87 protein-coding genes and 2 pseudogenes (1 of these 89 running past the window's edge) are annotated in these 115,343 nt (G+C 37.2%); 25 read left to right on the forward strand and 64 right to left on the reverse strand.

The genetic code is table 11. The features are described 5' to 3' along the window. From MKY28_RS30040 to MKY28_RS30100, 13 genes and pseudogenes are all read right to left on the reverse strand, one after another. A partial coding sequence (locus MKY28_RS30040; RefSeq protein WP_340938112.1) for a hypothetical protein occupies positions 1–1,275 on the reverse strand: 1,275 nt, incomplete at its 3' end. 6 nt (positions 1,276–1,281) lie between these two features. Then, positions 1,282–1,836, reverse strand: coding sequence for a hypothetical protein (locus MKY28_RS30045; RefSeq protein ID WP_340938114.1), 555 nt, complete (start codon positions 1,834–1,836; stop codon positions 1,282–1,284). Next, complete coding sequence (locus tag MKY28_RS30050) at positions 1,833–2,429, reverse strand: hypothetical protein (protein WP_340938117.1); 597 nt, start codon at positions 2,427–2,429, stop codon at positions 1,833–1,835. Before MKY28_RS30050 ends, MKY28_RS30045 begins: the two co-directional genes overlap by 4 nt. 36 nt (positions 2,430–2,465) lie before the next feature. Continuing rightward, positions 2,466–3,788 (reverse strand): type IV secretory system conjugative DNA transfer family protein, encoded by a 1,323-nt coding sequence (locus MKY28_RS30055; RefSeq protein WP_340938119.1) that lies wholly within the window; start codon positions 3,786–3,788, stop codon positions 2,466–2,468. Between the two features lie 71 nt (positions 3,789–3,859). Further along, a complete protein-coding gene (locus tag MKY28_RS30060) occupies positions 3,860–4,696 on the reverse strand; it encodes a hypothetical protein (protein WP_340938121.1) in 837 nt (278 codons plus the stop codon). A gap of 226 nt (positions 4,697–4,922) precedes the next feature. Further along, complete coding sequence (locus tag MKY28_RS30065; RefSeq protein WP_340938122.1) at positions 4,923–5,573, reverse strand: hypothetical protein; 651 nt, start codon at positions 5,571–5,573, stop codon at positions 4,923–4,925. 272 nt (positions 5,574–5,845) lie between these two features. Next, a pseudogene (locus tag MKY28_RS31750) lies at positions 5,846–6,764 on the reverse strand (IS30 family transposase); the annotation flags it as partial. A gap of 174 nt (positions 6,765–6,938) precedes the next feature. Continuing rightward, the gene (locus tag MKY28_RS30075) at positions 6,939–8,192 is read right to left on the reverse strand and encodes a hypothetical protein (RefSeq protein WP_340938124.1); all 1,254 of its coding nucleotides are present in this window, start codon (positions 8,190–8,192) and stop codon (positions 6,939–6,941) included. Positions 8,193–8,545: 353 nt separating this feature from the next. After that, on the reverse strand, positions 8,546–8,704 hold the full coding sequence (locus MKY28_RS30080; protein WP_340938126.1) for a hypothetical protein: 159 nt from the start codon (positions 8,702–8,704) through the stop codon (positions 8,546–8,548). A gap of 252 nt (positions 8,705–8,956) precedes the next feature. Further along, a complete protein-coding gene (locus MKY28_RS30085; protein WP_340938127.1) occupies positions 8,957–9,244 on the reverse strand; it encodes a hypothetical protein in 288 nt (95 codons plus the stop codon). Between the two features lie 82 nt (positions 9,245–9,326). Next, positions 9,327–10,022, reverse strand: coding sequence for a metallophosphoesterase family protein (locus MKY28_RS30090; protein WP_340938129.1), 696 nt, complete (start codon positions 10,020–10,022; stop codon positions 9,327–9,329). A 382-nt stretch (positions 10,023–10,404) separates the two neighbouring features. Beyond that, positions 10,405–10,707: pseudogene (locus MKY28_RS30095) on the reverse strand (PD-(D/E)XK nuclease family transposase); the annotation flags it as partial. Positions 10,708–11,437: 730 nt separating this feature from the next. Then, the gene (locus MKY28_RS30100; protein ID WP_340938133.1) at positions 11,438–12,289 is read right to left on the reverse strand and encodes a chemotaxis protein; all 852 of its coding nucleotides are present in this window, start codon (positions 12,287–12,289) and stop codon (positions 11,438–11,440) included. A 431-nt stretch (positions 12,290–12,720) separates the two neighbouring features. On the opposite strand from MKY28_RS30100, the gene MKY28_RS30105 reads away from it, so the two are divergent. Next, entirely contained in the window at positions 12,721–12,999 is a 279-nt protein-coding gene (locus MKY28_RS30105; protein WP_340938134.1) for a hypothetical protein, read from the forward strand. 165 nt (positions 13,000–13,164) lie between these two features. Here MKY28_RS30105 and MKY28_RS30110 read toward each other — a convergent pair whose 3' ends face one another. The 3 genes from MKY28_RS30110 to MKY28_RS30120 form a co-directional block, all read right to left on the reverse strand. Beyond that, positions 13,165–13,899 carry a hypothetical protein gene (locus MKY28_RS30110; protein ID WP_340938135.1) on the reverse strand — a complete coding sequence of 245 codons (735 nt, stop codon included), beginning with the start codon at positions 13,897–13,899 and terminating at the stop codon, positions 13,165–13,167. A gap of 100 nt (positions 13,900–13,999) precedes the next feature. Further along, the gene (locus tag MKY28_RS30115) at positions 14,000–15,013 is read right to left on the reverse strand and encodes a thermonuclease family protein (protein WP_340938137.1); all 1,014 of its coding nucleotides are present in this window, start codon (positions 15,011–15,013) and stop codon (positions 14,000–14,002) included. A 284-nt stretch (positions 15,014–15,297) separates the two neighbouring features. Continuing rightward, positions 15,298–16,032: a Fic family protein gene (locus MKY28_RS30120; protein ID WP_340938139.1), complete on the reverse strand. Its 735-nt coding sequence runs from the start codon at positions 16,030–16,032 to the stop codon at positions 15,298–15,300. Positions 16,033–16,387: 355 nt separating this feature from the next. Between MKY28_RS30120 and MKY28_RS30125 the strand changes: the two genes are divergently transcribed. Then, positions 16,388–17,164 (forward strand): LytR/AlgR family response regulator transcription factor, encoded by a 777-nt coding sequence (locus MKY28_RS30125; RefSeq protein WP_340938141.1) that lies wholly within the window; start codon positions 16,388–16,390, stop codon positions 17,162–17,164. Here MKY28_RS30125 and MKY28_RS30130 read toward each other — a convergent pair. Continuing rightward, complete coding sequence (locus tag MKY28_RS30130) at positions 17,161–17,565, reverse strand: hypothetical protein (RefSeq protein WP_100526621.1); 405 nt, start codon at positions 17,563–17,565, stop codon at positions 17,161–17,163. The genes MKY28_RS30125 and MKY28_RS30130 overlap by 4 nt on opposite strands. A 643-nt stretch (positions 17,566–18,208) precedes the next feature. Between MKY28_RS30130 and MKY28_RS30135 the strand changes: the two genes are divergently transcribed. After that, complete coding sequence (locus MKY28_RS30135; protein WP_340938143.1) at positions 18,209–19,216, forward strand: HD-GYP domain-containing protein; 1,008 nt, start codon at positions 18,209–18,211, stop codon at positions 19,214–19,216. 588 nt (positions 19,217–19,804) lie between these two features. Here the strand turns inward: MKY28_RS30135 and MKY28_RS30140 are convergent. Together MKY28_RS30140 and MKY28_RS30145 are read right to left on the reverse strand one after the other, a co-directional pair. Beyond that, positions 19,805–20,164, reverse strand: coding sequence for a hypothetical protein (locus MKY28_RS30140; RefSeq protein WP_340938145.1), 360 nt, complete (start codon positions 20,162–20,164; stop codon positions 19,805–19,807). Continuing rightward, the gene (locus MKY28_RS30145) at positions 20,164–20,295 is read right to left on the reverse strand and encodes a hypothetical protein (protein ID WP_340938146.1); all 132 of its coding nucleotides are present in this window, start codon (positions 20,293–20,295) and stop codon (positions 20,164–20,166) included. The genes MKY28_RS30140 and MKY28_RS30145 overlap by 1 nt, the downstream gene beginning before the upstream one ends. Positions 20,296–20,631: 336 nt before the next feature. Between MKY28_RS30145 and MKY28_RS30150 the strand changes: the two genes are divergently transcribed. After that, positions 20,632–20,886: a helix-turn-helix domain-containing protein gene (locus MKY28_RS30150; RefSeq protein WP_340938147.1), complete on the forward strand. Its 255-nt coding sequence runs from the start codon at positions 20,632–20,634 to the stop codon at positions 20,884–20,886. A 579-nt stretch (positions 20,887–21,465) separates the two neighbouring features. Here MKY28_RS30150 and MKY28_RS30155 read toward each other — a convergent pair. The 11 genes from MKY28_RS30155 to MKY28_RS30200 all read right to left on the reverse strand — a co-directional run bounded on the left by MKY28_RS30155 (position 21,466) and on the right by MKY28_RS30200 (position 33,781). Next, a complete protein-coding gene (locus MKY28_RS30155) occupies positions 21,466–25,080 on the reverse strand; it encodes a DNA topoisomerase 3 (protein ID WP_340938149.1) in 3,615 nt (1,204 codons plus the stop codon). A 276-nt stretch (positions 25,081–25,356) separates the two neighbouring features. Continuing rightward, positions 25,357–25,704 carry a nucleotide pyrophosphohydrolase gene (locus tag MKY28_RS30160; RefSeq protein ID WP_340938151.1) on the reverse strand — a complete coding sequence of 116 codons (348 nt, stop codon included), beginning with the start codon at positions 25,702–25,704 and terminating at the stop codon, positions 25,357–25,359. 251 nt (positions 25,705–25,955) lie between these two features. Beyond that, positions 25,956–26,564, reverse strand: coding sequence for a hypothetical protein (locus MKY28_RS30165; RefSeq protein ID WP_340938153.1), 609 nt, complete (start codon positions 26,562–26,564; stop codon positions 25,956–25,958). Positions 26,565–26,654: 90 nt separating this feature from the next. After that, positions 26,655–27,428, reverse strand: a complete 774-nt coding sequence (locus MKY28_RS30170) for a helix-turn-helix transcriptional regulator (protein ID WP_100526628.1) — start codon at positions 27,426–27,428, stop codon at positions 26,655–26,657. A gap of 681 nt (positions 27,429–28,109) precedes the next feature. After that, entirely contained in the window at positions 28,110–29,183 is a 1,074-nt protein-coding gene (gene nusA, locus MKY28_RS30175; RefSeq protein ID WP_100526630.1) for a transcription termination factor NusA, read from the reverse strand. A 1,245-nt stretch (positions 29,184–30,428) separates the two neighbouring features. After that, complete coding sequence (locus MKY28_RS31755; RefSeq protein ID WP_445670942.1) at positions 30,429–30,602, reverse strand: SOS response-associated peptidase family protein; 174 nt, start codon at positions 30,600–30,602, stop codon at positions 30,429–30,431. Positions 30,603–31,040: 438 nt separating this feature from the next. Continuing rightward, complete coding sequence (locus MKY28_RS30180; protein WP_340938159.1) at positions 31,041–31,472, reverse strand: hypothetical protein; 432 nt, start codon at positions 31,470–31,472, stop codon at positions 31,041–31,043. Between the two features lie 175 nt (positions 31,473–31,647). Then, entirely contained in the window at positions 31,648–31,926 is a 279-nt protein-coding gene (locus tag MKY28_RS30185) for a hypothetical protein (protein WP_340938161.1), read from the reverse strand. Between the two features lie 71 nt (positions 31,927–31,997). Beyond that, complete coding sequence (locus MKY28_RS30190) at positions 31,998–32,645, reverse strand: zeta toxin family protein (protein ID WP_340938163.1); 648 nt, start codon at positions 32,643–32,645, stop codon at positions 31,998–32,000. Further along, entirely contained in the window at positions 32,608–32,805 is a 198-nt protein-coding gene (locus tag MKY28_RS30195; protein ID WP_340938165.1) for a hypothetical protein, read from the reverse strand. Before MKY28_RS30195 ends, MKY28_RS30190 begins: the two co-directional genes overlap by 38 nt. Before the next feature lie 364 nt (positions 32,806–33,169). Beyond that, entirely contained in the window at positions 33,170–33,781 is a 612-nt protein-coding gene (locus MKY28_RS30200) for a hypothetical protein (RefSeq protein WP_340938167.1), read from the reverse strand. 415 nt (positions 33,782–34,196) lie between these two features. Between MKY28_RS30200 and MKY28_RS30205 the strand changes: the two genes are divergently transcribed. Continuing rightward, positions 34,197–34,442, forward strand: a complete 246-nt coding sequence (locus tag MKY28_RS30205; protein WP_340938169.1) for a hypothetical protein — start codon at positions 34,197–34,199, stop codon at positions 34,440–34,442. 464 nt (positions 34,443–34,906) lie between these two features. Here MKY28_RS30205 and MKY28_RS30210 read toward each other — a convergent pair whose 3' ends face one another. The 29 genes from MKY28_RS30210 to MKY28_RS30350 all read right to left on the reverse strand — a co-directional run bounded on the left by MKY28_RS30210 (position 34,907) and on the right by MKY28_RS30350 (position 70,861). Next, positions 34,907–35,278: a hypothetical protein gene (locus MKY28_RS30210; RefSeq protein ID WP_340938171.1), complete on the reverse strand. Its 372-nt coding sequence runs from the start codon at positions 35,276–35,278 to the stop codon at positions 34,907–34,909. Positions 35,279–35,634: 356 nt separating this feature from the next. Next, positions 35,635–35,997 (reverse strand): hypothetical protein, encoded by a 363-nt coding sequence (locus MKY28_RS30215; RefSeq protein WP_340938173.1) that lies wholly within the window; start codon positions 35,995–35,997, stop codon positions 35,635–35,637. Positions 35,998–36,484: 487 nt separating this feature from the next. After that, positions 36,485–36,727: a hypothetical protein gene (locus tag MKY28_RS30220; protein ID WP_340938175.1), complete on the reverse strand. Its 243-nt coding sequence runs from the start codon at positions 36,725–36,727 to the stop codon at positions 36,485–36,487. 634 nt (positions 36,728–37,361) lie between these two features. Further along, positions 37,362–37,553, reverse strand: coding sequence for a hypothetical protein (locus tag MKY28_RS30225; protein ID WP_100526639.1), 192 nt, complete (start codon positions 37,551–37,553; stop codon positions 37,362–37,364). 407 nt (positions 37,554–37,960) lie between these two features. After that, entirely contained in the window at positions 37,961–39,640 is a 1,680-nt protein-coding gene (locus tag MKY28_RS30230; protein ID WP_340938512.1) for a DNA/RNA helicase domain-containing protein, read from the reverse strand. A 99-nt stretch (positions 39,641–39,739) separates the two neighbouring features. After that, the gene (locus MKY28_RS30235) at positions 39,740–41,020 is read right to left on the reverse strand and encodes an MrcB family domain-containing protein (RefSeq protein ID WP_340938177.1); all 1,281 of its coding nucleotides are present in this window, start codon (positions 41,018–41,020) and stop codon (positions 39,740–39,742) included. 209 nt (positions 41,021–41,229) lie between these two features. After that, positions 41,230–42,360 (reverse strand): GGDEF domain-containing protein, encoded by a 1,131-nt coding sequence (locus MKY28_RS30240; RefSeq protein ID WP_340938178.1) that lies wholly within the window; start codon positions 42,358–42,360, stop codon positions 41,230–41,232. An 18-nt stretch (positions 42,361–42,378) separates the two neighbouring features. Continuing rightward, entirely contained in the window at positions 42,379–42,762 is a 384-nt protein-coding gene (locus tag MKY28_RS30245) for a hypothetical protein (RefSeq protein WP_149847071.1), read from the reverse strand. Between the two features lie 291 nt (positions 42,763–43,053). Beyond that, positions 43,054–44,676, reverse strand: coding sequence for a stalk domain-containing protein (locus MKY28_RS30250; RefSeq protein WP_340938184.1), 1,623 nt, complete (start codon positions 44,674–44,676; stop codon positions 43,054–43,056). A 228-nt stretch (positions 44,677–44,904) separates the two neighbouring features. After that, positions 44,905–45,474, reverse strand: a complete 570-nt coding sequence (locus tag MKY28_RS30255) for an NYN domain-containing protein (protein ID WP_149847069.1) — start codon at positions 45,472–45,474, stop codon at positions 44,905–44,907. 5 nt (positions 45,475–45,479) lie between these two features. Next, positions 45,480–45,725: a helix-turn-helix domain-containing protein gene (locus MKY28_RS30260; protein ID WP_100526645.1), complete on the reverse strand. Its 246-nt coding sequence runs from the start codon at positions 45,723–45,725 to the stop codon at positions 45,480–45,482. A 1,019-nt stretch (positions 45,726–46,744) separates the two neighbouring features. Beyond that, positions 46,745–47,944, reverse strand: coding sequence for a hypothetical protein (locus MKY28_RS30265; RefSeq protein ID WP_340938187.1), 1,200 nt, complete (start codon positions 47,942–47,944; stop codon positions 46,745–46,747). 812 nt (positions 47,945–48,756) lie between these two features. Next, entirely contained in the window at positions 48,757–50,181 is a 1,425-nt protein-coding gene (locus tag MKY28_RS30270; protein ID WP_223200063.1) for a hypothetical protein, read from the reverse strand. Positions 50,182–51,003: 822 nt separating this feature from the next. After that, a complete protein-coding gene (locus MKY28_RS30275; protein ID WP_340938188.1) occupies positions 51,004–51,306 on the reverse strand; it encodes a hypothetical protein in 303 nt (100 codons plus the stop codon). A 434-nt stretch (positions 51,307–51,740) separates the two neighbouring features. Continuing rightward, positions 51,741–52,088: a DUF4257 domain-containing protein gene (locus tag MKY28_RS30280; protein ID WP_165789818.1), complete on the reverse strand. Its 348-nt coding sequence runs from the start codon at positions 52,086–52,088 to the stop codon at positions 51,741–51,743. Between the two features lie 975 nt (positions 52,089–53,063). Continuing rightward, positions 53,064–54,101, reverse strand: a complete 1,038-nt coding sequence (locus MKY28_RS30285) for a hypothetical protein (protein ID WP_149847067.1) — start codon at positions 54,099–54,101, stop codon at positions 53,064–53,066. Between the two features lie 135 nt (positions 54,102–54,236). Further along, positions 54,237–57,629, reverse strand: a complete 3,393-nt coding sequence (locus tag MKY28_RS30290) for a DUF5704 domain-containing protein (protein ID WP_340938192.1) — start codon at positions 57,627–57,629, stop codon at positions 54,237–54,239. Positions 57,630–57,646: 17 nt separating this feature from the next. Continuing rightward, a complete protein-coding gene (locus MKY28_RS30295) occupies positions 57,647–58,930 on the reverse strand; it encodes an S-layer homology domain-containing protein (protein WP_340938194.1) in 1,284 nt (427 codons plus the stop codon). 1,113 nt (positions 58,931–60,043) lie between these two features. Next, a complete protein-coding gene (locus MKY28_RS30300) occupies positions 60,044–61,036 on the reverse strand; it encodes a hypothetical protein (RefSeq protein WP_091036726.1) in 993 nt (330 codons plus the stop codon). Next, a complete protein-coding gene (locus tag MKY28_RS30305) occupies positions 61,020–61,571 on the reverse strand; it encodes a hypothetical protein (protein ID WP_091036728.1) in 552 nt (183 codons plus the stop codon). The genes MKY28_RS30300 and MKY28_RS30305 overlap by 17 nt, the downstream gene beginning before the upstream one ends. Before the next feature lie 16 nt (positions 61,572–61,587). Beyond that, complete coding sequence (locus tag MKY28_RS30310; RefSeq protein WP_091036730.1) at positions 61,588–61,974, reverse strand: hypothetical protein; 387 nt, start codon at positions 61,972–61,974, stop codon at positions 61,588–61,590. 66 nt (positions 61,975–62,040) lie between these two features. Continuing rightward, positions 62,041–62,523: an ABC transporter permease gene (locus tag MKY28_RS30315; RefSeq protein WP_091036734.1), complete on the reverse strand. Its 483-nt coding sequence runs from the start codon at positions 62,521–62,523 to the stop codon at positions 62,041–62,043. A 20-nt stretch (positions 62,524–62,543) separates the two neighbouring features. Continuing rightward, positions 62,544–64,634, reverse strand: a complete 2,091-nt coding sequence (locus MKY28_RS30320; RefSeq protein ID WP_100526652.1) for a hypothetical protein — start codon at positions 64,632–64,634, stop codon at positions 62,544–62,546. Positions 64,635–64,639: 5 nt separating this feature from the next. Continuing rightward, entirely contained in the window at positions 64,640–66,520 is a 1,881-nt protein-coding gene (locus MKY28_RS30325) for a Flp pilus assembly complex ATPase component TadA (protein ID WP_100526653.1), read from the reverse strand. Between the two features lie 3 nt (positions 66,521–66,523). Further along, positions 66,524–67,345 carry a chromosome partitioning protein ParA gene (locus MKY28_RS30330; RefSeq protein WP_100526654.1) on the reverse strand — a complete coding sequence of 274 codons (822 nt, stop codon included), beginning with the start codon at positions 67,343–67,345 and terminating at the stop codon, positions 66,524–66,526. Further along, complete coding sequence (locus MKY28_RS30335; protein ID WP_340938200.1) at positions 67,333–68,058, reverse strand: hypothetical protein; 726 nt, start codon at positions 68,056–68,058, stop codon at positions 67,333–67,335. Before MKY28_RS30335 ends, MKY28_RS30330 begins: the two co-directional genes overlap by 13 nt. A 14-nt stretch (positions 68,059–68,072) precedes the next feature. After that, positions 68,073–69,179, reverse strand: coding sequence for an SAF domain-containing protein (locus MKY28_RS30340; RefSeq protein WP_340938202.1), 1,107 nt, complete (start codon positions 69,177–69,179; stop codon positions 68,073–68,075). Between the two features lie 13 nt (positions 69,180–69,192). Then, entirely contained in the window at positions 69,193–70,653 is a 1,461-nt protein-coding gene (locus MKY28_RS30345) for a hypothetical protein (RefSeq protein ID WP_340938205.1), read from the reverse strand. Further along, on the reverse strand, positions 70,643–70,861 hold the full coding sequence (locus MKY28_RS30350; protein ID WP_091036752.1) for a helix-turn-helix domain-containing protein: 219 nt from the start codon (positions 70,859–70,861) through the stop codon (positions 70,643–70,645). The genes MKY28_RS30345 and MKY28_RS30350 overlap by 11 nt, the downstream gene beginning before the upstream one ends. A 399-nt stretch (positions 70,862–71,260) precedes the next feature. Here MKY28_RS30350 and MKY28_RS30355 point away from each other — a divergent pair, with 399 nt between their 5' ends. Continuing rightward, complete coding sequence (locus MKY28_RS30355) at positions 71,261–72,037, forward strand: ParA family protein (protein ID WP_091036754.1); 777 nt, start codon at positions 71,261–71,263, stop codon at positions 72,035–72,037. After that, positions 72,015–72,599 (forward strand): hypothetical protein, encoded by a 585-nt coding sequence (locus MKY28_RS30360; RefSeq protein ID WP_340938207.1) that lies wholly within the window; start codon positions 72,015–72,017, stop codon positions 72,597–72,599. The genes MKY28_RS30355 and MKY28_RS30360 overlap by 23 nt, the downstream gene beginning before the upstream one ends. 113 nt (positions 72,600–72,712) lie before the next feature. Here MKY28_RS30360 and MKY28_RS30365 read toward each other — a convergent pair whose 3' ends face one another. After that, positions 72,713–74,173, reverse strand: coding sequence for a cell division protein FtsZ (locus tag MKY28_RS30365; protein ID WP_340938209.1), 1,461 nt, complete (start codon positions 74,171–74,173; stop codon positions 72,713–72,715). Beyond that, positions 74,160–74,471, reverse strand: coding sequence for a hypothetical protein (locus MKY28_RS30370; protein ID WP_091036763.1), 312 nt, complete (start codon positions 74,469–74,471; stop codon positions 74,160–74,162). Before MKY28_RS30370 ends, MKY28_RS30365 begins: the two co-directional genes overlap by 14 nt. Before the next feature lie 659 nt (positions 74,472–75,130). On the opposite strand from MKY28_RS30370, the gene MKY28_RS30375 reads away from it, so the two are divergent. Both MKY28_RS30375 and MKY28_RS30380 read left to right on the forward strand, forming a co-directional pair. Next, entirely contained in the window at positions 75,131–76,537 is a 1,407-nt protein-coding gene (locus MKY28_RS30375) for a replication-relaxation family protein (RefSeq protein WP_340938213.1), read from the forward strand. 7,945 nt (positions 76,538–84,482) lie between these two features. After that, positions 84,483–85,022, forward strand: coding sequence for a hypothetical protein (locus MKY28_RS30380; protein WP_101314351.1), 540 nt, complete (start codon positions 84,483–84,485; stop codon positions 85,020–85,022). A 418-nt stretch (positions 85,023–85,440) separates the two neighbouring features. Here the strand turns inward: MKY28_RS30380 and MKY28_RS30385 are convergent, their stop codons facing one another. After that, on the reverse strand, positions 85,441–86,586 hold the full coding sequence (locus MKY28_RS30385; protein ID WP_340938216.1) for a PDZ domain-containing protein: 1,146 nt from the start codon (positions 86,584–86,586) through the stop codon (positions 85,441–85,443). A gap of 186 nt (positions 86,587–86,772) precedes the next feature. Here MKY28_RS30385 and MKY28_RS30390 point away from each other — a divergent pair, with 186 nt between their 5' ends. The 4 genes from MKY28_RS30390 (at position 86,773) to MKY28_RS30405 (ending at position 98,177) form a co-directional block, all read left to right on the forward strand. After that, positions 86,773–87,819, forward strand: a complete 1,047-nt coding sequence (locus MKY28_RS30390) for a hypothetical protein (protein WP_144029812.1) — start codon at positions 86,773–86,775, stop codon at positions 87,817–87,819. 835 nt (positions 87,820–88,654) lie between these two features. Continuing rightward, a complete protein-coding gene (locus MKY28_RS30395) occupies positions 88,655–96,097 on the forward strand; it encodes a fibronectin type III domain-containing protein (RefSeq protein WP_340938218.1) in 7,443 nt (2,480 codons plus the stop codon). A 135-nt stretch (positions 96,098–96,232) separates the two neighbouring features. Further along, on the forward strand, positions 96,233–96,478 hold the full coding sequence (locus MKY28_RS30400) for a hypothetical protein (protein ID WP_101314347.1): 246 nt from the start codon (positions 96,233–96,235) through the stop codon (positions 96,476–96,478). Positions 96,479–96,794: 316 nt separating this feature from the next. Further along, positions 96,795–98,177, forward strand: coding sequence for a helix-turn-helix domain-containing protein (locus MKY28_RS30405; protein ID WP_340938220.1), 1,383 nt, complete (start codon positions 96,795–96,797; stop codon positions 98,175–98,177). Between the two features lie 132 nt (positions 98,178–98,309). On the opposite strand, the gene MKY28_RS30410 is transcribed toward MKY28_RS30405, so the two are convergent. Beyond that, entirely contained in the window at positions 98,310–98,663 is a 354-nt protein-coding gene (locus MKY28_RS30410; RefSeq protein ID WP_100526668.1) for a hypothetical protein, read from the reverse strand. 255 nt (positions 98,664–98,918) lie between these two features. Between MKY28_RS30410 and MKY28_RS30415 the strand changes: the two genes are divergently transcribed. From MKY28_RS30415 to MKY28_RS30450, 8 genes are all read left to right on the forward strand, one after another. After that, entirely contained in the window at positions 98,919–102,047 is a 3,129-nt protein-coding gene (locus tag MKY28_RS30415) for a type IV secretory system conjugative DNA transfer family protein (protein ID WP_340938223.1), read from the forward strand. A 169-nt stretch (positions 102,048–102,216) separates the two neighbouring features. Beyond that, positions 102,217–103,095, forward strand: coding sequence for a S1 RNA-binding domain-containing protein (locus MKY28_RS30420; RefSeq protein WP_091036789.1), 879 nt, complete (start codon positions 102,217–102,219; stop codon positions 103,093–103,095). Further along, positions 103,095–104,240 (forward strand): hypothetical protein, encoded by a 1,146-nt coding sequence (locus MKY28_RS30425; protein ID WP_133120411.1) that lies wholly within the window; start codon positions 103,095–103,097, stop codon positions 104,238–104,240. Before MKY28_RS30420 ends, MKY28_RS30425 begins: the two co-directional genes overlap by 1 nt. A gap of 186 nt (positions 104,241–104,426) precedes the next feature. Then, positions 104,427–104,693, forward strand: coding sequence for a hypothetical protein (locus MKY28_RS30430; protein WP_091036794.1), 267 nt, complete (start codon positions 104,427–104,429; stop codon positions 104,691–104,693). 199 nt (positions 104,694–104,892) lie between these two features. Beyond that, positions 104,893–106,125: a hypothetical protein gene (locus tag MKY28_RS30435; protein WP_091036796.1), complete on the forward strand. Its 1,233-nt coding sequence runs from the start codon at positions 104,893–104,895 to the stop codon at positions 106,123–106,125. A gap of 677 nt (positions 106,126–106,802) precedes the next feature. Next, entirely contained in the window at positions 106,803–108,296 is a 1,494-nt protein-coding gene (locus MKY28_RS30440; protein ID WP_149847053.1) for a hypothetical protein, read from the forward strand. A gap of 788 nt (positions 108,297–109,084) precedes the next feature. After that, positions 109,085–110,410, forward strand: a complete 1,326-nt coding sequence (locus tag MKY28_RS30445; RefSeq protein WP_340938228.1) for a DNA primase — start codon at positions 109,085–109,087, stop codon at positions 110,408–110,410. A gap of 831 nt (positions 110,411–111,241) precedes the next feature. Next, positions 111,242–111,535, forward strand: coding sequence for a hypothetical protein (locus MKY28_RS30450; protein WP_091036803.1), 294 nt, complete (start codon positions 111,242–111,244; stop codon positions 111,533–111,535). Positions 111,536–111,833: 298 nt separating this feature from the next. On the opposite strand, the gene MKY28_RS30455 is transcribed toward MKY28_RS30450, so the two are convergent. Then, the gene (locus tag MKY28_RS30455; protein ID WP_091036805.1) at positions 111,834–112,334 is read right to left on the reverse strand and encodes a hypothetical protein; all 501 of its coding nucleotides are present in this window, start codon (positions 112,332–112,334) and stop codon (positions 111,834–111,836) included. Positions 112,335–112,531: 197 nt separating this feature from the next. On the opposite strand from MKY28_RS30455, the gene MKY28_RS30460 reads away from it, so the two are divergent. From MKY28_RS30460 to MKY28_RS30475, 4 genes are all read left to right on the forward strand, one after another. Further along, positions 112,532–112,900, forward strand: a complete 369-nt coding sequence (locus MKY28_RS30460) for a hypothetical protein (RefSeq protein ID WP_091036808.1) — start codon at positions 112,532–112,534, stop codon at positions 112,898–112,900. A gap of 946 nt (positions 112,901–113,846) precedes the next feature. After that, positions 113,847–114,077 carry a tyrosine-type recombinase/integrase gene (locus MKY28_RS30465; protein ID WP_256332416.1) on the forward strand — a complete coding sequence of 77 codons (231 nt, stop codon included), beginning with the start codon at positions 113,847–113,849 and terminating at the stop codon, positions 114,075–114,077. A 767-nt stretch (positions 114,078–114,844) separates the two neighbouring features. Then, on the forward strand, positions 114,845–115,021 hold the full coding sequence (locus tag MKY28_RS30470; RefSeq protein WP_165789821.1) for a hypothetical protein: 177 nt from the start codon (positions 114,845–114,847) through the stop codon (positions 115,019–115,021). Then, a protein-coding gene (locus MKY28_RS30475; RefSeq protein WP_340938232.1) for a GNAT family N-acetyltransferase crosses the window boundary here: on the forward strand, positions 114,969–115,343 show its 5' portion. It continues 189 nt past the right edge of the window; only the first 375 of its 564 coding nucleotides appear in the window; it begins with the start codon at positions 114,969–114,971; its stop codon lies off the right edge, out of view. Before MKY28_RS30470 ends, MKY28_RS30475 begins: the two co-directional genes overlap by 53 nt.

Below are 115,343 nucleotides of genomic sequence, written 5' to 3' on the forward strand. Positions count from 1 at the left end.
CTCGGATACCTGCTCTGGTTCTTGTTCGACCTCAAGTTCAGATAGCTGCTCTGCTTCTTGTTCCACCTCAGGTTCAGATAGCTGCTCTGCTTCTTGTTCCACCTCAGGTTCGGATACCTGCTCTGCTTCTTGTTCGACCTCAAGTTCAGATACCTGTTCTGCTTCTTGTTCGACCTCAAGTTCAGATACCTGTTCTGCTTCTTGTTCCACCTCAGGTTCAGATACCTGCTCTGCTTCTTGTTCCACCTCAGGTTCAGATACCTGTTCTGCTTCTTGTTCCACCTCAGGTTCAGATACCTGCTCTGCTTCTTGTTCGACCTCAAGTTCAGACAATTGTTCCTGCTGCTGAACATCTTCTTGCTCTGCTTCAGTTTTATGTTGTTGTTGAAATTCTTCTTGCTCAGCTTCTAGTTCCTGCAGTTGTAATTCTTCCTGCTGAACTTCAGGCCCCTGTTGTTCGGCCACATTAATCTCTTCTTGCTTTTGAAGTTCAGCTGCCATATTTTCTAAATCTTCAAATCCGCTACCAAATAGACTCTCTGAAACTAAAGATTCATCTAAAGAGTCTTCTTTCAATTCAGTCTCCGAGATAGAATTTTGTCCGACCTGGTCTGTTTCAATGTTCCTAGTGATTTCTATTTCCTGTTGTTGTGCTGCTAAATGTTCTAAATCCTTATTTTCATTCTCTTCATCTTTTGACGCATTTAAGGTTTCCTGATAATTTTCTAACCCTTGCTCCTTGTCAATTTGTTCAGAATGCAACTTATTATAAAGACTCTCAAGATTTTCTCTCTCTTGAATTTTATCTCGCAACTTATTTAATTCAACTTGCTTTTCTTCGGGAGTTTTATTATCCCAACTTTTCTGGTACTTCTCCAATTGGCTCTGTTTTAATTTTGTAGCGTGTGATGAGTATTCAATGCCAGATCTTATTTGACCTAATGTATCTTTAACACTTTGTTTCAAGGTTGTACCTGTTGAAGCATCGAAAACCTTTGTATAATGGTTTAATCCGGATAACCCTAATTCTGTTCCTACATCTAATCCTATATGGATTTTACTTATCAGGTCTTCTAAACTGTATCTCGGCATTTTACTTGGATCAGAAAGAGCTTCCTTCATTCTTTCTGTTGATTTTATATGTGCTTCAGGAGATTTGCCAACAAGTAAGTTCGCCTTTTGATTCCTATATAAGTTGACCGTGCTACTTCTTACTTTTTGTGTCGCTTCGCTTGTCTTTTTGGATGCACCTGCTATTATGTCCTTTATATTCATTGATTTTTACGCTTCGGGTAAACGGTCAATGGCCATAAATCCATTACTGACCAGAAATATAATAGCTTCGGATAACATGACTACAATATCAACTTTAGGCATATCCATGACTTGGACGAGATTTTCAACAAGCGATTCTAATGAGAAAAGAGGATTTGCCAAACGCCAAACAGTAGCTGTGATTAATGGTAGTGATACGGGAGGAGCGCCAAGGAACTCTGTCAATTCAAACTCTCCATCATTTTTTAATTCTATGTACCCTTTAGTAATAGCAATATGTTTTGTTCTAAACGAGGTTGAAAGTATGTCCCTCGATTCAAAGACAAGTCCTTGCTCCTTAAGAGCATCGATGTGACCTTGAATAACGTGTGATTCCAGGTCCAGTAATACTGTGAATTTTTCAACGCTGTAAGATGCCATTTGTGCAACTTGCCACACTTTATAACGATGCTCTTCGAGCAGCAATCGTTGTTTCTCAAATTGCACCCCATAATGAACAAGGCCATCTTTATGCTGAAACTTTCCTAGCTCTTGACCAGCACCAATCATAATTGAGCTCATGCTTGCACCTCCAGTTGGTCTGCATTAACATACTCTAGTCCCCATAGTGTGAGCTTGTATAATTTAAGACCATGTATATTAAACAGTGAGATCGCAGTTTCAAAATTAATTCCGCGTTGATCCATTAGGGTATCAATCACTTCCAGCAACATAACCTTCCCAGCAGCTGCATTCCACACATCGTATTGATCCTTGGTGAATACAAAGGTCTTATTTGCATTAGAATCCCCAATGAGATATTCCTCATTGATCAGACCATGTGCATATCCGTATCGTGTTACTTGTAGGTTTATCAAATTCTTATCTTGCATGTCGGAAAAAGACCATGGCATAATGAGTTTTCTCTCGATGAGTCTACGAACAATTTTTGAGAAATCAAAATTCGGAATGTTTTTAACCTTTTGTAGAATGGCATATTCCCAAGCTGCTAGTGTTTCAAAGCGATGGATTTGCTCCCAAACGGTGTATTCAAATTGACTTAGTTCAAACTCCTGAAAACCATTTGCTACCACAAACATTTTAGATTCATTGTCTGCCGGAAACTCTCCGAGACCTCTGCCTACACGCACATAACTCAGATCTTTATTAATCAAAATAAAATCACTCCTACTCTATTAACGTTAACATCCTTAAGATTTAGGTTTGGCTGGGTAGAAACGGAAAGGCTCTCCATTAAATGGTGATATAATACATTGTCCAATCTTTAAATCTGTAAGATCCCAGTCTTCTATAACATTTCCATCTACGAGATGTTCTTGTATACCTTTGTTTGCATTAGATGAGGAATAAGCAATCAGCCGTTGGTTTTTCCCGTGACGATTTGTGATATAGGAGCGGCTTGGTTCATCGAAGAGTCGGAATGCAAATACCGTACCAAATCCACTCAAAATACTATCCGCCAGTGACTCTGAATATACATGTTTCACTTGTCCGATGTTTTGAATACCTGCGATGATTCGAACACCCAGGGAACGTCCGAAATTTAGTGCGTTATCCATATAGTTTAGCTTTGGAATAAGTGGAAATTCATCAAGAATGAAATATACATTTCCACGACACTGTTCCTCTTTAGTACCGAGTATATTTTTCATAGCAATATCTAAGATCATCGTATAGATGGGTTTTAATACATTTGAACTTGCAATATCGTACTCAAGGAAGATGGCTCTACCATCACGTTCTTGTATGGATTTAGTGAGAGAAAAGTCTCCTGCTTCTCTAAAAGCACCATTAAACACACCAAAAAGGTTCTGATACAAATGCATCAAGAAAGATTGGTTGGTGTTTGGATTATTCTCTTTACTTATGTAACTACGAACCCATGATAAATCTTGATGATTTAACAGCAAATTTCGAATAGAAACATCGCTTGCCTTCTTTACCCATTGAATCAGGGTTTCATGATCCTCGGTTCCCCCTTCTTTTTCCATTCCCCTTACTTTTGCGCTTAAAATAGCAGCTAATAAATCTCGAGCTCCTGTCGCAAAGATGGGTGCTGACGATCGTTCAATATCGTCTTTAAATAAAGAAGAAGCGATCTCCCAGATGACTTCATCTCGTTTCTCTAATGGTGTCGCAATAATATCTTGGAAGATGTTCCATCGTACCCTACCTTCTACATTATCACTTTCGTTAGTGAGAACATAATCTCCTGTTCGATAGAACTTTTTCAAATAATCCCCTTTGGCATCAAAGAAGATAAACACATCGTCACTTGTTGCCCCGCTACGTAGTGCACGAACAACATGATCCATGGAAACTGTCTTTCCGCTTCCAATCGAACCTACAAAGAGAAGATGACGTTGAAGAAGTAAAGGATGAAGCATAACTCCTGTTCGGTCTACTCCTGGTATTCCATAATTGGCCTGAGGCTCATCTATCCATTTTACTTCATTAGGTGTTAGTGTATGAAGTTGCTGACCATTAACAATATTATTTTTCAGAAGACTCAAGGTTTTCCTCCTCAGAAAAAAAGAGTCCATTAAAAAAACATTGGCTCTTTTTTCCTCAATCTATGTATTTGTTAACTCGTTTTTGCACCACATTCTGGACAAAAAACAGCGTTTATTCCATAAGCATTGCCGCATTTGCACTGGTTTGTTAGTGAATCTGAAGGATTCTTATCGTCCGTTTTATTCATTTGTTGTTGTAGATTACGAGATGCTGTAACAGTCGTTTCTTTAACTTTGTTTGCAGTTTGTATCACTGTATTGAAAGAAGACGATAGTTGCTCACTTACTGGAATGTTCAGTATGGTTCCTTCTGTCATGGGTATATCTTTCCATTTTTCAATTGCCATATCGCCCATTACTTGTACATCCTGAATCAGAGCTCCTAATTCACGCAGCATTTGTTCAGTATGACGGCCCGGTGCAGCAGCGGTGATTGTCATGAGCGCCTGGTTATTTGTGACGCGCGAGAATAATGTGCTTGCTTCAACTGCAACACTTAGAGCAGAAGAAGATTGTGCTCCAAAAATGTTGATGTGCATCAACACGCCTTTAGATTTCAAGCCAAAGTACACCATTATGGAACCAATAATGAGTAAAATCCACGAGATTAATGTAGAATTATTCATTGTCATAATCAAGCCAAGAAGTCCAATAATAGCTCCAAAGATAAGCATTTTAAAACTACGATGACGAACTAGGCCTGCCATGACACCGGTAATTGTATCGATTTTAGCATCTCGGATAATGAGTCCAGTACCCGCAACAGATTCTGAGTTACCAGTAAAGATAACTCTCCGATTCGTTACAATTACATACCCTTCTCCTTTAGGAACATATAAAGCTGAGGCTTCATATTCCCGGATGACAATCTCGTTCTCAGCCAACGTAATACCGCGAACCATATTCATTTCTATTCCTCCATTATTAGGTCTACTAACTAGTATTCTTCTTTTTTGTTTTCACTCTAAAGTGGCTCTCGTAATATGCCGCACTCGTTACATGTGTAGATATATGTAATTGGTATTGAAGTGTGATGCTCCCATATAGCATATCGGACTTACTGTTATTAATAGTGTTATTTCAACCGTAAATGGTAACTTGATTCTATCTTTGGCCTATCGTTACATTATCAAATTAAAACAATCCTTCTGTATCAACATAAAACGAAAATGATGTTGGTATGCTATGTGATTCAAAGAAAAAATATATGTTTTTAGTTCCTTTTGAAACACTTGATATTTGCATATTGCCCGTCACTTCACTTTTACTATCTACTGGATCATCTAAGAATTTTTTAGAGGCTAGACTCCAGTTATCATTGATTGGTGTGAAAAAACTTGATGCACTAGTCGTGTACATCTTTCTACCTTTAACATTATCATCTGCTCTAACTTGCGAGAGATCAACATCAACTCTCTTATCGCTATTATTTTTCACTGTAATATTTAATTGTACTTTACCATCAATTTTACTCAGAGAATTTAAAGTGATAGTTACACCCTCACGTGTAACAGTAAGCGGCAGCTTTTCGAACTTATTGATTTGAATAATACTTCCAGATGAAACAGAAAACCCAACCTCTTGACCTAATTCCTTTAATGGCATGTATACGCGATTATTAATCGTAACTGCTTGACCTTCGAATACCGCTTCTGAACCATTAACTAGTATTTTGCTATTTTTCACAGGTACAGCTTTTAAATAATTTTCCGCTGCATAAGAAACTCCTGAGAAAAATATCGCACCACACAGGAACGCAGATATTATTTTTACTCTTTGTTTCATTATTCAATCCTCCAACCTAACATTTTCCATTATTATATCAGCACAATAAAAATAGGTCTATATATTTATAAAATAACAAATATAACTAGTCTCAAAGAACCATATAATTAATTGGTTTAATATAATATTTCTCTATTTTATGTGAAATTGTAACATTCATTTGCAAACCTGCATTAGGTTATGGTTATTAATTACTTTCATTTGATATACAACTGTACCAAACAAAGAAGACCGTAGGTATAAGCAAATTCACTTATGACGGATTGTAAAGCTAAGCGCGACAGCTCCTCTAAAAAGGATTCGTGAGCGGTTCTCCAACCCAAACATTTTCGTGGTCTGTGGTTGATTAAGCGCAATGTAGTTTCCAAGGCTTCATCCGCGCAATCTGTCCCCTTGTGGAAAACTCTCGCAAGAGGCCATTGGCATTCTCATTCGAGCCGCGTTGCCAGGGAAAATACGGATCTGCGAAATACACCTGTAGCCCATGAGCGGCTTCCGGGCTGGCGTAACAGGCGAACTCCTTGCCACGATCTGCAGGAGCGGTTTGAAATGCACCATCAGGGTACTGCGAAGCTGCTACCAAAAGCAATCTCTATGGACAAACCTATATGGTCAGGCCTGGGAATGGCGGCATATAGGCGGGTCCTACGTTCGATGAACGTAGCTAACTAAACTGCCCTTGCTTTTCCCACAGCACGAGACGATCGTATCGGGCTCCCAATGCCAAAGGTTTCGCGGGATCGAACTTCTTTCGGACGCTGAGAGATGGTCATATCCAAAGCGAACTTGACGCGTGTCTCGGCAGGCTTCTGCCGTTTACCACTATGACCTAGCACAGTAAGGTATGCCTTTCACCAATCGGGCCTGAATACTGCCGACGAATGATCGTTTTGAAGCAGACTACAGACCGTCCTTCTTGACGAAGACATTCTACAAGTTGCTCAGGAGGCCACGTAGCCCGGAGTTTTTCTTTGATGAGGGTAGACTGCTGTGGTGACCATTTTCTGGAGGGGATGGAGGTCATACGTCGCTGAACATAGCTCTCCTGAGATCGCTGCACACGATAGGAATTCTGCGTTTCGTTTCCGACGGAGTTCTCGACAAATGGTGGCACGATAATACCAGTAACATGGGCGATGGCCTGACACTTTTCTCCTGTTGGTGGAGGATTTTCAGCTTACTGCGTTTCATTATGCTAATATGTGCGTACTCATGGTGGTTTCACCTTGTGTGAATGTGGTGTATGAAGCATCATTCTACACATTATTTCATAAACTAAGTTCATTACTGAATTCCAAATAAAGTATTGAAACTTCATAGAATATAAAAAGCCGTTGATTGTTGTTATCAACGGCACTCCAACTACTATTTAGTTACCTTGTATTTGATCAGATTATATCGGTGGTCGCTAATCACGGTGCGATAGACCACATTTTCGGACGAGTCATATGCAAAGTTACTCTTATGCACATCATCTAAAATAAAATATTTACTAAGTATAATGTCTCCATTATCTTTCATTAAGGTATACCTCTCTCCCCATTTGTCATCAATGGTCCCAAAGCTAGTATACTCAATATAGCTATCGTTTCGATAGGAGCTCATTAAACCATTAAAATTAAGCTCTCCTTCATACGTACGAGAAAACAGCTTTTTGAAGTTATGATCATATAAAGTGATACTGTGTTCAGATTTGTTATCAATTAATAGTTTACTTCCGGTTGAATGCATAGAAATATTCATGTTTCTATCAAGCACGGTGTCCCATTTGAGTTTACCATTAACTCCATAAGCCATTAATTTCTGTCCACCATATGAATTGGATCTTGCATATTCTACAATTAGTGTACCGTCACTTAATTGATGATAACCCGCAACGTAAAAACCACCAAACTTTTTAGAGTTAATCGTAAATAACGGCTTTTTCAAAGAGGTTACATCTTTAAAAACCTCGATTTTATTCTCACCTACAAAATGGAGTACATAACCAGAAGTCAGTACTTCAGTTTTATAACCTAACACAGTCTCGCTTGTCGTTATTCCTTTGGAATTTAGTGTGATAAAACGGGATTGATTTTTAAGACTATCCGTTTGTTGTAGAACAATACCGTTTTTATACGGATAGATATTTGAGAAACTTAAATCCTTCTTCTCATATATACGTTTTCCTTTCGCATCCAAACTAAGAATATTAAACGTTTTCCCATGATTCGTAGAATATTGATAGAATATACTTCCGCTCTCGTTATAGAACCAAGCGTGATTCAAAGGGTAAAAATTCTTCACTTTATTTTTAATGTCGTACGCCCAGGCAATTTTCCCTGTCTTATTATTTATCGTGTATAGGCCAAAGTTATTACCAGACAAAGTGCCCGGGTTTAGCATGACAAGCTGAGCAGCACGGTTAATATTGTCTTGAGGATTGTAACCTAGATCAAAGCTCAGATAATTAAATTCTTTAGGAAGAGTATGTACCCATTCCTGCTGTAGCCCTCCGTGCTCCTCTAAGCTTAATTCGGTGAATTCTGCGTACATCTGATTTGTGCTGGCTAAATACAAAGCAAAAACCACGAAAATTGCTATTAACCTTTTAGATATCTTTCCTTTCAATACTGGCACAGCCCTTCTCTTATTTATGTTTGCTTCTATGTACACGACGAAATATTAATATGATTAACAGTAAAGTTCCTGAATCGATTTTGTTTAAAGTATCTATCTATTCAATTTAAATGGAAGCAAACGATCCCTCTATTATAGGTGTCTTTTGCTCTAGGTTTAGTTGGATTTTCTCCCATTTTGATTAATCTATACCGTAGACAAATCACTGTGACCAAGGATGTAAGTGCAACAAGCGTTAATTTGTGTTTTGCAAGCGAGCTAAAGTGAATTTTGCGCAAAGTAGTATGAAGACAAACAAGCAAATAACATCCGTACACTGTATCTAGTCAGACAGCTGGTGTTATACATCAACATCAAATGTCTTTTCCATCTTCATCAATCTGTTTGCTTCCTCCACCAAACCCCAATCCATTTGACTCAATAAATGCTATAAATTTATCAAGAAATTCATCATTATTAACATCGCACTGATTGGCAAAAACTGTACCGTTAACTTCTATTCCTTTTTTCATACTCTATCCTCCTTCCCAAAGGTTATATTGTCACAACTTTTAAAGTAATACCCACTCGTTCAAAGTTAAGAAATTTAAAGGTTCTATCAGTTTTACTCCCTAAAGATAATTCTCAGTAGGTCGTTTCGAATGATCCTGATATCGACAAGGTTGTAAGACTGTGAGCGCATCATAAGTTAAAGATGAGGTTACGGAAACCTCCTTTATATTTGACGTAAACGTATGTAAGGTGACCTGCGCTCAATAACTATGTTATTTTAAATGTCGATCATAGGCACCTGCAAAAGTAATTCCTACAATTTTAACTAAATCGTACTGCTTGAACTCCTCCTTTGAATCAATCAATCCATTAACCACATTTGTTGCTCTTTGTATGAGTTCTTCCTCACTGAGGTTCTCATTAGAACCAATACGAACATTTTTATTAATATAATCATCTTTCTCATCTTTACAAGTGTAGAGGTTCACCACGACATTATATGCAAATCTCTGATTATTACTAAACTTTTTCACGTCATCTGTCATTGGATAATACTTCATTTTTTCCTCCTTGGAATACATTGTAATGTAGACTTATTTTTTAATTTTTATAATATAGTTTTTCTAATTCAAGTCTTTTCTTCTAGTTAATCCGTATCATATCCGTATACAATAGCCTCAGATTATTGGGCAACTCAAAATCATGATGGAAATGACCAAAGTACCAATGCTTATAATTGGCTTTTTGCTCTATTCCCTGAAAGTATGGATGCATCTCGTCCAAATCCATGTGAAGGTCACAACAGTTTGCAATGTACTCTAAGGCAGTTGTTGAGCATGTGTGTGTTATAATGTAGTCTACTTTCCAGTCAACTTTATCTAAGTTTCTTAATCCTTCTTCGTATTCCGCTTGCGAAGGCATTTCACGGCTCCACCACGATTTACCCTCTTTTCGATACTCTTTATCATGAGAAGCGGCTCCCCCAAACGTAAAGAATGTTTGACCTTCAATATTAAAAACTTGTCCTCGCATCAAGTGGATCACGCTTTTGTTTATCCTATGTACTTCACCCCCATTCCAGCTTTCAACAGGGTACTGCTCTAGCAAATCAAAATTTTCATGATTTCCATCTACAAAAAGAGTGGTGAACGACTTGGTTTTGTCTAGCCACTTAAGCCAGTACCGATCCTCATTACTATCATCCCATAACAATCCAAAGTCTCCAGCAATGATGACATAGTCATCTTTTGTCATGTGTTTCTGTTGTGGGAAGTTTCGGCTATTTAGTCGCTTATTGATGCTAATGGTTCCATGGATGTCTCCCGTAATATAGATCATACACTCACTCCGATTAATTCAGGTTATTGAGTAGTTCCACCATCTCATTACATTATAAAGTTAAAATCCCAGAACGTCATTATTTTACAGATTAAAAGGAAATAATTTTGTATTTACTCCAAGCATCATAAATAATATACCAATGCCTATATCAATACACTGTTAGGTTGTGTACCCAGTATATTTCTTTTGAGACCAGGACTTGGCAGTAATCCGCCCCAATAAAATGATTAATTCCAACTTTCCAGAGGGTGAAGTTGAACTAGTAACTTTAATTCTTTAAATGCAAAAAAAGCCACTATACTAGCGACTTTATATGTTAATTATTTTTGTACTTCAGAACTCTTTCAGACAGCAGGACAAAAATTATAACTGATTATTATCATTTTTCAAGTTTTTTAATTTCTTGTTCTGTTAATCCCGTGGCTTTTGCAATGGTTGTGATATCCAAATCCATTTCAAGCATATTTTTGGCCACTTTCTTTACTCCAGCCATTTTTGCACTTTCCAGCATAGAAGCCTCATCATGCAGATATTTCTGTCTAGCCTCATACAATCGTCTAGCTTCCGAAGCCTGACTTAAATATTGCAAAGTGTCCCTCACCTTTCCTAAACCTGGTTCATTCATCTTCAGCACTTCCCAATAAGATGTATCAGCACCCTTCAGAAACAATATCCAATTAAGTCAGAACGCCTTCAGATCTGAGTACATTTGGCCTTCGATAAGTTAAATTTAAATCGCATATCATCTACCAATAAAACAAGATTCGTTGATATCAATTAGTTTAACCTTCAGAGGATTTTACGTAAACATTAAAGACATACTTTAATCAAATGGAACTTCTTTGTTTTAAAAGGAATTATCAGAGTGATCTCAGTCAGTGCTGGTTCGCCAGCTTCAGTAAAAATAAGATTTAGAACTACAAGAAAATTTCCTTATTACAAAATCTTAACACGGGTCAAGTAAATCCCTGGACATTAGCTCCGTACGTTACTTTCCAAGGGTTGGTCTTACTACTATCATGCTTTGAACAACGGCTCCTTAAATCCCTATCCTGCAATTCCCGTTTATCATTGGTCATGATCCAGTTTGTATGACACAACTTGAGATTGCAAACCACTGATCCAAATCCGATATTCTTTACTGTTGTTCTAACGTTTCTCAATGACATCAGTAGCAATACCAAACACTGAGTTAGGTATTTCACCCTGTGGTAATACGCTTTCTTTCCTGTTTACATACGATTAGTTGTTTTCCACCTACATACTATAATCAGATACCAATACTGTTTAGATTTAATTTTTTGCTCCATTTTTTGAATTCAACAATTCGTTGTAAGTAATAATTAATCTCCTTCGTCCGTGCATGAGTTAAGAACTTTTTTTGTAATACCCCTCATTTTGAATGATCATGCTTAACCATTCTTATTCACGGTTTCCCAAGTTTTTGTCAAACCTTGAACTATACGATCAATTACGTTTTGGCTGGAGAAATATCCATTGTGGCTAAGCGGATTCCAGTGACTTTTCCAACCGCCTACATTCATCTGTATGTCTTCACTAACTACTTTTTCATAGGCTTGATGGACAGGTCTGAGGGGGTAACCCAGGATGTCATCATTGTCAAAAAAATTCACCCATTCTCCCGCAAAATCAGGTTGAGAACTCGCAAATGTAGGACTAGGAACTTGAATAGGTTTATCAAAATCTTTATAACGTAAGCTCCATAAAGGCAGTGTTGTTCCACAGGAATAAAATAAGCTTAAGGTGTCTCCACGTTCAAGCGCTGAATCAGCATTGATTATTTTTGGCTTCCACTGTGCTGAATTCTGTCTGTCGTAGAAGTAATTACTTGCGATCACGGTACCTAGGCTGTGAGATATTACACAAAGAGGAGCATCATAACCTGCCTCCTCAGATAACTCATGAAGAGCCGTACTGATCGTGTCATGTACTGCCATGTAATTATGATCATTAACTTCCAGGGGTTGGTACGCTACGGCATCAGCCAGATAGTGAAACATAAAATGTCTTAGCTTTTCAAAATTTAAGTCGTGACCATGGAACAACTTTTGCTTTAATTCTTCTTCTCTCCCTTCAAATATTTGAGCCCAATAAACGGGTTTAATGACGAGTGGCTCTTGAGTGAACTCCAATGTATTATTTTGTTTAAACGAATCTTTTAAGGAATGTATAAAAGGCTCTGCAAAGTTTTCCTTTTGCATGCCCAGTCCATGAATAATTAATACAGCTAAAGGCTTTGTCATTTTACCCCTCCAAATCAGAATATTCTTCGATATTAATATCCAATTAATTTCCTGATTTTATACACTGCTTTGCATGCAATGGTTTTTAAGGAGAAGGTGCGGTGTTGGACCTCACCAAATGAATGAACATTAGACACTCTTCTTATTTGAAAAGCTGTAGCTATTAGAATATGGAAAAGCGAAGGATGTGTATAAGAGGTCTTGATCTAATTAACAAGTACTGAATTCGAAAGAATAAATGATTGTAAATCCATGCTTTTGGTTGAGTTTTTTTACTACATTTGATACGAAGAATAATGTTGAATAAAAATGTGATTAGGAATGAAACAATAATGTTGTAGAACTTGATTTGGGCAAAGCTTGTATGTGTAGTACTCAGCCTAGATAGAGCTGTATAAATGGTATTTTATCTTTTAAGAAGGAGGGTAAAGATGGAGAAAGTATTCGAGTGTGGCGTTATCATCAAAGGTGAATTCCATAGGATTTCAATCCTTCCCCTACCAACGGATATTATTGAGCAAGATTATCCATGGGTTGGGCATGAAAGAAGATCTACTAAAGTGTCTTTCAGTAATTATGAAGAGGGACAACTAATTTCCTTTACGAAAGAATGGAAAATTGGTGAAATCAATAAAATTGGAGTCTTGCCCAGTGAATGTATAGCCAGTTCTATAAAGGGTAATCATCAACTTACAATAGAACCATCTTAAAGTCTTCATAATGGTTTATAAAAAAAGTGACACGCCTTTTTATTAAAGGCGTGTCACTTTTTATTTTGAAGTACCCGTTATATTTTTAGCAAAGCAATCTTTATTCTTTTCTAAGTTTTTCTTCTTATAAATTTCTCACAAATATGATCGATGTAGTGTCATATTTCACTCAATATCGCTACGCTTTACAGTAACTCCATCATCAAAGATGATTTGGTCCATCTGAAAATCAACTGTGATCTTTTCGAGTGGTGTGTCCCGAAGCTCGCTATCTTCATCCATAAATTGATTCACTTCAAAGCTACCATCATAAGAAGCGGATGAACCAGCTTTGATTGCTTTATCGTATTTTACGTTAAGTGATTTGATCTCATTTCCAAACATGTCTTTGAAAGTGATGACGCCTTGAAATCCTTTGGCTGTTTTGTCAGAAATATTAATCAAATCAAGTGTCATGTTAATGATGTCTCTGAAAATCCATTTATCCGAGTCTGCGTAGGTCACACTTTTCTTAATTAAGCCAACTTTTATGGACTCATTCAAAAGTTTAAGCTGAACTTGTTTTTCCTTTTCCGCTTCTTCTTGTTTACGTTTAATCTCTTCTTGTCTCTTTTTTTCTTCTTCCGCTATTTTTAGCTGTCTCTCTTTTTCACCAGTTATGATTTGACTAACGGTTTTAGCAGAAAGATCTGCACTTTCACTATTTGCGTTCTCAATTGCTTTACTATAATAATCTTTTTCCTCTTGTGTAAGTTGGGTGCTATTCTTCACATCTTGTGAGACGGTCTCTGAATAAAGTTCTTCCGTTATTGGCTTACCACAGGCAGATAAAACAACGACTATCAAGCTAATTATAATAGGTAATACTATATTTTTTCTCTTTAATTCCTTCACTTCCACACAACCCTTCAAAAGTTTCAAAAACTGATAAAGATACTTTAGTACAGATAAAATCAACAACTTGAATGTATTTGATCCATTGTTGAGATAGTTGACTTACTTATCTTTCACAACCAATACCGTCTCCATCACGATCAAGTTTACGACTGTATCCAGGCTCCCCTTCATAGATCGGGTCAGCTCCTGCGGCTCTAACAGCATCACAGTTTTTATAATACACATTCGTTACAATTGGTTCGTTTTTAACTTCGTTGTTCTTTTCAACAGTTGGTGCTTGCGTGACAACAACCGGCTCTTCAATCGCAGGCTTAGGTTCAACAAAGCCGCTGTCTTGGACATAGTTTTCTATACTCCAGATCCCCTTCGCTTTTACACGTGCTTGTTTCTGGATTTCTTCAAATTGATCTACATATTTCGTATTCGGTGGATATATGTAAGCAACACGAGCTAACCCATATTCGAGTAGTTGCTCATTTAACATTTTATTGTCTATCCATACATATGCTAACAATCTCCCGTATTTATCGCGTTCCGAAACATCTAATTCAAGTTCCATATTCCCCTTGGCAACCTGCTTCTTTACAAAGTTGGATGCGTCTTTAGCAAAAGGCTGCTCTTCCTTCTCTGGATGAACGGATTCCGGTGTATCAATAAGTAGTAAACGAACTTTTTCTTCTTTGCCTTCTACCATAACTTTTAACGTGTCGCCGTCCGTTACTTCAACTAAAGTAGCAGGAAACCTATTATCATTATTTTGGGTTCCTTGAGTTTGTTTTCCTTTGGAATCTGAGCTCTGGGATGTCTCAATAACATCTGCTGTTTTGCTTTTTGTCTCAGCATTAGATGAGCTGTCCTCTTTAGTATCAACCACAGCGATCGGCTCTGTCTTGTTTGCTGTTTCGGAAGAAAGAGATCCTAAAAAGAGGATTAGAAACACTCCTGCAAACGCTCCTAAGACATAAGTCAGTGTTTGCTTACTTCCCTTGGCTTGATTCTTTTTAAATTGCTTATATGCCCAGTATCCTAGAGCACCAGCGACAAGAAGATAGAAAAACTTAGTGATTACAGCAATTATGACTGCTATAACAATGATGTATAAAATTATTCTTCCCATTTCATCCTCCTTAGTAAATTTGTACCGTAAAGGATTATAGCATAATTAGGTAATTCGGAATATATTTATCTAGGTCTGAAGGTACAAATACTCACAAAGAATAATGGCATATATGAAATACAATCTTTCTGAGATCAAGTAATATGCAATATCTCCACGAATGGAAATATTCTGAAAGAAAAATCAATCAAATTCGTTATAGTAAGTACCAAACAAATAAAAAATGCAGCACATAGAAAGAATGATGTGTTACCATCATTCTTTCTATGTGCTGCATTTATTGCTTATGCTGACAATATAAGCTCCAGATTATTTTTCACTTCAAATGCGACCAAATCGATAATAGGCTGAAAATCACCATGATCAGCTTGTTCCAAAGCTGTGTAATAATCCTCGCGATTTTCATTTCTGATGATTGCAGGAGGAAACCCATTTTTCATTAAAATCAGGTTCATTGCAAGCCTGCTTACTCTGCCATTACCGTCTGTAAAAGGATGGATTGCTACCAGTTTGTGATGCAAAATTGCAGCTAACTGAATAGGGTGGAGTATTTCTTTCTGAATATCATACCAGAGTATCAAGTTTTCCATTTCTGCAGAGACGTGAATAGCAGGAGTGAACTGATGGATCTTACCTGTAATGGTCAATAGATGATTATCTTCTTTTTTATAATCACCTGGAGAGAAGTTAATATCCCTTACCCCTTGAAACAGAATTGCATGCATGTCTTTTATAAAACGTTCTGTTAAATCCCTGACATTGATTATTTCTTGTAGATAATCAATGGCTTCAGCATGATTTACAATTTCGAGATGTTCCCTCAGCGATTTGCCTTTTACAGTTAAACCTTCCCTAAGAAAGAATGCTGTTTCTCTATAAGTAAACGTATTTCCTTCTATTGCGTTTGAATGATATGTCCACTCCTCACGAAACTTTTGAGAGATGATATTCATTAGTTCAGGCTTAAGAGGTCTTCTATTGTCTACCTCTTTACGTAATTCATCAATCTTTTCTAGCATGAATTCTCCCCTCCTTCGCTGTTACTATTTTTATTATATCAAAATAATTATTTACTAATACATGGCTAAAGCCAATAGTTGCAAAAAAGAGACAATGATTGATCACCTTCTGTATTCCGTTGTTTTACTTACGTTCTACAGATCATTGTTTATTTCACCAACACGTTGTTTAACGAATAAAACAATAAAAACACATCTTATAGTACAGTCTTCGACATATTACGACACACTTATATTTAACTTAAAGGTATTATTCTCTTGTAGTTAAAAGCAGCTTCGGCTTAATACTTTATCTGAGAATTGCATTTTACTACCTTAAAGCTAGTCAGGTCACGCTGTATAGGAGGGTTAGAAAGTGGAACAACAAAGATATAAGGTATTAATTGCAGAAGACGACATACATCAAGTGTCTTTGTTGAGAAAGTACTTAGAGGAAATGGATTTATTCGTCGTCTCCTGTGTATCATCCGGGATACGTTTAATAGAGGAAACCAAATTACATAAACCGGATATTATCTTGTTAGATATAGGACTAAAAAAAATGGACGGTATAACTGCCTTTAAAGAAGTACTGCAATCGGGTGTTCATCCGCAAATCATTTTCGTTACAGGCTCTATCAGTCCTAAACATCTATTAGCAGGATTTGAGTTTGAATCCGTTGATTATATAACAAAGCCCGTGAACGAAAATCGATTTAAGAGAGCGATTAACAAAGCTAAAGAACTGATATATGCAAAAAAGCTAATTGATGCTGAAGTAGCAGAAGCTATAAACTGGGTTGTATTAAAGCAGAATTACCGTGATGTAACTGTCGCAGAGAATCAGATCATCTTTGTTGAGAAGGATAAACAGTATCGTAATAGATACATTGTTCACCTCAAAGATGGAACAACTGTTGAGACGAGTACACACCTTAAAGAGATTAAGGAAATGTGTTCGCCAAACTTAGTATATTCGCACAGAAGCTATCTCATTAACATACTGTATATCACGGCTATACAACCTGATGGTATGTTTACAAAAAATTATAACGTTTCATTAGACTATACTTCTGAAAAAGTCCCTTTAACTAAAAAAAACTATATGGATGCTAGTGATCTATTCTTGAAATTTCGTACACAAAGTACTTAGCGTCGCCGGTGGTTTACTTGTGTTTTGAACTCGATTTCTCCATCTACTTCACCATTTTCAAGGAGCTCATATGTAATTGTGATGCTTCCATAATCAATTGCTGGATGTCCAGTGATCTGATCCTCTAAAAGTAATAACAGTGTTAGCAGTTTGCTACGGTTCATCCCCTCGCCTGCTAACCCCTGCTTGGGACCCCTGAGTCCAATTTTTGTAGTGTGATAGTTAATTGCGAGTTCTCCATCTCTCACAAAGAATTCCATCGTGCCACTAGGGAGCTTGGAAAGTGTTCTTGGGAAATAATCGGAAATAATGCAGAGCTTAATTTGATCATAGAGATTTTCGTTATTTTTTCGCACTAGTGGGTTTTCTCTTTCTAAATATGAATCGTTGGACATATACATCTTGCATGCACCTCTCATTGACGTAATCCTAAAGAACTATTAGGGACATGACTAATATACCAATCCATATAGGACTATTAAAGTATATTTGTTCGAAATGTTCAAAGTTATGTCTCAAATGTTCTCTTTAGGTTAATAAGGAATAAATTGAATGCCGTTCCTGTAGGTGGTTCTTATGGAGTACTCGTTGTACATTTTTCATCTACAATCAGACAAGTTTGGAATCGTCTTTATTGTTTGATTATTTGACTACCACAACAACAATTCCAATGTGCGAACGTATAGAGTACCTCATACAAACAACAAAAAAACACCAAAGGTACGTCAATCGACTATTCTCGATCGGCTAAACCTCTGGTGCTTCCAGAACCGTGTATTCAATTAACCATAGTATACTTGAATCGTACTAGAATGAATAGAGTTATTTTTTCAACGAATGGGTAGGTCCTTCTCCTCATACGAAAAAAGCCTCCACTATCTAGAGAGTTGTCAGCTTAATTCAGGGTGCTTTGGGGAATTTTTTTATTTTGATTACGTACTATATTCTGGTATAATATAGATAATAAAATAATCAAACGTGGAAGCACCACGGTAATCCAAGCGGATTGCTGTGGGCTTTTTTTGTTTTGGGAGGGAAATTCAGATGGCTGTGAGGATCAAAATGGCTACTCTTTTTAGCATTATGGCAACGACACTTCTAATATCAGTGAACCTTTTCAGCGGGTATATTGTAGGTAATGATCGGTTTACAGTTGAGATTTTAACTTATGAGATCCTAAAGTATACTGCATGCTTTATTTTAATCTCCAGCGTCAATTATATGGTTGCAGGGCCTATTATGAGGCCGCTATCGCAGGTTATTAAAAAAATTGAAACAGCCTCAGTCAGAAGTTCTGTAGATAGAGCTCATCCTAAAGGGGATGAATTTAGTATTTTGGAAAATGGATTTAACCAATTGACAGCAACATTAAAACTTCAAAATCATCAAATTAATGCGATGAATCATGAACTGATCCGAAAAAACGAGAATATGAGCACCCTCTTTAAAGATACAATTAGCGCTCTTTCTAAACTGGTTTATGCTCGAGATCCTTATACAGCTTCTCATTCAACAAATGTCAGCCGATACGCAAAGGCACTTTCTGAGAAATTGCGACTTAATGAAAGTGAAAGTTATTATTTAGAGATTGGTGCGCTTCTTCATGATATCGGAAAAGTAGGAGTGCCTGAGAACATCCTCTCTAAAACTGAAAAGCTTACGGAATCTGAATTTGCTGTTATTCGTAAGCATCCCGAATATGGATTTCATATTATTAATGAGATTGAAGAGCTCCGAACTATAGGTGTTAGTGAGATCGTTCTCTATCATCATGAACGAATGGACGGAAGGGGCTATCCGAGAGGATTATCCGGATATGAGATTCCTCTGCCGGCACGAATTGTTTCCATATGCGATGCTTTCGATGCAATGACAACCAGTCGGTCCTATAGGCCTGCATTAGATGTAAACTATGCTATAGAGCAACTTCGAAATAACGCTGGTCATCAATTTGATCCCTATATTGTTGAGATTTTCATTCAATGTCTTGAAGAAGATCCAAGCCTTTTCAGAGTTATGGAACAACACGAAAAAATGCTCGCAAGTGTATAACTTGTGAGCATTTTAATATAAAATTGTAAAACCTCAAACGGGATATGTATGTTTGAGAGGATACCACACCCTTTTGGTTATCATGAGGAAGAACGTAGGATTACAGAATGAAAATATACATATACGAGTTGAGACAGCATATTGAATTTACTTCATTCAATGACATTACCTCCGCTCACGTCAACCACGGATATACTCGTACTAAACGACTCCCAATCTCTTATAACACATTTTCCGAAAACTTTTCGTATCTTTGTAAATGCCGACCGATTAGAGTCTAGGATGTTTTTAAGAATCCCCCTATATATGGGTAGGACACTTTTTCTGAATTTGAGACATAAACATAAAATTTTCTACCAGATAACGTTATTATTTATAGGAATATTAAACGGATAATCGGTGCCTGTTCCGGTTTAACCGGCCACCTCTCAATCGCGTTATAAGCTCCGGACCAACCGTTGGCGCGTTAAAGTTCGGATAAACTAGAAACTGCATAGCGATCCATGTCGGCATTTTTCCCCCTAAATTAGTACATAACGTCGCAATGGCGTGCGTCTTGTCCCCAATAGGCGACTAGCGCTGTTAGGTTCATCGAAGGTGTTCGAGCTTGAGGTTCAGGTCGCTACGATCCTTCGTCCATAGCATGATATCGAGAAGGAACTGGAGACCGTTTATCTGCATCAATTCTGTGATAATCGTTTCTATGAGCATGCGGATGTCCATGCCTTCTACTTCATTGGCAATAATTAGCCCGCTGGAGTCTCCGTCGATATAAAGGTGATCCATGTTCGGAGCCTTGTGTACCTGACGCAACCAAAGGTAGCCAGAATCCATAATGAAAATGTGGCGGCCATTCAATACATAGCCCTCGTACAATACGTACTGGTGGTCCTCATCAAATGGACCAAGCACCATCGAAGCTAGTTCGAGTTCAACTTTCGCTGTCATTAGGCGATCAATTCCTTCACGTTAAGTACAAGACAGTAAACGAATTTGAGCATACGGTTAAAGCTACGTTTATATAAATTGTTATAATTCCAGTTGTTACGCGTAGTTGGCATATTAGTAGTTGCAATCATTTATACTTTCCTCCTCCGATAATAAATCTGACTCCATCGGTTGTACGTAACGTGATGCTCATCTATAAGTGTGATAGTGTACTCAATACAGAAGAATTCATCAAAGTCGTCTTCATTCTCAACTACAGTAATATTCGCGATAATTGCGTTCCTCCATGCGGATCAATCGTGACCAATAAGATCTTACTGTAAAGAGTTACGATATTATTACCAGGAGTTTAACACTGTTTGTTTAACTCCTAACGATAAACTTTGTTTTAGTATATATCGATAGTCGTTAAACGTCAAGTGATTATTTTAAATTGTTTATCGATAGGGTATGATGGGAGGTGAAAGGTGGAATTGGCAATGTCGATTCATATTAAATTAGGGGAAACAATAGACGCGGCAAATGTAAGCAGAAATGCCCTTGCGCGGGAGGCTAAAGTTAGACCTAACCTCATCTATGACTTGTGTGACGGCAAAACAAAAAGGGTTGACTTGAATACTCTCAGTATTATTATAGATACTCTACGTGCGATGACGGGGAAAGACTACAGGCTTATGGACGTAATGGAATACATACCGGAAGACAACAAAGAGAGCCGTTAAACATTACGGCTCTTTTTACGTAGTTTAAACTTTGGAATCAGTGCGTTAGAGATTCGGTAAGAAGAATGTACCCGAATCTTATGGTAAGCAGATGAACCGCAAACCTTAAAGGTCGTGATCCACAACCTTGGTATACCATTTCAAGGGTTGATAACGTTCATCGTTCGGTGGTATTAACCTACCAAATACTTACGCAATTAACAATCTGCTCCGTCAGGGCTAACGTTCCAGGCTTGCGTCCATCATCCGTTACCGAATGCGCTCCCCCTCACCAACTTATCAATCCTTATGAGGCACACCTTCCTCTTGAAGAGTGCTCATATATGTTTATCGAATACGTGTAATTTCTACTCTCTCATTCCGGGCTTTCTGCATACTGCATGGAAAGCTTGATTGTGCTTCGGTGCTGCGCTCTTCTTTCGCTTCATATGACAGTCATGAATTTGATAACTATCACAGTTAACTTCGATAAATCACTTGTAAAAACCACCTACCAATATGTAGCTACTCATAGTCGCCATATCCATTTTCGTGGTTCAAGTGCAAAAAATCATATAAAATGGAAATAGTGAAGATACATTAAATTCGTTTTGCAAAAGTTCTTGAAGGACCCTCTCCTCTTGAATTGAGATGAGATACTATATTCTCAATTTCAACATCGGATACATAAGCAGAAACCAATCTTCTTTTTGCCCCATCCTTAGGAAGATATAGCATGTCTCCTCTCCCAAGCAAATCTTCAGCTCCCGACTCATCCAGAATTACCTTAGAATCATAATGATTGGCAACAGCGAATGCAACTCTTACGGGTAAATTTGCTTTAATCACAGGCGATAACACTTGTTTGGAGGGGCGTTGTGTGGCTATGATCATATGAATACCAGCTGCACGTGCAAGTTGGGCAATTCGCTGAATACATTCCTCTACATCCGCTCCTGTTGTCATCATCAAATCCGCAAGTTCATCTATGACTAAAACGATATAAGGTAGGCGAGGAGCGTTAGGATCTACAGATTGTACCCTATCGTAATACGATTCAATATTACGCACACCGTAGTGGCTTAAAAGTTCATATCGCTTTTCCATCTCTACAACAAGTTTTTTCAATGCGATTCCTGCTCTTTTCACATCCGTTACGATCGGGCCAAACAAATGCGGGATGTTTTCGTAGACAGAGAGTTCGACCATTTTGGGATCAATGAACAAAAATTTAAGTTTTTCCGGACCCAGACTGTATAAAAGACTTATGATCATAGCGTTGATAAATACGGATTTGCCTGCTCCTGTAGCTCCTGCGATCAGTAGATGCGGCATGCTGGCTAAATCTGCATAAACCGGTTCCCCCGACATGTCCATGCCAATAGGGAAGTTTAGAGCAGTTCGTGTAGCTAAAAATTCTTTATTCTCAAGGAGTGGTCTTAAATGAACGGTATAGGGTAGTTTACTGGGTACTTCAATACCAATTACATTTGTGCCTGGGATAGGGAGATAAAGCGTAATTTTTTCAGCCTTGAGAGCCATTTTCAAATTCATCTTGAGTCGCTTAAAGTGGGATATATTTAGCCCTTCTGCTGGTACCAATTCATATCTCGTTACACGAGGTCCATAGGTGACACGAATAACTTTGGCAGGTAACTTCAAATTAGCTGTTTCTCTTTCAAGCTCAGCGAAAGCACTTTTTGAATCCTGGTTTGAAGGGGGTATGACTGTTGAAGATTTAAGTAAGGTGACAGGTAACTTCAACACATCGGTGCTTGGGTAATTCCAACACAGTTTGCCTGTCTGGTCAAACTGTAATATAGCATCAAAGACGGTATCGCTTTTATTTGATTCTTTGGACTTATGAACAAATCCCCGTATTAAACCACTCGATCCCGTTTCCAGAATACGTAGGATGGTTTCCTTTTCAATGACTTTACCTTTGATCGTTTTGCTAATTTTGAAATCACACCCCGTGTTCTCCCATCCGCTACAGCCATATAAAACTCCTTTATCGATGACAGGCTGGCCACATTTTTTGCAAGATCCCAAGTTTTGATCAGCGGTCACATTTCGTTTCGGCCGCCGATGTGCTTCAGTTATAGGTGGTGCCTTAGCTGGGCTACTGGAAATAGAAGAAGTAATCTGTTTTGAAGCATCTGAAGATTCAGTAGCATTCCCCCTAATTTCTATAACTTCATTATGCATGAAGAGCTTTTGGTGCTCTGGATCCCCCTTAATATGTGTAGTACCAGACTGCCCCAGCGACGATATGGATTGTACAGGTGAGCTAGTCACTGGAGGTTGTGAAATGGGATTGCCGTTATTAGTCATTGCTAAGTTCGGCTTAACTGCTTCGGGCATAACCATAGAATGAACAGAGCTCACGGCATCATTAACAAGCTTATTAGCCAATTTCTTGGCCTGATCAATAAAGCTAGTATGTGTAAATCTCCCCTGACCAATTTCACTTAATGTTTGTTCCCACTTGGCAGTTGTTTCGGCTGAGGATAAAGCAGATTGGCCGATAGCTTGAATAAGCGTTCGTCCTTTCACAGTGGGATACACCAAGTTTTTTTTGATTTCAATATAACTCTGATCCTTTAATCGGCTTATAATACTTGCTCTAGTCGCTTCTGTTCCAAGACCATGCGTTTTGCGCATGATGCTTTCTAGCTCTTTATTTCCTAACTGATTCCCGGCAGACTTCATCATTGAGATGAGGTTACCTTCTGTTAAACGCTTAGGAGCAGAAGTCCAGGCTTCTTTAGCAAAACAATCGGTGGTGTAACCAACTTGTCCCTCCACTACACTAGGAAGCAGATCTAGGCTTTTTTCGCTCTCGTCAGGGTCATCTGTATTCATAACGAGACGCCAGCCGTCTCGAATGATTCTCTTCCCTTTGGTTAGGAACGAAAATTGATCTCCCACATACGTGATGATCGTGGTATGTTCGAGAATAGCACTATCATAATGAGCTGCAATTACTGATTTGACAACCAAGTCATAGATCAGTCTTTCATTATGGCTTAATCTGCTTAAATCCGGAGCTGTATCGGTCGGTATGATCGCGTAGTGGTCTGATACTTTCGAAGCATCCACATATCTTTTATTATTCATAATAGAGGGAACCGGTTTAGGGATTAAAGGAGTATAAGGCCCTAGTTTACCTATGTTCTCAAGAATGCGGGGTAACTCCTTTGCTTCTTCCGTCGTAATCCGATTACTATCCGTACGTGGGTAGCTCTGATATCCCTTATCGTATAGCGTTTGACAGGCATCTAAGACATCTTTCGGACTTAGTTTGAAAAGTTTATTGGCAAGGGTTTGTAATGCGGAAAGACTAAACAGATAAGGGGGCAAAGTCTCTTTAGTCTCCACAGATATCTCATCGATATCTGCCGTTTTTCCTGAACACCAAGCGGCCAATTTCTCAGCTTTACCCTGATCCATAAGTCGGTCTTGATTGCCTGTAAACCATTTCCCCCTATACTCCATACTGCTAAAGCTGAAGTTTGCACTGACTTCCCAATAGGGCGTGGATACAAAACTCTCTATTTCCCTTTCGCGTTCAACAATAAGTGCTAGAACTGGTGTTTGAACACGCCCTGTTGAGAAGCTCTCTCCTTTTTCAACTTTGACTCCTTTCTCTCGAAGCAGTATGGAGTATGCTCTTGATGTATTTATCCCCACAAGCCAATCTGCACATGACCGAGCATATGCTTCATAAAACAAATTTTTCTTTTCTGATTCGGGTAGAAGATTCTGAAATGCTGCAAAAACCGCATCTTTCGTTAACGAAGATGTCCAAAGTCTTTTCACGGGTTTTTTACACCCACTAAGTTGATAAATCAGAGTAAAGATGGCTTCACCTTCGCGGCCTGGATCACAGGCATTTATAATCTCGTTAAAGCTCTTGTTTTGAATTAATTTCTTCAAGTGGGCGAACAATTTTTCTTTCCCTTTTGCAGGCTTCAGTTGAAAGGATCCTGGTAGTATGGGTAGATGCTCCATTCTCCACTTTTCAAACGTTGGATCATAATCCTCTGGTTCTTTTAAAGTAACTAAGTGTCCTGCTGCCCATGAGAAGTAAGCTCCCTTGGGGAATGTCAGACAGGGCAGTACCTCGATGTAGCCCCAACCTTCCCCTTTGGTTGGAAAAGGAGCCGCTAGTCGTTGGGCTTGGTCTTTTTTTTCAGCTATGATAAGTTTCATGTAAACCTCCTATAACGAGCAAAAAGCACGCTTCCCCATAGGGAGAAGCGTGCTTCGCTTTGTGAGTATTCAATTGATTTCATTATACCGTAATCTTACACCGAGGTCACCCTGTATGCTGTCCAGAAGCGTGCTAAATATGTTCTTATTCTGCGGTCTCTACTTACATGTGAACAAGCCATCTGGATCAGAACCCAACTGATTAACCTTTCCCACGGATAGTTAATCTACTACTTTATGAATGAACAATGTAGCCTTAATGAAAGAAAGGGCCCCTTACTCTTGGTCGCTCCCACGAAGTTCGGTGTATTTTTTGTTTGAGCCATATGCCTTCTCTACTGGATACTTCTCTGCATTCTTCTTCAGCTTTTCCAATAATGCCTTCTTCGGATCAATATTAAGATCGTTGCACATGAGTAACACATAATATAGAACATCAGCCAATTCATCTTGAAGTTTGTCTTTGCTTTTCGCAATGGCTTCTTCGTTACTTTTCCACTGAAATATTTCAAGCAACTCACTCGCTTCGAGATTCAAAGAAATGGCCAGATCCTTGGGATTATGAAATTGTCCCCAGTCCCGCTCATCTCTAAATGCAGTAATCTTTTGTATTAATTCCTCCACAATGAACCACCTCTATACAGTCATTCGACAAACAACGGCAAAGTCCTTGCTTACGTCCTCTTGATACACCGAAGCGAAAGCATCACATAGGAAGCAGGCGCAGTCAGCGTCAATGCTTTACTCGTTTTCAGACTCATCCTTGTAATTAGGTGTTATTGTGTGAAGAGGCTTAAAACTGCTCATAAACCGTCATTAGAGGCAAAAGAAAAAGCACCTTCTTCGAGGTGCTTTCAGTCATACCGGCAAGTTATCTAGATCTCTTGAAGAAATCGCTTATGTTCTTTTAAATGTTCTTCGTACTTCACATGATCCAGAAAAGTTATACATTGATCCATCAGTTCTTCAGGCGTGTGCTTCAACTTTTTGGCATAGATAAATGCTGATTTAGCCAGTTTTTGAATCACTGGTGTAACATCTGCTCCGTTTAGCTCAAGTTCCGGGGATTTACCCGTATACGCCAATAAAGATGTAGGCATAAAAGAAGCTGAAGTCGTAACTGAACATAGTGCCATATCATGAACATAATGATCATTCATATTAGCGATAAAATAAAACAGATATGGTTTGTTCTTCACTAGTTTTTGGATCCAAGATTTTAACTCGGGCACATTGTACATTCTTCTGGCTTCATGTTCATACCCGTCAAATAAGATGACCACAGAGCTGTGACCTTTTTGTTTTTTCTTTTCAACGTTCACTAGTACATTTAAGTACGTTTGAATATGTCCTTGTAAAACATGATCTTTAGTTACAACTAGACGTGTTACTTTCAGTTCTCTTTCTGTTTGCTCTTCTCCACTAAGCTTGAATGGAACGCCACTATCTTTAAACAGTTGTAGTGCGAAATTTAAAGATTGCACCCGTAATTCCTCCTGTTGAGATGACCCTACCAAAGCCCATCTGATTTAGATGCAGCTTTGAGTCTATTTAATATGCAATTCGTTCCGGCATTAACTGTTACGATCAGGAAACAAATTTAGTATAAAACGTGTATAGTGTTGTAACTGTCGTACGAAGTGTAGCGTAGTCTCGGCTTCACTTGCGATAGACTCTAACCCGTGACTCGTAATTTGATAAATATAGGTGCTACGCCGATCTGTCGTCCATTTTCCTGTTACATATCCTTGGTCTACTTCCATTTCTCGAAGTACCTCGTAATAATAGCCTTGTGCAGGCTGCCATTCGTATCTTTCTTTAAAAAGTAACCACACTTTCTTTCCACTTTCTTGGCGATGTTCGTCTTCAGTTAGAATCTTTAAAAATAAGTACCGGATTAAATGTCGCACGTTAATTAATCGGTTAAACATTTTTCGTTGCTGCGTATTCAGTTGAATGGGTTCGGATTTACCCGTACCCGAGATATGAAAATCAAAGTGATCGGCCATACTTTTTAAACTCTTCATGGAATCCATACATGATTCTTTAAAACTATCTATCTTCGCATAACCGTCTGCGGTAATAGCGTAGTATTTTTTATTGTTCTTGTTCTCCGTCCGAATCGATGTTATCCATCCGAAAGACTCCATCTGATTTACTACATTGTAGAAATAGGATCTCGCTCGGCCTCGTTGTATATTACTTAATTCCGCGCGGACCACCTCAAAGATATCTGAAGGAGATGCCGACTGATTGTGAAGTTCACGAAAGATGAGCAAGTACATGATATCTCTCTCACTGAGCCCTAAGCGTTCTGGACCGAGTTTAATCTCCTCTTTCACTGGCATTAGACTCCCTCACTTTCCGGATCCTTTAGTTTGATTACGAACGTGACAAAGATTGTTTATGACGTAGTGTCTTTGTGTCTTGACGAATGCCCATGTATTTCGAAAGGAACGTATATACCACGAAAAAGCTAATTCCATAGGTGAGGATCCACACCCCACCTATTGCAATCAGATGAGGAACTAAAAGAGTGCCGCACAATACTAGTGAAACTACAGCGCCTCTTACCATAGGTCCTGTCATCGTAGGTTTTTCAACTTCATCATGTGGTAGTTTACAATCCATAAGACCTTGCATCCGAGAGGATTCAGCTTTCCACACGTAATAAGAAATTATAATTTGAGATATTCCAATCGTACCAAAGATACGGTAAACACTTGGAGGTATCGGCCCTTGAATATGATTGGCCACAAAAAACATGCTAAGAATAAACGAACAAATTCCGATTTTTATGAGGAACTGCATGTGGACTTCTCCTCTGTATACTGAAATTAAAAATGCATATCGCAAGTTGAAAATGCATGTTCTATCATTTGGATCAAGACGGTGCTCTTACGTTTATAAACGCAATTAGAGGACTTCTTCATCTCCGACCGTTTTTGTGCCTGCTTTGTTACCCTTTAACCTTGTAAATTATTGTATGGAGCCAAGGTGTCGTTGTCCCTGAGTAGAAAGAACTGAATCTATTCGACTATCGTTACTGGACGGCCGAATTGTTTAAATGCTTGATCCTCACTATACAGATCCATCTTATACCCCGTTAATTTTGCTGCGAGACGTGCATTTAGCCCCTTCAAACCAATCGCAAGTGTGAGCTGGTTATTGGGCACAATCACACGTGCTGTCGGATCTTCTTCATCGTCAAAAATGTGGACCTCAAGCACTTTAGCAGGTGCTAAGGAATTTGCAACATACTCTTCCATCTGTTTGGACCATTTAATGATATCTAATTTCTCGCCGCCGAGTTCACTGGTAATGGATTGAATAGTCTGCCCTTTTACGCCTACACATACCGCAACTTCATCCACATCTGGATCTAGTGCAGTAACTGCAATCTTCGAACGGATCCCCGCTTCTCTGGAGATGGATTTGATGGCGACCTTTCCTTCTTGTATTTCTGGGATCTTTGTTTCAAACAACTTCTTCAGATGTCCTGGGTGTACACGCGACAGAATGACCAAAGTTCCCTTAGATGTTTGTTCAACGCGAGAGATATACGCTGATAGTGTATCCCCAAGCTTAAACTTTTCATTTGGCATCAAGTCACTGATAGGTAGGACAGCCTCGGTATGGTCTAGTAAAACATATAAGTTAGATGAGTCCATGCCCTGGACCTTTCCAGTGATGATCTCTTCTTCCTTACCAGCGTACGCATCAAACACGAGAGCTCGTTCAGCTTCTTTAATTCTCATCATAACCACCTGTTTGGCCGTTTGAGCAGCCAACCGTCCAAAGTCTTTCGGAGTAACTTCAATTTCAATAAACTCGTCAAGCTGGACCTCCGGGTTGATCTGCCGAGCTTGGTCGATCAATATCTCGACTCGTTCATCAATAATATCATCGACAACCATCTTCTTTGATAACACTTTCATTGCACCAGACGTACGATTTATATCGACACGTACATTCGTTGCTGTATTGAATTTCTTTTTGTAACTTGATACGAGCGCATCCTCAAGACCTTCTAGCAAAACTTCTTTTGAAATTCCTTTTTGCTTTTCAATCTCAGTTAATGCTACTAAAAAATCCTTATTCATTTTCATTCTCCTTTTGTTTTCTGATTTTTACTAACCAAGCTAAATCCGCCCTCTGTATGCGTATCGTTCTCCCTATCGTGCTATAGATACTTTCGACACAATCGTATTACTAGAAAAAGCTTCGATCTCGAGACAGAGATAAATTCTTTACCGCACAAGTACCTTTCGATGGAAACGCAAATCTAAGCGTATATGTATCTGTTTCTAAATAAAATGATGAACGTTTAGTAGATGCTAGGAGCAACGATCGTCAACACATATGGAGAGGGAGGTAGGGCAACAGACCATCAACTGTAAAACTCATCCATATATACATTATATCGTACTACTCGGTCACAGGAAAGTTCTTACTCATCTCGCATACGTTCTTACTTCTCGCCTTTTCCTTCCCCTTTATACGAGATCTTCAACCCTGAGACACATAAACACGGATCTATGATCTACTTTCAATTCTGAAACCTAGATACGTATCTATATCTTTTCTTTAAGGCTAGAGTGAGTGCGCGCCGCGCGCAAAGGGGGTTCCAGGTTCAATAAAAGTTGCAGATTTCTAGATACAAATCTAAACCCTCGTTAAAAGGGGGCAATACAACAGGCAGGCTAAATAGTCAAAAAAAAAATGAGCGGCGAGAACGCAGCAGGACTAGGATGTATTAAAAGAGGTTTAGTCCTATGAACGAGTTGTACGTTTATACGTATTTTATGGATTTATATAGACCTCCTTTGGTTTCTTTTGATGGACCTAAGTGTTAAAGGTGTCTTTAAGGTCACCTTTAGGTCACCCTATTCTCAGAGAGCTATAGCCTATCAACACAACAAAAAAAGGCACCTGCCCTTTCCGAATTCTACATGATCACCAAATAAAAGTGATACAGATCGCCCTTGAGGGACGTAGAATTGGAATGTGGCGTGTGCCTGTTCCTTAAAAACCCATGTTACTAATGTATGAGTAGAGTATATCACAAAGGGGATGGATATTTAAAGAGAAACGTGTTGATCACAGAAACAAGTCCAGTAACTCTTTGGATTGGTATGTATCATACTTCAGTATGACATGTAACACCCAATGTTGGTATCTGAATCCGTGCTATTCCAACATATAAAGAGATGAGAAATAATACTGAGAATACAAAAGGAGAATCCTATTAATCGCTCTGATTTTGTTTTACATATAACGAGCGGAACGAATAACTTTCTGCTCGTTTTTTATTGTGAGCCATAAGCTATATGAAGAGTCTTCTTGGATCAGCTCCGGATTGTTTTTCTTACATTACCTATATCTGAACTAACCCTATAAGCCCTTATTGCTTCAGATGGATAAGGCTTCAGTAACACTATTATAGAGTCTTTGTCTGAGTTTTTCTCAAGCCATTCTTCTTCGCTCTCCGGCTGTAGGATAACAGACATACGGTTATGAATGTTCGGACCGCCTGTGAGACTCGGTCCGCCGGATGACTAGTCGAACTGCTACCTGTTACCATATGATGTCAAAAGTGAGAAAGAGTGTTTAATCAAAAAAGAACCGACTCCAGGTCGGTTCTCTCAATGCTTCAATTCCTTTAATGCCGGTCTTCCTGTTTTTTTCGTGAGTGTTCTCAGCGGTTTTAAGCTCCGTGCTAGGTGTGAAACGACTGACAGGAACGTAGTACTCCAGCCGCTAGAGTGAGCCAAAAAAACAGCTACACATGGAGTAACCGTTTTTTAACCTGCCAGGATACGTTTTTCTTTTGAAGCAACCCTATGCTATGCTCCCCACCGTACTCATCATTGATGATCAGGTTGTCCAGTGTTATCCAATTGGGTCCATGAATCACCTAAATGAAAACAGGCTTCCACGAAAAGGCCCTCTTCGCAATGCTAAGATCGATGCGAAAGCAGCTGCGTGTCTTCGTCGACCAATACTGCATCATCGGCTTCTTTGACCGGTATTGCCCCTTTAGAAATCATGCGGCGGTAAAATGAAGGCACCATATCTACAATAAATAGCTCGTAACCGTTCACATGAGCTACATTACGGATTTCATTGATCAAACCAAAGCCATAACCCTTATTACGTTCAATATGAGGAATAAAAATATTAGATAGATACAGTTGCTTCTCAGACTGAGAAATACCCAGCCTGAGTATCAATGCCTTAGAAAGTTCATTCTCAGTTTCTTGAACATCCACTTCCAGCCATTCAATAGAATTCAGACCTTCATAAGAACCTACATCTTCAGAGTGCATTTTTTTCAAAAGTGGTGATAAGTAAGTAGATACTGATTTCTCAAGAAGTTGGATTATTGTCATAGATAAGCCTCTCTTTCGGGGAATATACAAAAATATTTGCGCCATCTGAATTACTCTACAAATAAAAGAACAACATTAAAGGCACGAAATACAAGGTTATAACTGTTGGAACTAATTCATTTGCAGATTTTGTTGCGGCAAATTCTGATAAGTAGGTCGCATTTCTTTCATAATTTCATTCGATTCCGAAGTAAGCTGCTTCGTATTTTCTTTTAAAGCAGTATCCTGTCGCTTTACCATAGAAGACATCGATTTCACTTCTGACTATCGTTTGAATTTGTTCAGGAGTAGGCGATTTTTCACGGAGGGACAGAATTTCCCCATTAATCCGCGCTTTTTCTGCTGAAACGTCAGTGAGTCCTTTCTTATTCGGATTCGTCATGCGCTCAAGAAGGGATTTCAACTTCAGTGAAGATTCCACCTGATTAAGGTAATCCAGCCTCTTCTCTAACATACCGATCCAATCCTGGTTCCATAGCGTTCATGCAGTTTACGTTCAGCACTCGAAAGCTCTCTGGAAAGCGATTATTTCTCTTGTTGAAGCTCTTTCTTAACTTTCTCCTGGGTTTGGGTCCAGTTCTTCAGGGCCTGATTTGCCCAGGGCTGCATAGATTCCCTTTGAAATTGCGTAAGACAGAGGTACACTTCTGCTTGAACCTGATACACTTCACTATTGTCATAAATGATCGTCCGGTCCGCTAAGCTCATCGCATTTGGCAAGTTCTCCATGGAGGTCTGGTAGCGCCTGCGGATGTCCTCTTCCGGGATATGATGACCACCCTGAGCGACACGCTGCGCCACCCGATCGATATGTAATTCTACTGAATTCAATCCAACATAGTACATGTTGATGCTAAAACCTGCAGCTTTGGCCATCTCCATTTGTCTGAGAACGTTCTGGCCACCAAGCGTGGTCTCAATAGAGAAGTCAACGCCTTGTTTGATGCAATAGCGTACCTGTTTCACCGCTTCCCGCCCGGCTGCAAAGTTAGCTTGATTCACAGGCAAATGTTTCATGGTCTTTGCGATCGCATCCGCATCGATAACTTTGACATTCGGGTTCTGATGTTGCAAAATGCTAGTCAACTGGGACTTTCCAGCCCCGTTGGTTCCAGCAAAAACAGTCATCGACGGACTACTTTCCAGCGTAATCCACTTCCTTAAATCCTCCATCATAGCTCACCTCAGTCATACGTCCATCCGCGTATTTCCGGATCACTTTACCTTCCTTTGAAAAAGAGACAAAGGAATTGGAATCTTTGGCTTTTTGAGCTGCGTTCTCCGCTGCTTGTTTGCCTATTTCCTCTAATTGTTTGATATCCAAAGGTTTCATCTCGTCAATTCCCTTCGCTTAGTGTCAACGGGTATTCTTACCTATAATTATAACACAAACCGGACATTCGTTCCCCTGTATTGACAGGAACTGCTCTCATCCGGCATGGTTGCGAACGTAAGGAGCAGCCACGACGGATGCGCACGTCCCCGGAAACATGGACTTTGTTTCCGAAGATGGTTCACATCAACGGACTTTTTCTGCTTCTTCTACCCGTAGCGGCCTTATTCAAGCAGCGGTGCGCACAGGCACTTAGGTGCGTTTTCGGCTGCCTTAGAGCCCGGTAGCATGGAGCCCTTTCTATTTTCAAGAAAAAAGGCATACCCGCGTAACAGGCATGCCCAAATGAATCCTATCAATATCATCAACCCTGTTCACTTATAAACCCTGCTTTCGAATGCTCATTCACGATATCCAGTACATAACATCTGACTTCCCCCATGGCCATTTCTATTTCGAGCTCACCGTCTGGATTATTCACAGTAAAGTCTGCATAAGCTTCCATGTCTTGATCTTGTTGCTCCAGTAACAAATATTGATTACCGATAATGTCTTCTGTTGCACGAACTCGTCTCCAAAGGGTGCTGAAATCAGTTACTCTCACGTAAATCACGATTACACGATCAGGAAACTGTTCTTTGAATTTTTTCGCTCCCTCTAGATCTAGGTCAATAACCGGAAACCATCCACGAGATAATTCTTCTTCGTACTGATGTATCGGGGCAGCTACACGTTCGCCATGTTTCAGAATACCTTCAGCAAACAAGCGCCCCTCTTTGATTTCACGCTCAAATCGTTCAGGTGAGATAAAATAGAATGGATTCCCCTCTGACTCCCCCATTCGCATCCGGCGTGTTGTAGATGATGGAATCTTGACCAAACTAGCAATACCAGTTGTAGGATGAGTCAATGATCTCTGTAACGTTCTCCTTCCTGCCCCTGGCGAACCGATTAACGCAAAAATTTTCCCTCTCATATTATCTCCCCCTTGTTAAGCGCACTTTTCTTATACAAAAAGTAGATCACTCACTTTATCAAAAGAGCTACAAGCTAATTATATCCTGCTCTATAACAATACTAATATTAACCGAAGAAATCTATATGTATACATTATGATTTATAGAAAACACGACATATTGTGTTCTAAACAAATATCTTTCTGCTTACTCAGAAACAGTTAAGAGGCTTCGAAGACCACGATGAAGTAGTGTATCAATGGATTAACCTCACATTTAAATTATACGTAATATACCAACACTCGATTCCATATCGCCCAAATGATAGAAAATAAATAGGGACAGCATTATAGTGGAAAAGGACTTTTGTAAATTGTTGTCGAATTTATGTGAGTTGGAAGCTAAGCTATACATAAAACTGAGGAGGAAAATGATATGACTGAACCATTGGGAATAAAAGAAAAATACAGCCGCGAAATTAATGATATCGGCTATATACTAAAAAACCTTGAGGAGGGTCGTTATTATGAAAATTCACGTGCAAAAATGGACGGATACCTTGCAACAAACATTCAACAACTTAGAAGCAAGATTGCAGAATTGATTTCTAAGATTGACACTCAAAGTCCATCGGCGACTGAGGAATTATTGGAAGCCCTAGGGAAAATAGATAGACCTTAACCTAGAAAGGGGAGCTGCGAAGCTTCCTTTTTGTGTTCAAAATGAGAATCATCATATAGGTCCTTGCCTCCCCTTTCACATTCCATAATATAGTTCTAAACTTAACCTGCCCGTTCCGTGATTTTAAGACAGCCGATTATCTAAGGAACCCTGGTAATACAAGGCTGAGCTTCACGAAAAAAGAAGAATCAGGGCCGGGCGATATAGCCCGGAGCGTTTTTCTCTTCTTCGAGTTTATTTCTAGGGAGCACGGTCTTGCATGTCATTATGCGTGAGGTGGTAAGGTCGGAACGTTTGAATACTTTTATTCAAGAGGAGCTGTGAAGCAGGTCGTTTCATGATATAAAATAAAAAAACGCTCCTGGAATTCAGGAACGTTCTTTTGTGGAGGGATTAGAGTAACCGAATTCTAAGAATAGAGTAAAACAGATCTGAATACGGAAGTCCTATATGTAATTCAGAGCTTATCTTCTAAAAAAATTCAATGGCAGCTTCTTGGTCTTCTCTTCGCCGTAATAACAAGACTTACACCGTTTTCTCCAAGCATTGCTGGCATTGAGCCATCTACGCTTTCCACAATCAGGACAAGTAATTCTTACTTTTTCCAGGATATACTGGCGTTTGGAGTGATCAAATGTGTATTTATTCTCTTCATCGGTAGGATCAGGAGTTGTTTCTAAAACCCGCTTAGCTATGCATACTTGGCAAAGCTGCTGATTATCAAATGACTCCAGGGATATCGTATCCCATGCCTTTAAGCTAAGATCAAACCCCTCAATCTTACCACAAGAATCGCACCGAGCTGCTGCAGCTTTTCGTTCACGTTCTTCATTCACTGCTAGGGTTTTATGCGGTTCATAGTTTGAATAATGTTTGACTTGAAATTCATGGCCACATGGACATTGAAAATCTATGTTAGGTCCAGAAGGTTCAGTGAAGTCAACGTACGTGATTCCCTTACGATCCGTTTCCCACGCGGAGCTACATACAATACTAAATACATGGACATTTCTGCATGCAGGGCATATGTCGTGCCTTCTTGAAGTGCTGCATTCTTTACAGTCACAAGGTTTATTGAAATCGTGGTTTGCCATTTTCCCATCTCCAAACTACAGAATTGATTAATGTTATCGGTTGGTATTTCTTAACCGAACAAAAAAAGCCGCTGTTTTAACAGCGACTCTTCCAGCCTTTATTGACCAAATACCGTTCTGAGATAAGTATCAAACAAATCGGCCAAGCCATGAACTTCTGGAAAACGAGCGCTTTTAAGAATCCCTTGTTGTTCTTGTACAGCAAGAAAATCTACCTGGTCGAATTCTGTAAATACTTCGATACCTTTTGATGTGCCTCTAAACTGAAGCGTTGTATTTCGAACTTTTACATATTTATTGTATGTGTCTACTGCTACTTCTTCGGTCACATCTAAAATATCTTTCCATTCAGATGCTAATCCCTCCAAAAACTGAACAACCGCCTCCATACCTTGGCCTACGATAAGTTCGGACTTATAATCTGAAGCCAATTTTTCTGTTAATTGCTGTCTAAATGACATCTTTTATTCCCCCTTTGGTTTCTGACTCAAGTACCTCTTTCGACAAAGTTAACATGATTCCTTTATTTTCCGACAGCATTATCGGTGCAAAGAACCTATCACAATCAAACTGACAAATAGATCCGGAATTTGGACTCCAATTTGTCCAGACGTTGAAAGAGACGTATCTTGTTAGATGCCTTGGGTAAGCCACCTGACATGCGCTACCCGGCTTCTGAGCTGGACCAACTCAATACCTTCCAACAATACATGAATCGCTTGTTTGTGAAAATCATTGACTTGATCCATTCTTTTGGCCAAGCATTTCTGCAGATTTAATAAGGGCGTATTGGGTATCAGGTTCAATTTGGATATCAGAGTGCCAAGATCAAGAGAATGAGCTTCAAGAATAATAGAGTCATTGTGTAACCGGACTAGTTCATTAATCAGGAACCTACTGGATTGTCCGGAATGAAGCCTTCGCTCACGATAAATAAGAATATTGCATTTAATTGAACAAAATGCAATTGCATGGTGGAAGGCTTAGCTGGCCGCCTTTCAACCCTCCGAATTTCAACATGTACTTTTTATCATCTGAGGTGTCCTTCTGTGTGGCATAACCTGGATCAGTTATTGTCTTATCCATTTTCCGAATCCATTTCTCAAATGCGTTCCATGTCTCCACATAATTTGGTATCGTCTTGTCAGCTTTACCTTGTTGTTCAATGTAATTCAAAAATTTCTCGAACATGATGATTTGTGCCCCCTTCTATTTCTCGGTATAGAGGGCGACGAGATTTTCCGCTCTTAGTAAACGGTAGAATGCACCTGCTCTACTTACATTAAAAACCATCTTGTCGCCCTTTGTTTAGAGAAGACGACGAGTGATGAAATGTACCCTCCTGGACAATTTTGAGATCAAGGAGGCTTTTTTTAATTCGCATTTTTGGGGAGTCACAAAATTAACGCCTTTCCCGGTATTTGATTTTATATTACGCAAAAGATTTTAAGAGAATTATGCAAAGTTGGCAGGTATGACACTATGCCTGATTGGAGCTTCAGAATTCACGCCTTTAGGAGTTGGTCCAAATACCCGGAGATTGATGATGTCGGACCAGGACAAGTTTCATGAAAAATGCTCTTTTACTTCAACATGACATTATGTTTGGTGAACAATGAGGTTTCGGTACTTTGTTGTTCATGATGTCTGCTTACTTAAAGCGGAAAAAGGTTCACGAAAGTAAGTGTTGGAGACTGTTTACACTTCTCCGGATCTTCTTCGAAGATAGTATTACCGAACGACTTATATCCAATTTAGGAAGGAGTTCTTGAAATATAAGAAAGAAGAAAAGACTTCCTAAAAGGAAGCCTTAGAAGATGGTCTTTTAATGTAATTGGGTTCTATCTACCGTTTGAAAGTAAGGAATAAAATTAATAGGTTCATTCCAATCCCCTATTTTAAATCCAATAGATAGTTTATTTTCGGTTGCAGTCTCGCGTTTTTCTGGTCTAAATGATAAGCCTACGACTTTAAACACATTAGGACCTTTATTTAAATAACGTTCGGGTTCTTTCATGAAAAAATTCCTTTCTGTTCATGATTTTATAATTGAGAAATCATTGTTATTATTACAGTTTCCCTAGAACTATATGAATCTTTCTTATATGTAATACAAATATATTTAACTCAGTGTCTCATGATAGACTCATTAATTGTGTGCTTATATATATTTGTATTTTATTCTAGGTATTCAGAAAAGACAACCCTATAAAAAGGGTTACCTTAGCTCTTTTGTCTAGGCCTTACTTTGTATTATTCACTACATACTGCAGTAAACAACTTTACTTCGTAAAGTTCCTAGACAAATAATAAACATTATCTCTGGATTTTTTTCTGTACTCAAATGCTTCATAATCTGAAGCTACTTTCTCAATGAAAATTTTCTAGGAACTCACGTTCCTTATGAAGACTCCATTCTATCAACTACTGACTGATTTTTAGAACTTCCTTTAAATACTTTTGCATATTGGGATTTGTTGCATATACGTAACAACCATTTATGCCACGTGACAGTAAGACATAATAGATTTTCTGGATATAGGATTTTAATTCTTCGTTATTTTCGTCAGTACCTTTGATTGGAAGACCATTTCGATCCTTATACTTTTCTGGATAGACTATAATTCTAACTTTTTCAAAATCATAGCTTCCATCTTCTTCACCCGTATAATTACAATCGATTTCCTCTCCAAAGATCACGCCTACATAATTTAGATCTGCACCTTGAGTTGTATGAATACAGCCGATTTCTTCAACACTATTTTCTTGATTAATCCAACCTATTGTTCTAGAGTTCCAGTTAAATGTGTCACCTGTGATAGGATCACTTATATCATATAAATTATTATCCTTTTGTGTTGCCCATTCCCAAGAATAGCCCGCAATCACTCGACATAGTTTATGGGTCTTATTTAGTTTCTTTATCCCCTTGTGTAATTCCGAAATGGAATCCATCACTCTAAAGTCATAACCTTTTAGTAATCCTTTTTCATACACAGGGACATCTGAAGCCATTTGCAGATATTTTCTCAACCATGCTAAATATTGATCCCCTGACTTCAACCGGAACTGTTTACGTAGTACATGTCTACGATAATCTGTTGTCTTTTCTTTAAAATGGTCGGAGTCTATATCAGCTGGACGAATAGTTTGATACTGATCATACACAATGGTTAGATGATGAGCGTAGTTTGATATCAGATCTAATTCGGTTGTAAACCCATCCGAAGTGATTAGATGTTTTAAATCTCTCGCTTGCTTCCCAAAATACTGTTTTAGCCGATGTGCTTCATCTACGAAAACATACTTATATTTTGTATCCCTACCTTTAGCCTTCTTAATAAAGTGTGAAGGGGATAACACTGTAATTCCATGTAAACCAACTTTTCGAACTAAATCTTTATATAAGCCTAATGAATGGTTCTGTGGAATGACGAGTGCGATGTCTTCCCGTTCTAATCCTTCACGGTCCTTACCCGTTGTTTGATCATATACGAGAGTATATAGAAGATTCGTTAAAACTACTGTTTTACCTGTACCTGGATCTCCAGCAATCAGATGTCTACTTTTAGATGTACTTAGCACTGTATCTAAGATGTCACGGCTAATATCAATTTGATTGGCTTTGAGTTTCTTAAAAGGTGAGTATTTATAGATAAACTTATTATGTATCTCCTTTAATGGTTCACTTGCTATTCCTTCATGAATAAGTTTTTCCCATATGGTTACGAACATATCGTTTACATCTTCAATCCCATTATACGAGTGAATATTCTGGCCTTTAATCTTATTCAGTAAGTTGAACTGGGCATCTGCTAGCAAGTAATCAATTAAGAGTGTTTCGATGTGTTTAATGGAGCTCTCATTAAAGAGAGCACTTTTAATAATCGTAATGTCAGTAAATGTTTTACTACAATCTTTTAAATGTGTAGAAAAACGACCATATACGTCTGTAGATTTTCCTACATAGAGATTTTTCTTGTCTCTTTGGATATACACAACTGGAACTGAGTCTATATCAAAGTCTTTAACATCAAAATGTTCAAATTCCTTTCGTGTTTTCTTAAGCATTTCAAATGAATACAGTTTCCCTGCGAGTATCATAACTAACACGTCACTTTCATTATTATATTCAAGACATTTATCTCTCCAACATTCAACTCGGTGCTTCTATAATCAGTAGTATATATCTCTCTTCTTTGCCTACTTCTCGATACCATACATTTGACATAGTTCATCTAAATTTATCTCAATACCAATAGCCTTTAATTTCTCATGTCGATCGTCAAATAGTTTTCTTAATATGTTCTCTTTATCTTCGTCTGTTCCATGATGGATCTGACGATGACACGTTGGACATAATGCTAGAAGTTGGGATGCTCGATCCAAACTAACATTAAAATTCCTTTGATATTTCATGGGTACAAGATGATGAACTTCCAGATATCTTTCTCCTGTAACCTTCGAAGTAAACGAAACATGTGTTTCATCGAAGGCACACTTGAATTTAGATAAACGAAGCGCCTTAGCGGCAACTTGAGCATCTCTTGGCCAGCGTTCTTTTTTGGTCTGATCAATAACAGGTTCTGGTTTTGGAAGTGGAGTATCCTCCGTCTCTATATCCTCCATACTATTCCTTTCGGCTTTCTTTACCTTTTCATCAAGTATCGATTGCACTCTATTTTGGAAGTCTTCTTCTTGTTGCTGCTCTTCTTCTAAAAATTGACCATCATCACTTAACAATAGGTAATCATTAAATTGCTCAAGCGTTCTTTCACCGATCATATATTCAATCTCTTTATATGTAATCAATAAATCCTTAAGGTCACTGATAAGTTCCTTTGAACTAGGTAAGTTATCGGCACTATAAAAACGTCCAAAAATATGACCCTTTTCATAGCCCTCTGCTAGCCACCCTTGTCCTCCTAACGTAATGGCTTCTGCAGTCATATGATCTGGAGTAAAGTTCAACTTCTTCTGAATTATATTTGCAGTCGTCCGGATTTTTTTTCGTCCCAGTTTGGTCTGATACTTTTCCTTAAAATATGTCCAGCCTTGGTTTAAGGAAATATACACACCGCTCATATCTGCTTTAAACAAATAAACAATGTAATAACCTTTTGTAGCTGTTGTGGTAATATCTCTATTAAAAATTGAAATCCACGGTATTTCGGCCCATCGTCCGTTTCCAACGGAGCCCTTGATATAGAGATGATCTTGATTTAAATTTGCTTCATCAATAATGATATCTTTAAATATACTGCGTACGTGGTTACCCATCTTATGGTTCTCAAACAATGACAATCTTGCTTCCTGGTAATGATCGAGTATGTATTGTATCGCCTCTCTAATGTGTAGCTCACCTGTTCTTTCGTTAGTGTTTTCTGTTTCTAATCGATTTTCAATAAGCTCTGACACATGAATCACCTCAGTCACGTTGTTATGATTATTATCATACCAGGTTGTTCCATAAAATTGAAACATGTGCTTTCCTAAATGAATAGATAGAAATTTGCTCGATATTGAAAACTCTTTACATGTAATTTCAATCAATTCAAATCTACTAAACTTCATGTATTACGATAAAACTGTTGAGTTGAAACGAAAAAGAGACTACCCAAGAGTAAAGAAAATTCAAGGGAAATCTCTAATCAGATCTTATTTATGAAGGGTTCAATATAAACTCTGTTGCCCTATTCATTGGCAGCTAAGTCCAAAGTATCAACTGCTTTTAATGTATAGGACATTACTCGGTTCTTGCCTGCCGCTTTTGCCTCATACATAGCTTCATCTGCCTGTTTAATTAAGAGGTCGGCTGGCACACTTGGGTCATACATTCGATAGCCGATGCTAGCTGTAGTGATTGTTTCCTTTTCGATACGGGATCTCATTCGTTCCGTGATCTCTTCCATATCAACGTCGAGACTTTGAATAAGTAAAACCATCTCCTCTCCACCATATCGTCCAGCCACACCTATGCCCTGAACCTCTTCCTTGAAAATAGTTGCCACTTGCTTAAGTACTTCATCTCCTACTTTATGTCCTTTGGTATCATTCAATCTTTTAAAATTATCGATATCACAGAATATAACATTCACTGGAATACTCCGATCCACACAGCCATTGATATACTTAGTAAAATACCTTCTATTAAATAGCCCAGTGAGTGAATCTGTAATTGCGGAAACGTACGAGCTTTGCATGATGATCAATGAATGTTCAATCAGGTTGACCAATAAAAGAGTGAACGAACTGACTTCAAAAATAATATTGAGCATGTAAAGAGATCCATGTAACGATGGCACGATACTTATAGCCATAGAGATCAGTAGAGAAGCTAGAAATAATCCAGAAGCCATATAAATGGATTTACCTCTTCCTAACTTATCCCCATATAAAATCATCATCGTTACGATCGATAAAATGGCTATGATATGTCCGAGTATAGGAGCAAACAAACCGGTGAGAATCACGACAATGGTTGGAACTATAAAAATGAGTTGAAGTTTAAAGTTTTCTTTGTTATGTATCCGGTAGAAACCATAAAGAAATATAATGAACGTACTTTTTACTATGATGTTAAAGAAAGAAGAAATTGCATATGATTCTGTTCCTATAGTGGTGGCAACTAAACTGAAGAGCAGAATTATTCCATTGAACGCAAGATAACCTAGCGTAATTTTAGATAAGAACATATATGATTTTCTTTTCCGCTTCTCAAGTAATTGCCTCGATAAAACCCAAGACAATATTAATATTGGAAAAAGCAGAAGTGATGCAATGAAGCTCCCTTGAATACCCACAAAAAAATCAAAAATACTCATAAGTCTTGCACATCCTTTTTATTGATAGAAATTATCAAACCAGTCACGATGTAATTTTGTTGGGTTTTTGAAATATTGAACCCACATATATAACCATTCGTTTTTGCCTTCTTTGCTTGATCTCCATTTCTGTCTCTGTGCTATTACAAATGGAATAAAAACGGGTGCCCATAGAATGCTTCCACTTAAAATAAAATACAACATTCCCTTTGGCGTATTTAAGATCGGATCCCAAGCATCATGCTGAGCATCTAGGCCTTTTGCTTTGGCCCAGCAGAAGAGGATGACATAAAGGACAAACCCACATACGACATAAAAAGCAGGTATTACAAATTGAAGATTAAATACGAACAAAAGCAGTATCACAGATAAAAGCAATAATACTTTGTTGTGCTTCCTCATAGTTCACCTCCTACATTGTTAAAGAAATAAAAAAACGCGAACTATCCCTAAGGACGTTCGCGTGCTTCGCGTTAGCATATTTAATTGTTCTCATTATACAACAACCTCTCTTGTTGCTCAATCATTCTCTGTTTATTCTTAGTGAAAGAGGTCGCCATTTATGCACTAATGATTTGGTATCTGGTTAAATCTCAACGTTGTCAGCAGGGTACATGATCCTTTTTCAAATAATTACATCCGATTATAAGCCATATTAACTAAAGCACACTGGACAATTACAGTAGAGTTCAATCAATTCACATCAAGTGCTTTTCGCAGAGCCATATCGGCTTTATCCAAACTATCGTTAGCATTTTCAATAGCATTTTTTATTTTGGCAAGGTTCAATATATCCTTCCAGTTACTTTTGATATCTTTGGTTACCTCTTTAAGAACATCTGTAGCATCGGTTTTCAGATTTGTTAACCCATCCACATCCGAAAAATTGCGTAGAGACATTCGATTTGCAAAAGACGAGATCTTCTCAGCCATTGCTCTATTTGATAGAGTTGAGGACAATTGGTCAATCACTTCCGATTCCTTTGCAGCTTCTTTTAGATGGAATAGATAATCTTTGATAGGTTGGTATGCATTATTCGTTTTTTCTATCAGTAGAATAGCATCCATATATGTGAGCTTTTCATTTGGACTGGAACGAAGCGCGTAAATGCCAAAATCATTTAGTGTTTTACCCTGCTCCATACTGTCTACATGCATTACACGTTTTAGTATGGATGCTACATCTACAGTTGTTACTGGCTCATCCGGATTGACTACTTCTTCCTTTAATACTAAACCTACATGTATTGAATATTGGAGAATCTCTTTAAACTGCTCATCCTGACTTAATTCATAGAATGACTTTGCCAGAAGCACGGCTTTAATTTCAGGGAAGAGAACAATCAGGAGGCTCTTTAACAGTTGCTCTTTGGTGATTAGCTGCTCTGGATGAAACTCTCCTTGGAAAATCCCTAATTCTTTGCTCTTGTTTTTAACGTAATTTTTCACGGGATCAATGGATAAATTAGAAGCTTCAGTTTGAACCCACATCCCTTTATGTTCTTCTTTAGCCTTAGATTCTAGTTGTTCAAATAGACCTTCCCAGCGTGTATTAGGTGCAATCGCCATAGACCGAGCAAATCCGTTGGAGACGAGAGCTGCATTGAAGAATATGCCATCTTCTAGGTATACATAAGCAAGTACTCTACCATAGGGATCATCTGTCTGGTCCCGAGATACATAAACTGTTTTACCTATCAGTTGATCTTTAGTGTATTTTGAAGCTTCTGGGCCATAAAATTGGATAGGCCCATTTAGGACCTCTGGGGTATCAACACCAATTAAACGAAACACAGCTTGCTTGCCGGCACTTGTCCCATCTGTATATTGCCCGACAAAAGTATCGCCATCTTTTACACGTGTGACCTTAATCTTTTCCAGTGGAGTAGAGTTGATGGTCACGGTTTGGTTTTTACTCAACCACCCGACCGTGGTACCCATACTCTCACTAATAAAACGAAGGGGCACATAGGTAACATTATCAATCATGACGGGGGCTTGACTCAGTTTTAATGATTCCCCATTGACTGTGGCCTCTTTCTTCCCAATGACCAGATATACGCTTCGTTCTCCCTTTGTAGCTTCAATAGAGTAATTATCTTTGTTCCATTCAATAGCTGCACCTAACCTCTCAAATATCGTCCTCATGGGAACTAATGTATTTCCATTTATCATTTTTGGATAAACATCAAAATGTAGTTTTTCTCCATCTACATACACTGATATTTCCTTCTCCACAGCTGCGGCGCTCATTTGTAATGGTGAGGATAACGAAGTTATCGCAACGATAGAACTAATCATTAGTTTTTTGAACATCTTTTTTCCTCCTAAGCAAAAAAAAGAACGCACAACTCCTAGGAGTTTGCGCGTTCTTCGTCGCTTCATATATTTGATTACGCTTATTATATACAAAATAATGTAAGCTGATCAAGCATATATCAGTTGTATAATAACCGTGCACAGCGTATCTCTCATGGTATGATTCTATATCATCACAAATACTTATTATCCAATAGTTCGATGAGATCGTCTCCGAAGATTCAATTAACTCAATTTTTGAATCAGTGTTGTCTGATCTAATTTTTCTATAATAGATTCCAGATCAATTGTTACATCTACCATATTTCTAAGATGAAATGCTGCTTTATTATGGCCTAATATGGCAAGTACTAGTGTTCCATTTTTCTTCGCTCGTTTAATAGCAGGTACGAAATCTGCATCTCCAGAAAAAACAACAACATAATCGTACTTATATACAGAGAATTGATAAAGATCCAAACAGATCAATACATCAACCCCTTTTTCAATATAGATATCCTTCTGGATATCACATGTACCGCGATACACATTAATCCCATCATGTTCTAGCGCTTGCAAGAACTTATGCCTTTTATTATATCTAATCTCATCCGCATGCTTAGGTGGTAAAGCTCCATAGAAATTAAAATCCGTTGACATCTTCAAACCGTAGTTAGCTTTCAAATATTCTTCAACTACTTCATAGAATTTTCGCCACGAACGTATGCCTTTGATACCTAATTCAAGTAACTGATAAATAGCATTGCTTTCATCAATGAGAATTGCACTTTTGAGACGTATCCCTACTGGTCTCATGATCTTCAACCTACGGACTTTCTATTCTTAGAGATTCTAAGAAGATCCATGAGTGGCAAACCTAGACACTCCGATATCTGAAGTAAATGCTCTTCTTTTGGAAATCGCACATCTCGTTCCCAGGCTGAAATTGTGGTTTTATCTACGCCCATTTTTAAGGCTAACTGTTGCTGAGAGTACCTTTTTGATAGCCTTTTAAGTTTAATGTCTGCTGCAATTGTTGTGATTGGTTTAATTTTCTGTACGTTCATAACATTCACCTCTGGTTCATTTGTTTAGCTGGAGAATTTGTTGGGTTAGAAACCTAACCATCTCAAACTCTTGCTCCTTCATATAATCGTTGAGTTGCGCCCGCATAAAGTACAGTTCACACAAAAAAGCACCGCTAGACGTCTTCAATCGACGTAGCGGTGCTTCCACTTATTTAATATTTGATTACCGTAAGTATATCATAGCCGTTTGGATAATATAAGGATTAATTAACAAATGAATAACTGGAAGTATCGATAAAAAGCTCTCTAGTATATTTCCTGCTCCTTGTCTGAGCAAGATAGGTATATAAGTGCCTTTCTCAATGAGGGGCTTACTAGCTTGCCTCAATTTAAATTGAAAGCTACATATATGTTACCTGTATGTCGGGGTCAAGATATTGATGTTTTAAGTTTATGTTCTGATCTGGAAGGTAGTTTCATATCTTTTAGGTGATGGAGTTATTTTAAAACATATTAAAACCATTTCAAAACACCATCAATTAATACCTTATATTAATGCATTTATTTAACACCATAGATTAAAACCTTTAGTTAATACCTTTTTATAGGCCAAAAAAAACGAATGAAACCCTTGATATATAAGGCTTCTAACATAAGCTTCATTTTCGAAAGAATAGACTAAAAGCTGAATACACTCTGCTGTAAGCTATGTCCACGAACCAACAAAACTTATCAACGTTTAGCCTAAAGTAATCCCTACTCTAATAAACGATATACCATTTGAAGAATTCATAATCAACATCGAGTATCACTTTATCAAAGATGATAAACACGTTATCCACAGGTATTTTATATAGTTAGTATTTAATTAGATGAAATATTTAGGATTGAATACTCTCTCGAAAGAAAACTCCGTAATGATTGTAAGTATTATTCATTTTATCTCATGACAAATAGCAGTCACTCTACGGTTTGTAGAAGTCACTGCATCAAAATTTAGATGGATTAGGATTCAAAACAACTTAAAGAAGCCTAACTTTGATTACAAATTAGACCAATTAGACTATATTATTTTTTTGTTTTGAAATAAATTTTTCGATCTCAAGTTTGATCTCTAGAATAGGTGCGGGTAAGGTTTTTATCTGGTAATAACGTTGAGCGAACCATTCAGGGTTCTGTCTAAAGCGACTAAGCCAGCAGTTATGTAGCAGACGTAGCTTATCCCAAATCTCGCGTTGTTGTTCCTCTGCTGTGACAATCAGATCTTGATTCAACGCTGAGAGTGCATCATTAACAAAAAGCTGAGTTTCTGCCATGTGTTTCTTCTGGTGTACTACTTCAAGGTCCATGGATAGCTGTACTGCATACTTCAGCTCGGCTGATTCCATCACAGACCGAAAGTAGGCACTGATCTCATCTAATTCATTCTTATCATCATTAACAATATACTCAGAGTCTTCTCGATATATCATATTGAAGAAGGTTTGAGAGCGCATCTTATTTAGCTGAATATTAAACAGAGCTGTGTCAAAGATCTCAGTGGCATATTCATAGCCAAATTTAGCATAGTAGTCTTCCATGACTTTTGCGATCTGCCACACTGCTTTGCGTGATAGAAAGTCACAACAAAAACGATGCTTTTTAAGCTGTTTAAAGACCCACAGCTCAGCACCCTCAGAATAGACTTCCCCCATATCGATCCATTTTTGATGAACATGGAGTACTTGATAGTTTTCTGTATGTATTTTAATTTTCAGATACTTGGAAGCTTGGATAAGAATGTTTTTCGCTTCCTTAGGCGTTCGAATATTAAGAAGCCCAGTTGGACCATAAAGATCATTAATATAACCCCAGCGAAAGTTTCCTGGGATGTAGATCAATTCTTTACCGACATAATGGAGAACAAACCGTTGAACATTGCGATCTTCAGATAGGAACTCATCGCAATTGAAAAATGCAAAGTTCTTCGCATAGAGGTTTTCTTGGGAAGGCTCTGCTTGATCTCTAACAAAGACGTATCGATTAAAGAACAGGTTTCCAGAATCATTGTAGTGAACAATGCCCTCAAACTCTAACTTATTAAGAAGGATTCGGATACGGTATGTGGAGGTGCCCATACGTTTTGCAAGTGCTGTTATGGGAAGCGGAACTTCCCCACCATATGCACAAATTGTACCGAGCAGCAATTTAAGTTTGAATAACAAACGAGTATCATTGTGGAGTGTCCGTGCATCAAATAGATCAGGATGGTGTTTCATAGTGTGCCGCTCCTTAAATCCAACCGGAAAATGGTATGGGAAATAAGAGGTTTTGGCTTTTTTTTCTGAAAAAGACATGCTATAATTGAGGCATATCCATTTAAGAAGCAAGACCAAGACCCGATTTCTCGAATTCTATCTAAATGCCAGGTCGCCAAACTTAGCCATTTAGTAGAACTTTGTGGTTGGGTTCTTTTTTTTATGCTGATTTTTATTTCGACAGTTAATTTCGAGTAATTCGTTTATGTATTAATAGATCTTCTAAGCTTTAAGCAATTATAGCACCGAAAAAATTGATGGTAAATAGAGGTAAGTTGAGCGGAGATTTGGGGGATTTATGGAATATCCCTTGAAGTATAAGGTCTATCAATAGAGCGGAGATTTGGAGAATTATTTCTGAACCCCTACTCAAACAGTGTTTTTTGGGCAAAATAGTTCAAAAAATTTATTTTCTTATATGTACAGCGGAAATTTGGAGAAGTTTATCTTACTATTTAACACCATTAGCGATTTATATATTGAATTATCAAAGTTAAGCGGAGATTTGGGGAATTATTCACTGTTTTACACTTCAAAAACTAGTTTTTTTCCCCCAACTGTCTTTAAAATAAAGATAGAAATGCGAACTTCGCTTATATTGAGCGGAGATTTAGGTAAGAAACCTTTTTCCAGCGGAGATATGGGGATTTTTTTAGGATCGAGCGGAGATTTGGAGTAATTTTTGTACCATTTTAAAAAATTCCCCCAAGTTTTGAGCGGAGATTTGGGGGAAATAAAAATAGAGTTAGTTATCTAACTCTATTGAGTGAATATTAGAAGGGTAAGGTCAGTTGCTCTGGCTCATTCATAAAATGATTGATTTGTTGATTCCCTAGCAAATCCTCAGCTTCGTAAGGTTTGACCGGGAGAAAAGTAATGTGAAAAACATCTTTCTTTCGTACATATGACTCAACGGTGACTCCATGGTTAACAAAGTCATTTAAACACTCTTCAATAAATGAGAGATTGATATCTTTCCTTTTACTGCGAAATTGTATTTTGTGGATAAAGTATGTGTAATCGAATTCAGCAGTATATCCTTGCTGGCGTAAGTAACAAAGAAATCTTTCCTTCTGCAAAGGGAAGATTAAATGCTCAGACATCCGATTTTCAAAATGAATTAACTTATCACTGTACGCACGAACGACCTGGCCCATCATGTAATTTTGGTGAATATCCTCTGCAATAGTGATCTCTGCCATTTCCCCGTCACCGAATTCAGTAATATGCAGTCGATCGAAAATACCAAATACGAGTGTTTCATTGTCCGAGATGACATTAAATTTAACGTTAGCGAGTTTAGTCAAACGGCTTTTTACGGAAAGATAGTTACTTTTATTATCAGAACCATGAGTTCTTCTCACTAAATCCCCGATCGTTACGTATATTTTGCGCTCTTCGAAAAATAGTTTACGATCTCGCATCGAGAGTACGGCTCTAAACAATTTTGAATCCGTTTCATCGATGGCACGCAAAATTTGGTCTTCATTAATGATTTCTTGATTCACAAGTGTCAGTAATGAATAATTCTCATCAGGTTGATATTCACTGATATAATGTAACTTGTTATCGATGATTACACTTTTCTTGGTTAATTTCATACGTGACCATCCTGGATTTACAGCGGCATGATCCGTATATACCAGAGGTTGATCAATGATTATTTTGTTGATGTTCCCGTCGAAATTTTTTATAAGTATGTCTGCGATGATTACAATCGTATCTGATTTAATTGCCTTTTTTATTTGTAAAGGCGTTTTGTCTTTAATATATAGGTAATCAATGAGTCTTGACGTTTTGTCATTTGCCCATGTTTTGACTTCTTGGACTCGTTTTGCATTTAACTCCTCTAGCGTATTAACTTCATAAATTTTTATGAATTGCTCCATGCCATACATCTCAATGAGTTCATTGGCAAGGTCAAGTTCCTTGACGACTTCAACACGCTTGTTTTTTACTTTAGATATATTTGAAAGCTCTTGAAGAGACTTGAGCCATCGTTTCTTTGTTTTTTGAAGTTCTTTAAATGTATTCCTTCTTACCTCATGTATGTTGGCAGGTGTGAGCTCAGAAGAAATGATGTCATGCAGGAAATCCCTGATGTTTCCTTCATTAAGTTTATTATAGAGCTCTTCACATCTAAGGCCTAACTCATCAACAACTTGATTGATAAAATATTGCGGTATATGCTCTTCCATCAAAGCTACTCACCTCCAGCACTATCATAACATAGAAACTCTTGGATTATATATTGGAATAAAAATCAATATAGGTCCCAGTTTTTTGGTTCCAAAATACGATTCGACGTAGTCAAAGAGCCTCACAGACACTCAAAGTGTGAATATAATAGCTATTCACACTTTGGGTCCTTTCAGAAAATTAGTTTGTTTGAACTTACCGCTGTAACTGTCACTAATTTTCATCATATCGATCCATAAAAAATCAATATAAATCCTAAGGGAACCAAAGCTGAAAGACACCTTCTATTGTAGTTGCGAGAAGAGATTGGAGTTATGGAAGTACTAATCAAAAAGTAAAAGAAAACGGTATAACGTCTTATTTCTAATTGATTGCTCCACTTATATTTGTACAATCACTTTCAATTTTTTATGTTACTAATAATATATAATCTTAGATGAATTAACCCATATAGAAACTCTTTTTAGGAGAACAAATAAATCATACTGACATGGCTATAGGAAGAGAATATATTGGACACTTCATATATGTCTTGCACGTTTTATTGCCTTTAGTCCAGATAACTGAGAGTTTAGAAATAAGAGGCGACCAACAAATTGGTCGCCCCTCCTACAAATTTTGCTATGTAACCGCATGTAAATCCTCTTTAGTGCGACTTCAAATGGTATTGCATTATGGTGTGTGAATCGTATATCAAACTCAAATACCTTAACCTGGTTTTGTTTTCTGAGTAGTGAACACTCCTAACAAAACAATCTACTTCATTCTTAGAATAGTTGCATCTACTAGGGTATTGGATGTCTCCAAAGCAACGTTACTTATTAACCATCATTAGCCTCAATATTCTTGAAAACTTCTTCAATCTCAGCCTTCCGAACAATACTACTTGTTGTTTGGTACTCTTCATAGAGTTCAGTATAGTGATTTAATCGTTCTAGCTGAGCCTTCTCTATTTCAGACAACGACTCTTCGTTATATTGCTGATATTGTGTTTCCAACTCAGTATACTTCAATTGCAATTCTTCTTTTTCAACAATACTATCCGTTAGATAATATAGTCGAAGTATCTTTGCCATTAGTGTTTTTGTTTCAATTAGTTTGTTAACAGATGAGCTATTTTCCATGTGAATCCCTCCTATATTAATATCATATCACAGACTAATTTCTCCCACAAAAACAAAAAAAGCCTAAGCAAATTTGCTTAGGCTTCTTCTCAATTAGTAAACGGTCCTACCTTCAGTAATGCTCGATAGACGCATGGTTTCTGACTCGATGTCTTTTTTTTCTTTCGTGCAATATAGTGTACTGCCATAACTAAATGCTCAAGTTCACTTTTATGTATAAACAATTTTTGCAATCGTTCTTCACATTCAGCCTTAATGACTATATTCGTAGAATTTATATATAGATAGTATGTTCTGTATATTAATTCTTTAAGTTCATCTATTTCTCTCGTAATTGATTTAGTTTCATTCATTATATGCACACCTCGGAAAAGTTATTGGTGAGACGTATTGGGCGTATGTACCTTAATGCACACACGCCATAAAGAAACCATTCACTTCTTCTCATCTTTGCCACCAACAAGTTTTTGGTATTCCTCATCAATGGCTTTTAAGTCAGTATCTGTTGCTTTGCTTAGAGCATTTTTTGCCAAATACGTTAAACCGTTAAACCCTGCAAGCACAGAGGTACCGACAATTTTAGCATAACCAACTGGTTCAAAGAAGGAGAATGCTGCAAGTGCTGCTGCTCCACCGATGAAAAAATCAACTAGCAGGCCAGGAACAAAAAAACGTTTTTTACCCACCTTTTTAACGTAGGGTAGTAAAGTACCTCCTTCCATTTTAGACGCAACAGCCAGATTCGTCATACCTCCGACGAGAAAAGCAATTAATAATTCCATTAGAATCTCTCCTTTATAATTGGATAAATAAAAAAACCACCAAAATGTAGTGTGATTTACACTCATCCTGGTGGGATACATTTAAAAATCTCAACAAAAAAAGGCCAGAACAACAACCGATTCTAAAATTAAGACACAAGTAAAAAACTCGAGTCAATAGATCCAATAGATCTTTAGAATGCGGATAGTCGCCTGACCTTCCGAAAGTTTAAGATATAAGTAAATGATATACCTCTATTATACTTCATATGATAAATAATTTCTACATAAAAATAACGTGTTATTAAACTTTAGACCTTGTCCCAACTGCTATGATTGTCAACAACTTTTAATCAGGTTAGTATCTTCATTAGTAATAAAATAATAGAAAAATTTAGTAAGGGTTACTTGATTATAGGTCGTGATCTAGTATTCTTTAGACAGATCCTAATATTTCATACTTATACTAACCGTCTAAAAATCTTTTATAAATACTCAACTGCAAAAAAGCCGCCAATATTGACGACTTAATTGCTATACTAAGGTGTTCTTACTCGTTTTCATCAGATTCCCTAATTAGTATAGGTTCAATGGACTCCCATTCACAGGCCAATGACATATACATGAATCTCCAGTGAATGAGCATCAGCACAAGAGTTGATTTGTATGAGAGCATAGATCTTGTTCTCTAAGTGAGTGTACACTTGTTCAACCTTTGCAAACGAAATGGTCAACACATAGATTTTGTATCAATTATTCTGTTTGACAAAAGGCTTAAAAGTGAGACTCCCCCAGCAACATGTGGTTAACTGCAGAGTGACTTTTGCATACAGTCTTGTGGAGGCAAAGTAATCAAAAAGATTAAGAAATTCATTGTACTCTTCCGTTATTGTATAACAATAACACCTTAAGGATGAATTGCTACATTTAAGCTCTATCCCATCACGTAATGAAGGTCAAAAACTAGAATAGAGGTCAGGAATAACCTGTTCAAGGTTATTCATAATCATCCCAGAAAAATGGTCTCTGATCTCCTACTTTTACAACGACTCTAGTGTCATCGGGATTACTGGTGACGTCATCCATCCATAAACCCACGTTAGGATTTCCATTCTTCCATTCTTGAAGTAACTCAGGATCAATTACATTCTTTACGCTCTCGTGATTAAGATCGATATCAGAGTCCTCTGTCTGAAAAAACAACTTGAAGCGTAGCTTCAATTCAGGTGCAGGATACAACATTTCTGATGAGAGAATAATAGAAGTTGTGGTGACGATCGAAACATATTTCAAAATTTTCAAAGTTTCTATGACTATCTTTTCAATTACTGGATCTACATCATGACGAAGTAATTCTTTTGGTAACTCAACGACTAGTAACATTTGTTGAGGATCATCCATTTGACAGGTCATGCTCCAGAAAGACCAAGCAGCAGTTAGAAAGGATAGTGCCTGTTCATAAACACTCCCCGTAGCTTCAATGTAATATCTTTTTCCGTGATCCTTCAATTGAACCCAAGGGATCTTTCCGATCTTTAACTGGTGATCCATAAGCAATTCTTTATAGATCACATCATCGCTAAGAGACTCAATAGCTCTCTTGTAACCTTGTAGTGGTCCCTCAATATGCGGTTTAAAACTAATGGGTGGCAATAGTTGGCTTCGTGGGACATCTAGTATCTTTGCCAACAGGTTGAAATAAGAGTTCGAAAAAAAGTGTCTGGTTTCAATAAATACACTTCGATCCTCGAAGAATTCAGGTGGATCGGGATAGCCTTCCACCCATGGAATAGACTCAATTGTACATGCCTCGCCAAGCTGAGGAGCCTCTGTTGAAATCATAAAAACTGCCTGAGGATCTCGCTTGCTAATTTCATTCGTGATATGGGAAACAAGCTGCCTACGTGGTGAGAGTGTTTTATCGCCTATAATTGCTAGTTCAGCTTGATTATATTGCCACCATGCCCAAGCCATTTCTCCATCTCCATAGTAGTAATTTCCCATGACTAAAGGTTTTTGAATGCTTTTATTCATAAATGCCTCCTACAATAAAAAAACACCGCCAATCCATAAGGGTATCCTTAGGATGACGGTGCTTCCGTTTAATTGTGTATTTGATTAACTTCATTATAAATGATACAAAACTGTTTCACAATGCAGACAGATCTTCTAATGTGTACCGTTAGGAGTATAGTCATCATATGAGCTCTTACTCGCGTCGTAGTACATTACATCTCCATCCTCTAGAAGGAATTGAACTCCATACGGATCAGTGATCTTGTGGTCACGCGAACCATCTGTACCGTCATAACCCTCCATGTCCCACCATTGGTTGTTCAATGGACCATGAATATATTGAAGATATGGATTATTCAAATCTGCATTTCGAATGGTCTCAATGTTGAAGTTGACCGTGATATAACCGTTTTTTAAGAAGATAGGTGACTTTTCATCCAATCGATTCTTTTTACCATACGTTGCTAAATCGGTTCCAGCCGGTACAACATATACAGCAGCAGGTAAACTATATTCACCATACCATTGTTGAACCGATGCATTTACTCGCGCTGGTGTGGCGTTTGCATTGTTTGGGCGGTCAAATGTATTAATGAAGGTCCGAAGTGGCGAAGGCAGGACCTGAACATCATATCCTCCAACATACGTGGCTTCTTTAGCACGTTTTAGATATGAATTCAAATACTGATTTCGCGTCACTGACCAGCCTGTATTCAGATCATAAACGGATCCGGCAGAATTCACGATATCTGCATAAGGTACATTTCGAAGTCTAGTGTTAAGTGTAATGTTCCTACGCTCTACATCTGCACTCGATCCGATCTTAACAAATTTCTGTTTGTCTGAATGATAATACAGATCAACAGGTATCCGTTTAGCGGTTGTACTCGCATTATTATCCTGGAAGTAGAATGTTGGTGTGATTCGGATAGCATCCTTATCTCCATACATATTTCCCTTCGTCTTCAGATCAAACTTGAAATGGTAACCGGTCTTTACCGCAACGCTTTTAAAGTTCGCTAATGGATGACTTCCTCTCCGAATAGGCAATTGATAAGGAGAGAATGAACCGTTCGATCCCCCATCAATCCCTTTAATGCCGACCCAATAGGATGTCCCTTTTGAAGTACTGCTGCCTTTTGCTGTCCGGAATACAGTTTCCCAATTCGGGTCCGCAATATCAGTTACTCTGAAATCATACACACGTCCAATAACCTGTACAGGAACTGTATTTACAGCAACATGATTCACAAGGTTAAGGTTAGCCTTGTCCTCCCATGTAAATCCGGTGGCTGGTGAATTTTCAGCAAAGGATCTATAGGACACAGTATAATTTCCTTCTTCTACCCATAAGGGTAAATAGAATGCTTTCTCGATCTGACTTACAGGGACATCAATCCATGTGTTCGCAGGATAGAATGTAGATTTGTCAGCTGTATACACATCGAATTCAAAGAGAACCTGCTTGAGTTTGATGTACTTTGCGTAATCCCTGTTGCCATAACCAAGTATGTTTCGGTGCTGCCCACTTGTAGGAAGACTTACAGTGAATGGACGATCTAAAATAAATGCACGACGTGACGCATCGGGCTTTGTCCGCTGATTGTGCTCTTTGTCGTCTGATGCATTGGAATAGATAACTGTTGGAGTATGTACTGTAACAGTGTTGATTCCATTGATCGGTAACACTTTGTTTGCACCACCGTTGATGTTGCCAGGCAACAAGTCGTAGTAGATGTCCCCGGAACTAGTGGTATTTAGATCATTAAGCAATGTTTTACTAATCATGTTATTTGGCTTATACAGAACATCTCGTCCAATGGTTGTTGGATTAGGGATGTTTGATGGAGTTGGACCATCTTTAGTAGCTTCAGCATCGTCCATAACCTTAGCATTGTTAAACCTTACTAGGTCATTGTTTACTTTACTTTGTGGCGTGTTTGTTTCAGCCATACCTTTTAAACGTCCAGTGTCATCAGGTACATCTGGTGGAGAATTCAATCCCCCTGTTAATTTTGGTGGTGTATACGAAATTGCAGCTGTTGGTGCTGGTCGTACATGACTTTCCACTGCTTCATCATTTTTAGATTCTAACATTGGTGGTGTGTAGCCAGCAGGTGTCATGGTTACCTTTTTACCTGGAAGAGCGTAATTCTCCATGGTTGCTTTAGCAATTTTGTATACTTCAAGATTGTTGATCTTCCAGTAAGAATAGTCTCTTGTAATCTGGAAGTTGTAAGGTTTAGGTACTGTATCCCCTGTTTTCACCGGAGGTCCTGGTGAACAAGCTCCTCTAGGTGGACAAACTTCTGGACCAGGTATAGTCCATTCTCTTACATAGGATATCGTTACGTTACAATCATACGTTGTTTTACCACTCATTTTTGCCCAAGCTTGTTTGAACAGATAGTTGTCTGCGAATGCATTAGTGTAAAGTGATTCAGATGTCGGGATCCCTTTTAGCACATCGAATTTCTCAGCGTCCCTATTGTCTGCTTTAATTACTCCATTCGCATTTGGATCCAGATCACTCATGTTCATCGTAGTTCCCTGGGAAGGTGGTCCGATGTTTGGGGTGCAGGATCCTCCTCCGCCCCCAGTGTCATCATCTCCTCCACCACCGGGTTCTTCTTCTACTCCGACATTTGTTGTGGTTGTTAACTGAAAGTCATCCTTCTCCCACAATACTGTTATAGTTGTTGTTCCTTTAGCTACAGCTGTCACGAGTCCAGAAGACCCTACAGTCGCAACCGAAGGGTTGGAAGAGGTCCACGTTGTTGTACCATTACCGCTGTTCACATTAGTCCCAGCACCAAAGCTTCCATCTCCGGTTTTGGTTTTTACGGTTGCATTTAACTGTTTTCGATCATTGATCTGGAGCTGACCACCGTTGGTTAGATTAATTTCTTTAGTGATCTCGGCAAATGCTTTCCAGTATAGATCAGTGTTAAAAATGTAATCAGCAGACCATTTAGGAGGATTATATGGCCTCGCTTCTATTGGGTGGATAACGCCACCTATTTTCATATCAAAAACAGTGTTTAAGCCATCAAAAGATATAACCTTAACAAGTTTAGGCATGTTTTGGTCAACATCATAGTATTGCGTATCATCCATATAGTGCGGCTTGTTTGAAACGTCAATTAAATCAGATCGTGAATAAGGATTATTTTGTAGGTCTAGATATTTTGTGGGTCTATATACGTCTTTGTCTAGATTCAGGTTAATACACACTAATGAAGAAGCTGGGAGATTCTTGGCTGGATCGTTAGTTAAAACAGTATTGTTGCACTCACCATCAACACTCCAATCCAAATTATCTAGCTGATAAATATATATACCAATATTTGTTTTTTTAACTCCTTCAACTGGAATAACTTTTTTCTGTGACTTTGCAGGCGTATTGGGTTCCATATGGAATGTTTTTAATACTGGTTTAGTATCACCAGGTCCGCCACCAGCTTTAACAAAAGAGTACGGTGTTAATACTGCACTAAAGGTTAAAATAATTAATAGGACTTTGTAAGAGAATGACTTAAGCCGCAATCTCGATACCTCCTAAGTTATGGCGTATAACTGACACTAAAAGTTGGTCCTTCCTTTGTTTCAAGTGTTACCGCTCTCGCTGTAGATTCCTTAAAATGCAAAAGGCCTTCTGCCCAATAAGTAGGATTTTTGATTACAAAAACTCTATCTTTAATGTAGTCTCCTGTTTTTGGAGCACCATATAATGAAAATGCTTTTGATCGTGGCGATAACAATGGATTAAATGTTGCAGAATTAAGTAGCCCTCCTGCTTGAAGTTGACTCATTGAGTTTGATTTAATATTCAGATTAAATTCAACGAAAGAAAAATACTTCCCACTTTGAAGCTTAACCCCTTCATCGACAAAAACAGGATAGTAGATACTCTGATCTTTTTCAGCAACATTCGTATCTATAATGATCCAATTTAATACCTTCAAATCTGCATAACTTGTATCGGTGATAATCTCTTTGTTTCTAACCTTAGAGAAATCATCTGTTACTACCTCATCGTATTTTCTATTACCAGATAGGAGGATTTTACCTTCAGGTGTTTTTTTGAAATAGCTTGTAATTAGATTTAGATTTGTTCCTTTCAAACCAACTTGGCGAAGTTCATTCAAACCCTTGTAGTTGGAAGGTTTAGTTTTTGCCACAGTACCATAACGCGCAATCAATACAGCAACCTCAGCTCGAGTGGTCGTCCGATCTGCTCCAAACATTTTGTCATTATAGACACTCATTAACCCGGTTCCCATGGCTACAGCTACAGCATTTTTTTGAGATGTAGCAAGATTACCAGTAAAGTATTCTTTAGCAGGTATAACCGTGTTTTTTACGTCAGATAGGGCTTGTTTGTAGTCTAAATCTACTGTAGCTAAACCTTGAGTCAACCAAATTGCCATTTCACCACGTTTGAGAGAGGCTTTTGCATCCAGTTTTCCTTGGTAGCTTGTAGGGTTGATAAAGCCTTTTTGTATAGCAGCGGAAACCCCACCTTTTGCCCACTCAGGAACATCCGTGAAATTATTAATTCCTGGGCTAGAAGCATTGGGCTGATATGAGAGTCTACCAAGGATGCTAGCCATTTCAGCCTTAGTTACAGGTGAGCTTGGTTTGAACGTCCCGTCTGTGTACCCTTTAAAATAGCCTTGTTCCACAGCTGAGTTGATAGCTCCAGCGGCCCAGTGTGTAGAAGGAACGTCTTTGAATTTCAGGGTAGCTTGAGCTGCCTCTACCGAGCTCCCTACACCTCCTACACCTACAACGCCCCCGGTCAACAAAGCTAAAGCAGTAACTCCTGAAATAATCATCTTCTTCATTAATTTTTTCCTCCATCATTAAATTATTTTCAACTGAGTGATATATGAACTCAGCTCCTGTTCCTTCAATCATATTAGAAGTCAAAAAGGAACGCGAATATTGAACAATATAATTTTATATCGGAAGAAATGGATATCTTTATTATATTTTAGAATATTTACAACACTACTCACCCCTTTCAAATCCAAACAAAAAAAGCACACAAAATGCCTGATGGCATTAAGCGTGCTTCGCTTTTGTGACCTTTGATAAAAGATCATATTTGATTTAATTATACTTAATATAAAGGGTAATGGTGTATATTGTCAACCACATAGACTGAGACCTCTGCAAGAGCCTGATATTGTGTGAATTGTGCTATGGTTTCAATTCACGCACTCATATAAAGTACGACAAGGAACAAATCCGTTGTACTATGTTGTTCAAAATGTTTCAATCCACGCACTCATATAGAGTGCGACGAATTGAGGGAGATGGAAATCATGGCGGTGGCTGTTTCAATCCACGCACTCATATAGAGTGCGACGAGGATAAGAAGTTGTTCCGCGAAATGGCTGAGGAGTTTCAATCCACGCACTCATATAGAGTGCGACTGCTAAAAATGACGTAATACAAGCATATTACAAGAAATTAATAACGTGCTTCTGTGTTATTGTAATGAGAATAATCATATATTATTACCAAAAGGCAACAAATAACATTGTTTCGACAAAATTCGAGGTGCGAGTCTTCCAGGAAAATCATGTGTACTTGGCATTCGCACCTCAAATTTAGTTTCGACAGTAAAACCTGATCTCCTTTATTGGTAATAAATCATCTTATATACACCCATGGCATAGATCCACTGTTGAAAAATATAACTACGAGTTATCAATCAGGGATCTAAGTGAGAGGCTGAAATTTATATATGTAGTATATCTTCCATATTTAAATGAAATTCTTTCATCAAATCTACTACTTACCTTCTCCACTTTGTCTGGACCGATCTTATTTCCTACTAATAACTTATTTGCTCCCTCGCGAACCTTTTAATATTATAATGACAAATCCTAATAGAAGCTAATCAAAAAGCATACCTAATGGACAAACACATTAAGTATGCCTCACTATGACTAATTTCTATTACCAACAGTACAGTCAAGTGGAATATACCCATTACTTGCAGCATCCTTTTCTGAAGAGAAAACCTCTTCCGTAGTGAATGAGGAAGTACATGAATTCCTGGAATAATAATACTTACGGCCATTAGCTATAATCCCATTATAAATAGGCTTTTTCACAACACGGCTTCCACCCAAAGCGTAATTATTATAGTATTTTTCGCCCATTGGCATGCCTTGAACAAAAGAGAGTACTCCGACATCATTAATGGTATTGTTCCATTCTTCTTGACTGATGAGGGGCAATGTAAAGGTGTAGGCTACACCGTTGCGTTTCGCAAAGTTATTGTACATATTAATATAGTGTTCCAAATCTTTCTGAATCGGATTGACAATAGATGCCCTTCTAACTTGATCAAACGTACTTGCGTCATTTAATAGTGGTATAGATGCAGTACCTGCAATCTCTCCGCGGAATCCTTCGAACCATTGTTGGTCCGTATTACGATTTACCGTGACAAAATCATCAAGTGTAAACCCAAACGTGTTTCCGTTCTGATCAGAGTGAGCATAGGGTTTCTTAGGGCTCCAAACATGCTTAAGTTCTTTTTCCCCAGTAGCATTCGTAAATTCGTCCATATAGTAAACGTAGTAACCGTCATAACCAACAATAAGGATAACAGGTACGTAGCTATTGATTACACCTTGACCGGCCGAATTATCAAAAACATCAAAGTTCAAGTAGAGTGAGTTGAAGAACGTTTGCACTGCCTCTTCTTTATTGATTCTAAGTCGTTTTTGAAACTCATACTGAGATTCAGCGCCTTGTGAACCATTGATAATAAGGGCTTTGGCTGCGTCCTGGGTTGCAGTATCCATGGCATGGTTATAACGCGTCTCAAGAATTACATTCTGCCGATTATGCGTTACATTGATATTATTAATAATGAAATAAGGAAGTAAAATGAGAACGAACACTAGCGTGAGATTAGTTGTAATCTTCATTGAGGACCATTCCTCCATAAGGGATGACAATCTTTTCATTCGGAGTATTGATGGTCCCAGTAAGGACATCGTTAATGAGGGTTCCTGATGTACGGTTCGTGTTCTTAACCACTACGGAGAAAAAATCTCCCGTCGCTAACTTATAAACACGAGTCGGACTTTCAGTATTCTCGGTCGAGTTCCTTGGAAAAAGCTTGTCATTAATCTGAGCATTATAAAAGGATTCGTAATTGACATTAAATCCACCCAAATAAACCCCTGCATCATTATATATTGGGTCGTAACGCTTATGGCGATGTTCCATTTGGATGTCGTATGTATTTGTGGTTAGTGCCATTTGATCAACAAATTCATTATACATCGTTGGAGTAATGTAACCTTTATCTCTAACAGAATCTACAAACTGAGTCACAGAATTCAAGACCACAATTTCAGAGATGTCATCCTGCTTATTTAACCCAGATGAAATCGGCCATAAAAAGATAAGTACGAGGGCCACTACAACCATAAAGACTTTTAAAAAGGGATTACCCATCCTCTACATCCTTTCTCTAATTAAATCTTAATAATATCAGGTCGCCCTTTGTATCTCGAACGTATGTAGGAGTATAGTTTTTATTTACATTAATTCCTGAAACATTAACCTCCGTTGGATCCAATGTTTTGTAGTAAGTAACACCATCTACTATGATATCAACGCCGATGTCTTTAATTTTAAATATGGATTGTCTAACTTCGGCACCAGAAACCTTATAAGAGGTAGGTATTTTCAAAGTTGAAGTAATACTTTTGTCAGACTGGGACGTCATTTTGTAAGTCATATCATTCGTATCGGAAACAGTTTTAAAGAAAAACAGAAATATTGTTAGAGCAGTAATGAACATAAGTGCTGCAACGCTCATATACAAAGCAGATCTTGTATTCTCACCTAATCCCATAATAATCACCCTTAATTACTTGAAAGGGGACGACTTGAGTAAGTCTATCCCCAGTCAGTGATTTAATTAGTTTTGTGTAAAAATGATACCGCGAATAACGTTACTGTTGTCTTTGATCAGTTGAGCTTTGAATTTTCCGGATGGATTAACGTAATCATTGTTTGCTTCATCCATAGCTTTAGCAAGAGTTCCTGCTGGCGTACCTGTACCAATCGAACCGTAACCCTGACCACCTACTGGCACAGTTGTGTTCACTGTTTTGAAGTACCAAGAGCCAGTTGGATTTTTACCAGTGATTACTTGGATACCGAATTCACCTTTGTCTTGGAACTTTCTAAGTGCATTGATTGCTTGGCTACCAGAAACCGTGGTCCCATCATAGACAGTGTATGCTGTTTGAGAAAGCTCTGTTTGGATATCTGCGAAACTTGTTTGTGCAGTTTTGGTGGCGTCTTGAGCAGAAATAAACAAAATTACAGCTGTAGTGATCAGTGCGATTGCCAGGAAAAGTCCCGCAGCCATTTTTAAAGCGCTTTGTGCATTACCCATTTTTAATAATCCCCTTTAAATTATAATTTTTGCATAAGTTCGTAATACGTAGACATCTGTGTAAAAGCCATAAAGACAAATGGAAACACGAGATACAAAAAGATGATCATGTACATTGGAGTGAAACCGATCATGCGACCCCAGCCTGCTTTTGCATTGATCATTTCCTCGTAATCCTGTTTTCTTTGTTCGAAATAGTAATTACGTTCAGTTTCAAGATCATCAAAAGCTTGTTTGACTGGAATTTTTTCTACAGCTAACTGAAGTTTTTCAATGGTTCTCACGAGTGGAGCAAATGGCGCATCGATCATCAGTTGCTCAAGAGCAAGTTCAGCACCACTCTCATAGTTCATAAGGCACTTATGTAGTGGGGCCTTGAAAATTGAAGCGAATCTTTCCATCCATTCAAGAATGACCTCAACCGATACTCGATCGATTTCACTGAGCATCGCAATGATGGTATGAAATTGGTCCACTTCATTTTGCATATCCATTGCTCTCATTCTCTTCTGGAAGAGAAGTACCCAATAGGGTAATTGATAACCCACCCAACCCATTAATAAACATATAAGGATTTCCCACCACTTCATGTATTCGGAATTAATCCGATCCATTTTTGCTAGGATCCTTTCTGTTGAAGCATTGAGTAGAGTATCGTTTGTTGCAACTTCGGGGTCTTGCTTAATCATCTGAACTACACGATCCTGCAGATTATTGTCTTTCACCTCCTTCATATGTTTAATGATAGTACTATCAAAATCAGTGATGGATTTTGCCTCACGCAACTCCTCTTCGGACATTCGACCAAACATAGAATTGTTTTGCGTGGGTGACTCCAGCACATCTTTGATTGCGATGTGATGCATTAATACGAATGAGAACACCAGGCCAATAGAAAGAATGATCGTCAGAACAAAACGATGAAGGTAATGCCACTCCATGGGATAACCCGCATTAGCATCCTTAATTAACTTACTTATTTTGAAATGCTGTGCTGTTCTTTTGGCTGGTTCAAGACGGTCTACTATCCATGAAACAATTTTTGATTTCAAAAGAAGTTTTTCCCAAGAACGTTTTTTTGTTTTCGCTACATAGGTCCCTTCTTGTTGATCCTGCATTTTTTTTAAGAGGATATATGATAACAAAACAGATGCAAATACAACTATTTTCGTTATGAATCCTAACTTGCTAGAATAGAAAGCCTCCATCGCAGGAAATTGCTGACTTGCCCAAAGTTCTATTGGTTTTGTGAAGATAATAGGTGTAACTGCAATGACGGTAAGACCTTTGAACAAGTAATTCAATCGAGTTCTCTTTAGAATTTCAAGGTTAACCTCACTGGCTAACTTATTGAGATTACTGAGATATAGAGATCCATCCTTGATTGTTTTATCACCGAATTCTTTTATTAGAAAGGACATGCCTGCAAATGCCTTCAAGAAACGGTTTGGAGCTTGCTCATAGTATACGGTTAGGCTCTCTTCTGGATTTACAGAGACTAAGACCTCATGAATTTTTTTAGCGTGTAGTGCAGCTTCATACGATGAAGATTCTGATGCTTGACGAAGAGCCTCTTCTACACTGCCATGCTGATGATAGTGATGTCGTACATCTTTGAAGAGTTGATCTCGTAATTGAATTAACAATCGATCATCCACTTTATGTACAAAGGTATCGATTAACATGCCATTCACTACGATAGCTGCAAGGAACAGCATGAATATGAATGTGAAATCATGATTCATTAATAACAAAACTAGTACGACAGCAGCAATTGTTCCAAGTGTGTAAAAAACAATTCTCATGGTTTCTCTTCGCATCGTGAATTCATCATACGAATGGATGGCTTGCAATCTCTTTCGAATCTTTTGGATATAGTTTCGCAAGAATGGTACTTTATTGTACGCGATGTACGAATCTTGCATAAATCGATGAATCATCTGTTTACGATTTGATTTCTTATTCCCGGTGAGCATCTCATAGCTCTTATAATGTTCCTGGGAACCATCGCGCTCGGATCTTCTTGAAATGATCTTCATTACGATATAGAGTACGATGCTTAGGACCACTGAGGTTAAAAGAATACTGACTGCAATAGCCTTCAAATCCATCCTTCTTACCCCCAGTTTTCCTGCATAAATTGTTTAAAGCCTGCTTGATCAACTTCCGTAAGATTTTCCAGCATTTCTTTGACATTGTGATCGGAGATTGGATGAACTGCAACATAACCACCATCACGATATTCAATAATATTTCGTTCATCGAATACTTTCCGATTTGTAGATCTCTTCATATACTTAATGAATGTTTCCATGAATGTAATTTTTCTCTCTTCCGAATCACTCATAGTCCGGATATCGAATGGAATATCTTCATCATCATGAAGTGGTGTACATTCTGTGATTCTCTCAATAAATCGATGTCCGTTACGCTTACGAACTAAATGAATATCGAAATTTAGGACATTCACAACTTGTTCTTCAGCTATTTTCTCATCACTGAAAACATTCATTTTGAGCAATGAATTTCGGAGGTAATGAACGAGCTTTTTAAATGTTCTCGCATGGTGTGTAAAAAACATATCTGCTTGCTGCGCCATTTGAATCATATAAGGTACTGCAGCATCTGTTGCTACTTCTCCCAAAATAAATGCTGTTCCGTCTGTTTTCTTTTGAATATCCAAACCTTGTTGTCCTGTAATAGAGTCGGTTTCTCTAAAAGTGAGGATATTTCGATTGCCGAAAATCTTCCTCAAATGCAGCTCAAATGCCATCTCGTGGACACGAATTGCATGAGTTTTATACATTTCAAGAACCATAGCCATAAGTAACGTTGTTTTACCAGAACCTTGTGACCCGGTTACAGCTGTTACACGCCCTCCCCTAACTAGATACCTGATGAGAAGAATAACTAACATCCGATTTTTTTCTTCTTGGCTGATGAGTTGCTCGAGTGATGCTTTTTGTGTATCAAACTTACGATTGAAAAATGCCCAAGACTCAGAGAAACCAGGACGGACAACAACGATCCGTGAACCGTCTTTCATTTCATTTACTTTGTAACCATTCGATTCTGAGAGTTGTCCTGGATTATTGTAACGATAGATATTTTGGCAGACACGTTTAAGTTCAGCTTCAGATCCGAAACTCAAAAACGACATATGGATCGGTTTACCTTTATACAAAATCCAAACACTGTCATGACTATAGGGTGTGGGTTTCTTATTAACACGATCCGCAAAGAAAGCCATATCATCGAAAGGTTCAATCTGATCAATGGGTACACCAGAAACCCCACCCGACACTCCATCAATCTTCATGTCTCTTATTTCATCAATTACTGAGAAACCTTTATATTGCTGATAGATTCTTTGGACAATAATCATGAGCTTATCCTCAAAAGAAAGTCCCTTGGATTCCTTACGATAAACCTCTTCAATTTCTTGAGGTGTAATAACGTAATATTCGTCTTCTACTTCTTCTTCAGGATTCTTCAGCTCATCTAACTTGTATCTATCAATGATCTGACCTAAAGCATTTACCCCATGTTTTTGTTTGTTTTGAAACAACATAATTTCAAACTTATCTTGTAGGGAGAGAGTTTTCTTATTATCAAACGGAATAATACGATTGATATTTTCATCATTTAAGTCATATGTTTTCAAGAGAAGATCAAAAATCGTATTTTTGACATAGTTTTTATCACGAATATCTCCATCTGTGCATCCCTTTAATGATTTTTGCAACATCAAACGCTGATTCATCCGTCGATCAAATTCTTCTTCAGTTAACCCCAAATGCTCCATGTTACTTGTTGTCAGATCATTAATGGCTGTTTTTACATATTCGGTAATTCCAGCTAAAGTGTACTTCTGATCTATCTCACGAGGGTCGCGTTTGGGTTGACGTTTTTCAGTCATTTTAAAATAGACGTAAACACCAACAAGAAATAGCATTACTAGAATTAATCCAAGATTCACAAGATGACTAATACTCATACCTTAAGCCCCCTGCTCACTATATATCTTTGTATCAACTCCAGCGGCTTCAAATATCCCTTTAGCCAGTTTTCGAACTTCACTCAGAAAGAAGTGATTTTCATGTTGGATTCCGATATTTTTATTTCGAAAGAAAAATTGAACTACTGACTTATCATTGAGAGCATCCATGTAACCTGTGCAGTGAGGAACGGTATATATAGGTGCTTTTGGTTTATACATTCGTTTAATGTTGGAAACAGAATATTTGGAATGACGATCATATTGACCAAGAACAATTACAACTTTTTTCTCTTTGAGGAACTCTGGTTCATCAGTGAAGAACTCATCTAAGACCGCTTTATTTTGGTTGAGATTAACTACGATTACATCTGAGGTCGTCAGGACCGAATTCGTTAACTTGTTTCGCATCCCACTACTCACATCAATCAGAGTGAGATTATAGTAATTCTTTGCCGCATCGAAAATACTTCCGATTACTTCATGAATCATGGAGAACATTTCTTCATTAGGTTTCACTGTTCCACGCAGTAGTTCTAATCGATCCCGCAGAACGGTGTCGGTGTAGTCTTTTACGATCTTTGGAGCCAAGCGATTACTGCGAGCTAGTCTCTCTAAGGCGTCGATGCCTAGGCTCGAATACTCTGAACTATCAAGATCCTTTTCGTTCAGAAAAGTAGATTCCAAAGACGACATACTCCAATGTGTGTGACTCACAAGCGTTTTCGTTAAATACTCCATCCCAATGAGTGTGGCCACAGCAATCAAATTGGATGAGTTTCCAGACTGACCATGACGGTTACTCCAAAATGCTACTTGCCCCATGCAAAGGACCTCCTCGTAAGTTCTTTCATAGAACTTTTTATTAAATTCGTTTCAAGTTCCGAAATTTCCGCCGTTAATTTCTTAATAATCCCTTTATAGTTCTTTGAGAGACGTCGAATGTTTATTTTTCCTTGGTGTTGGTTATTTATTTTTGTTACATAATCAATTTCATCATGTAGTAATTCAAATGGCTCTTCAGACCAACTGATAGGGAGGTCTGTCAGAATTGTCTCGAGGTAATCCTCGGCAATATTGCCTTCTACATGATTAACCGAGATTTTAGTAACATCTGTTTTTGGACTTTTACCGTCAGAATGTTCTTTTCCGAATAAAACCTTTACTAAATCAACTGTTTTATCTATGCTCATTTTTTCTGGCGTAGCGGCAATATATTTGGTATGAAACGAATTGAACTCCTCTTTGTTCAAAAATGAAATATCACTGCAGTGAACAATGAGTTGCTCATAATCATTTTTTGCAACTAAGGTTTCGATTTCATCAAAAGTTTCGTAGCCAACTGCTACGTCAAACCCATCAAACTCTACTACTTTCATTTGCGATGTCGTCATTGGTGTTGGTGTGTTGTTCTGTATGTACTTTTCTGTTGTGCCATCAACTAAAAGTACTTTCCTCCCAGAAATTGAAATGACTTTACCTACATATTGAAGCAAATCACTTATATCTGCTGATCCAAGAAATAATGATCTTTTCATGCTGCCCCTCCGTTCTATTTCACTAATGGCTGCCCAAAAACGTCTTTCTGTTTTTCTTCGCTTGTAGAAGTATCCAGTCCGGACTCTATCGGCTGAACAATTTCCTCTTTACTTGCTTCCGTAGATTGAGTTGTTGGAGATGAATCTATTGAACTACCTGGTGTTGTACTCAGTTCTGCACTTGTATCGGGTATAGGAGCCCCCAGTGTTCCGGTTACTGCTTCGTTATTTTGCTGATTCGTAATTTGGTTGTTAGCAACCTCTTGTTGTAAGATCACACTTCCATTTTGGATTTTCATTTTGTCTGCTTCATCCATTTGAGAGAGATTGTTTTCTAGTACTTGTCTTACATTTCTTTTTAATTGCTCTTTTGCGAATGTCAGAACATTCGGATCGGATTGAATAAGGTCAATTACTTTCAGGTTAGCTGGATAGTTTGGAATTGCTTTTTCTTGCATATATGGATCAGAATAAGTAACGGCATAAAGTTTGGCACCGTTAAGGTATGCATCAACGATCGCACTAGTCATTACTAACAATTCAGCTTCATTAATTTTGTACCAAACAGTTGTGCCGGAAAGATCTTCAACTTTTTTCTTTGATAGAACGATAAAATCTTCACCTGTCGGGAAGGTTAACCGTACGTCTACAAATTGGCCTTTTTTCAGTTTAGTTGGAAGTAACATCACATTGTATTCTTGTATCCGTTGATCACGAGGGGTTGGACCGTTATCAAACACCATTGAATTGATTACGGGTGTATTCTCACCTACATCAATTTTAACGATTTTTCCGTATAGATCATCGGGTGTCTGTACCATGTTAGTGGGAGCATCTGTTTCAGGAATTTGAATGACTTTCAAATTTTCCTTTTTAAGTTTCTCCCCTTCTTTTAGTGGTTTGGATGCTACTACGACTGTTTTCATAGTTGATTGTTGGTGCTGAAGTAATGCCTCTGCTTCAACGAGTTGAGATTCATAATGCATCCTCAACGCTTTCTGGTCTTTAGCTTGTTGCTTAATGAGATAGATGGCGCCACCAGTTGATAAAACTCCCATAGATAGAGCCCCTACAATACCAGCGATAATCAAATTTTTTGTACGCTGCCTTACTTTGGACAATTACATACACCCCTTATCTTGAAATAAAGAAAAATAACAAAAACATAAGTATAATTGTTGCTAGTATAAGAATGGATCTCTTTATCATTTTCTTCTTCTTTGTAAATCCTTGATCAAACACTAGATCAAACTGTTCATTCGTATCATCCTGAGAATCAAAAGGATCAGAGTGAAAAGGAATATCTAATGCATGAATTCCCTCATTATCTTTTTCGATATCGACAATGCTCTGTTTACTGACAAGAGGAACCATAAAGATGCATCTTTCGAGATCAACGTGATTGGATAACAAAAATCTTTTGATGTTGTGCTGTTTCCACTCACTACCTGATGCAACTACAACTTGGGTACTTGCCCGGTGAAATTCAGATATGTGTTCAGTGGTTTCATAAGTACCCATATCTAGAACAATATGTGTATGTTCTGAATTCAGATGGTCAGCCATTTCAAAATCATCTGCTGATTTTACGTAAGTTACGCCTTCAATTATGAATTCATCATTAAGACGGGTGTCTACGTTTTTACCTTCGTAGGCTTTCTCGATATAAACAAGTTCGTTATTTCCGCTCAGTTCTAGTAACTTAACTGAATACCCATGACTTGCCAGATAATTTGCTATCAATATAGAAGAGTGGGTTGTTCCTACGCCTTTTTCGATACCGACTACTGAGATGACTGATTTACCGACAATTCGATCTCTGACTACGATCTTCTGCTTCAGATCAGGTAGCGTCCAAAAATCTGATTCTTCTAATTCTTCTTCCATGATGTCGGGTAAGATTGTTTTATTTGTTTGCTTGTTACTCTTCACCAGATGTTCTTCATCTTCAACCATTTCTTTAGAAGAAGAATTTATTTCATTTGATGTATTGGTACTAACCTCACCTTCCTTCACATTTTGTTTATCTTGTCGTCTGTGGGCCTTATCTTTGTTATGTCCCTCAATATTAATGGTTATAGATTGAGCACCATTTACAAATCTTCTCCACGGTATTCCTTGATCATAATTCCGATACTTTTTAACTTCACTATAAGGTAAAGGGTGGTCTATGCATTTAATTAACTGTTTAATATTCAAGGGTTCAGATTTTTGTGATTTCAAAAATATATTGTAAATCCCCATGGATACTAGTTCAGCAAGTAAAGGATGACCTTGTTTTTCATCCGATAAAAAAATTATCGAGCTTTTACTGAAATCTTCTCGAATTCTATCAATTACATCTGCGAGGAACTCGTGCCTTTTATCAGATTGCTTTACAGCGAGAGAGCTTGAGATAATGACTGCATCTAAAGTGGTTGAAGGGTCTTCTTTGATTAGATGAAGCCTCTCCACAAGATGATCAACTACAACGCACACTTCTAATACATGAATGTTTTCATTTTCAAAATGTTTTTTTAAAGCCTCTGCAAAAGCAGGATTAGGAATGGCAATAATAATTTTTTTCTTATTGAGTTGCTCAAAATCAGGTGCCATTCATTGCATCTCCCCTTTGTTGACTCCAAATAATAGTTCCAAGAACCTTCTCTATCTTCTTTATCTCGTCAGGTGTGGGTGGCTTAAGTCCATTTTCCAATCTACTGACTCTCACTTGAAATGATCCTATGCAGTTTGCAAGATCTTTTTGAGTCATATCTTGTCTTGTTCTATGGATACGCATCAGTTCCCCAGGTGTATAATCCAATCACTGTCACCCCTTTCCTTCAGGGTAAGAAAACAAAAAAAAGCACGCTTAATGCCTAAGGCATCGAGCGTGCTTCGCTTTTTTTGAGGACCCGTCCGGATCATATTTGGTTTATTTATACACAATATAGATTATTAACTGGTTTGTGTCAACAACTTTGATTTCAATTTTTTCACTGTACCCTCTTTACTCAAGTAAATCGTAGTACTAGTTAAGTTGTATAATCTGCATGTTGTGTAATATTTGTATAGTTAAAAATATATTATGTAATATAAAACTGAATACTATATTGTTCATTTAACACTTAAGTATTCAGTTTTGTGTGTATTACACTTGACTCTTTCTCCACTATCCACCAAAATAGAGTATAAGTATATTTATACCGAACTGGAGGATATCATGGGTATCACAGTATCTATAGGAGTACAAAAAGGCGGAGTGGGTAAAAGCTCTACTACATGCATTACGAGTTATCTTTTAGCTGAAAGAGGATTTAAAGTTTTAACTGTTGATTTTGATTCGCAGGGTAACACTACACAAATATTATCAGGAAAAGACATTTACTCTTTTGAAGATAATACAGTACTAAACGCAATTATTGATTTAGATCCTGCTAAGTACATTGTTAAAGTGAATGAGAACCTGGATTTATTGCCGGCCGACGACATCCTATCGACATTAGGCAGAGCTTTAGGAAATGTAAACAGAGTTGTTCCTACCTCTCTAAAAGAAACATTGGATATCATAAAAGACCAGTATGATTTTATCCTTATTGACCAGCCACCTAACTTAGGCGATCTTTCAGTATCTGCATTATCTGCTAGCGACTATGTGGTAGTTATGCTACAATCGGAACCTTTATGTTTTAAAGCTATCCCAAGGTACCTTCAATTGGTGGAACTTATTAAAGAAAGAATTACGCCTACATTAAAGTTAGCTGGCATTCTACCAAGTATGTCGGATTCCAGAACTCGAATTGACTCTTCAATTATTGATCAAGCTAGGGAAGATTATGAGGACTGGGTATTTGACACTGTAATTAAAAGACGTAATCGAATTAAAGAGTATTCTATTCTTGGTATCCAAAACACAACAAAAGAGGACCGAGATGCTCTTGAGCAATATCAACAATTTTTAGAGGAGTTGCTAAACCGTGTCCAAAAAGGATCAGTTTAAAAAATTGTTGGGTGACAGTGGTACTACCGGATCAGATCAAAAAAATCGTATATTGAATGATACTCTTATAAGCGGTAATAATTCTTTGCGACCTGTTTCTGATGAGAATAAACATTCAAGTGTTGATTCGGATATATCTACAATTAATCCAGCAGAGGAACAACCAAAACAAGAACAAGTAACACAACAAGAACCACTACCAGTAGCACAACCTTTAGTAGAGCAATACCAACAACCAGTACAACAAGATCCTGCTAAAGAGTTAATTCAACAAGAAATTCAAGAGACGAAACAGAGCAATGAGCAAGCACCTGTTAGTTCTCATCCACAAGTTTCAGCTGTTAACGGGATATCAAGTATTATTTCATCTTTATCAAACACAGTTGATTTAAAAGTAGAAGAAACACATACGCGTAAAACGTATCTAATCGAAAATGAATTGTTGGCTGAATTAGATAAGTTATGTGTAGGTAAGAAAAAAGGCTACAAAACGAAAATGATTAACTCAGGTCTAAGAATTGTGCTAGAGTTAGTGAATGAAAATAAGGAATTCAAATTATAAACTTACTGAATTTCAAAATAAGAAAGAGGTACAAAGAGCAAATAAGCTCTTCGTACCTCTTTCTTATTTTATGCTACAAACAACTTAAACCGTTTAGTGATTTGAGTGAGAACCTATTTACGGTTTTGAATTTTATTCCATACATTTGTAGGTTTAGTATCATCCGAGTTGCTTCCAAATCTGTTATTAGGCTCTGAAATTTCTTCAGTAGTTGAAGCAACTTCTTCTTCAATTTGATTTTCTTGCTTTCGATTGAATACAGATCCCCCAAAGCCTCCAGAAGCGCCACCACCAAATTTGTTGGCTCCTCGTTTTTGATATGGATTAAAAGTGGATTGTTTTACAGATTCCATTACACCTGAGATATTCAGTTCGATATCTTTGTTTTTTACCTGTTTTTGTTTTTCTAACATTTCATCATATTCTATAGTCATTTCAACGACTCGGCTTGGTAAAGTCATCCCACTAAAAATAGTATAGACAACCGCGTATTCATCAAACCAGATAGGATCTCCATATTTTCCTTGAGCTGTATCATTAAACTCTGATATTACTTGTTTAATAGTCTGTTCTGTTTTGACATCTTTGAATATTGATGCACTTGATGGTCTAAGTACAAAACCACCATACATTGTTGCAGTTTCATAATCATGACCACAAGAGAAGTAGCCCAGCTGAATACTATTTCTCATTTTACTATTCAAAGTATTACTTTCGTAAGGGGCTTCAATGCTAGCTTTGTGAATACTCAAGAAACCACCTGACAGTTGTACGATTTTAATAAAGTCCGAGGGATCATAAGTACTATTGTCTGATCCAAAGTTAGCAGGAATCAAGTTAGCCTCATGGATAGTACTTATAATCGCATCGTTCCCTTCATCTTTCCAAGAAATCAAAGTACTACTGTTCAGTCTATTCTCTTTTTTGGTTGTAAAGTCGTTAAATAGTTTCTTGTTATCAGTAAGAATTACACTACCAAGTGGTTTTTCTTGACCTGGACTAAATAGCTCATTTTGAAGTTCAATGAATTCTTTGATTTCTGCGAGGAGAAGAATTGCATTAGACATTTCAGTGAAATCATCAAATGGACTTGAGAGCAAAAGAGTTATAGGGACCGGAAAAAACTGTTCTTTTATTAAACTTAACACTAGTGAAATAAAGCCTGTACCAAAGCCCCCACCAGCTCCAGCGCAAATAAACAAATGATCAACATCCATGAATTTTCTTTCCATTGCTTCAATCAATTGATTACGCATCTTGTCTGCATTTGGGTTCAATTGTGGATCGAAATTCTCAACAACAAGAGAAGGTGTTCGGGCAGCACCTCTAAAATCTTCAAAATGTATGCGATCTTCGAGCGGAATGTTCTTAAGATGAAGCATGTCATTTTTAGAAAAATTCACGGCAAGGCTAGGATATATTTGTTTTCCATTTGCATATGTATAACCTGCAAAAATATCTGCATCTTTGTTACCTTTCTGCCCTGCTCCAATTACACCAAATCTTAGAGAGACGTCATTGATTAGTGCATTTTCGTTCATGAATGTAAGTACTTTACTATTAGATAGACCCATTAGAATTTTCCTCCTCATATTGTTTTGCTACATATTCTGTGAATGCTTTACCGTCATCAGAAAGAAAGAACTTATGTTGCCTTTTGCTGTACTCGAATGATATTAAACCAGCGAACAAAAGAGCATCTATTGCTGCAACAACTGGATTTTTAGAATAATCCTCACTCATCATCGAGATGATGTCTTTTTTAGGGATGAGATTGTTGTCTGTAATAATGCTCAATACCGATATGTGAGCCTCACTTAATTTATCAAGAAATGCTCGATAATGCACCTCTGTATAAAGTTTTTCTGACATGCTCAGTCTTCACCTCCCTTTGATTATAAGGTCACCTTAAGGTCACCTCTAGGTTACCTTGAGTATATCTCTTTAATATTAATTTAGCAAATATATCTAAATCTTATTTTAAGAATGCTATCTTATCTAATCTTATCTAATATGAATTCTGTAATACTCTATCTGTTATAACGATTTCTCGTGTGAGACATTTTTATTAAAGCTGTTAATTTAGAGTGACCCTAGGGTGACTCTATTTTACTTAAATATAGTCATATTATCTTTATTTACATTAGGTGAGAGTATAAACGCTTTTCTACTCTTCTTAATGGTCTGTTGGAGAGTATCCACAATAGTAGTGTGATTTCTCTCATTTATTTTTATAATATTTCGTTTCTAAAAAATAATACACTCAAACAATATTATGACGATTTTAATGACTACACCAATGATTGATTCAGTGATAACTTTGGTGACTGAGTCACTATTATTATCACTGAACTTATCACGATGTCTGTCATTGCGTATATCGACCACAAAAGGTCGACAAATTCGTTGTCACATAAGGTTTTTTTCTGTTAATCTCGACATACTGCTTTAAGTGACAAGAACTTAGGGTTCATAAAGGTTAGTAAATATGTATCAAATTCAAGCAAATTTATAAAGGAGTTGTCATCAAATTGGATGTTCGAACAATACATAAACTTTCTCCAACCAAGTGTAAGATAATTGAACGTCTCTTTATTTATAGAAGTCTTACCCCGTATCAAGTATTTTTTCTTTTGGATCCGGATAATATTCCTTTAACCTATCCTCATTTCTCATGGGAACTACTTAACTTATCAAAAATGAGAAGCACATGGAATCAGTTGGCTCAAATGCAGAAGACCGGTATTATTCAGGTGGCAGCTAAGCATAGTAATGATACGAAGGTTTTAACTTTATCAGAAGAAGGATTATCTATAGCTTACAGCCTTTTAGATATCCCTGAGATTGAAGGTTACCGAAATACAGGTTGGAATAATCAACACGGTTATTTTCCATATGAACTTTATCGCGCTCCAAAAGAGAGACTGCAAAAACATCATAATTTGGGTATTGATTTCAATGTTTTAATGGAACTCTTATCTTTAAAACATAATTTCACATATGATTTTATTGATAATAGATACGCCTCAGTAGAGTTCTCCTCTGTGGATGAGAATACTAAAATCGAAACTAAGAAAATTTTCAGGCCCGATGGAGAGTTTATTATTCGACCTAATGGTACTGATAAGGAATTTCACTGTTGGGTTGAGTTTGATATGGGAACGGAGAAAGGCAAACTTTTATATGAGAAGTTTTCTAAGTACAATCAATATCTGTCCTATATAAGCCAAGGGGTTGAGCGAGATTCTTTAGCCACTTCTATACCTAGTACTATTTTTTTTGTAACGACTGCACGTCAAAGTATTTGGTCTCGATGGCAGAATATTCAGCGGAATTATTTGAACACCATTGAAAACTGGAGCACATTTATAAATTTGTATGTAGGGAATATTGAATCACTTGAAAGTTTAGTGCTGTCCTTTATAAATGAAGGAGACTTGTTTAAAAATAAACTGAATTTAAACTTAAGACCGCTCCTTAATGATCAAGCTTATATTGGACAACCAAAGCCCTCCAAAAATCTCACGAATGCCTCCTCCCTTTCAAGTTTTTGTTATCTATATGGTAACGAAATGAAGATATTAGGTTGGGAGCCGTATTTTACAGTAACTCGCCTTAAAAGCAATGAACATCAGGTTTTTCTTTATGTTAAGTTCGACGAATATGAAACTGGTGGTATTTGTAAGGCAATAGATTTCGCTTCAAAATTCGAAACTATTGAATCCATGAAAAGGATTAATGCAATTGAGGTTATCCCTGTGTTACTTTACTCGGATAAAAAGCCACATTCTCTTGATTTTATTGGTTGTGATCAGAAGGTTAAATTCGATTCTATCTTTATGAAGTATCTTTGGCATAATGTTTCTGAGAATAAGTGGTTCGATAAAAACGGGAATCATATTCAAACCCACCCCTTAAATTTATTTCTTGTTGATTAAGTTTTTGTGTATTAAAGATAAATATAGTCCAGCTGCGTCATGATTAAATCTTCAAGTTCATATACCGAACATATTTCAAAGTATACCCATCCTTTAAGTACAGTGCTGATTTACCTTAAGTACTTTTATGATGTTTCACTTACGAACCATTCAAAAATGATCTAGTTTATGTCAATCAAACAATTTTTAAAACATAATACTTTAATGAATATATTACGTAATATAAATATTTAATTTTAAATCTTCAGTATTCTGAATATATTATGTAATAGTTAATTTAGTATTGTCATAAGATCGCTACTAGTCATTTAATGGATACCCAAGCTTTTAGTGCCTTTGAAAACCCCACAATTTAATCCATCATAAACTGTGGGGCTTGCCATATAATCAGTAATTTCAAGTAACAGTAAACTGAATACTTATATTAAGTTAGAACTCAGCATGTTTATCACAAATACGTTATAGGTACCATTGAGCTAGTAATAATATAAATTTCTGCCTCAAGTATCTTAAGTATATTCAGATGTAGGAATCTGAATATAAAACTGAATATATTTATATTATTTAAGTTGGATTTTATCCGTATCCTGCTTTTTTGTGATAGAAGACTCGGTGTAGTGTCGTAAGTATATATTGCAACGTATGAGTACTCATTGATGATATATAATCATCTAATGAATTGTAGTGTTTCATTTCAAATGTAATACTAACTGAATACTTAAATATTGCGTAATATACAAGGTAATAGATGATGTAATTTATAATTTTAAAGAAATGCTGATCTTTACTGATACAATGATTCTTCACAGTAAATATTTAATACATTACTGAATATATTATGTAATATAATTGTATTCTTATAAGACTCCTAAAAATCCGACTAAAGGATATATACTCTCGGTGGCTGTTCGAATTCTCTTATACAATTTTATCGTATACTAAAAATACATGTTCTGCCGTAACTAAACCCCCATGGTTTAATCTACCATAGGCGGTGAGGATGACTATATAATCAATAACACTGAATTAAGTCGTATATAGTAAGGAAGACTGCAGATTGTATGTTACTACTATGCTATTTATCCCCGCAGAGAAGTTAATCGGGTAAATTTCTGCTTTAAGTATATGGTTAATATTCATATGTGGTTTCCTAAATATAAAACTGAATATATTCATATTATTTGAACATCAAATACATATCCCTCTTTAACGTATGGTAATCAAGACTTATTTGGTTTTCCGCATTCAGTACTTAATGATTTGTTGTAAAAGTATTAAGTAAACTCAATATTCACATGAATATATTCAAGTTCAGTAATCTGATTATCAGTATATACGACCAGCATAAATACTTATAGATGACTTATAATCATCCCTTGAATTGTAGTGCTACATTTTCAATGTTGTGTAATCTAAATACTTAACTGTTAAATCATATACAACGTAATATATGATTTAACTTCAAAGAGTCTTTAATCTATCTTACACAATGACTTCTCATATGATTTTATAATACTTAACTTAATATATTATGTAATATTAACAGTAAGTGGCCAAATTATACCTATAGGCCACAAAAAAAGAAATGTATACTTACTACTTGGCATTTTGAATTCACTTGTACTGCATAACGGTAAACTTAACATACATAGAGTATGGCGACTAAAACTCCTTTGGCTTCATTCACATAAACGATGAGGTTGACGGTATAATCATTCCAAGTAACATGAAACCGAATACGTTTGTAACAAGCAAGAGATTAGTTGATTCATACAATTATGCAGTTTTTACCCGCAGAGAGTTAATTGAGCTAACATATATGTCTATACAGAATAAGTTCAAGTTTAGAAACCTGAATATATAACTGAATATATTCATATTATTTGAACATCAAATACATATTCTTTAACGCATGGAAATCAAGACTTATTTGGTTTTAGGCTTTCAGTACTTAATGATTTGTTGTAAAAGTATTGAGTAAACTGCAGTATATACGAGCCAATATAAATACTTATGGATGACTAATAATCATTCATTGCATTGTAGTGCTAGATTTCCAATGTAACAAAACTGAATACTTAAATATTACGTTATATATTACGTAATAGATGATGTAACTTCAAAGAGTCACTAATCTATCTGATACAATGTCTCTTCTTAGTGACTGTTTAATATGTAACTGAATATATTATGTAATATTAATAGTAAGTATTTAACACAAATTAGAAGTATGCACTTCTATGGCCATTAGAATCCTCCTGTGCAGCGTAATGAAGCACTTAACATACATAAAGTGTGGTAACTAAAACGTTACTGTTTATGCATAAACTCAGGAATGACGAGATAATCATCAGTTCCTAATAAAAGTAAACTGATTACGTTTGTGATAAGCAAAAGAGTAGCTGCTTCATACAATTATACTGTTGCCACCCACAGAGAGTTATTCGTATTAACTTTTATCTCTATTACGATGTATATTCACGTTTAGAAGCCTGAATATATAACTGAATATATTCATATTAATTGAATATCAAATACATTTCTTCTTTAACGTGTAGAAATCGAGACATAATTACTTTCAATACTTAATGAATTGTTGTAAAAGTATTCAGTAAACTCAATATTCACATGAATATATTCAAGTTCAGTAATCTGATTATGCAGTAAATACGAGTCAGCTTAAATCTTATTGATGACTTTTAATCATACATTGCATTGTAGTGCTAGATTTCAATGTAGCAAAACTGAATACTTAACTATTACGTAATATACAACGTAATAAATGATGTAACTTTAATGAGTTACTAATCAAACTAATACAACGACTCTTCATAGTAACTGTTTAATACTAAACTGAATATATTATGTAACACTAATAGTAAATATTTAAATAAGACTTACAAGCCACGAAATAGAAGTATTCACTACTATGGCCATTAGAATTCTCCTGTACAGCATAACGAAACACTTAACATACATAAAGTGTGGTAACTAAAACCTTACTGTTTAAGCATAAACTCAGGAATGACGAGATAATCATCAGTTCCAAATAAAAGTAAACTGATTACGTTTGTGATAAGTAAGAGATTAGTAGATTCATATAATTATGGAGTTTGTACCCGCAGAGAATTAATTGAGTTAACAAATATGTCTATACAGTATAAGTTCAAGTTTAGAAACCTGAATATATAACTGAATATATTCATATTATTTGAACATCAAATACATATTCTTCTTTAACGTATGGAAGACAGGACTCATTTGGTTTTAGGCTTTCAGTATTTAATGATTTGTTGTAAATTATTCACCAAACTTAATATTCACATGAATATATTCAAGTTCAGTAATCTGAATATGCAGTATATACGACCAGCATAAATACTTTTAGATGACTTATAATCATCCCTTGAATTGTAGTGCTACATTTTCAATGTTATGTAATCTAAATACTTAACTTTTAAGTAATATAAAACGTAATATATGATTTAACTTCAAAGAGTCTCTAATTTATCTTACACAATGACTTTTCATAGTGATTGTTTAATACTTAACTTAATATATTATGTAATATTAACAGTAAGTGGCCAAATTATACCTACACACCACAAAAAAAGAAATATGTACTTGCTACTAGGCATTTTGAATTCACCTGTACTGCATAACGGTAAACTTAACATACATAGAGTATGGTGACTAAAACTCCATTGGCTTCATTCACATAAACGAAGAGGTTGACGGTATAATCATTCCAAGTAACATAAAATCGAATACGTTTGTAACAAGCAAGAGATTAGTTGATTCATACAATTATGCAGTTTTTACCCGCAGAGAGTTAATTGAGCAAACATATATGTCTATTCAGTTATATATTCAAGTTTAGAAACCTGAATATATAACTGAATATATTCATATTAATTGAAGATCAAATATATATTCTTTTTTTACGTATGGAAATCAGGACTTATTTGGTTTTAGGCATTCAGTACTTAATGATTTGTTGTAAAAGTATTAGTAAACTCAATATTCACATGAATATATTCATGTTCAGTAATTTGATTATGCAGTATATACGAGCCAGTACAAATATTTATGGATATCGTATAGTTCTACATTTCCAATGTAGCGTCAGCTGAATAAGTATCTATTCCATCATATACAATGTAATGTAACTGAATATATTATGTAATATTAATAGTAAGTATTTAACACAAAATAGAAGTATGCACTTCTATGGCCATTAGAATTCTCATGTGAAGCGTAACGAAGCACTTAACATACATAAAGTGTGGTAACTAAAACCTTTCTGTTTAAGCATAAACTCAGGGATGACGAGATAATCATCAGTTCCAAGTAACAGTAAACTGAATACGTTTGTGATAAGCAAAAGAGTAGCTGCTTCATACAATTATGCTGTTGCCACCCACAGAGAGTTATTCCTGTTAACGTTTATCTCTATTACGATGTATATTCACGTTTAGAATCCTGAATATATAACTGAATATATTCAGATTAATTGAATCTCAAATACACATCTTCTTTAACCTATAGAAATCAAGACATAATTACTTTCAGTACTTAATGATTTGTTTTAAAAGTATTCAGTAAACTCAATATTCACATGAATATATTCAAGTTCAGTAATCAGATTATGCAGTAAATACGAGTCAACATAAATCTTAAGGATGACTTTTAATCATTCATTGCATTTTAGTGATAGATTTCCAATGCAGCAAAACTGAATATTTAACTATTACGTAATATACAACGTAATAAATGATGTAACTTTAATGAGCTACTTCTCAAACTGATACTACGACTCTTCATAGTAATACTAAACTGAATATATTATGTAACACTAATAATAAATATTCAAATAAGACCTACATGCCACGAAATAGAACTATGCACTTCTATAGCCATTAGAATTCTCATGTACAGCGTAACGGAAACACTTAACATATATAAAGTGTGGTATCTAAAATCTTACTGTTTAAGCATAAACTCAGGAATGGAATGCCGAGATAATCATCAGTTCCAAATAAAAGTAAACTGATTACGTTTGTGATAAGCAAAAGAGTAACTGCTACATACAATTATGCTGTTGCCACCCACAGAGAGTTATCGTGTTAACGTTTATCTCTATTACGATGTATATTCACGTTTAGAAGCCTGAATATATAACTGAATATATTCAGATTAATTGAATATCAAATAGATAACTTCTTTAACGTATAGAAATCAAGTCATAATTACTTTTAGTACTTAATGATTTGTTGTAAAAGTATTCAGTAAACTCAATATTCTCATGAATATATTCAAGTTCAGTAATCTGATTATGCAGTATATACGAGCCAGCACGTATAGATGACTTATAGTCATTCATTGTATTGTAGTGTTAGATTTCTAGTGTGAGAAACTGAATACTTATGTATTACGTAATAGACAACGTAACAGTTTGTGTAATTTCAATGAGAATGAAACCTTATAGATTAAATGATTCTTCATTATTGATTGTTCAATACGTTACTGAATATATTATGTTGTTAAACTATCATTTTGTATTCTCCTGAGATGACTTCATGCCATCCATTGGATATGTATTCTCTCGGTAGTCTATTAAATACGCCTGTTGTAAACTGAACACGCATAAAGTGTGGTATAAAACTGCTCAGCTTAGTTCACCATTAACTGAGGGGCTGACTGTATAATCAATAGTTCGAAGTAATATTAAACTGAATACGTTTATATCAAGTAAGAATGTAACTTGTTCACACAGTTAAGTTGTTGAGACCAACAGAATAGTTAAACGAGTTAACACTACTTCTAGGATATGTATGTATTGACGGGTGAAAATCAGACACATGTTACATTAATACAGCGTATTACTTAATTCACTAAATATTATGTCTGAGTTTCAGAGATGTTCAGTAAACTAAACACTTTATTGAACTATATTATGTTCAGTTCATATGAGGTTTATACTTCGAACTAAAAGCTCCCTACTAATAGTATTAGCACATTAAGGATTTGCTATACACGATCTTTTGTATTTCATAAAATTATTCAGTTGTTTCAGTAGTATTAAAGTATTAGAACTCAAATTTTCGAGAAATATGAACATTTACCCGTTACAATTGAGTTGAAGATTAAGAGTAGGAATTAAACAAATAACCGAATCGATAATGTAATTCGGGTGCACTTAAATCTACTACCTACGAGTTTGGGAAATCTCAAGGTGAGATTATGAATCCTATACAATAACTACGAAAAACTCAGTAGTATCAAGGGTTTAGCTTGTCCATTTTTTGAAAAGGGGAAGAATAAACTATAAGAATGGTATAGATTTAAACATGAATGAATGTTATAAAATACGATAACGTATCAATTCTTCACTTAATAATTATCAGTTAATAATAAACTCTTTATTCCGAGTTTCGATCGTTAGTAAATCCAGTGCTATCAAGGATTTGAGAGCTACTTCAGATCAAGAAGGGAAAGAATAAAACAGAAAAATCGGTAAATAATTATATGATAGGATCTCCAGATATACGATAACGTATCATTTCGTTATGTATGACAGTTCATTATCTGTTTATTCTATGTATCACGTAAGTAGCATATTCAGAGTATAAATGATCAATGAAATGAAATATCTGTTACCACCTTAAATATACATAGCTATTCATCATAAAAGTATCGATACATTGAAGAAAATGCTTTTAGTCTTCAGGGAAATTTAAACAGTTTGAACTCCGATTACTTATACAACGGTCAAAAATGGAGAAGGCGCTGGGAAGCGGTACCGATCGAATGAATTTCTCGTAGCCATCAGTTAAGAGTTTAGGCTCGTACTAACATCCTCAATCTTCATGAAATGAATTTATGCACACCTCTATATGAATGTCTAAAGTATTTCTGTATCTATTTCCACAGAATGAACAAATTTCGCTTGTTGGACCCATTGCCCCAATTAAACAAGTTGTTTCCCATACCATTTTATTTTCTCAACAGTCATCACGAGTAGACCTCTCTTATGTATGATTTTTAACCAGCATTATGATATTTAGTGTCTCTATCTATTCTTATACGTTTTTATTGCTCTGTCTTGAAGGTGGTGCAATTTCGTCGGCAGAATGCCGTGTGATGTTTTTTGCTGATTGGTTGAAGTATTATTGATAATTTTCCGTACTTTCCTATTTGAGTTCAGTAAGTTTGCATTGTGTAACAAATTTCTCCTTACTAAATTCCTTACTTTTCTCTTGTACATGAACAACAGTCAAAATCAATAAGAGCTGGACATTTCTTAGTTGTGCGATTAATAGAAGTATTAAGTTTAAATAATATGTTAATATTACTGAACAATAATACTTACTATTTTAAGCTGTAGACGATATTCTATAGAGCAAAGTGATTTAAGTATTAAGTTTTATGTTCAGTAATATATTATTATTCATTAACCATAAGATGAATTTATTCTTGCTCCGGGAAAATAATAATGCATTTAAATGTTTAGCATTCGCTTCCTTATCTCATAAAGATAATTTAATGAACCCGATTAATATACGGGAATTTGAACTCGATAAAATAGTACATAATTGAACAATTAAATATTACATAATATATTCAGTAATATAAGTATTCTATTTAACCTTTGATAAGCAGAATAAGCAGAACCCATTTTTGGGGGAAGGGTGTTGGGAGTAAGATTCTGTTCATCTCTTCACTTAGAAATGAATAGTTATATCTATTAATTATTTGACCTTCCTGATTCAAGACCTTTTCCAACATCCAGTGTTGAGAAACACATTAAATAATGTTATCTTTATGAGAATCAAATAATCCATATGCGAAGTACGCATCTACCCAATCTTGGGCAAGGTGCGTTTTTTTGTGTTTAACCATTCACTAGTTTCTAACTCAGTTTAGGGCTTAAGGAGTTGAATTCATGGACCCGATATTACGAGGCCCACAAGAGGTTCGAGATCAAGCAGAGCAAGACATCGAATCCATCTCTAGTCAGTCAATAATAGCAATACAAGATACGATGTATTATTTACGTGCAGAAAAGCTTATCCCAGGTATTCATATATCCATTAGGATTAAAATAGACTCTTATGATTTAGGATTTTGGAACCGAATGATTTTAGATCGAGTGAATTGTGCTAAAGAATGGTTGAGGTCTACTGATAATTACGATAGCCAAGAGTCTGATTTAAGCATATTCTCAACTATTTATAAGGAATTAACAATTCACAAAACTAATAGTACCTCTAATGATCTGTATCTTAGTATGTCACTCTATATAATCCATTCAGTTATCGCTGCGTTAGAAATAGAATCTCATGTGATGATGTACGATGGAAACAAAAAGGGGCATCAAACTGCTCAGAAATATTCTCAATTAATTGCTGAAGCTGTAGAACCTTATCAGTTGGTAATGAATAAAATTGATCAGGTTTTGTATGGGAAAATTCAAGAGAGGTAATAACATCTGAAGGAAAAAACGGAGGAAATAAATGAATCTTACTAATGTATGGGGGAGAGAAGAAAATACTCTTCACATGCCATGGAGATCATAGAAGAAATCCATGTTCTAATGGGTTAGAAATGTTAAGTACAAGAGGTATTGGCGAAGAAGGAAATATAGGGAGTTGAGGCCTGGTTCTGCTTGACTTGAGAGTCTACTTCATTTCTTAAGAATATCTATTTTGTACAATTGAGAAACACCATTCAGGTCTCTCAATTGTACTGAGTTATGTGACGGCTATTTCTATAGTTATATATGGACATGCAGAATCACAGATGTAAGTCACTTTAGCAGAGTTTCAAGTAATGTCAGATAATCGGTTTATTTAGCTGGATATTAACGTTCTTAATTTGGAAAGGGATTTATAACAATTCAGTTATTGACTGAGGTAGTTTATAGCCTCCTGTAAGTTTCTTACCCCTACCAGTTTAATATTTTCTAAATTGTAGCTAGTTTTTGCTTTGGCAACCTCTTGTTCTTGATATTTAGGATAGATAAAAATATCTACTTTTTCATTCTTTGCAGTCAGCAATTTGAGATCCAGGTTACTTATTGACTGAATATCACCACCCCTAGTTATGCCTCCTGTGCCAGCAATCTTTCTTCCTCTAGCCAAATCGACATTCGGATCGAGTTGCTGTATTAAACCCAATGCCAACATGAAACCCCCTGACTCGCCTGAATAGTTGTTGTCCAAATGGATAACGTCATCAACAGATAACCCTTTAAAGACAAATTTGTTTTTTAAATAAACTCCTAACGTTGCTTTTCCTTGGCGATCCAGTTCCTTTATAGTCACTGGAATCTCTACGTTGCTAGTATCACGATGAACGATTACGTTTACGGTATCTCCGATTTTAAAACTCTCCAGATAAAAATTAATATCTTCTGGCGAGTCAACTTCTATATCATCTATGAACAGAACTTCATCTCCAATCTTAAGATCTTGACCTGTTTTAAACTTCTCTGGATGAAAAACGACAACTGGCTTAGATATCTCTTCTGGTAAATCAATCTTTTCATGTACCATTGCAGCCTTTACGATAGTATGTTTCATATAGGGTAAAAGTTCTTTATCTAAAATAGATAAATCTCTCTCGGTAAAGTCACTATTGCTTTCAGAAGCTGAGGAATAGGACCTTGTAACAGAAGTTCTTGTATAACCCTCAGACCCGAGGAATATTTTCTCCCATACAGAATTAATTTGTGTTTTTTTTACGTAAGTCATGTAAAGATTAGTGGGATGTGCTCTAGCGCTTTCGCGAATTGCTTTTGCATCGATAATAGGGTCAACTGAAAGAATACTCCCAGGTGCTGTCCAAACCTCTGGCACCATTAAAGGCTTAAGCAGCAACAAACCCAAAAATATGATAACAACAATCAAGGGAGCTATATAAAGAATAATCACCTTGTAATCTTTTATGTCCAAGAGAATCACCTCAGTATTGTAAACTAGCAATGGAACTAATATAACAAAATAACTATTTGATATAGAAGGAATGAGAAGAACCCGATTCTTCATGTCATTAATGATTAACTACATAATACTATAGATGATTTACGATATGCTTTATTAGATGAGTTTTTAACACGGTTAAGGAACAGTAAAAGAAGCAAATCATTTAACGGCTTCATTTCTTGTTGGTGCGTTTTCGAATATAATATATGCAATAGTGAACCGTAGAGATGGGGGAGATATATGCATATAATGGATGATTATGAACAACGCTTAAAAGATCTTCGAGCTACACTTGGAACCCTTATAGATAATTATGATATACTCCCGGATGCCTCCTATCAGATATTTAGTATCGAAGGAGAGATTAGAAGCTTTGAGCAGAGAAAAGAAAGACTAAACCTCAGATTTTCTCGGATAGACTGCCATTTATGCAAGCAACCTATTTGGAACGAAGATGAACCAGCTAAACTTGGGGACAAAGGAAGCCTCCTAATATGTCCAAGGTGTTTATGTACGATTAAGCAGGTGAAAGGTACTACTGAAATGGAACGAGATCTTGACATCAACAGCCCAGGGACTGTAAAACAAGATTGTGAAGGTCCCCTTAAAATGCTGCAATCGCAGTTTCTAATCCGAAAATCTGAAAAATTCTGGCTTATACACGAGGTAGTAGGTGAGATCTACTATCGAGCTGGCCGGCGTAAAACAAACCTACTACATTCTTGGATTGATGAATTGATTAATCGCTTAGATCAACTCCAAGAACAAAAAAAATTTATGGAAGGGATGCGAACCTTAATCCCAGATTTGCATACTCAAATCTTTAGCTTACAAGCACAAATTCAAGATTTACAAAGTAAAGTAGATCGAATCAAAGGTGGAAGATTACCCTTTCGTTGCTCTCAATGTAATGTCTGGTTGAAAGAGAATGGTATTCCAACGTTTTTTGGAAACTACACAATTTGTAATCAGTGCAAAAAGATAATATCAGAAGTAATGACTACATCTGAAGCAGAGAAGAAACATGGTCTACCTAAGGGAACCATACGCCGGGATAACTCAAGAGGATCCCTAGAGAGATATAAGAAATTAGGATTACTAAGACAATCAGGAAGCTTATGGTTGCTTCACGACATAGTTATTTTGGACAAATATAAAAGAATCGAAACAAAAGAGGAAGTGTTACCAGTTCACTCTTCTACAACAATGAGTGAAGAAGGAATACCTTCAGATCTTCTTAGAAGATCTGCTTCGATTTACAAACAACTTATGGAACGAAAACAATTGGAGAAATGAGATATACTGAATAATGAAGTTTAATTGAATACAACTCAAAGTTGATCGAGAATTAAAACGTTGTTCTATATTTTGTGAAGGTTCAGTTGATAGACTGTATGAAGGATGATACAGTAAAAGATAACATAATAAAATATATGCGAAGCACGCATCTGCCCATATTGGGTAGGTGCGTTTTCTTATTTCTAAAGAAAGGTAGAATCATATGAGTTATCTGTTAATGAATTTGCTTTATATCTCTTATCGGTTGATTAAGGTTTTATCGAGAGTTACCTTGTACGTACTTGGGTATGGATTCGTCTTCGCAGTGGTATTATTTTTAGTCATAAGTATTGCCAATGCAATGTAAGGCCCGATTGTTACAGAAATAGAACAATAGGAGATCCGATGAGTATCCTTGAAAAAGAATAATCGTATAATAACTCGTGGAGCCATTCATGTGTATGATGTCATAACTGCTGCTAAGTATTTTAAATGATGTAGAGTTTCAGTAGTTTCAACTATAATCACGGATATTAGTACCCAAGCATTACAAAAATATTATTGATTTTCTAAGAAAAAATGGACTCAGGTAGCTCTACAAAGCAATCTCATTTCAGAGATTTGTTAATAATCGTGTATCAGGCTGGTTGAATAAGCACTGAGATGAAGTGTTAATACAATTTCAGTTCATAAAAAACAACATGGGTTTAAGACAATATATTTACAGCAGTATGACCATGGCTTATAATACAAATAACTTAATAGTAGAAACGGGGAAGCACCTCGATATTGGTTAACCACCAATATTGAGGTGCTTTTTTTGTTTTTACAGTTAGAAGGGTAGGGAGATCTATTGAAGAAGAGAAGGAAAGTTAGGGAGGCAGCACAAAAAGCTACTAAAGTGGTATTAGCTTTAGCTTTACTTGCACCCCCATTAGTGGCAACCGGCGTATTTACACCCGCTGCATATGCAGCAGTAGATACTATTTCTGTTGTTTCCAACACGACATCATTAAAAGCTGTTCAATCTTCCGTAGTAAAAGTGGAAATGAACGATCAGGGTAATTACCGAATTATTTTATTACCAAACACCAACGTATTTTATGGCAGCAATGCCGGTAACGTTTCAACGTTCCTGGACTATAACGGGGAAAGAATCAATTTTAACTCGCTACCTTTAAATTACTTTAGAATTAATGACAATATCATTGAAATGTCACGTCAGAAAGATAATGTTGAATTCATCCTTCGGGTGTCGATTGTTAATGCAACATCACAAGGTGGGTATATGAAGGTTGAGTTAGAGGCAGTCAATCGAGGTAGTGGTAATCAAAATCTAGGTGGAACCTTTTACTGGGATACTATGGTGAACGGTAATGATGCTTCACCGTTTGAAGTTATTCAAAATGGCTGGAGAAATTATAGTGGTGGGGTACAGATCACTGCTTTTTATGCAAACACATATAACGTAGTAAACGCAGATCGAATTTTTATGGGAGCTTATCAGAGCCCAGGGAACGCCAGCTTGACAGGCGGAAGTCCTCCTTCCTCTTTTTACGTGGGACAACAGATTACTGCAGGGGACACAGCTGCACAGTTTTGGTGGGATAAACAAACCGTTTCGAGCGGCGGATCGAGGAAAGTTTCAACCATTGTGGGAATTGGCCCACAGAATACACCGCCCTCATTTGCTTTAAGTTCTCCAGCTGCTAACCAATCCTACTACAAAGGTCAAACACTTCAGATTGCCGGTACTACCAAAGATACGGATATCGGTGATCTTCTGACTGTGAAGTGGTCTATAGATGGGGGGGCCGAAAATGTTCTTTCTACATTGACGGCCAATGGATCTAATCAACAATTTAGCAGTAATTATACACTGCCTTCAACCCTATCGGATGGCGCTCACTCCTTACAGGTGTGGGTTATGGATGATAAAGGTGGCGTTTCTACAGCAAACACAGTCAATTTTACTATAAGAAGTTTTGTTGTTCCGGGTCAGCCCGTAATCAGTTCAACTTCTACCAATGGTCTTACGGTCACCTGGGACAAAAAAGAGAACGAGTCAGCTGTGACCTATGAGTTACTCAATGTCACGACGAACCAAACGATTAATGCAGGTTCTGCTAATACAGCAACGGTTACTGGATTATCACCTAATACCAATTATGTCTTTAAAGTTAGAGCTAAAAATTCTAGTGGTTCTTACACGGATTATTCTACTCAAACTAGTAGTTATACCTATGCTAATACTCCAACTTCAGCAACTGTCACGCAGACAGGAAACTCACCAACCGTAAAATGGTCAGCGAATGGAAACCCAACTGGGACTACATACAAATATGAATTACGTGATGCAGATAGCAAAGTTGTAAAATCTGGGACAACGACAGCGACAACGCTGAATATTCCATTGGACGGAGTTGCAGATGGGAAATATAACGTGTTTGTCAGTGCGGTAAATGGAGGGGGAATTGCAACAGCATATACTGCGGCGGGCCAAATCATTAAGGATACCAAGGCACCGACTGCACCTGAAGTATCGGTTGCTCCTTCAAGTTGGACTAATACATCTGCAATAGTGACCGTAAAAAACGGAACAGATGACTTAAGTGGTGTACAGAAAAGTCAATACAAAGTCGGATCAACCGGTGAATGGGTGGATTATAAAGAGCCATTTGAAGTTTCTAAAGAAGGTCTTCAGGATATCTATGCTAGAACAATAGACAACTTTGGAAATACAAGCATTGTTTCCTCTTCAACAGCTCGTATAGACAAAACTGCTCCGGAAGCACCTATTTTCTCATTGGATCCTTCTAGCTGGACCAATAAAGATGTAAATGTGACGTTATCTCCTGGTACGGATAATCTCAGTGGTGTTCAAAAAATCCAGTATAAAATCGGTCCCGGGGGTGAATGGAAAGACTATACAAAAGGCTTTTCCATTACTACGGAAGGACGAAGTGAAATTTACGGACGTTCCATCGATAATGCTTCAAATATAAGTGTTGAAGCAGTGGTTGAAGCTAAAATCGATAAAACTGGTCCAACAGCACCGAAGTTAACATTGAGTGATTTGGAGTGGACCAACAAAAACGTGACATTCACTATTACCGATGGGGTAGATGAGGGTAGCGGAGCTGCTAAGACGCAATATCGGTTTGGAGCTACAGGAGCCTGGGTTGATTATGTAGCCGAAGAAACCATTTCAGCAGAAGGTGAAACTGAAATATTTGCAAGAACGGTGGACAACGTAGGTAATGTTGGAGCATTGTCATCAGCTCTGGCAAAGATTGATAAGACGGCTCCGTCAACTCCTCAAGTCTTATTGAGTGAATCATCCTGGACACAGGATTCGGTTACGTTCTCTATTAATGGAAGTACAGATCATAATCCAATCCATTACGAATATAAAATCAATGATACCGAGTTCGTGAAAGGAAGTACTGGAACAATTCATGATAACGGTATTACTACTTTAACGGTAAGAGCACGTGATGCAGTCGGCAATGTAGGAGAAGAAGTTGTCAAAAAAGTATTTATTGATAACCTTGACCCGTCAATTTCAATTACTCCGAATACTACAGATTGGACGGATAAAAACATTGACGTTTCTATTACTTACTCTGATGTACACTCAGGAGTGGATCCAAATCAACGATATTTTAAAATCACTAACAGTGCAGAAGCACCCGTAAGTTGGGATTCTGCTGATGAAAATGAAAAAATAGTTACTATTGATTCTGAAGGGACATGGTACGTGCATGCCAAAGTACAAGATAATGCAGGGAATTCAGTCACTACCGTGACTTCCCCGCTCAGGCTACAAAGGCTGCCCGATGTACCTGAACATTTAAAGGTAACTAATGTCTCTGAAGGGACCGCGAAAGTTTCTTTTGATCTACCTGAAGATGTACTCACAGATGGGTATCAATTTGAAATTGAAAACACAACAACAGGTCAGACTTGGAGTCTAGACTACCCTTCAAATGAGATTTTAGATGAAGCTCTATCAGGTGGAAACAGGTATGAATACAGAGTACGTGCAATGAATCATGTTGGACACAGTGACTTCTCAAGTACTGTTTCTACGCTCACACTACCACTTGCTCCAGAAAATGTTGTAATTCAAAAGGTTGGGACTGATTATAGTCAGGCGAGTGTTTCCTTTGATCCCGTGACGAGCGCTTCTTCCTATAGAATCATAGCGAGAGATAGGAACAATCAAATTGTTTCTGATCAAATCGTACATGGTACAAGTGCACAGTTAATAAGTGGACTTTCTGCAGGGACGGTCTATTCCGTAAGTGTAATTGCCATAAATGAATCCGGAGAAGGCTCTAGTCGAAATGCTGGTTTCTTATCTTTACCATCTGCTCCTGGTCATTTTGCAAGTGTACAAATAGAGGAAACGAAAATAACACTCGGTTGGGATACGGTCACTTCAGCAACCTATTACTCATTGAATAGAGATGGTGAATCGCTATTTGAAGGACCTGAACTGACCTTTACAGACTCTGGTCTTGAATCAGGGACGTTATATCAATATGGACTAAGTGCTTCCAATGAAACAGGAACGGGCGAGACAGTTACTTTAAATGGACTGATGACACTACCTGGTAAAATACAAGGTTTACAAATCGTGAATCCGACTCAGCATTCGTTGGGCTTAACATGGCAGGCAGTTCAAGGAGCTGACCACTATGTGATTGTTCAAGAAGGCAGAGAGTATTTAACCGTCCCTAGTGAACAAACCACAGCTGTTGTCCAAGATCTTGCTCCGGGAACATCGTATTCCTTTGAAGTTTTTGCAGTGAATGAGAGTGGACAAGGTTCATCTGTTTCGGCAAGCTCTATCACCGTCCCTGATCAAGTACAAGAATTAAAGTTAGATTCAATAACTGAAACAAGTGCTACCGTTTCATGGCTTCCCGTACCTGGGGCAGATAGATATCGACTTAAGATTGGAGACCGTTCATTTGAAGTTGCGGGGACTCATCTAGAACTTACGGGGCTTTCAGGTAGTAATGTGTACAACTACACAGTGGAAGCAGGCAACAACTCTGGTTATAGTGATTCTGTAGGAGGCGAATTCTTAACCAATCCTCACTCGCCTAATCAAGTTGAAGTGACTGAGACGACTGAGACGACTATAAGCCTTCGCTGGGAAACAGTAGCAACCGCTAATTCGTACATTGTCTCTATGGATGGACAAATTGTCGCAACTCCGACTTCAGCAGAATTCGAAGTCAATGATCTTATTCCAGGTTCAAAGCATACATTTACTGTTCAGGCTGTAAATCAAACAGGTGAAAGTCAGAAGACAGCTTATGTATGGATGACTAAACCTTCATTCGTTACAAATGTTCAGTCATCCCCAGCAACGTATAAAGCAGAAGTGAATTGGGAACCCGTAACCGGAGCTATTGAATATATTATTGAACACGACGACAACGTATTGTATCAAGGGACGGAGACTTCTCTCGAAATAACCGGACTTTCGGATGGAACGAATTATGATTATGTGATTCATGCTGTCAATGAGTTTGGTGTCAGTTCCCAGAATTCAAAATTTGGATTTAAGACGCTGCCACGAAAACCCGTTAACGTGAATACGGTAGACATCGAGAAAGAGTCACTAACGCTTGATCTCTCTGATACACAAGTAACAGGAGCTGACACATATGTGATTAAACGCAATGGGGTACTTATTGCGAAGATTCCTTCATCAGATATCAGATACACAGATAAAGGACTTCTTCCAGGTACTAAATACAGTTATTCGATTCACGGGGAGAACACTAGTGGAGCAGGAGAAGTTAGGACGGTTCAAGTTACGACAAAGACAGAAGTCGTAAATGAGAATTCTATTGTAGTTCATCCTGAAACGAATCAAATTAACGTGACATGGTCTCCAGTCAAGGGAGCTGTTTCTTATCAAATTTTAAATAATGAAACGGGCGATAAATATTCAACTTCGAATTTGGAGAGTATCATTCCTAGCTTAAGTGCGGGTTCGATTTATTCGTTTACCATCACTTCTTTTAATGTAGAAGGTATTGAATCCGAGCCTCTTACATTTACAAGCTTAACAAAACCGACAGCACCATCTACAGCCACTATTAGTGGTATAACGGATACCTCCCTAACTATCGATTTATCCATGAGTGCTGTTCGCGGAGCTGAAGAGTATATCATTGAACGTGACGGTAAGGAAGTTGGACGAATCCCGTTGAATGAAACTTCATTTAAAGAAGATGGACTAGAAGCTGGAGAAGAATACACTTATGTTATTAAAACTTCAAATAAGTCAGGTGAGAGTGTAACAGGCTTTGCACTAACAGCAAGAACCGTTCCAGCTACTTCTTCAAAACTAGCTGAAGTTCTGTCTGTATCAGATAATAGCGTATCGATCTCGTGGGATAAAATTCAGGGGGCAGAGGGGTACAAAGTTTATTTTGACTCAGAATTAATTACTATTACGACCGAATTTAGTGCATCAGTGGACAATTTAATCAGTGCACAAACGTACAATAATATTCGTGTTGTTCCATTTAACAATGCAGGCGACGCCATAGCATTCTCGGTAAAAGAATTTACGACGCTCCCAGTAATTAAAGGGTTGATCGTGAATTCAAAACCTAAAACAACGGAAGCGGAGCTTTCATGGACTCTTCCATTGAAGAATGAAATTATGGTCATTGAGTATCAGGGCGAGGAAGTTTACCGAGGACAGGAAACGAACTTCACATTAACTGAATTAAGAGCGGGAACAAACGAAGAGGTTACATTTATCACGGAGAACAGCCAAGGAGATCGATCAGAAGAATTTACTCATTCTCTACTTACATTACCTGCAGCACCTCCAACTGTGAGTTACACATCTACATCGAACGGAGTATCTCTAGATTTTGCTTTAAGTCAGGTAAAAGGGGCTACAGCTTACATTGTTCAACGAGGTGGAGAGGAAATCGGCCAAGTCACAGTGACGGAGTCTGTATATAATGATGAAAACCTTGAGCCAGGAAAGACATATAAATACTTCATTAGAACCTTAAATGACACGGGTATAAGTGAGGAAGGTTTTGCATTAGATGCAACAACACTACCCGCTGATATGACCATCTCTCCATCTATTGATAAAAGAGATGTCGATGGAGTAGAGATTTCTTGGGAGCCTGTTATAGGTGCAACAGGATACAACCTATATGATGATGATACAATCATTACATCCACGGAGAACACATCATTCTCATTGACTGGACTTCGCAGCTCTACGAAATACGGAACATACCGAATAGTTCCATTTAATGAAGTTGGTGAAGCTAAGGGGATCGATGTGCCGATCTTTGAGACGCTACCAAGTGGAGATTTCGAGGTAAAAGCTGTAGGTAAAACCACGAATGAAGTTGATTTCACCTGGACGCTCCCATCCGCCAACGAAATTTTCGTTCTTGCTCATCATGGGACAGAAGTATATAGAGGAAAGGATCAGCACTTTACGCTGAAAAATCTTAGTGGGGGAACAGTGTATTTGATGGAAGCTTGGACAGAGAACGAGAATTCTGACCGGAGTGAAGTTAAAGAGATCACTGCTCGGACTTTGGGCTTCCTCGCACCTTCAGGAGGAAATTTCAGCGGGCAACCTGTATCAAAACCTACAGAATCAATTAAAGATGTACCTGCTGATCTTGAGGTAGTACCAACTCCGCCTGTAAAACAAGTGTTCTTTGAAGACATAGACAGTACTTTTAATAAGGAACAGATCATATTCTTGGCGCAACAAGGAGTAATCTCAGGGATTAGCGAAACTAAATTCGAGCCGCAACGTGCGATCACAAGAGCGGAATTCACTGCATTAATCGTCCGTTTAATGGGAATTGAGTCGGCAGAATACAAAGGGACTTTTAAGGATGTAAGCCCAGAAGACTGGTTTGCAGAATATATTGCAGCCGGCATTAAAAATAAGGTTATAGCCGGTATGGGAAACCAAGTGTTCGCACCACATGAACTTATAACAAGAGAACAAGCATCGGTGATCTTAGCTAATGTGTTGAGAGGAATGAACGCTTCAGGAACTAGTGAACAGCAGAGATTTGTGGATGAGACCAAAATTTCAGGATGGGCAGCTGATAAAGTAAACTACCTATCTGAATTAGGATTAGTCAACGGGTATCAAGATGGTTCGTTTCGTCCGTTGAAAGATCTCACTCGGTCTGAGGCAGCAGCACTAATTTTCAGATTGATGGAAGTGGTCCACAAGGATTTGGAGAATAATAACAAGAAGTCACAATAGGAAGGTTAACATTTCCTAATGCACCAAAAGTATGAAAATGGTAAAATGAAAATTCATTAGGTTACGACAAGGAGCACCTTGAAATGGTTTTTTCAATTTCTGGGTGCTCCACCTATTGAATTAGGAGGTAATCACTTGACCCTACATAAAGTTCCATCAAACCATAAGGAAGAACTTAGCGAAATTGAGTTTCTCCAATTAGTACTTAGTCTTCTAGAATCAGAATTGAGCTATTTTGCCTCATACTACTCAGATGATCGTATCTCATGCAATCAGAGAGAAGATGAAGAACAGTTGAACTTAGAAATACAAAATATCCAATGTAGAATTCAAACGTTAATCGATGATCAACCTATGATTAATATAAAAGTAAGGAAATAAATATTTCCGAGATTAATGTTTGACTATCTCGAGTGATATCGTTTGATACAATAGGGTCTATGAAAATAATAAATCGAAAGCAATTACAACCTAAGAAACATTCATACCTGTACCAAACTTCATAATTCCACGTTCCTCCAATTTATTTATGAGGTTTTCCCATAGAATCATCCTTGGTTCCTCAAGTGGTGCCTTTGAAGACTATTTTGATCAGAGAGAACTTCTAAAATATGAGCATAAGTGGATGACAGTTACAGAAAAAACGATAAGCGCTATAATGATAAAATAGTGATCTGTTTGTTGGAGGATGAATTAAATGCTGGAAAGAGAGAGAGCTCTTGATCCCGAATCAGTAGGGAGAAAAATCCGTGAAATTAGGAAAATAAAAGAATATACACTTATCGATCTCGCCAATAAACTAGGTTATGCTACAGGTAAACTGAGCAACATCGAAAAGGGTAAACGAGCTAAATTTCCCTTTGAGGAATTAGTTGACATTGCTGGTGCATTAGAAGAACCGGTTGAGTTATTTATTATAGATGAATCGGATCAATATATAACGGAACAAGAAAATATTAGACAGCAAATAAGCTTAGCGAAACATCGTCTCAGCGTAGGTTTATTGGACGGGTTGAAAGCTTCTCTTCATGAACTGCAAGAAAATATAGAAATACTATCATTTAAGAAAATGATAATACACATTAACTTTCTTTGGGGAGAATACTATAGAGAGCTGTTGGATTATGACATGGCCTCGGAGTATTATAATGAAGTAATTAATGCTGAAGTCTATGATAAAGATAGCGTTGAAGTAAAGATACGCACCTATAATGCTCTTGCGTCGCTTCAGTTACAGGAGCGTCATATTAAAGATGCGATCACAACACTTAAAATAGCTTTAAACTTCGTTGAAAAAGATGACAGGGTTCTTAGTTTAGATATTTCGAATGTACATTATAACTTAACTCTTATCTATATACACATCGGTTATATGGATCTTGCCGAATATCACATACAAACTTGTATTGAAACAATTGAAGGAAGAAGCGAACAGGCTTATTATCATGCACTCTACCTATTATCCATAACCTATTGGCTCAAAGAAGAATATGAGAATGCTAGAAACTTGTTATTTCGTTCGATGAACTGGTTTCAAAGACAACGCGACTTAGCAAGTCTATTTAATTCACTAGAGTTCATTTTTGTAATGTATCGTTTTAAACCACATCTTATTATTGAAGATATGTTTCAATATTTAAGAGAGGTTACTGCTGTTACAGTTCCCGAAAACATTGTGTCCCAGAAAGTAAGATGTCTTTTCATGTTAGTAGAGCTGGAAATAGAAAAAAAAGAATATCTCGTAGCGGAGAGTATACTTGCCACATGTAAGGAATACATTAAGGAATATTCGTTCTCTGAAGGATACCGAGCATATGTACTAGAAGCGTTGCTTATTAGAGAAGTTAGCAAAGATGCGATAAAGGAGCGCTGTGCTCTTGAGAAGGCACTCAGCTTTTTTCAAGGGTCTGATCGCTCACCTCAAAAAGCACATATTTTATATCAACTCGGGAAGTTAAACAGTTCTGACAATAGGGGTACGATGTATGAAGAGGCTCTTAGCATTTTTAATGATAATCTTCATGAACAGGCGTATTTTAGTCAGAATAGTTTTGCGATTCTCCCTCACTTACGGTATTAAGGAAATCCATTGGACTTAGAGAATGACTCAAGATCTCGTTTTTGAATGTTGGTGTACTCACTAACCAACCTAGCGACAAAAAATAGAAGCATCTTGGTGAGATAACCCCTAAGGTGCTTCTACTGTCAATTATCATTCGTTTGATCGCCAAACTTGTGTACGTGATTTAGCACGACTTTTTTGCTTCTGTTTGTCTTCTTTAAGTTTTTGGCCAAGATAGGTAACTAATTGATTTTTCTCTTGTAGTGTAATTTGTAAATCATTGAATAGCAATTCTTCAAGTTGTTCCCAAGCTTGTTGTAGTGCTTTAACTTCAACTTCTTTCTTCTCATCCAAGCTAGCTATGTATTCAGCATCTACATTTGGATTTAGAGCAGGATTGATTTCACTATAATCCATAGGCTCACGTGCTTTTAAAATTTCAGTTAATTCGTTCAGTATTACAATTTTCCTGGAGTTATTGTTATCCATGTTACGTTCAGACATTACTGGACCGCCTTTCTAAATACGTTCCTAATGTATAAACTAACCCATTCTCTATTCAATTGTCAAAACATTGAGTAACATACTCTTGTCTATCATTTAGCAAGGGGCTATAATGAAACTAGAAATTGAATATTCGGAAACTGGAAGCACCAGTTATAGCGAGCCTTCGCTATAGCTGGTGCTTCTTTTTTTGTTTTAACAGGTTTTCAAGGTTTCAATTTCATAATCAGAATAAGAGGTAGAAGGAGGATGCCAATGGAAAAGGTTGCTAACAACAATACAGATGAAAGAATGCCTCCCCAATTAAGATCGTTCATAAGGAAGTGGTGGATCGACAACCGAGAGCGAATGGATGAGTGGTATCGTATTTATTTTCATACGATTATAGTCACAATGATGATAGTCATCAATATGTGGCTCGGATTTTCATCATTTCTTATTTTTTTTGCACAATGGTTTAATGTGGATTCCGGGACTATGGGTTTTTTAAGCGTTTTCTTTGAAGAACCTCCTACACTGTTAATCATGTTACTTGATTTCATTTATGTTCCACTTCATCATTATGAAACGTTGTGGATACTGATCGTGTTAAATTTTCCTATCTTAACTTGGATCTATTCCACGGTAACCCAACCCATTATGCGGGGGTATAAGACTTTAATTAGCTGGACTTCCAAAAAAGGAAGAATAGCTGCAGCAATTCTGTCTGGAATACCTTTCTTATGCTCATTCACAGCTGTTTTTTCTTGGTATGTGCGAAACTACCTCTTCGACTTCTTTGTGACTGTTCAATCGGACAAAGACTATTTAGTCGTTAGGTCCATGGAGAGCTTTGGGTTTGTTCTTATGTGTATTCCTGTTTTCATCTCCCTCTTTGCAGTGTACATAGTTGCAAAAGAATTCTATCGAAATGAAGATCTCCAGTTACTGTTTTACAACTGGGAGTTTTCTTTACTTGCAAGCCAGTCCTTCACGCTGCGTGGTAAATCATCTGACGTGATTGTCGGATGGGAGAAGGATACCAACAAACCTATCGTTTTGACTGAAGGTTCTCGATATTTACACGAGTTGATTGTTGGTGCTACCGGTACTGGTAAAACCTCTACATCTATTCTAATACGTATCGTTCAAGACTTAATTCGAATCGCAAGAGGTAGGAAGTTAGGTGTTGTTGTTCTCGAACCCAAAGGTGATTTGATCCGAGATGTGCAAAAGCTTTGCAGAGAACTAGGGATACCTGACCATAAAATTAAAATTGTCGATCCAACCGATTTGGTAAGATCTATTAAGTTTAACCCTTTTGTTGGACCACTAGAGTCAGCTGCTGAAACGTTTAGAGGCGTATTAGATGCGCTGGCAGGTGACCAAGATGAATTCTTTAAAGGTCAGCAAAGTGAAACTGCAAGCTTGTATACGATGTTAGGAAAAATCCGTTATGGAGATTTATTTTCCATTGTACAAATGCAGCAGATGTACACGGATCCTCGGTACCTTGCGAATATCACGGAGGAAGTTCGTAAAGCAATCGATAGCGAACAAGCTGATCCAGAACTGGATCCAAACAAGAAATCTGTTCTCCAGCGCTACGACAGGATCGTATCATACTTTGAAAGTGAGGTCCTGGATTATAAAACGTTCCGAGACAAAGAACAAAACGTTCATCCGGTGACTTATCCATCAGGGCACAAATACGAAGGTAAACAAATCATTGAAAACAAAAAAGACAAGTACGTTGCCGGTGGTAAAAAGTATCTAAACGATATCGTCATGAATGAAATGTTATCCCAACTCATGGTGGCTAATGAAGGGGAAGAGGCATTAAATATAGATCAATTCCTTCAAGATGGAGGCGTGCTTCTGGTTAATACCGCACTTGGTGAATTAGAAGAACTAAGTCTATCTTTTGGACAGTTCTTTATTCGTCAATTTCAATCCTCTGTATTTCGACGTCCACCAGAAGAAAATGGGTATAAACGCTGTCCTGTTTTCCTCAATATCGATGAATTCCCACTATACATTAACGAAGCTTTTGTGCGTTTGTTAACACTTGGTCGTTCATTTAAAGTCGGAACGCTTATTGCAATTCAGTCACTGGGTCAGCTGAAAGCTGTTGTGCAGGGATATGACAACACTGTGCTGAATTCTGCGCGGAATAAGACCGTATTTGGGGGAGGGGAATATGAGGATAATGAGCGCTTCTCTAATAACTTTGGTGAAGAAGTGCAGGTCGAAGAATCTTCCAATGAGTCAATGACACCGGTCAGTATGCCTAACCAGTCCTGGGGGATGCGGCATAATATGCAAAGAACCCTTGCAGCGAGATTCACTCCAACGGATATAAAGGAGCAAGAATTCAAACACTTCATTGTTGATTTCGTTGATGCAGATGGTAGTGTGAAAGCCCCTACCCGTGCGTACGGTAAGTTTATTACCGAAACTAAATACCTTTCGAAGTTTATGAATATCGGTAAAATTGAATTCGAGACGAAAGACCACAAACCTTTAGCTATTGCAGCTCACAAACTGGCTCACATCCACTTATTAAAGCCGTTGTTCAACGATAAAGCAGCAGACGATACGGGTGAACGTGAATCTGCGGACATCTCAGAGCAGCCAGTGCAACAGAAAGAAGAAGATCTGGTGGAACTGTTACCGACTTCCCCATCCACGATGACACGTGAATACAATGAAACGGAGCAGTCCGCAGCTATGCTTGATTCATCAGTAGCTAACGTGGTAGCCATGGATGATTTCTTAAGGGATCGGGGTCAAACTACAACCAATCCTTTAGAAGAAAAAGAGTCAGAACCTGCATTGATTCCAGTGGATGAAGAGGAGACGTTCAACCTAACGAGTTCAATTACTACACCTCCGAAATCAATCAATTTATTACTGGAGGATGAAGAGGATTATCGTTTTTATTCAGAAACATTACAGGATATTAGTATGAAGCCCATGACAGATAAGGTTGTTTCAGAAAACACTGATTCGAAAGATGATCAACAGTCCGCAGACCTGAGCCTTTCACTGCCTTCAGGTGTTGAAAGTTCATTGAATGACTTATTCATAAAACTAGGTCACAAGAACATGGATCCGCAAGATCTAGGTAGCGAACCAGAACTAACAGATTCAGATGAGGGTTGGGGGATTCAGGATATCGAAATAGATCAAGTGACTGAACAGAACTCAACTGATCAAACAAAAGAATACATTGAACATCAGTTACCCACTAGGACAGGTCAAGCGGATCAACTTTCTAACACCTTTATTGATCCGGAACTTAGCGACTTAGTTGCTACGGGGAGGGGTGCCCGAACTAAGCAAAAAGAAATAGCTCAGTCCCGAATAACCAAATTGGACAGCACTGTTATAGACGATGATTGATAGTTGACAATATGGAAGATTGTCATTACTATTATAAGTAATTGAATAAGTTCGGATCGGGGAAGCACCTCGCACACATATCATCGACATGTGTACGAGGTGCTTCTTTTTTTGTTTTCCGGGCGAACATGTATATTCTCAAATAGATTAGGAAAGCTGAGGGGTAACTATGCGCCAAATTGAACAACGCTTTGATAATGTTGGGGATGAAAAACTAGGATGGGCTGATATTAAAGAATCGCAGCGTGTGAAACAAGTTCTTTATGCTGAAGCTATCGGATTAGAAACATTGAGTTTGGGTGACAAAAAGGAAGAAATGTTAAAACTCAACTACAAAGGAGTTTTTGGTTATCTTCCTAAGTCCCGGATTGATAATTACGAATTCAAAGGACTTCATCATTTTCTGGGAAAAGAATTCGAATTTGTTGTAGAGACGGTGGATATCGAGGGCCATTGGTTTTTAGCTGATCGGATTCAAGCACTTGAGGTTTCTGCAAGGCGTTTTTGGAAGTCTGCTAAAGTAGGACAAGTTATGGTCGGATTTATTCGTGGTATTGATATGTCTCGCCTGTATCTACTCGTTGAAGGTGTTCCAGTCGTGATGAACAGGGAGGAAGTTAGTTACTCTTATATTGAAGATATGCGAAGCGAATTCGAGATCGGTGATACTCTCGATATTAAAATTACGAAACTCGAAGCTCCTACAGAGGAAAACCCAAGTGGGCTTCTTGAAGTCAACGCGAAAGTTCTATCGAGAGATCCATGGGGACAAATTGGCGACTACAAAGAAGGCGGATCATACACAGCGGTTATTACTAAAATTCACCCAGAGCATGGTGTGTTTTTGGAGCTTGTTGGTGTATCTGGTTTAACTGTTCGCACGAACTTCCCACCAAACGCGAATCCGGATGTGTTGAAGAAAGGGAAAAAAGTAACCGTTAAAATTCTCGAGATTAATCACCGGGATAGACGAATTAAGGCCATCACTATCCTTCCTCAGAGATCCATCAATGCTGGAAATAGACGCGGCGTTCGTGTGATACACTAATGGTTACAAATTCAAGAGTTCTTCAATTTGAACAATCTGGATCCGATTTGCAGGCGAAGCAACATCCTGCCTCATTATTCCAGACAGTACCTCCAGAAATGAATCCTTATGGCCAGGATTCCCCAGGAGACATTGGAGAAATGTTACTGCCAGACGGATCTGAGTTTGGATTATTTAGCGATCCGTATGCACAGCAAATCTTCATTAAAGCAAATGAAGGAATTCGAAATGGTCAGTACTGGTTAGAAACGAGGTTATCAGATGGCCATTTCACTGAAAAAGAAGTTAAACTACTTGATCTGCTTTCTACTATTAGAATAGCAACAAGAAGTCAGATACACAGATCCTTAAATCCAGGTCAAGAAGATGATCGGAGTACGGTTGATTTCATTAAAAAGTGCAGGAAGAATGGAGTTATATGTGCCTTTTCATGGGTTTCACCTTTAACTGGTGCTCAGCAGCGTAAAAAGCCTCAAGTATATGCTTTAACTAAAGCAAGCGCACAAGCAGCTGAACTTATTTTCCAAAAGAGACTTCCAGACAAGTTCTGGCTCCAACCGATCGTTTTCCCACCTGGGCGATCTCCATCTATGGATATTTTCTTTCTGGATTTAGCGGCAAATGAATTGTATAGCGAATTGGTGCGGATTGACCGCTTGGTTGAATGGACCAGACGTCCGCCTATCAAAATCCCCAATGCCCAGTCTAATCATTATCCTTATGCCTCCTTTAGAGTCATTAAAGATATAAATGATTTTAAATTGTTCTGGATAGAGGTATTTCGTCCATCTCGAGACTGGATCAACAAAGTCATTACGAGATTTCAGCGTATGGAACTCGCGTTCACTTTCTTACCCGAACATCAAAGACCAACTCGGGTTATTATGATTGTGGATGGAGATAGCCGGGTTAAGTTTCTTTCTGAATTGCAACGAAAGTATATGCCAAGTGTCGAGGTTCGCTACACTACGGATGAACGTTTACTTTCTGGCATTGGACCAGAAACGTTTATCAATTACCATATGGAAAAGGATTCTTTGATCGGTGTTTCCATACCGTATTTGAAAGCAGGATACAAGGGGATGACGGCTTCGGAGTATTATTCAAATTTGCAACCAGATATTGAAGATGATGACGATATTTAATATAGGCGAGATAGGGTGTCTTCAAAGACAAATCATTGCTTTTTCATAACCTGATGGTTTTAGTTGACAACTTATATTCATTTATTTAGAGTGTGAATATAATTGTTATGATTTGATAATTATTACTTTTAATAATGTAGATACAAGCTGAACTATATAAATAAATTAGAACGGGGACTGAAGAAGATGAGTGGTAATTTTGAGAACTTTCCGGTTGATTTAATTATTATTAGCGATAAATTGGATACTAGAACGAAGCTTAAGTATCTGAAGATGTTTTATATTGAGGAACAAGGTTACGTGGCAGCAAGCACAAGTGATACATCATATAACCTTTTTAAAGTAGTCGAAACCGAAGGTGCATCGTCTGAGCTACATGACATTGTGGATGATTTGGAATGGAAACGAGCGAATGACCATCTTCTTACATATTATAAAGATGTATTGAATTAATAGAAGTGTCCCCACTTTCCTGGCATTCAGCCAGGTTTTTTCATAATCACAATGTTTTGTGCCATGAATCTTGGGTAAATCTTGCGAATTATGTAATTTGGTAGACAGCACCAAGGTTGTAGGGTTTTAACCTATTAAAGATTCGGATAATAGACTTAATGCTGCCGAGCTATTACAATACAAAGGAGAATTCTGCGGAATGAAGGTGAGTAAAGATATGTCTAAATTTAAAGACCTAATATCCAATGAGATTTCTTCCCTTGCTCAAAAAACGGTTGCCATGCAAAAAGTTGGAATAGATTCCGAGAAAATTGAGAGTCTTACTCAGAGCGACTTGCAGATTATCTCAAAAGGGTTTATGAATAGTAATCTGCACGAGTTGAAACCCCTATTGGAGAAATATAGAGATAAAGAGAGGGAGCTATTAAAGAGGTACTTAACGATACAAAGCTCCGGTCAAAAAATTACAGAAGCAGATCGCTTAGAACAGGTGCATCATGATTTGATTATCAAAGCGATTGAACTGGCAATTCAAATGAAACGGGAATATAGAAAACAATATAACTCGCATTCTCATATCTTAGAGAAAAATTTAATTAAAGGCGGACTCTTTCTTAGTGGAACACCTCACGGGATGAACAAACTTACAGGAGGGGATATCCTGGAGTTAGAACGACGTGGTTTCCGTCCTATGATATACAAGAATGATAATGGGGCTTTATTAAATACTTATGATACAAGAGTGTTAATAGGGCTGTTTAAATTGTGGTTGAATCAAGGCAAGAATAAACAAATCAAGTTCGAATTTAAGGACCTTGCCGAGGCTATGATTACGAAACCTTCTGGGGGAGAGTACAAACTAATCCATAAGAGTTTAAAAAATATCGCGGCGACGTGGATTGAGTATAAGGAATACTTTGATCCTGCGATCTCTGAATACTACTCTGCTACGATTCAACATAGACCGATTAAGAGTTTAGCCTGGATTGCACGGACTCAAGAAGAGGAAGGAAAGGAACGAGCTGCAGTAATAACTTTCCATGAAGTACTACATGATTCATTACTGGCTGGCAATTATCTTTTCATTAATATGGTGATTTACAATGAGTTGCCCACCTCCTATGCAAGAATGATTTATTTAAATATTTTAGATGCTATTGAGAATGGGACTACGTCATTCTCGTTGGATCAGCTCATGGATCATATTATTCTGAAAGATGGAAATGATGCGAATTTTAATCGTGCAAGGACCATTCGGACGATCGAAACATCTTTTGCGCACCTGTTGGATGCAGATATCATCTCTGATTTCAAAATGTGCAAAAGCAAACGTAAGTTTACCCATATTGAGTTTACACCAAGTGAGTGGCTTCAGGGTCACCGAGGCAAGACGGGAGCAATTGAACTTGACTCGTCCCAAAAAATGCTTTGAGAGCTGTTGGTACAGGCTCTCTAAGTACAATTTTTGTTTACTATTTATTTCTGGTCCAATATTCAACATACATTCTACTCCGTAAAATAACATACATTTTACTCCCTAACAAACCATACATTTTACTCCGTCATGGTTTATTTCTTGTTCTTGTTTTTTTACCCTCCAGAATGAAACGCACAAATAGCGAGATGGAAGTTTAAAAACTGTGGATTATTCGGTCGAATATAAAATATATTTCGCGAAAATCACGGAGTAGAATGTATGTTAATGAACGGAGTGGAATGTATGTTGGTGGGAGTAAAAGGTATATTGTAGGGAGTAGAATGTATACTTAAGGGAGTGGAATGTATTATTGAAGGAAGTATACATTCTACTCCGTCATTGATCATACATTTTACTCCGATTGACCAACAAAGATGGTTAATGATAATGTCGAATTAGGTAAAAAGGTAAATCATTCCTTAGACTTGTGGATAAAATTAGAATCTCCATTTTAAGGGGTTCTGCTTGAGGAAAATCATTGTCTTACTGCGTCAAGTTTCATGGTTAACTAGACCAAAGAAATGTCTTTAAAAGCTGTTTTAGTTTTTATATTGCGAATTTTAGCGATGGATCAATCCCATTCTACCACTTACATCATTGGAGTCCATTTATATAGAGAAAGGAGGCCCAACGTGACTGAGATTGTATTTGAAATCACCCAACCTAAAGATAAAGAATCCGGATCAAAGGATATTGCGCTAACCGATGGTTTTATTGATGCGCTTTTTTCAATCTCCGAAAAGATACACACCAGTGAAAAGTTTAGAACACGTTCTAATGGAGTTGGCCGGTTAGTGTGGCATGTGACAGAAGCAGACATCATGCTCATGGTTACACTACACGTGTGTTTTAATTCAGAAGGTAAGCTTGAAAATGTATCAAGACACCAAATCTATAAAAAGCTTTATGATCTCTATGAAGATCCGTGTTGCGATGATCAATTTTACATAGCATTTGAGAAATTTGTACGTTTGGGCCTCATTCAAGAAAAGCTATCTGGCGTCACAAGTGAGTTTTCTCTTACAAACTTTATTAATCCGGATACGAATAAGATTAGTCGTCTGGTTGTCGTAAACCCATTTGTCTTTTCTAAGGGCTTTACGGATCTTCCTATTTCTGCGCAAAAGTTAGTTTTTGATCTGCTTCGTAAACAAGGTAACGAGAAAGAGAAAGAGGTCTTTTACTGGCTCAATAAAGATAAGGGGATATTAAAACAGCTCCATAAGAAGCATGTGTACGAGTTGAAAAATATACTCCATCTTCTTTCAACGACAACCATACAACATCAGAAGCCACTCATAACATCTTGGAACATCGAGGCTAGAAGAGGGACCACCTCACCAAAATTGACGGTAATCGTCAATGAAGCTTATACAAGCAAATATGTTCCTGGAACCCAATATAGAGATGTCTTGCAAGGCAAAAAGACATATAGAAGGGTTATTAGACATCTCAAGAATCTCCTCTCTAAAAATTTGATTGGAGAGTTTGAGTATCTTAATGATGGAAGTGACTTCTATCAATTAGTTCGCTTGCTGCGTGGGAAAAGTTATAAGTATATGGTTTATGTGATCGAGAAAATCAGGGAATTATATGAAAAGAATCGGATGTTCCCGATTAATATTATGGAATTCATAAGAGATGAGATGCGTCACAAAGGTATGGTGACTTATCTGGAAATCGCGAAGCAAACGGGGGTATATAAGTTTATATGCCCTCGTAAATTAGATGAGAATAGATTATACGAATTTGCAGCTGCAGCAAGTATGTTCAGCCAACGTGAATTTACTAAACTTTGTTTGGCTTCCGTCAGATCCTTAGAAGGTAGTTATACAAGGCCACCGGCATTTAGCCTATATGATTATACTCAATCTAATGAGTTACAGTATTATCTTGATGCGGTAACGATGAGGAATCACGCTTTCTCACTAAGGAAATGTCCTGACAAATATAAAGAACTTGAGATTCAAGCACTTATTCGCTTAGAGAATGAATATGAAACACGAGCAGTGCGAGAGTGGATGATCAACAAAATAGAGATGTTGCCAGCTTGGACTACAATTCCAGATGTTCCTCTCGACTTCAAACTTGAACATCATATTCTAACTAAAGAGCATACCGCCTAGCCTTCTTTGATCAGTAAAAAAAGAGGGCTATTCGTTTTGATGAAATAGTTATGTCTGTGAATTCTTACGACACAGACTATATTGTAATTGTTAAGGGAGAGAAGAGGGTAAACAACGGATCACTACGAACCGTTGTTTTTTTTGACATTGTTCATATAAATACAGAATAAAAATTGAAATCTTATCAGAAAGAATTAATTTTCCTCGTACAAATACAGAAAGATACTGTAGATAGTTTGATAAGATGTATCATCATCATATAGTTTTCATATAAATACAGAGTCACTTAGTAGATTAAATTCTGTATTGTGGACAATTGCCAAGTGTCATAAGTCAGTATATTCAAAAGTATTTTCCTCTCCAATATTTTCTGTAATCATATGACTGATTTTTAGTTATTCCTGTATTTATCAGATTCGTATTACCATAGTTCTGTATTTATCTGTTGATAAGTCTTTACACGTATATGGGACGAGTATGTACCCGGTTCTATATCGATCTTTTATTAAGTAGATCATTTAGAAATAGTTTCTCCTACAGTCTTCACATCATTTTATTTGCTTTCTCAAAAGGATTAGCTATGGTAAAATACAGATATACCAACAGCTGTTAATGCCTATAAGTCCTAGCTTGCGCAAAAGGACAATTCTATTTCAATGCACTTCTCTTTCGAATGACCAACTATCTCATGCTGAGATACCTATTCCTTTTTAGGATGTATTGGTCATTGGAAAGAGTTAGTGTATTTTTTTGTCGTTTTAAGAATTTAGGAAAGAGGAGAAACTGTGATGGCTAAATTTATAAGTGAAGAAACGATTGATGAAGTCAAAAATGTTACAGCGTATGAATTGGCTGTACAAATGGGTTACAGCGTAAAAAGTTCAGGCACTTCTTGGGTCACGTATTGTCCCAACCCGAATCACTGCTCAGAAAAAAGACTTAAAACATATATCTCCAAATATAAAGGTATTTTTAAGTGCTTTGATGGAGGAGGTTGTGGTTGTAAAGGTGCAGATGCGATAACCTTTTATTGTTGGAGTCAATTCGGAGAATGGGACAGAAAACACTTTTTTAATTGTATCTTAGGAATCGCAGAGATCATGGGAATTAATGTTGCGTATGAAGATGGTCAATCTAAGCGTTCTGATGAAGATAAAACTCCCAAATATCAGGTGCGACCTTTCATTGAAGAGGTTAAACCGCAATCGGATGAAATATGTGATCGAGTGTACCGCAGATTCCTTTCCTTGTGCCCGATATATGAAGAACATGTCCATGAATGGAGATCTAAAAGAAAATACTCTGATCAAGAAATTGTAGCGATAGGGCTCCGGTCAGTGCCTAAGAGTTACAAAGAATTGAACATAATTATTCGTACATTATTAAGTGAAGGCTTCTCTTTAGAGCGCGTTCCAGGATTTACAAAGAGGCTTCGGAAAGGCGGAAATCCCATTCATGAGGGAGATTGGTTCTGGACTATCTCTGCATCGGGGAAATACTTTATTCCTTTGCGAAATGCAAGAGGGCAAATGATCAGATTGCGTGTATCAACCGGAAGAGATGATAAAAAGTACATGTGGTTTTCTTCTGCTCCTAACATTGAGTATGTTGATGATGTAAATGAAATGAGAAAAGCAGGTGCATCCTCTGGAGCACCATTAAACATCATTGCGCCTTCTTCAATACTTCAAGCTTGGGAGATAGGAGTAGAAGTCACTAAATATCTTGCGTCAGATGTTGTTGTTTGTAGCGAAGGCGAACATAAATCCTATATATCTAGCAACATACTTCAAAAACTATTAATTGGTGTACCTGGCGTAGGTATTTACAAGGATGTGATCCCCCTCCTTCGTCAGTGGAGAACCCAAAAGCTAGTAATTGCTATGGATATGGATGCTCTCCTAGACGAAACGAAAGAAGCAGGAAAGAATAAGTACGTATTTGAACATCTGACAGAGTTTGCAAAGCAAGCCTTAGATGAGGAGGGCATTGAAGTTGTCATTTGGTGCTGGGATCCACAATTGGGGAAGGGACTCGATGATATCTTATTGCAGTCTATTTTACCCATTGAAATAGACTTACGTACCAAAGCAAGACGTCTAGTTACTTTATGAGTGAGCGTTGTTAAACCTATTCTTTAGTATATGAGAAGGTAAACGCTCGTTGCGACGTTTAAAGTTATTAGACGCAACCGACGATTGGTGTTATTCCCCAAAGTGTAGATGCGCCTCATATGGCTGATGATAAGAGATATTACAAACGATACAACTTTAGATCGGCTCCTATGGAAGATTATGAAGTACGTGATGTAAGAAGAAGACATAACCATCCTAATTTGAAGTTGAACTTTTCTATACACTCCGATGAAATGAATATAGAGAAAGAATTAGAGGTGCAAGTATATAATACTTCTCCCGTGATAGCAGAATACTATGGAGTAACATTGTATATTGAAAAAAAATTCAATTAGTAAACAATGGTGGCTTTGTGTTTGATAAAGAAACTGTGCTGTTACATGATAATGATTAACTTACACCTGTCTTCCAGTTAATTCGAAATTTCACCTTACCCAATGCTATGCCAATTTGGGAAGGAGAGTCCTTTCTTCTGGGTACAATAAAATTGATACTGTAAGTGAAAAAGATTTGTATCATATAGGATGGAGGATTACCGGCCCTGGATTTAAAAACACTAATTTTAGTATAGTAAATCTGTAGCATCCTTCGGGGTGCTTTTTAAATTATTGACTGACTAGTAGTTATATTGGTCACTATAGCTGCATTTGTTTCATAAAACATAGGTAGTCTGACACTCGTTGTTATATAATTGTAGTAGAAAAGTAAGTGTAAAGTGAGAGCCAAGTGTAGTATGTACAAATACGTCATTATTATAATTCGCAAAGTTATGTGAGTGAAATAATACTTTCATTAACATGATGAATAATCATGCTATATGACATTAAATTTTCTTCTGAGGTTGCAGGTAAGCCATTTAAATGTACTGTTAAGGCACTAGATAAGGGTGAACTAGTCCGCAAGGTCACACTCGAGTATAGAGGAATCTACAAAGTCATTCCTGATAATCCAAACAAACTCAAGCATCGTGATAAAGTGGGTACATTAGTAGGCTTCAAAGTAGATAAGTTAAATAACCCATTGAAAGCTAGAATAAAGTTTGATGAAACTGGAAGCATAGGCTATGTGAAACTTGAAAATTTACATCATTTTAAAAATGAATAGATAAAACATTCTTTCATTCGGATGTGATGGCATGGTTAAAATTAATTTTCAAATCAACTGTAGCGACACAGGTGAAACCTTTGCCTCATATCCCGATTACCTAAATAGCAACCACTGGAAAGGGATCAAGGATTGATTTGGTGCATCAGTCTACGTTTTTCACATACTATAGTTTTAGTATTGAAAGAGTACATCGGGTAGACTTATCTTTTATTTAAAATGGAGATGCTTATGCATCCCCAACTTGTACTTAATCAATTAAACTTTTTTGGGTTCTTTATCTACTAATGTACCTGAGTTAATTGTATAACCGTAAATCACCTTGTATCTTACTTACACCGCCGTAATTAATCACTTGTATTCTATAAGTTCCCGCGGGAATATTGTTGAAGCTTCGTATAGTGTTTTGATCTGTAAAAGTCCCACTTACATAAATACTTTGTTCAAAACCATTAGCTCCAGAGCCTATTAATTTATATTGCACTAATGGATTATACTTAGGATCAACTGTTTTTTGATGTATCCAAATACTAACTTCTCCCGTATTGGACACTTGGAACCATGATGATTCATAAACAGAAGTAAGACTAAATGAAGTTGAATAGACCATGCTTTGAGCTAGTGAGACGGTAGAATTTGAAGAGGTTCGGTTATTGACTTTTGTGTCAACTTGAATGTTAGAAATATTTTCGTTCTCGTTTTTATGTTGCTTGTTTACATCGATTTCTGCCGATGCTGCTGAAGATATACTGCTCACCAGAAATCCAATTGATAAAAATGTAGTTATAATTTTTCTCATGAATATTGGGCCTCCATTATATAGAATATATTACATACTAAAGATAGTTCGACATCTATTTCAATTCACCTTCCATATTATGATATTTAATTACAGTATATTTATTTAATGTTAATTGTTACAAATGTCACTAAAGCATTCTCTTTATTGTTGTACTATATATATGTAATATATTTCTTTTATAAGGAGAGATTTGTATGAGAAAGAAAATGTTATTGCTTGGGTTAGTTTTCATTCTAAGTTTGCTCGGCGCCTCATCTGTTTTTGCAGAAACCAACAATGCAATTGTACACCCTAGTAAGTTGGTTGATACTGCGATTCCCGTAGTAGGTCAAGGTCAATACGGAAGATACGGTCTCGAAGTAACAAAAGGTCAAGTTCACATTATTTTGGATGAGCAGCAGGCAGACTATAGCTGGAAAAAAGTGCATGAATTCACATTGTATACTCCTTCTGGACCATTGGCTCACTATTATGATTACTGGATGAAAAATGGAACCAGATATACTATTACTTTAATTGCTGTAAGAGACACCGAACTTGGTGTTGGATATGTTAGAAACTAAGTGAATAAAAAGAGGACTGTCTTTCGGTCCTCTTTCTTTATATATAATTAATCTTTCTTAGAAAAAAGAAAAAGCAGCCCGAAGGCTACTTAAAATGTAGTACTGTATTGGAAAGATTATTCTGATACAATCAACCCACCCTTAATGATAACCTCTTCAGTTCCGAATCGCTCTCCGAAAAGGCTTCCTTTGAGAACTACACTTCCTTAGTTGTTGATACTACCTGCTATTTGACCTCCGCTCTCTACGGTTGCTTGGCCTCCAGAATCAACGCTCAGAATTCCATTGAGAGTGCCCTGAATTACTACCTCTCCACCATCAAGAACACCAATAGCCCCATTGACACTTCCCTTAACTGTCGCAATTGCGTTATTGCCTATCTCAAGCGCGCCTTCTATTGATCCTTCAACCAGAGCGTTCCAGATCGGACGATTATCCTTCCTATATATTCGCTTTAGACAAACTTCTGAATATAGCTACGATCTAAATTGAAAATCGGTACATCCTTATCTAGACCACATCTAGCTCCTATAGTTACCTCGTTTTCTGTTTCTAGATCGAATTGTTCTTTTGTAATGCAAACTCCTCGTTTTACCACGTAAGTTAATATTCTTCTCTTGAAACATCCCTATTTTCTAGTGAATAATGTATTTCGATTTTCATAGTGTTCTCGTCCTTTCATGTAAACTAACCCTCCTATGCATCCTGTTTAAATTCTAATATGTTCAATTTATTTGGAAGTTTTAATCATAACAAATGTGAAAAAACCCTTAATAAGTAATAATTTTAAATAATCCTGTTATTCCAAATCAATTGGTTGAAGTCCTCAGAACACAACAAGAAAAGTATGATGCTTTGAAAAGAAAACTGGGCAGAGAGTTTCTTGATCTCGATTTGGTTATATTCAATTTGAAAAATGGCGGTACTGTTTTTCCAAGTAATTATGATGAAAATCTATCCCAAAGATGTTAAAAGAGCAGATCTTCCACATATAAGATTTCATGATTTGCGACATACACATGCAACCTTACTATTGTCTAAGGATATCAATGTTAAGGTGATTTCCGAACGATTAGGACACAGTAAGATTTCAGTTACGTTGGACACGTACAGTCATGTGATACCAAGCATGCAACAAGAAGTTACAAACACTTTAGAAGAAATCGTATTTCTGTGACGCATCTGTGACGACTGGCATACTGAGAGCTTAAAAACCGTTGATACACCAAGGTATTTTGAACTTTTATATCATGTGCGGTGCAACTACCGTATGCCATTTTGGAATAGAGTCGTAAAGTACTGGTACACGTCATGCACCCATATGGGACAAGCTTGATAATATTTCAGTATAAAAAGGGATTTGTTAGACGAAAATGATGCTCCTTTTAACAATATGGATATAATCACATCAAGTGGAAAAAACATACCTATTTATATTGGCGACTTTGAAGATGGTTGCAGGAAAGGTAGCATTTATAACTGAGTGGTTCATTGATAAAAAAAGAACTTCGATAGTACTTCTCTTAGCCGCAGAAAACAAGGTCAATTTTCTTCAAGCTACATACGAGAATAATACTTTGAAATATGATTTAGATGAGTTAATGAGGGCTCAAGGTATTAAATAATTATAATATTGTAAGAGCTACCTCATTTCTGAGGTGGCTTTTACATGCCCATGAAAGCATACTTTTAACTAGCAGCGTAGGAATACAACATCGTATGTGTTTTTTAACACACAATTTGTATGAGAACTCAAACACATTATATGTGAGAGTCATCGCACATCCTGTTGCATATACATTGTATATGTTATATGAAAATGTTATATTATTCCTAGGAAACTAGTATTTTATTCAGCTTTCGTGAGTAACTAGTAGTCATATTATCAGGTGATCCAATCATAGAATGAACTGTCTAATCTAAATTAGATAGGAGATGATTGCATTGGCTGGCAAAAAAGGAGGAAAACGAATGGCTGTTAGTCTTCGTGAACGACCAACTCTTGAAGGAAAAGATGCAGAACGTTTTATTAGCAAAATGAAAAAAAATGAAGAGTTTATGAAAAAGCATGCTGCAAGAAAAATTAAGGAGTACCATGACAGACTTTCTAGAGGAGAATGAAAATTATACACTCACACACAAAATTATATCCATAGATGACCTAGCTCATTTAAAAAAATTTAAGTGTGGTAATGGTTCTATGGATCTTTTTCTTGCCGTTGAATCCTACCCTTCTCACATAGAAAGAGAATCAAGCACCACAGTTGTCTACATTAACGATAAACTTGTTGGGTACTATACGTTGCGACACATTAAATTGTCCTCATTGTTAACAACAATCACTCCAGAAGAAGATCGCGATGTTTTAGATATTGCACGACTAGCTGTAGATATTCAACTACAGGGGAAATATATAGGCACTGCAATAATGGAAAATATATTA

Source organism: Paenibacillus sp. FSL R5-0473 (assembly GCF_038004565.1).
Lineage (GTDB): Bacteria > Bacillota > Bacilli > Paenibacillales > Paenibacillaceae > Paenibacillus > Paenibacillus amylolyticus.

Excerpts from the sequence above, each read along its gene's own strand:
- MKY28_RS30045 (WP_340938114.1), bottom strand. The coding sequence starts at position 1,836 with ATGAGCTCAATTATGATTGGTGCTGGTCAAGAGCTAGGAAAGTTTCAG.
- MKY28_RS30060 (WP_340938121.1), bottom strand. The coding sequence starts at position 4,696 with ATGAATATGGTTCGCGGTATTACGTTGGCTGAGAACGAGATTGTCATC.
- MKY28_RS30065 (WP_340938122.1), bottom strand. The coding sequence starts at position 5,573 with ATGAAACAAAGAGTAAAAATAATATCTGCGTTCCTGTGTGGTGCGATA.
- MKY28_RS30080 (WP_340938126.1), bottom strand. The coding sequence starts at position 8,704 with ATGAAAAAAGGAATAGAAGTTAACGGTACAGTTTTTGCCAATCAGTGC.
- MKY28_RS30085 (WP_340938127.1), bottom strand. The coding sequence starts at position 9,244 with ATGAAGTATTATCCAATGACAGATGACGTGAAAAAGTTTAGTAATAAT.
- MKY28_RS30090 (WP_340938129.1), bottom strand. The coding sequence starts at position 10,022 with ATGATCTATATTACGGGAGACATCCATGGAACCATTAGCATCAATAAG.
- MKY28_RS30100 (WP_340938133.1), bottom strand. The coding sequence starts at position 12,289 with ATGACAAAGCCTTTAGCTGTATTAATTATTCATGGACTGGGCATGCAA.
- MKY28_RS30105 (WP_340938134.1), top strand. The coding sequence starts at position 12,721 with ATGGAGAAAGTATTCGAGTGTGGCGTTATCATCAAAGGTGAATTCCAT.
- MKY28_RS30115 (WP_340938137.1), bottom strand. The coding sequence starts at position 15,013 with ATGGGAAGAATAATTTTATACATCATTGTTATAGCAGTCATAATTGCT.
- MKY28_RS30120 (WP_340938139.1), bottom strand. The coding sequence starts at position 16,032 with ATGCTAGAAAAGATTGATGAATTACGTAAAGAGGTAGACAATAGAAGA.
- MKY28_RS30130 (WP_100526621.1), bottom strand. The coding sequence starts at position 17,565 with ATGTATATGTCCAACGATTCATATTTAGAAAGAGAAAACCCACTAGTG.
- MKY28_RS30135 (WP_340938143.1), top strand. The coding sequence starts at position 18,209 with ATGGCTGTGAGGATCAAAATGGCTACTCTTTTTAGCATTATGGCAACG.
- MKY28_RS30140 (WP_340938145.1), bottom strand. The coding sequence starts at position 20,164 with ATGACAGCGAAAGTTGAACTCGAACTAGCTTCGATGGTGCTTGGTCCA.
- MKY28_RS30145 (WP_340938146.1), bottom strand. The coding sequence starts at position 20,295 with ATGATTGCAACTACTAATATGCCAACTACGCGTAACAACTGGAATTAT.
- MKY28_RS30155 (WP_340938149.1), bottom strand. The coding sequence starts at position 25,080 with ATGAAACTTATCATAGCTGAAAAAAAAGACCAAGCCCAACGACTAGCG.
- MKY28_RS30170 (WP_100526628.1), bottom strand. The coding sequence starts at position 27,428 with ATGCCAGTGAAAGAGGAGATTAAACTCGGTCCAGAACGCTTAGGGCTC.
- nusA (WP_100526630.1), bottom strand. The coding sequence starts at position 29,183 with ATGAATAAGGATTTTTTAGTAGCATTAACTGAGATTGAAAAGCAAAAA.
- MKY28_RS30180 (WP_340938159.1), bottom strand. The coding sequence starts at position 31,472 with ATGACAATAATCCAACTTCTTGAGAAATCAGTATCTACTTACTTATCA.
- MKY28_RS30185 (WP_340938161.1), bottom strand. The coding sequence starts at position 31,926 with ATGTTAGAGAAGAGGCTGGATTACCTTAATCAGGTGGAATCTTCACTG.
- MKY28_RS30190 (WP_340938163.1), bottom strand. The coding sequence starts at position 32,645 with ATGGAGGATTTAAGGAAGTGGATTACGCTGGAAAGTAGTCCGTCGATG.
- MKY28_RS30195 (WP_340938165.1), bottom strand. The coding sequence starts at position 32,805 with ATGAAACCTTTGGATATCAAACAATTAGAGGAAATAGGCAAACAAGCA.
- MKY28_RS30200 (WP_340938167.1), bottom strand. The coding sequence starts at position 33,781 with ATGAGAGGGAAAATTTTTGCGTTAATCGGTTCGCCAGGGGCAGGAAGG.
- MKY28_RS30205 (WP_340938169.1), top strand. The coding sequence starts at position 34,197 with ATGACTGAACCATTGGGAATAAAAGAAAAATACAGCCGCGAAATTAAT.
- MKY28_RS30215 (WP_340938173.1), bottom strand. The coding sequence starts at position 35,997 with ATGTCATTTAGACAGCAATTAACAGAAAAATTGGCTTCAGATTATAAG.
- MKY28_RS30220 (WP_340938175.1), bottom strand. The coding sequence starts at position 36,727 with ATGTTCGAGAAATTTTTGAATTACATTGAACAACAAGGTAAAGCTGAC.
- MKY28_RS30225 (WP_100526639.1), bottom strand. The coding sequence starts at position 37,553 with ATGAAAGAACCCGAACGTTATTTAAATAAAGGTCCTAATGTGTTTAAA.
- MKY28_RS30230 (WP_340938512.1), bottom strand. The coding sequence starts at position 39,640 with ATGATACTCGCAGGGAAACTGTATTCATTTGAAATGCTTAAGAAAACA.
- MKY28_RS30235 (WP_340938177.1), bottom strand. The coding sequence starts at position 41,020 with ATGTTTCAATTTTATGGAACAACCTGGTATGATAATAATCATAACAAC.
- MKY28_RS30240 (WP_340938178.1), bottom strand. The coding sequence starts at position 42,360 with ATGAGTATTTTTGATTTTTTTGTGGGTATTCAAGGGAGCTTCATTGCA.
- MKY28_RS30245 (WP_149847071.1), bottom strand. The coding sequence starts at position 42,762 with ATGAGGAAGCACAACAAAGTATTATTGCTTTTATCTGTGATACTGCTT.
- MKY28_RS30250 (WP_340938184.1), bottom strand. The coding sequence starts at position 44,676 with ATGTTCAAAAAACTAATGATTAGTTCTATCGTTGCGATAACTTCGTTA.
- MKY28_RS30255 (WP_149847069.1), bottom strand. The coding sequence starts at position 45,474 with ATGAGACCAGTAGGGATACGTCTCAAAAGTGCAATTCTCATTGATGAA.
- MKY28_RS30260 (WP_100526645.1), bottom strand. The coding sequence starts at position 45,725 with ATGAACGTACAGAAAATTAAACCAATCACAACAATTGCAGCAGACATT.
- MKY28_RS30265 (WP_340938187.1), bottom strand. The coding sequence starts at position 47,944 with ATGAAACACCATCCTGATCTATTTGATGCACGGACACTCCACAATGAT.
- MKY28_RS30270 (WP_223200063.1), bottom strand. The coding sequence starts at position 50,181 with ATGGAAGAGCATATACCGCAATATTTTATCAATCAAGTTGTTGATGAG.
- MKY28_RS30275 (WP_340938188.1), bottom strand. The coding sequence starts at position 51,306 with ATGGAAAATAGCTCATCTGTTAACAAACTAATTGAAACAAAAACACTA.
- MKY28_RS30280 (WP_165789818.1), bottom strand. The coding sequence starts at position 52,088 with ATGGAATTATTAATTGCTTTTCTCGTCGGAGGTATGACGAATCTGGCT.
- MKY28_RS30285 (WP_149847067.1), bottom strand. The coding sequence starts at position 54,101 with ATGAATAAAAGCATTCAAAAACCTTTAGTCATGGGAAATTACTACTAT.
- MKY28_RS30295 (WP_340938194.1), bottom strand. The coding sequence starts at position 58,930 with ATGAAGAAGATGATTATTTCAGGAGTTACTGCTTTAGCTTTGTTGACC.
- MKY28_RS30300 (WP_091036726.1), bottom strand. The coding sequence starts at position 61,036 with ATGAAGATTACAACTAATCTCACGCTAGTGTTCGTTCTCATTTTACTT.
- MKY28_RS30305 (WP_091036728.1), bottom strand. The coding sequence starts at position 61,571 with ATGGGTAATCCCTTTTTAAAAGTCTTTATGGTTGTAGTGGCCCTCGTA.
- MKY28_RS30310 (WP_091036730.1), bottom strand. The coding sequence starts at position 61,974 with ATGGGATTAGGTGAGAATACAAGATCTGCTTTGTATATGAGCGTTGCA.
- MKY28_RS30315 (WP_091036734.1), bottom strand. The coding sequence starts at position 62,523 with ATGGGTAATGCACAAAGCGCTTTAAAAATGGCTGCGGGACTTTTCCTG.
- MKY28_RS30320 (WP_100526652.1), bottom strand. The coding sequence starts at position 64,634 with ATGGATTTGAAGGCTATTGCAGTCAGTATTCTTTTAACCTCAGTGGTC.
- MKY28_RS30325 (WP_100526653.1), bottom strand. The coding sequence starts at position 66,520 with ATGAGTATTAGTCATCTTGTGAATCTTGGATTAATTCTAGTAATGCTA.
- MKY28_RS30330 (WP_100526654.1), bottom strand. The coding sequence starts at position 67,345 with ATGGGGCAAGTAGCATTTTGGAGTAACCGTCATGGTCAGTCTGGAAAC.
- MKY28_RS30335 (WP_340938200.1), bottom strand. The coding sequence starts at position 68,058 with ATGAAAAGATCATTATTTCTTGGATCAGCAGATATAAGTGATTTGCTT.
- MKY28_RS30345 (WP_340938205.1), bottom strand. The coding sequence starts at position 70,653 with ATGGCACCTGATTTTGAGCAACTCAATAAGAAAAAAATTATTATTGCC.
- MKY28_RS30355 (WP_091036754.1), top strand. The coding sequence starts at position 71,261 with ATGGGTATCACAGTATCTATAGGAGTACAAAAAGGCGGAGTGGGTAAA.
- MKY28_RS30365 (WP_340938209.1), bottom strand. The coding sequence starts at position 74,173 with ATGGGTCTATCTAATAGTAAAGTACTTACATTCATGAACGAAAATGCA.
- MKY28_RS30370 (WP_091036763.1), bottom strand. The coding sequence starts at position 74,471 with ATGTCAGAAAAACTTTATACAGAGGTGCATTATCGAGCATTTCTTGAT.
- MKY28_RS30380 (WP_101314351.1), top strand. The coding sequence starts at position 84,483 with ATGGACCCGATATTACGAGGCCCACAAGAGGTTCGAGATCAAGCAGAG.
- MKY28_RS30385 (WP_340938216.1), bottom strand. The coding sequence starts at position 86,586 with ATGAAGAATCGGGTTCTTCTCATTCCTTCTATATCAAATAGTTATTTT.
- MKY28_RS30390 (WP_144029812.1), top strand. The coding sequence starts at position 86,773 with ATGGATGATTATGAACAACGCTTAAAAGATCTTCGAGCTACACTTGGA.
- MKY28_RS30405 (WP_340938220.1), top strand. The coding sequence starts at position 96,795 with ATGCTGGAAAGAGAGAGAGCTCTTGATCCCGAATCAGTAGGGAGAAAA.
- MKY28_RS30410 (WP_100526668.1), bottom strand. The coding sequence starts at position 98,663 with ATGTCTGAACGTAACATGGATAACAATAACTCCAGGAAAATTGTAATA.
- MKY28_RS30415 (WP_340938223.1), top strand. The coding sequence starts at position 98,919 with ATGGAAAAGGTTGCTAACAACAATACAGATGAAAGAATGCCTCCCCAA.
- MKY28_RS30420 (WP_091036789.1), top strand. The coding sequence starts at position 102,217 with ATGCGCCAAATTGAACAACGCTTTGATAATGTTGGGGATGAAAAACTA.
- MKY28_RS30425 (WP_133120411.1), top strand. The coding sequence starts at position 103,095 with ATGGTTACAAATTCAAGAGTTCTTCAATTTGAACAATCTGGATCCGAT.
- MKY28_RS30430 (WP_091036794.1), top strand. The coding sequence starts at position 104,427 with ATGAGTGGTAATTTTGAGAACTTTCCGGTTGATTTAATTATTATTAGC.
- MKY28_RS30435 (WP_091036796.1), top strand. The coding sequence starts at position 104,893 with ATGAAGGTGAGTAAAGATATGTCTAAATTTAAAGACCTAATATCCAAT.
- MKY28_RS30445 (WP_340938228.1), top strand. The coding sequence starts at position 109,085 with ATGGCTAAATTTATAAGTGAAGAAACGATTGATGAAGTCAAAAATGTT.
- MKY28_RS30450 (WP_091036803.1), top strand. The coding sequence starts at position 111,242 with ATGCTATATGACATTAAATTTTCTTCTGAGGTTGCAGGTAAGCCATTT.
- MKY28_RS30455 (WP_091036805.1), bottom strand. The coding sequence starts at position 112,334 with ATGAGAAAAATTATAACTACATTTTTATCAATTGGATTTCTGGTGAGC.
- MKY28_RS30460 (WP_091036808.1), top strand. The coding sequence starts at position 112,532 with ATGAGAAAGAAAATGTTATTGCTTGGGTTAGTTTTCATTCTAAGTTTG.
- MKY28_RS30465 (WP_256332416.1), top strand. The coding sequence starts at position 113,847 with ATGAAAATCTATCCCAAAGATGTTAAAAGAGCAGATCTTCCACATATA.